Annotated in this window: 86 protein-coding genes, 1 tRNA gene and 1 pseudogene (2 of these 88 only partly in view); 50 read left to right on the forward strand and 38 right to left on the reverse strand. The window is 40.8% G+C overall.

The features are described from left to right. Positions 1 to 618, reverse strand: partial view of a DUF3038 domain-containing protein gene (locus L6494_RS06835; RefSeq protein WP_237992921.1) — the 5' portion only. 9 nt of this gene lie to the left of the window's left edge; only the first 618 of its 627 coding nucleotides appear in the window; the start codon lies at positions 616 to 618; its stop codon lies beyond the left edge, outside the window. A gap of 458 nt (positions 619 to 1,076) precedes the next feature. Here L6494_RS06835 and L6494_RS06840 point away from each other — a divergent pair, with 458 nt between their 5' ends. From L6494_RS06840 to L6494_RS06850, 3 genes are all read left to right on the forward strand, one after another. Further along, positions 1,077 to 1,595 carry an adenine phosphoribosyltransferase gene (locus L6494_RS06840; RefSeq protein WP_237992923.1) on the forward strand — a complete coding sequence of 173 codons (519 nt, stop codon included), beginning with the start codon at positions 1,077 to 1,079 and terminating at the stop codon, positions 1,593 to 1,595. 70 nt (positions 1,596 to 1,665) lie between these two features. Beyond that, the gene (locus tag L6494_RS06845; RefSeq protein ID WP_237992925.1) at positions 1,666 to 2,706 is read left to right on the forward strand and encodes an ABC transporter permease; all 1,041 of its coding nucleotides are present in this window, start codon (positions 1,666 to 1,668) and stop codon (positions 2,704 to 2,706) included. Positions 2,707 to 2,766: 60 nt separating this feature from the next. Further along, positions 2,767 to 3,048 carry a hypothetical protein gene (locus L6494_RS06850; RefSeq protein WP_237992928.1) on the forward strand — a complete coding sequence of 94 codons (282 nt, stop codon included), beginning with the start codon at positions 2,767 to 2,769 and terminating at the stop codon, positions 3,046 to 3,048. A gap of 34 nt (positions 3,049 to 3,082) precedes the next feature. On the opposite strand, the gene L6494_RS06855 is transcribed toward L6494_RS06850, so the two are convergent. The 4 genes from L6494_RS06855 to L6494_RS06870 all read right to left on the reverse strand — a co-directional run bounded on the left by L6494_RS06855 (position 3,083) and on the right by L6494_RS06870 (position 9,077). Continuing rightward, positions 3,083 to 3,649 carry a Uma2 family endonuclease gene (locus tag L6494_RS06855; protein WP_237992930.1) on the reverse strand — a complete coding sequence of 189 codons (567 nt, stop codon included), beginning with the start codon at positions 3,647 to 3,649 and terminating at the stop codon, positions 3,083 to 3,085. Between the two features lie 541 nt (positions 3,650 to 4,190). Further along, positions 4,191 to 5,690, reverse strand: a complete 1,500-nt coding sequence (gene purF / locus L6494_RS06860; protein WP_237992932.1) for an amidophosphoribosyltransferase — start codon at positions 5,688 to 5,690, stop codon at positions 4,191 to 4,193. 359 nt (positions 5,691 to 6,049) lie between these two features. Further along, complete coding sequence (purL, locus tag L6494_RS06865) at positions 6,050 to 8,377, reverse strand: phosphoribosylformylglycinamidine synthase subunit PurL (protein ID WP_237992934.1); 2,328 nt, start codon at positions 8,375 to 8,377, stop codon at positions 6,050 to 6,052. A gap of 28 nt (positions 8,378 to 8,405) precedes the next feature. Next, positions 8,406 to 9,077: a hypothetical protein gene (locus tag L6494_RS06870; RefSeq protein ID WP_237992936.1), complete on the reverse strand. Its 672-nt coding sequence runs from the start codon at positions 9,075 to 9,077 to the stop codon at positions 8,406 to 8,408. Between the two features lie 636 nt (positions 9,078 to 9,713). Between L6494_RS06870 and L6494_RS06875 the strand changes: the two genes are divergently transcribed. Further along, entirely contained in the window at positions 9,714 to 10,988 is a 1,275-nt protein-coding gene (locus tag L6494_RS06875; RefSeq protein ID WP_237992938.1) for an RNA-guided endonuclease InsQ/TnpB family protein, read from the forward strand. A gap of 154 nt (positions 10,989 to 11,142) precedes the next feature. Here the strand turns inward: L6494_RS06875 and L6494_RS06880 are convergent, their stop codons facing one another. Continuing rightward, positions 11,143 to 11,628 (reverse strand): allophycocyanin subunit alpha-B, encoded by a 486-nt coding sequence (locus L6494_RS06880; RefSeq protein WP_237992940.1) that lies wholly within the window; start codon positions 11,626 to 11,628, stop codon positions 11,143 to 11,145. Positions 11,629 to 11,761: 133 nt separating this feature from the next. Between L6494_RS06880 and rlmD the strand changes: the two genes are divergently transcribed. Together rlmD and L6494_RS06890 are read left to right on the forward strand one after the other, a co-directional pair. After that, positions 11,762 to 13,144 carry a 23S rRNA (uracil(1939)-C(5))-methyltransferase RlmD gene (gene rlmD, locus L6494_RS06885; protein ID WP_237992950.1) on the forward strand — a complete coding sequence of 461 codons (1,383 nt, stop codon included), beginning with the start codon at positions 11,762 to 11,764 and terminating at the stop codon, positions 13,142 to 13,144. A gap of 412 nt (positions 13,145 to 13,556) precedes the next feature. After that, positions 13,557 to 14,006, forward strand: coding sequence for an ATP-binding protein (locus L6494_RS06890; RefSeq protein WP_237992952.1), 450 nt, complete (start codon positions 13,557 to 13,559; stop codon positions 14,004 to 14,006). A 130-nt stretch (positions 14,007 to 14,136) separates the two neighbouring features. Here the strand turns inward: L6494_RS06890 and L6494_RS06895 are convergent, their stop codons facing one another. Beyond that, positions 14,137 to 14,418 (reverse strand): DUF6439 family protein, encoded by a 282-nt coding sequence (locus tag L6494_RS06895; RefSeq protein ID WP_237992954.1) that lies wholly within the window; start codon positions 14,416 to 14,418, stop codon positions 14,137 to 14,139. A gap of 81 nt (positions 14,419 to 14,499) precedes the next feature. Here L6494_RS06895 and L6494_RS06900 point away from each other — a divergent pair, with 81 nt between their 5' ends. Further along, complete coding sequence (locus tag L6494_RS06900; protein WP_237992957.1) at positions 14,500 to 14,862, forward strand: hypothetical protein; 363 nt, start codon at positions 14,500 to 14,502, stop codon at positions 14,860 to 14,862. Between the two features lie 2 nt (positions 14,863 to 14,864). Next, on the forward strand, positions 14,865 to 16,256 hold the full coding sequence (asnS, locus tag L6494_RS06905) for an asparagine--tRNA ligase (protein WP_237992959.1): 1,392 nt from the start codon (positions 14,865 to 14,867) through the stop codon (positions 16,254 to 16,256). Positions 16,257 to 16,318: 62 nt separating this feature from the next. Here asnS and L6494_RS06910 read toward each other — a convergent pair whose 3' ends face one another. Further along, positions 16,319 to 17,110 carry an Rpn family recombination-promoting nuclease/putative transposase gene (locus tag L6494_RS06910; protein ID WP_237992961.1) on the reverse strand — a complete coding sequence of 264 codons (792 nt, stop codon included), beginning with the start codon at positions 17,108 to 17,110 and terminating at the stop codon, positions 16,319 to 16,321. Positions 17,111 to 17,364: 254 nt separating this feature from the next. Continuing rightward, on the reverse strand, positions 17,365 to 18,042 hold the full coding sequence (locus L6494_RS06915) for a response regulator transcription factor (protein ID WP_237992963.1): 678 nt from the start codon (positions 18,040 to 18,042) through the stop codon (positions 17,365 to 17,367). Positions 18,043 to 19,165: 1,123 nt separating this feature from the next. Here L6494_RS06915 and groES point away from each other — a divergent pair. From groES to L6494_RS06930, 3 genes are all read left to right on the forward strand, one after another. Beyond that, positions 19,166 to 19,477 carry a co-chaperone GroES gene (gene groES / locus L6494_RS06920; RefSeq protein WP_237992965.1) on the forward strand — a complete coding sequence of 104 codons (312 nt, stop codon included), beginning with the start codon at positions 19,166 to 19,168 and terminating at the stop codon, positions 19,475 to 19,477. A gap of 107 nt (positions 19,478 to 19,584) precedes the next feature. Continuing rightward, positions 19,585 to 21,219: a chaperonin GroEL gene (gene groL, locus L6494_RS06925; protein ID WP_190707914.1), complete on the forward strand. Its 1,635-nt coding sequence runs from the start codon at positions 19,585 to 19,587 to the stop codon at positions 21,217 to 21,219. A gap of 310 nt (positions 21,220 to 21,529) precedes the next feature. Then, positions 21,530 to 22,210 (forward strand): NgoBV family restriction endonuclease, encoded by a 681-nt coding sequence (locus L6494_RS06930; protein WP_237992975.1) that lies wholly within the window; start codon positions 21,530 to 21,532, stop codon positions 22,208 to 22,210. A 69-nt stretch (positions 22,211 to 22,279) separates the two neighbouring features. On the opposite strand, the gene dcm is transcribed toward L6494_RS06930, so the two are convergent. From dcm to L6494_RS06950, 4 genes are all read right to left on the reverse strand, one after another. Further along, positions 22,280 to 23,605: a DNA (cytosine-5-)-methyltransferase gene (gene dcm, locus L6494_RS06935; protein WP_237992976.1), complete on the reverse strand. Its 1,326-nt coding sequence runs from the start codon at positions 23,603 to 23,605 to the stop codon at positions 22,280 to 22,282. A gap of 363 nt (positions 23,606 to 23,968) precedes the next feature. Continuing rightward, positions 23,969 to 25,447: a glycogen synthase GlgA gene (gene glgA, locus L6494_RS06940; RefSeq protein ID WP_237992979.1), complete on the reverse strand. Its 1,479-nt coding sequence runs from the start codon at positions 25,445 to 25,447 to the stop codon at positions 23,969 to 23,971. Between the two features lie 342 nt (positions 25,448 to 25,789). Continuing rightward, positions 25,790 to 26,545 carry a circadian clock KaiB family protein gene (locus tag L6494_RS06945; protein WP_237992981.1) on the reverse strand — a complete coding sequence of 252 codons (756 nt, stop codon included), beginning with the start codon at positions 26,543 to 26,545 and terminating at the stop codon, positions 25,790 to 25,792. A gap of 123 nt (positions 26,546 to 26,668) precedes the next feature. After that, positions 26,669 to 27,973, reverse strand: coding sequence for a type IV pilus twitching motility protein PilT (locus tag L6494_RS06950; protein WP_237992983.1), 1,305 nt, complete (start codon positions 27,971 to 27,973; stop codon positions 26,669 to 26,671). Positions 27,974 to 28,679: 706 nt separating this feature from the next. Between L6494_RS06950 and L6494_RS06955 the strand changes: the two genes are divergently transcribed. Next, entirely contained in the window at positions 28,680 to 29,057 is a 378-nt protein-coding gene (locus tag L6494_RS06955; protein ID WP_237992985.1) for a hypothetical protein, read from the forward strand. 238 nt (positions 29,058 to 29,295) lie between these two features. Beyond that, complete coding sequence (gene wecB / locus L6494_RS06960; protein WP_237992987.1) at positions 29,296 to 30,408, forward strand: non-hydrolyzing UDP-N-acetylglucosamine 2-epimerase; 1,113 nt, start codon at positions 29,296 to 29,298, stop codon at positions 30,406 to 30,408. 120 nt (positions 30,409 to 30,528) lie between these two features. Here wecB and L6494_RS06965 read toward each other — a convergent pair whose 3' ends face one another. From L6494_RS06965 to hemC, 4 genes are all read right to left on the reverse strand, one after another. Continuing rightward, positions 30,529 to 31,359, reverse strand: a complete 831-nt coding sequence (locus L6494_RS06965; protein WP_237992996.1) for a peptidoglycan-binding protein — start codon at positions 31,357 to 31,359, stop codon at positions 30,529 to 30,531. A gap of 288 nt (positions 31,360 to 31,647) precedes the next feature. Then, positions 31,648 to 32,565 (reverse strand): M23 family metallopeptidase, encoded by a 918-nt coding sequence (locus L6494_RS06970; RefSeq protein WP_237992998.1) that lies wholly within the window; start codon positions 32,563 to 32,565, stop codon positions 31,648 to 31,650. Between the two features lie 345 nt (positions 32,566 to 32,910). After that, positions 32,911 to 34,335 (reverse strand): glycogen synthase GlgA, encoded by a 1,425-nt coding sequence (gene glgA, locus L6494_RS06975; protein ID WP_237993000.1) that lies wholly within the window; start codon positions 34,333 to 34,335, stop codon positions 32,911 to 32,913. 89 nt (positions 34,336 to 34,424) lie between these two features. After that, positions 34,425 to 35,396, reverse strand: coding sequence for a hydroxymethylbilane synthase (hemC, locus tag L6494_RS06980; RefSeq protein ID WP_237993009.1), 972 nt, complete (start codon positions 35,394 to 35,396; stop codon positions 34,425 to 34,427). A 639-nt stretch (positions 35,397 to 36,035) separates the two neighbouring features. On the opposite strand from hemC, the gene L6494_RS06985 reads away from it, so the two are divergent. After that, the gene (locus L6494_RS06985; protein WP_237993011.1) at positions 36,036 to 36,413 is read left to right on the forward strand and encodes a Mo-dependent nitrogenase C-terminal domain-containing protein; all 378 of its coding nucleotides are present in this window, start codon (positions 36,036 to 36,038) and stop codon (positions 36,411 to 36,413) included. Positions 36,414 to 36,544: 131 nt separating this feature from the next. On the opposite strand, the gene L6494_RS06990 is transcribed toward L6494_RS06985, so the two are convergent. Further along, a complete protein-coding gene (locus L6494_RS06990; protein ID WP_237993021.1) occupies positions 36,545 to 38,548 on the reverse strand; it encodes a caspase family protein in 2,004 nt (667 codons plus the stop codon). A gap of 197 nt (positions 38,549 to 38,745) precedes the next feature. Here L6494_RS06990 and L6494_RS06995 point away from each other — a divergent pair, with 197 nt between their 5' ends. The 3 genes from L6494_RS06995 (at position 38,746) to L6494_RS07005 (ending at position 40,446) form a co-directional block, all read left to right on the forward strand. Beyond that, positions 38,746 to 39,270: a hypothetical protein gene (locus L6494_RS06995; protein WP_237993023.1), complete on the forward strand. Its 525-nt coding sequence runs from the start codon at positions 38,746 to 38,748 to the stop codon at positions 39,268 to 39,270. A gap of 188 nt (positions 39,271 to 39,458) precedes the next feature. Continuing rightward, entirely contained in the window at positions 39,459 to 39,632 is a 174-nt protein-coding gene (gene rpmF / locus L6494_RS07000; protein ID WP_237993025.1) for a 50S ribosomal protein L32, read from the forward strand. 217 nt (positions 39,633 to 39,849) lie between these two features. Further along, positions 39,850 to 40,446 (forward strand): sulfite oxidase-like oxidoreductase, encoded by a 597-nt coding sequence (locus L6494_RS07005; RefSeq protein WP_237993027.1) that lies wholly within the window; start codon positions 39,850 to 39,852, stop codon positions 40,444 to 40,446. A gap of 153 nt (positions 40,447 to 40,599) precedes the next feature. On the opposite strand, the gene L6494_RS07010 is transcribed toward L6494_RS07005, so the two are convergent. From L6494_RS07010 to L6494_RS07030, 5 genes are all read right to left on the reverse strand, one after another. Beyond that, the gene (locus L6494_RS07010; RefSeq protein WP_237993029.1) at positions 40,600 to 41,982 is read right to left on the reverse strand and encodes an aldehyde dehydrogenase; all 1,383 of its coding nucleotides are present in this window, start codon (positions 41,980 to 41,982) and stop codon (positions 40,600 to 40,602) included. Positions 41,983 to 42,203: 221 nt separating this feature from the next. Next, positions 42,204 to 43,331 (reverse strand): hybrid sensor histidine kinase/response regulator, encoded by a 1,128-nt coding sequence (locus L6494_RS07015; protein ID WP_237993031.1) that lies wholly within the window; start codon positions 43,329 to 43,331, stop codon positions 42,204 to 42,206. 251 nt (positions 43,332 to 43,582) lie between these two features. Continuing rightward, on the reverse strand, positions 43,583 to 43,870 hold the full coding sequence (locus L6494_RS07020; protein ID WP_190707867.1) for a hypothetical protein: 288 nt from the start codon (positions 43,868 to 43,870) through the stop codon (positions 43,583 to 43,585). A gap of 247 nt (positions 43,871 to 44,117) precedes the next feature. Then, positions 44,118 to 45,332, reverse strand: a complete 1,215-nt coding sequence (locus tag L6494_RS07025) for a DUF790 family protein (RefSeq protein WP_237993033.1) — start codon at positions 45,330 to 45,332, stop codon at positions 44,118 to 44,120. Then, complete coding sequence (locus L6494_RS07030) at positions 45,259 to 46,818, reverse strand: DEAD/DEAH box helicase family protein (protein ID WP_237993035.1); 1,560 nt, start codon at positions 46,816 to 46,818, stop codon at positions 45,259 to 45,261. Before L6494_RS07030 ends, L6494_RS07025 begins: the two co-directional genes overlap by 74 nt. 180 nt (positions 46,819 to 46,998) lie before the next feature. Between L6494_RS07030 and gor the strand changes: the two genes are divergently transcribed. From gor to L6494_RS07045, 3 genes and pseudogenes are all read left to right on the forward strand, one after another. Further along, positions 46,999 to 48,372, forward strand: a complete 1,374-nt coding sequence (gene gor / locus L6494_RS07035; protein WP_237993037.1) for a glutathione-disulfide reductase — start codon at positions 46,999 to 47,001, stop codon at positions 48,370 to 48,372. A 196-nt stretch (positions 48,373 to 48,568) separates the two neighbouring features. Beyond that, positions 48,569 to 49,216, forward strand: a pseudogene (locus tag L6494_RS07040) (YqiA/YcfP family alpha/beta fold hydrolase). 134 nt (positions 49,217 to 49,350) lie between these two features. Continuing rightward, complete coding sequence (locus L6494_RS07045) at positions 49,351 to 50,496, forward strand: histidinol-phosphate transaminase (protein ID WP_237993040.1); 1,146 nt, start codon at positions 49,351 to 49,353, stop codon at positions 50,494 to 50,496. Between the two features lie 152 nt (positions 50,497 to 50,648). Here the strand turns inward: L6494_RS07045 and L6494_RS07050 are convergent, their stop codons facing one another. Beyond that, positions 50,649 to 51,188 (reverse strand): hypothetical protein, encoded by a 540-nt coding sequence (locus tag L6494_RS07050; RefSeq protein WP_237993042.1) that lies wholly within the window; start codon positions 51,186 to 51,188, stop codon positions 50,649 to 50,651. 784 nt (positions 51,189 to 51,972) lie between these two features. Then, positions 51,973 to 52,590 (reverse strand): GNAT family N-acetyltransferase, encoded by a 618-nt coding sequence (locus L6494_RS07055; protein WP_237993044.1) that lies wholly within the window; start codon positions 52,588 to 52,590, stop codon positions 51,973 to 51,975. A gap of 855 nt (positions 52,591 to 53,445) precedes the next feature. Here L6494_RS07055 and L6494_RS07060 point away from each other — a divergent pair. The 4 genes from L6494_RS07060 to L6494_RS07075 all read left to right on the forward strand — a co-directional run bounded on the left by L6494_RS07060 (position 53,446) and on the right by L6494_RS07075 (position 59,338). Next, on the forward strand, positions 53,446 to 56,952 hold the full coding sequence (locus L6494_RS07060; RefSeq protein ID WP_237993047.1) for a response regulator: 3,507 nt from the start codon (positions 53,446 to 53,448) through the stop codon (positions 56,950 to 56,952). A gap of 39 nt (positions 56,953 to 56,991) precedes the next feature. After that, positions 56,992 to 58,233 carry a hypothetical protein gene (locus tag L6494_RS07065; RefSeq protein ID WP_237993049.1) on the forward strand — a complete coding sequence of 414 codons (1,242 nt, stop codon included), beginning with the start codon at positions 56,992 to 56,994 and terminating at the stop codon, positions 58,231 to 58,233. A 50-nt stretch (positions 58,234 to 58,283) separates the two neighbouring features. Next, a tRNA-Gly gene (locus tag L6494_RS07070) sits at positions 58,284 to 58,354 on the forward strand. Positions 58,355 to 58,621: 267 nt separating this feature from the next. Further along, a complete protein-coding gene (locus L6494_RS07075; RefSeq protein WP_237993051.1) occupies positions 58,622 to 59,338 on the forward strand; it encodes a rhomboid family intramembrane serine protease in 717 nt (238 codons plus the stop codon). Positions 59,339 to 59,340: 2 nt separating this feature from the next. Here the strand turns inward: L6494_RS07075 and L6494_RS07080 are convergent, their stop codons facing one another. Continuing rightward, entirely contained in the window at positions 59,341 to 61,686 is a 2,346-nt protein-coding gene (locus L6494_RS07080) for a CHASE2 domain-containing serine/threonine-protein kinase (protein WP_237993053.1), read from the reverse strand. Between the two features lie 667 nt (positions 61,687 to 62,353). Between L6494_RS07080 and L6494_RS07085 the strand changes: the two genes are divergently transcribed. From L6494_RS07085 to L6494_RS07100, 4 genes are all read left to right on the forward strand, one after another. After that, complete coding sequence (locus tag L6494_RS07085) at positions 62,354 to 62,875, forward strand: LabA-like NYN domain-containing protein (RefSeq protein ID WP_190710290.1); 522 nt, start codon at positions 62,354 to 62,356, stop codon at positions 62,873 to 62,875. An 84-nt stretch (positions 62,876 to 62,959) separates the two neighbouring features. Next, the gene (locus L6494_RS07090; RefSeq protein WP_237993055.1) at positions 62,960 to 64,555 is read left to right on the forward strand and encodes a 2-isopropylmalate synthase; all 1,596 of its coding nucleotides are present in this window, start codon (positions 62,960 to 62,962) and stop codon (positions 64,553 to 64,555) included. 162 nt (positions 64,556 to 64,717) lie between these two features. Beyond that, positions 64,718 to 70,111 (forward strand): trifunctional serine/threonine-protein kinase/ATP-binding protein/sensor histidine kinase, encoded by a 5,394-nt coding sequence (locus L6494_RS07095; RefSeq protein ID WP_237993057.1) that lies wholly within the window; start codon positions 64,718 to 64,720, stop codon positions 70,109 to 70,111. Positions 70,112 to 70,364: 253 nt separating this feature from the next. Beyond that, a complete protein-coding gene (locus L6494_RS07100) occupies positions 70,365 to 71,819 on the forward strand; it encodes a RecQ family ATP-dependent DNA helicase (RefSeq protein WP_237993060.1) in 1,455 nt (484 codons plus the stop codon). Between the two features lie 134 nt (positions 71,820 to 71,953). Here the strand turns inward: L6494_RS07100 and L6494_RS07105 are convergent, their stop codons facing one another. Then, positions 71,954 to 72,571: a PEP-CTERM sorting domain-containing protein gene (locus L6494_RS07105; protein WP_237993062.1), complete on the reverse strand. Its 618-nt coding sequence runs from the start codon at positions 72,569 to 72,571 to the stop codon at positions 71,954 to 71,956. 548 nt (positions 72,572 to 73,119) lie between these two features. On the opposite strand from L6494_RS07105, the gene L6494_RS07110 reads away from it, so the two are divergent. After that, positions 73,120 to 74,430: an alkaline phosphatase PhoX gene (locus L6494_RS07110; protein WP_237993064.1), complete on the forward strand. Its 1,311-nt coding sequence runs from the start codon at positions 73,120 to 73,122 to the stop codon at positions 74,428 to 74,430. A gap of 91 nt (positions 74,431 to 74,521) precedes the next feature. Here the strand turns inward: L6494_RS07110 and L6494_RS07115 are convergent, their stop codons facing one another. After that, on the reverse strand, positions 74,522 to 75,691 hold the full coding sequence (locus L6494_RS07115; RefSeq protein ID WP_237993066.1) for a cysteine desulfurase family protein: 1,170 nt from the start codon (positions 75,689 to 75,691) through the stop codon (positions 74,522 to 74,524). Between the two features lie 229 nt (positions 75,692 to 75,920). On the opposite strand from L6494_RS07115, the gene L6494_RS07120 reads away from it, so the two are divergent. The 5 genes from L6494_RS07120 to L6494_RS07140 all read left to right on the forward strand — a co-directional run bounded on the left by L6494_RS07120 (position 75,921) and on the right by L6494_RS07140 (position 80,406). Beyond that, a complete protein-coding gene (locus L6494_RS07120) occupies positions 75,921 to 77,549 on the forward strand; it encodes a DUF655 domain-containing protein (RefSeq protein ID WP_237993068.1) in 1,629 nt (542 codons plus the stop codon). 182 nt (positions 77,550 to 77,731) lie between these two features. Next, positions 77,732 to 77,977 (forward strand): ChaB family protein, encoded by a 246-nt coding sequence (locus L6494_RS07125; RefSeq protein WP_237993070.1) that lies wholly within the window; start codon positions 77,732 to 77,734, stop codon positions 77,975 to 77,977. 111 nt (positions 77,978 to 78,088) lie between these two features. Then, positions 78,089 to 78,283: an RNA-binding S4 domain-containing protein gene (locus L6494_RS07130; protein WP_237993072.1), complete on the forward strand. Its 195-nt coding sequence runs from the start codon at positions 78,089 to 78,091 to the stop codon at positions 78,281 to 78,283. Between the two features lie 151 nt (positions 78,284 to 78,434). Continuing rightward, positions 78,435 to 79,649, forward strand: coding sequence for an NAD(P)/FAD-dependent oxidoreductase (locus L6494_RS07135; RefSeq protein WP_237993074.1), 1,215 nt, complete (start codon positions 78,435 to 78,437; stop codon positions 79,647 to 79,649). A 106-nt stretch (positions 79,650 to 79,755) separates the two neighbouring features. Then, positions 79,756 to 80,406 carry an HAD-IA family hydrolase gene (locus L6494_RS07140; protein WP_237993076.1) on the forward strand — a complete coding sequence of 217 codons (651 nt, stop codon included), beginning with the start codon at positions 79,756 to 79,758 and terminating at the stop codon, positions 80,404 to 80,406. 7 nt (positions 80,407 to 80,413) lie between these two features. On the opposite strand, the gene L6494_RS07145 is transcribed toward L6494_RS07140, so the two are convergent. Together L6494_RS07145 and L6494_RS07150 are read right to left on the reverse strand one after the other, a co-directional pair. Continuing rightward, entirely contained in the window at positions 80,414 to 81,493 is a 1,080-nt protein-coding gene (locus tag L6494_RS07145) for a hybrid sensor histidine kinase/response regulator (protein ID WP_237993078.1), read from the reverse strand. Between the two features lie 12 nt (positions 81,494 to 81,505). Continuing rightward, complete coding sequence (locus L6494_RS07150; protein WP_237993081.1) at positions 81,506 to 86,434, reverse strand: PAS domain S-box protein; 4,929 nt, start codon at positions 86,432 to 86,434, stop codon at positions 81,506 to 81,508. A 510-nt stretch (positions 86,435 to 86,944) separates the two neighbouring features. On the opposite strand from L6494_RS07150, the gene L6494_RS07155 reads away from it, so the two are divergent. The 9 genes from L6494_RS07155 (at position 86,945) to L6494_RS07195 (ending at position 93,557) form a co-directional block, all read left to right on the forward strand. After that, entirely contained in the window at positions 86,945 to 87,352 is a 408-nt protein-coding gene (locus L6494_RS07155; protein WP_237993083.1) for a hypothetical protein, read from the forward strand. Positions 87,353 to 87,724: 372 nt separating this feature from the next. Then, entirely contained in the window at positions 87,725 to 90,490 is a 2,766-nt protein-coding gene (locus tag L6494_RS07160) for a tetratricopeptide repeat protein (protein WP_237993085.1), read from the forward strand. 67 nt (positions 90,491 to 90,557) lie between these two features. Next, the gene (locus L6494_RS07165; RefSeq protein WP_237993087.1) at positions 90,558 to 90,803 is read left to right on the forward strand and encodes a hypothetical protein; all 246 of its coding nucleotides are present in this window, start codon (positions 90,558 to 90,560) and stop codon (positions 90,801 to 90,803) included. Beyond that, positions 90,800 to 91,210 (forward strand): type II toxin-antitoxin system VapC family toxin, encoded by a 411-nt coding sequence (locus L6494_RS07170; RefSeq protein WP_237993097.1) that lies wholly within the window; start codon positions 90,800 to 90,802, stop codon positions 91,208 to 91,210. Before L6494_RS07165 ends, L6494_RS07170 begins: the two co-directional genes overlap by 4 nt. Before the next feature lie 171 nt (positions 91,211 to 91,381). Beyond that, positions 91,382 to 91,606 carry a hypothetical protein gene (locus L6494_RS07175; RefSeq protein WP_237993099.1) on the forward strand — a complete coding sequence of 75 codons (225 nt, stop codon included), beginning with the start codon at positions 91,382 to 91,384 and terminating at the stop codon, positions 91,604 to 91,606. 8 nt (positions 91,607 to 91,614) lie between these two features. Further along, positions 91,615 to 92,034: a PIN domain-containing protein gene (locus tag L6494_RS07180; protein WP_237993108.1), complete on the forward strand. Its 420-nt coding sequence runs from the start codon at positions 91,615 to 91,617 to the stop codon at positions 92,032 to 92,034. 14 nt (positions 92,035 to 92,048) lie between these two features. Beyond that, the gene (locus L6494_RS07185; protein ID WP_330911084.1) at positions 92,049 to 92,429 is read left to right on the forward strand and encodes a hypothetical protein; all 381 of its coding nucleotides are present in this window, start codon (positions 92,049 to 92,051) and stop codon (positions 92,427 to 92,429) included. A gap of 463 nt (positions 92,430 to 92,892) precedes the next feature. Beyond that, positions 92,893 to 93,213, forward strand: coding sequence for a DUF433 domain-containing protein (locus L6494_RS07190; RefSeq protein ID WP_237993110.1), 321 nt, complete (start codon positions 92,893 to 92,895; stop codon positions 93,211 to 93,213). Further along, positions 93,210 to 93,557, forward strand: coding sequence for a DUF5615 family PIN-like protein (locus L6494_RS07195; RefSeq protein WP_237993112.1), 348 nt, complete (start codon positions 93,210 to 93,212; stop codon positions 93,555 to 93,557). Before L6494_RS07190 ends, L6494_RS07195 begins: the two co-directional genes overlap by 4 nt. A 60-nt stretch (positions 93,558 to 93,617) precedes the next feature. On the opposite strand, the gene nifJ is transcribed toward L6494_RS07195, so the two are convergent. Both nifJ and L6494_RS07205 read right to left on the reverse strand, forming a co-directional pair. After that, the gene (gene nifJ, locus L6494_RS07200; RefSeq protein ID WP_237993114.1) at positions 93,618 to 97,220 is read right to left on the reverse strand and encodes a pyruvate:ferredoxin (flavodoxin) oxidoreductase; all 3,603 of its coding nucleotides are present in this window, start codon (positions 97,218 to 97,220) and stop codon (positions 93,618 to 93,620) included. Positions 97,221 to 98,255: 1,035 nt separating this feature from the next. Beyond that, positions 98,256 to 99,155 carry a hypothetical protein gene (locus tag L6494_RS07205; RefSeq protein WP_237993117.1) on the reverse strand — a complete coding sequence of 300 codons (900 nt, stop codon included), beginning with the start codon at positions 99,153 to 99,155 and terminating at the stop codon, positions 98,256 to 98,258. Positions 99,156 to 99,823: 668 nt separating this feature from the next. Here L6494_RS07205 and L6494_RS07210 point away from each other — a divergent pair. Further along, complete coding sequence (locus L6494_RS07210; protein ID WP_237993119.1) at positions 99,824 to 100,393, forward strand: hypothetical protein; 570 nt, start codon at positions 99,824 to 99,826, stop codon at positions 100,391 to 100,393. A gap of 81 nt (positions 100,394 to 100,474) precedes the next feature. On the opposite strand, the gene L6494_RS07215 is transcribed toward L6494_RS07210, so the two are convergent. Together L6494_RS07215 and L6494_RS07220 are read right to left on the reverse strand one after the other, a co-directional pair. Next, positions 100,475 to 101,743: a dihydroorotase gene (locus tag L6494_RS07215; protein WP_237993121.1), complete on the reverse strand. Its 1,269-nt coding sequence runs from the start codon at positions 101,741 to 101,743 to the stop codon at positions 100,475 to 100,477. 47 nt (positions 101,744 to 101,790) lie between these two features. After that, the gene (locus L6494_RS07220) at positions 101,791 to 103,143 is read right to left on the reverse strand and encodes a histidine phosphatase family protein (RefSeq protein WP_237993123.1); all 1,353 of its coding nucleotides are present in this window, start codon (positions 103,141 to 103,143) and stop codon (positions 101,791 to 101,793) included. Positions 103,144 to 103,690: 547 nt separating this feature from the next. Between L6494_RS07220 and L6494_RS07225 the strand changes: the two genes are divergently transcribed. The 5 genes from L6494_RS07225 to L6494_RS07245 all read left to right on the forward strand — a co-directional run bounded on the left by L6494_RS07225 (position 103,691) and on the right by L6494_RS07245 (position 109,631). Further along, positions 103,691 to 104,455, forward strand: a complete 765-nt coding sequence (locus L6494_RS07225; RefSeq protein ID WP_237993125.1) for a D-Ala-D-Ala carboxypeptidase family metallohydrolase — start codon at positions 103,691 to 103,693, stop codon at positions 104,453 to 104,455. A 347-nt stretch (positions 104,456 to 104,802) separates the two neighbouring features. Beyond that, the gene (locus L6494_RS07230) at positions 104,803 to 104,985 is read left to right on the forward strand and encodes a hypothetical protein (RefSeq protein ID WP_237993127.1); all 183 of its coding nucleotides are present in this window, start codon (positions 104,803 to 104,805) and stop codon (positions 104,983 to 104,985) included. A gap of 12 nt (positions 104,986 to 104,997) precedes the next feature. Further along, a complete protein-coding gene (locus L6494_RS07235) occupies positions 104,998 to 105,834 on the forward strand; it encodes an alpha/beta fold hydrolase (protein WP_237993129.1) in 837 nt (278 codons plus the stop codon). Between the two features lie 90 nt (positions 105,835 to 105,924). Continuing rightward, positions 105,925 to 107,619, forward strand: a complete 1,695-nt coding sequence (locus L6494_RS07240; protein ID WP_237993131.1) for a serine/threonine-protein kinase — start codon at positions 105,925 to 105,927, stop codon at positions 107,617 to 107,619. A 329-nt stretch (positions 107,620 to 107,948) separates the two neighbouring features. Then, positions 107,949 to 109,631: an ArnT family glycosyltransferase gene (locus L6494_RS07245; RefSeq protein WP_237993133.1), complete on the forward strand. Its 1,683-nt coding sequence runs from the start codon at positions 107,949 to 107,951 to the stop codon at positions 109,629 to 109,631. A gap of 157 nt (positions 109,632 to 109,788) precedes the next feature. Here the strand turns inward: L6494_RS07245 and L6494_RS07250 are convergent, their stop codons facing one another. The 4 genes from L6494_RS07250 to L6494_RS07265 all read right to left on the reverse strand — a co-directional run bounded on the left by L6494_RS07250 (position 109,789) and on the right by L6494_RS07265 (position 114,792). Next, positions 109,789 to 110,577, reverse strand: a complete 789-nt coding sequence (locus tag L6494_RS07250) for an ABC transporter permease (protein WP_237993141.1) — start codon at positions 110,575 to 110,577, stop codon at positions 109,789 to 109,791. Positions 110,578 to 110,599: 22 nt separating this feature from the next. Then, complete coding sequence (locus L6494_RS07255; RefSeq protein ID WP_237993143.1) at positions 110,600 to 111,580, reverse strand: ABC transporter ATP-binding protein; 981 nt, start codon at positions 111,578 to 111,580, stop codon at positions 110,600 to 110,602. 298 nt (positions 111,581 to 111,878) lie between these two features. Then, positions 111,879 to 113,522: an ABC1 kinase family protein gene (locus tag L6494_RS07260; RefSeq protein WP_237993152.1), complete on the reverse strand. Its 1,644-nt coding sequence runs from the start codon at positions 113,520 to 113,522 to the stop codon at positions 111,879 to 111,881. A 205-nt stretch (positions 113,523 to 113,727) separates the two neighbouring features. After that, positions 113,728 to 114,792 (reverse strand): mannose-1-phosphate guanylyltransferase, encoded by a 1,065-nt coding sequence (locus tag L6494_RS07265; protein ID WP_237993154.1) that lies wholly within the window; start codon positions 114,790 to 114,792, stop codon positions 113,728 to 113,730. 116 nt (positions 114,793 to 114,908) lie between these two features. Here L6494_RS07265 and L6494_RS07270 point away from each other — a divergent pair, with 116 nt between their 5' ends. Beyond that, positions 114,909 to 115,343 carry the start of an LCP family protein gene (locus tag L6494_RS07270; RefSeq protein WP_237993157.1) on the forward strand. Its footprint extends 1,071 nt past the window's final position, so 435 of the gene's 1,506 nt are visible here — the first part of the coding sequence; the start codon lies at positions 114,909 to 114,911; its stop codon lies beyond the right edge, outside the window.

The following is a 115,343-nucleotide window of genomic DNA, read 5'->3' on the forward strand; positions in this document are numbered from 1 at the left end:
TTCCCCGTCAAATAGACTAATCCAGAAACGCTGCATTCCAGCTGTGCCAGTACAAAATAGCAACTGTCCCAACAAATTTATAGCTAATTCATTTAATTTTTCATCAGAATTTAAAGCCAACGCACCAAAACGGCGAGCGTTCATTCTGCTTTTAAAATGCGCTCTAAAGCGTTCTAGGTAATTAGATAGACGTAAATTCTGTTCTAGGGGGATCTGCTTGTCGTTCATTTGCTGACAGATCATCAGCATTTGGCGGATCACAACCGTTAACCGCCGGGCAATGTAACAGGCAATTACTACTAAAGCTTTTGCCTCCATAATAGTTAAAGGGCGGCGAATATGCGCTCTTCTGATGGGGTTAGAACTCCGCATCCGCCACAAATTCACCCTATCCTTAACAATTCCTTTCAAGTCCAACTCTTGGGCAAAAGTGAGGATGGCTTCAGAACCACCCAATTCTAAAGCTTCAATCGCCAGTAAAATCAGATCAATTTGCAACCTAGTTCTAGCAGGACATCCCTGTCCCGCGATCGCAGGATCTGGTAAAGTGTCCAAAATCATCGGCAGTGATGGGGGGGGTGGACTGTTGAACGGCGTTAAGCTTGCAGAAACATTCATTCTATAAAATACCTTGTGCGGCTCTAATAGACTAGGCAAAACTAGTACAACTAATTTAAGATAAACAGCTAAAAAGCAAGATTAAACTTTTAGTAGCAATAACAAGTTTAATGGATATATACATTACTTACTTGTATTATTCCCAGGTTGACCTATAGGTAAATTTAAGTTTTTAAAGCACTATTTTACTCTCTTGTTATGTGAGTATTAATCTATCTTCAGCTTGGTGTAGATTCTCAAAATCGTCAATGGATGACGAACCCGATGCTCTAAGCCCAAGCGTATGACATTATAGTGTACGATTTTTCAGGTTGCAGGAGACTAGTGCCGCAAAGCGGAAGTCAAGTCGCTTTGCTCCAATTCAAAATTCAAAATTCAAAATTAAAGACAATACTAGGTACTGGGAAATTGTTTCCCAATTCCCAGTCCCCAGTCCCCAGTCCCCAATCCCCATAATTATGGATTTAAAATCTCTAATTCGTGACATCCCAGATTTCCCTAAGCCCGGAATTATGTTTCGGGATATTACTACTTTACTGCGCGATCGCGAAGGTTTGCGATACACTATTGACTTTCTTGCAGAAAAATGTATTGAAGCTGGATTTGAGGTCGATTATGTTGCGGGTATGGAGTCAAGGGGGTTCATTTTTGGAACTCCGTTAGCTTATAGATTAGGTGCTGGTTTTATTCCTGTCCGCAAAAAAGGTAAGCTACCAGCAGCCGTTCACTCTGTTGAATATCAACTAGAGTATGGTACTGACTGTTTAGAAGTGCATCAAGATGCTTTACACCCAGGTAGCCGAGTCTTGATTGTAGATGATTTGATAGCGACAGGAGGAACAGCCACTGCTACAGCCCAATTAATGCAGCAAATAGGCTGCGAATTAGTGGGTTTTGGGTTTATTATCGAGCTACGGGATTTACAAGGGCGCAAATATTTACCAGATGTGCCAATTATTTCTCTAGTTGAATATTAGTCAATAGTCATTAACTGATGGCTTTAAAACCAAACACCACTGGACAAAGGAACAAAGGATAAAAGGCATAATGACTTCTACAAGAATTTCCTGGGATAGAGGTTGGGACTGGTTAATTAGGTTGATCACCAGCGAAACATTGATTTATGTGGTGAAGCGGATATTGCAGGCACTGTTGACCCTATTGTTGGCATCGGCATTGTCGTTTTTTATCATGAAACTATCCCCAGGGAATTATGTAGATACATTGCGGCAAAATCCGAAAATTTCTCCAGAGAGAATTACAGAACTGATCAAGCAGTTTGGGTTGGATAAGCCTTGGATAGAGCAATATTGGTTCTGGTTGGTACGTATTGTCACCAAAGGAGATTTTGGTACAAGTTTTGTTTACCAGCGTTCAGTTGCGTCTCTATTGTGGGAGAGAATACCTGCTACTTTAATTTTAGCGATCGCTTCTTTAGTTATTACTTGGGCGATCGCTATTCCCTTGGGTATCGTAGCGGCGGTAAAACAAAATAAAGCCACTGACCGAATTTTGCAGGTGATTAGCTATACCGGACAAGGATTTCCCAGTTTCATCACTGTTCTACTCCTACTGATCTTTGCCCAATTCACCACGCCTTTATTCCCCGTGGGTGGAATGACTAGCATTGACCATGCGGATTTATCTTGGTTCGGTAAAATCCTTGACCTCGGTTGGCACATGATTTTACCTACCATTGCTTTGAGTATTACTAGTTTTGCTGGCTTACAACGCATCATGCGCGGCGAATTATTAGATGTACTGCGCCAAGATTACATCCAAACAGCACGCGCCAAAGGACTCCCAGAAAATCGTGTAATTTACGTCCATGCGCTGCGTAATGCCATTAACCCCCTCATTACTTTGTTAGGCTTTGAGTTAGCAGGTTTATTAGGCGGTGCATTCATCGCTGAACAATTCTTCAACTGGCCGGGTTTAGGTAGATTAACTTTACAGGCGGTTCAAGCTAAAGACCAGTATTTAGTCATGGCTAGTCTAGTAATGAGTGCCGTATTACTCAATGTAGGCAACCTTATGGCAGACTTGTTACTTAAAGTAGCCGACCCCCGCATTCGTCTAGACACCTAATTTTAGTTACCTGTCCCCTGTCACCTGTCCCCTGTCCCCTGTCCCCTGTCCCCTCTCTCCATGCTCTCCGAAGTCTATTACATACTACGTTCCAAAGCTGACGGGCGTTATCTCACAGCTCGTCCTAATGAAGACGCATCTGTTTATTTATTACTATTTCGAGAAAACTTTGATGCTCTTAGCTATCTCAACACCCATGCACCAGACGTAGCAAACCGCTTTGCTGTAGAATCTCTTCCGGGTACACAGTTAGGAAGTTTGCTCAAACGCTGGGGTTTTACGGGGATGGGTATTGTGACTGACCCATTGTTGCCTAAAGTGGATTTTTTAAAGCACAGCTAGAACAACTAAAAAATAGGCGATCGCTAGTTCTTGATTAAGCAAATAAACAAGCGATCGCACAAGTAAAATTAGGTAGTAGGGGCGAGTCCAGTTGATCACCTGGAAATAAAGTTGTTACTAACTTTAAACTTCCCTGTTCGCGTCGGTATACTTCCAACTGTTGTTTGCGCCAATCAACAATCCAATACTCTCTTACACCCCGTGTTGAATAAAGCTTAAGTTTTAGTTCTCTGTCCCGTTTTTCGTTCTCATTACCGGGAGATAAAACTTCTATCACTAATTCTGGTGCAGCCGTCAAATGTCCAGCTTCATCTAAGAGTTCAGTTAATCTCTGTTTACTAACCCAAACAACATCGGGAATGATATTATCGTTATCCCCTAAGATAATACCGGGAGCAATCACAACTTCTCCCAAATCAGTCTCCTGTGACCAATTATCTAAAGCTGTGCTAATTCTGACACAAGCTTTTTGATGTTTCCAATGAGGCGATCTTGTCACCAATAATTCTCCATCGATGATTTCATAGCGTTTTCCGTCATCTGGAAACAACTCTAAGTCGGCGTTAGTCCAGCGTACTCTTTCTGTCGTCGGCTGGTTCATAAGACCTCGCGGTATGCGGGAAACTCAGCGTCTTTAGACCTGAGAGGGAAGCTACACGGGCGGTTTTAACCGCAGTCCCCTTACGGGGCATGGTAAATAGAGGAACAGTATTTACCATTTTCTCTGTATGCCGAGAATCGCCTTGCTGTTCCAGTAATGTTAGCTTCTCCCAAGGGGAGACGCTGCGCGAACGACCTGTTATAAGAGCTTGTTAGGCTTGCAACACTGTTCCAGTGACCTTAGAACTGTTTAATCACAAGCGACAGAGCAGGGGACTAGCTACGCATCCACAGGGTGTCGTGACTCAAATAACGGCTACTCGTTTTACCGAGTGGTCTGGTCAGTACGGCTTGCTTGATTACTCTTACAAGCCCAGTCCCTTTAGGGCTGGGTTACTGACAAACTATCACTGCGGAGGATTTTAATATTTTAGCTTGGATGAGAATGGCGCAAAAAAAGTCAATAGGCACTATCAACCTAAAAAAATGGTGGGTTAGCCGTAGCTTAACCCGCCCTAAAAGTAATTTATTTTTTTTAGTCTCTAAACTACAACCTTCTCCAAAATCAGCTTAGAACGTTTTATCTGCTCAGGAATCGCTACGGGGTAATCTCCGGTGAAGCAAGCTGAACAGAAGCTATTGGTATCTTCTTGTGTTGTTTCTAACATTCCTTCCCAACTCAGGTAAGCAAGGCTATCTACTTCTAGCTGCTGGGCAATTTCTGCTACTGATTTGGTTGCAGCAATCAGCTGATCTTGGCTATCGGTGTCAATACCATAGAAGCAAGGATGAGTTACCGGAGGTGAAGAAATCCGCATATGTACTTCTGCTGCACCAGCTTCACGCAAGGCTTTCACTAGTTTACGGCTAGTAGTACCCCGGACAATTGAATCATCCACAATAATCACTCTTTTACCTACCAGCACATCTTTGAGGGGGTTGAGTTTCATCTTGATACCCGATTCCCGCATGGTTTGGGTAGGCTGAATAAAGGTGCGTCCTACATAACGATTTTTAATTAGTCCTTCACCGTAAGCAACACCAGAAGCCTGGGAAAAGCCAATGGCGGCTGGTATGCCAGAATCAGGAACTCCAAAAACAATATCTGCGTCTACATAAGACTCTTTTGCTAATTGTCGTCCTAAGCGCATCCGATAGCTATACAGACTCTCATTGTGCATCTGGCTATCAGGACGGGCAAAGTAAATCATTTCAAAAATACATAGTTTACGCTGGGGTTTTTCACTCCAGTGGTTAGAAGCCATACCCTCTTCGGTAATCCAAACTACTTCACCTGGTTCGACATCGCGCAGGTATTCCGCACCAATGATATCTAAACCGCAGGTTTCGGAAGATAAAACGTAGCGGACGGGATTCCCTGGTACAGTACCAATCACTAAAGGACGAATGCCATTAGGATCACGTACACCCATCACGCCAACGGGAGTACCTATAACTAAACTAAATGCGCCTTCGCAGCGATGAAATGCCTGAATAGCACCTTCTAACCAATCTGCACCTGCGTTGACTGCTTCTGCGATCGCAAAGGCAATCATCTCTGAGTCTGTGGTGGTTATTAAGTTAAAGTTACTATTGAGCAACTCTTCCCGCAATTTTACAGTATTGACTAAATTACCATTATGTGCTAACGCTAACGAACCTAAGCGGGTTTCGACTACGGCAGGTTGGGCATTCACTTTCCGGCTAGAACCGGTGGTGGAATAACGAGTATGACCAACGCCTATACTCCCTGGTAACTCTTCCAAAATTGACTCATTAAAAACTTGAGACACCAAACCCATGTCTTTGTGCAGGTGTACTGTTGTCCCTTCAAAGGTGGCAATGCCGGCTGATTCTTGACCCCGATGTTGCAGGGCATATAATCCAAAGTAGGTCAGTTTGGCAACATTTTCTCCTGGTGCGTAGATGCCGAAAACTCCGCAAGCTTCTTCTGGCTTGTCAGGACGACTTTCCAGGCTATCGATTGGGTTATCGATCTGCTGGGGGTACTCATCCAAAGTGACGGAATCAATGGGAATCATGCTAGCTTTGCTCCTGGTGGGGGTGTCAAGTCATACCAATTCAAAATTCTTGCATTCAAAATTCAGAAAGCCAGATGTCACAAGAGCTTCTAATTCGAGATATGTCGTTGAATTTTGGCGAATTGGTGTCACTGGGATTATTTTTATGAACTGAACAGTGGGGCTGTTCTTAATAAATCTTTAACCATCTATTAAAACAGTACCCTAATTGTGTCCAAAGATGCTATCGATTTGGGGGAATTTAGTCATTAGTTAGGAGGACGGGGAATGAAGCATTGGGCAATTCAATGCGTGGATTGTGGAGTTACAATAGCGCAGCGTCTGTCTACAACAGTCCCCAGTCTCCAGTCCCCAGTCCCTTACATCATTAACCGTCTTGCGATCGCATTTTGATAACGATCATTCATCTCTTCGATACTAACTTGGATTAAGGTTTGGTTATCAGTAGTTAAAACCGCTAAATCTGTACCGATATTACCCACCGTTCCCAGTTTTTGCCATTCTGTACCCAGATGTGTCTGTAAATAGGATTCCCAGTTTTCTTGTTGTGCTGATGCTACAGACACAATAATTCTTGTCCCACCTTCACCGAAGAGTAATTCATCAAGGCGTTGTGACTGGGTAGCTTCTAAATATATTTGCGCCCCTAGCTTGCCAGCGAGACAACATTCTGCTATGGCAATAGCTACACCCCCCTCAGCACAATCATGGGCTGAATTTACCCAACCGGAACGGATACCCTCACGGCAGACTTTCTGGACACGACGTTCTAAGTCAAAATCTACCTTAGCTGGTCTACCTGCGACAGTGCTGTGAATGGTGGCTAAATATTCCGATGCGCCTAAGTTGCTGGGAGATGAGCCGAGAAGATAAATCACATCACCTGGGGTTTGCCAACCCTGACCACAAATTTTGCTTAAATCAGGAATCAATCCCACCATCCCCACAACGGGAGTCGGATAAATGGGTTGGGGGTTGCCTTGGGAATCAAGGGTTTCATTATATAAAGAAACATTCCCGCCAGTGACGGGGGTGGCTAATTCTCGACAACCCTCCGCCAAACCTCGACAAGCTTCTGATAATTGCCAGTAACCAATGGGTTTTTCCGGGCTACCAAAATTGAGGTTATCTGTCACCGCCAAAGGTTCTGCACCCACACAGCTAAGGTTGCGTGCGGCTTCTGCAACTACTGCCTTAGCTCCCTCATAAGGGTCAAGGTAAACATAACGAGGATTACAGTCTACTGTAGCAGCAACGCCGCTTAGGGGATGGTTAATTCCCCCCTGCCCTTCTAAAGGTCTTAATCTGACTACTGCCGCATCTGCACCACCAGGTAAAATAACAGTATTATTCTGGACTTGATGGTCATACTGACGATACACCCAATTTTTGGAGGCGATCGTAGGCGTATCTAGTAAAGTTAATAAAATATCATGCCAACTTTGTCGATTACCTTGAATTTCAATACCCTCAGATATACAAGTCGGCAAAGCATTAGGCGACCATTCCCAAGCTTTACGGGCATATTCTGGCGGTTCTGCCAGTAACTCACGCTCATAAAGTGGGGTATTTTCTGCCAAAGCATCAGCTGGAATTTCTGCTGCTACTCCACCTTCAAATAGAATCCTGACAATCGGTTCGCTAATTACCGTACCAGCGACAACAGCCTGTAGTCCCCAACGGTGGAAAATATCAATTAACTCTTGCTCTCGTCCTTTATGGGCAACAAACAGCATTCGTTCTTGGGACTCTGACAGTAGATATTCATAGGGAATCATCCCCAATTCCCGTACCGGAATCTTATCTAAATCTAATTCGATACCGACACCACCTTTTGCCGCCATCTCAGCAGTAGAACAGGTGATACCCGCAGCACCCATATCTTGAGCAGCTACAACTGCACCTGTCTTAAACGCCTCCAGACAAGCTTCAATTAACGATTTTTCTAAAAATGGGTCGCCTACTTGCACCGCCGGACGGTCATCCATTGATTCATCACTTAATTCGGCACTAGCAAAACTAGCTCCTCCCATACCATCACGGCCAGTTGTAGAACCCACATACAATACAGGATTCCCAATCCCAGATGCTCCAGATTTGACAATTTCCGGCGTTTCCATTAATCCTAGTGCCATAACATTCACCAAGGGATTACCGGAGTAAGCCGGGTCAAAGTAAACCTCACCGCCAACAGTGGGAACGCCAACACAGTTACCATAGTGGGAAATTCCTGCAACTACTCCAGAGAATAGCCTTTGGGTTCTGGGGTCTTCTAGAGAACCAAACCGGAGCGAGTTTAACAAAGCAATGGGACGCGCACCCATTGTAAAAATATCTCTGAGAATACCACCAACTCCGGTTGCAGCACCTTGAAAGGGTTCAACAGCTGAGGGATGGTTATGGGACTCAATCTTAAATGCTAGTTGGAGTCCTTCACCCAAATCAACAACTCCGGCATTTTCTCCTGGCCCTACAAGGATGCGGGGGCCAGTAGTGGGAAACTGTTTGAGTAAAGGGCGAGAATTTTTGTAGCAGCAATGCTCAGACCACATCACCCCAAACATTCCCAATTCGGCTTTGTTGGGATGACGACCTAAGCGGCGCACAATTTCTGCGTATTCTTCTGGTTTAATACCTTCAGCAGCAATTTCTTGGGGAGAAAAGGGAGCAGGGGTTGTGGCAGTCATGGAAATAATGCACCAAGAGTACAGAGAATTATTGTATCGATTTACTTGTGCTGTTAACTTTTAGGTTTTGTAAAATCAAATCGGCTCTTGGTGCAAATCCGTCACCGTACTCTGCTGGGTAATGATTAATCACATAGAAAACTTTGCCGTTCTGTTCACCAAGGTATATAGTGCCTGTAATTTCTTGTCCTTGACGGAAATCAATCTTTTCTTTTGCCCAAGGATAGGAGACATTTGAACTCCGACTGCTGACGCGCCATTTATTGGATGCGATGAGTCCAGATTTACTATTCACAAAGGCTTCTAGTTGTTCAATAGTTTTGACCCCATTGGGGAAAAAGACCCTAATATAGGCGTTGTCGTTTTTGCTACCGTCAAAATTGACGATAAACTTTACTCCTGTCCCTTCACCAGAACTAACACCTTCCGCGATAAAATCCTGTTGTGGGAAATATGTAGTGAATAAAGGCTTATAGTCTTCGTAGAGTTTTAGGGTGATGGGAGTTTTTTCTCCCTCAATATAAATTGTCGCCGTTTTTGTGGCTGGCTGCTGAGATGAGCTATTAGTTATTTGAGGAGCATCAGGGGTAGATGAGACACTCTGATTTTGAAGAACTTGCTCCTGTGGTGAGATGGTACAACCAAAGAAAGTTCCTAAGATAATTGATCCAGTCAAAAAGTAACCAAAGCGAATATTCATTTTTACTTACGTGTGTTGATGATTAAAAAAATCTAAATTTCGTATTTTTGACTATATTTATTTGCTATTGTAGGGGAATTTGTCTTTCTAAAGTTAGAAATTTTACTGGTAAATGCAGTCTTTTAAGAAAAACTAAGTGATAACAATCACATAGACCTATGATTAAGATCCTTTCCTACCTATGTGCAAATTGGGATGATAAGCACATTACTGAACTCTAGCCGAGTCATTAATAGGGAACACACTAATTGCCGACAGTCTTTTGAAAAAGGTTGTCGGCTTTTTGTTTTGAGTGGGGATTGGGGATTGGGGACTGGGGAGGAAGTAACTAACTTCCGTTAGCGTAGTGGGGCGCAGCCCGTTCCGACTTCCGACTTCTATATAAAATTTCCCCAAATCTGGTTAGTAACTTGATAAGGATTATGCCAGAGCCACAACTAGATGTGGGGACTGTGTGATCAAATTGGAGATGTTATAAAAATTAGCTTGAAAACCCCGAAGTAACAGCAACGCAGTTGCGTATTACGTGCTCTCTTACCGGGGATGAAAAACAAGGGTGGCTTAAAAGCCACCTTTTCAATATCTTGAGCTATTTTACAAAACAGTATATCCTCTTGTAAAAGGAGGTGATGAGTAGTGTTAACTCTGACTTACGAGTACAAAGCCATACCAACGGATGAGCAAGTCGAGAAGATTGAACATACTCTTAATGTGTGTCGCCAGGTCTGGAACTTTGCTCTACGTGAACGCAAGGACTGGCTTAATTCTCGCAAGTGTCCGGTTAACGCCTGCTCAATTATCTCCGAATACATCATCTCAGCAGACCAACCCTACCCCAACTACTATGAGCAAGCAAATGCTTTGACTCGCGCTAAAAATGAATTTCCAGAGTTAGGAACAGTCCACTCCCAAGTATTGCAGCAAGTTCTACGCAAGCTAGAAACGGCTTTTGTGGACATGAAACGCAAGGGTATGGGGTTTCCTAGATTCAAGAATCGTTATAGAATGCGGTCTTTTGTATATCCACAACTAGGAAAGGGGGAAGTTCTTAAAGGTAATCAAATTAAGTTACCGCAACTGGGATGGGTGGAGTATGTGAAGTCACGAGAAATCCCTGACAGTTTTAAAGTTAAACAAGTTAGGGTAGTTCGCAAAGCATCAGGATATTTCTTGATGTTTACTCTGGAATGTAATGTTGATGTTCCTAATCCTGTTGCTTTTGGTAATCCCAGAGGTATTGATTTAGGTTTAGATAAATTTGCAGCTACTTCCGATGGTGAATTGATTGAACGCCCTCGATTTCTTCAAACCTTACACCGCAAGCTGAAATTGCTACAACGTAGACTGAAGAAAAAACACAAAGGGTCTAACAATCGTCACAAATTAAATCGAAAAATTGCCAGGTTACATCAACGCATTTCTGATACTCGCAAAGATTGGCACTTTAAGTTAGCGCATAAACTTTGCGACGATGCAGGAATGATTTTTGTGGAGGATATTGATTTCCGTGTGTGGGCAAAAGGAATGTTCTGCAAGCATACTCTTGATGCAGGATTTGGGCAGTTTGTCTCAATCTTGCAATGGGTATGTTGGAAGCGAGGAGTTTACTTTGCAAAAGTTGACAAGGATTACACCTCTCAGGTTTGCCCTCAATGCGATACCCACACCGGGAAGAAAGAATTAGGGGACAGGATACATTCTTGTCCTGAATGCGGCTACACAACACATAGAGATGTAGCCGCCGCACAAGTGATCCGTAACAGAGGGGTCAACGCGCTGGGACGCAGTGTGGATCAAATTGCCTGTGGAGACGGTCTGACGGGGACTAGCAACAGTCTAGTCAAGAGTCAACCAAGCAGGAAGAAGGGTGGAGAGCGATGGCTACTCTACGGGAACGCCAAAGGCGAATAGCCTTGCTTCCTTCGGAACGCTACGCGAACGGAACATCCTTTAAGAATCCCCGCGCATTTATGCCGGGGAGTACGTCAACGATGTATGAGGTTAATACTTCACACTCAATCTAGTAGATCAGAAGCACACTTGTAGAACCAGCGTAGACTTTTTACTATGACATCGCTTGAATGATGTAATCGAAGTAAGGTGCAGCAGCAGCACCATCTTCTGCACTAAGTAAGTCTAAAGATGCTGTTTTCAAACAATTGATGGCTTCTACCATCCCAGGAACAGGAACACCCAGGGAGTTGTACATTTCCCGCACTCCAATTAAACCAATGCTTTCAATTGGTTCTTTGTCGCCAGCAAGTACACCATAGGTAATTAGGCGTAAATACCAGCCATAGTCACGGATGCACAAAGCACGCTGTTTTTCGCCGTAAGCGTTACCGCCAGGTGCGATAAAATCAGGACGCTTCTGCCAAAGTTTTTTGGTGGCTTCCTGAACTATCTTTTTTTCGTTTTCCGCTAAGGTAGCAGCAATGCGTGTTCTTTGTTCGCCGGTTTGTAAGAACTCTTTAATGCTCTTGAGTTCGCCACTGCTGGGATAGCGCAGTTCGTCGTCGGCTTTGAGAATAACTTGGCTAATTACAGTCATGATTATTTAAATCACGCGAAATATTATTTTGTTAGTTTAACGAGTTGGAGGTACAGAAGTGAAGGGGGAAGGGAACAGTGAACAGGTGACAGGTGACAGGAGAGAATGAATATTGACTAATGATTAATGACTAATGACTAATTCTATTTGGCAACAGGGTGGATTAATAGAGATCACGATCGCAGATTTGAGCGATACAGGCGACGGTGTAGGGCGTTTTGAGGAACGGGTGGTGTTTGTGCCGGATACTGTCCCAGGCGATCGCGCTCTGGTACGCTTGGTACACGTCAAACCTAAATACGCTCACGGCAAAGTTAAAGAATTATTACAACCCTCTCCTCATCGCATTCGGCCTAGCTGCATTGTGGCTGATAAGTGTGGCGGTTGTCAGTGGCAACATATTGATTATGAATATCAACTCGTTGCTAAACGTCATCAAGTTATCCAAGCTTTACAACGTATCGGTGGTTTTACTACACCAACGGTAGATCCCGTATTAGTGGCAGATTCGCCTTTGGGTTATCGTAACAAAGCTACCTATCCTCTAGATATCTCTCCCACAGGTCAAGTACAAGCTGGTTATTACCAAAAAGGTAGCCACCAATTAGTTAACTTAAATCAATGTCCCGTCCAAGATGTACGCTTAAATCCTTTACTGGCGGAAATTAAGCAAGACATCCAAAAACAAGGCTGGTCAATTTACGATGAAACTCGCCATCAAGGACAAATTCGCCATTTGAGTTTACGCATTGGCCGGCGTACAGGTGAAATGTTGTTAACGTTGGTGGTCAAAGATGAAGATTTACCAGGAATTACTAAGCAAGCAGAAGCATGGCTGAAGCGATATCCCCTGTTAGTTGGGGTGTCCTTAAATTACAATCCCGGACGCACAAATGCCATTTTTGGGAAAGAAACTCGCTGCATAGCCGGAGTTTCTTATATGCGAGAAATCTTTGCAGGACTAGAATTTCAAGTCCGTCCCGATACATTTTTCCAAGTTTCTACGGAAACAGCCGAAGCTCTATTAGAAGTTATTCAGTCAGAATTAAAATTGCAAGGTGATGAGGTGCTAGTGGATGCTTATTGTGGTATTGGAACTTTAACTTTACCCTTAGCCAAACAGGTACGCCAAACAATAGGTTTAGAAATACAACCAGAAGCAGTAGAACAGGCGATCGCCAATGCCGATCGCAATGCTATACATAATGTCACATTTCAAGTGGGCGCAGTTGAGAGATTACTGCCGAATATGGGAATAATACCGAATGTAGTCATACTAGATCCGCCACGTAAGGGATGCGATCGCGCTGTCATCGAATCTTTATTATTGTCGAAACCCCCGCGCATCGTTTACGTCAGCTGTAAAGTAGCTACCCTCGCTCGTGACCTTAAATTACTCTGTGAAAATGGTTTGTATACTATTCAACGCATCCAACCCGCCGATTTTTTCCCACAAACATCTCATGTGGAAGCTGCTGCTTTCCTTGTATTATCACACTTTGACAAGGATAATTAGCCCTTTACAAAAAACTTACATTGCAAATTTGTAGTCTATTGCATAGTAAAAATGCTAAAATCGAAATAACATAAAAATAGCGATGATTTTGTTAATAAAACTAAAGTTGCATAGGCTCTATCTACCAATGAATAAGATTGTTTAAAGTATAAATCGGCGATTTTTAAGAGAACATAAAAACTTTTGTAATTTCCATGATTTTTCAACTTGCTAACCTAACTAGCATGGTTTCTCCAAGCCGTTTTATGTATCAACAATCAAACATCACCAATAGAGTCAATGCTCCCCAGCATTTTCAATATTTAGTAATTAAGACGCAAGTTTGAAGGCAGCATGACTACCTCAACTATTATCAGGGTGCGTACACAAGCAAACTGATGTCTAGCTAACTGAAAGCTATGGGGTTTCTCTCGTGATTACCATTTCCCTTCGTCCAGTTGGACGTTATTGGGGCACACTTAGTTTCGCCTCAACGCTTTACCTTTGTCCTATTTTAGATTTACTGCTGGCGGAAATACCCTCCAGATTACAAGCCGAACTGCGGCTAGGACTCCAAGAAGCCCTAGTTAATGCAGCTAAACATGGCAATAATCTTGATCCTAGTAAAAAAGTTGTAGTCCGGTTTTCTCTAATAGATAATCAGTATTGGTGGGTGATATCAGACCAAGGCCAAGGCTTTCATCCCACGACTACCGACAATGAAGACCCAACAGATTATTTACCATCTGATGAGTCAGAAAATGGCAGAGGTATGTGTCTCCTACACCAAATTTTTGATCAAGTAGAGTGGAATCGCAAAGGTACAGAATTAAGACTATGTAAACAAATGGAAAACCGCCCCCGTCTGTCTTTGAGGCGGTAAGCCGGGGGTTGGGGATTGGGGATTGGGGATTGGGTATTGGGAAAGAATTTCCCAGTACCTAGTATTGTCTTTAATTTTGAATTTTGAATTTTGAATTTTGAATTTTGCATTGGAGCAAAGCGTAGCGGTACTAGTCACCAGTCCCCTGTCCCTTATGTCCATGAGTCGGACAGGGAGGAGCGGAAAGGGAACGATCTAACCAACCAACAGCTTGTTCTAGCCTAGCCAGAGCCTCTTGTGGTTCATTTTTGAGTAGAAATACCATAGCGGCGGCAATTTGTTCACTAGCGCGAGAATTGCGGTTAGACTTGAGGCGATGCCAATCGTTAGGAGAAATACTCAGCCTTTCCATGAGGGCTTGGGCTAATTCTAATTCGCTAAATTCATTGATTTGATTGGTTTTAGATAGCATAATTGAGTGCTGAGTTATGAGTAATGAGTTTTAAGTCTCTAGATGGCAGACTTGTTTTTTATCTTAGTTTACTAGTTGTACATGAAGCCGCCTAAACAACCACATTCATCAGGGAAAAATCAAGAACCGGATTTTGAGCAGGAACTAGAAGAAGTCGAGCGATCGCTGATATTGTTAAAAGAACGTTATGCTCAAGTAGACAGCGATCGCACCCAACAGGCACAATGGCAACAACGCCGGGACGAATTGCAGGAAAATAAATATAAAACACCAGAAATCAAAGCAGAGTTACGGCACATCAAACAACAGTTAGAAGTGCTAGAACTAAACTTAGAAAGCCAGTTATTTTCTTGGCGTAGTCTCAAGAAACCTTTCTGGCAAGCTGTCCGCTTTGGTGGAATGGGCGTTATTATAGGCTGGATATTAAAGTCCTGTGCTGGGTAAATATGGTAAATCAAAGGATTGCAGAAATACTGCGAAGTGGTCAACCTGATGAGTCTCTTGTAGTTCAAGCCTGGGTAAGAACGAAGCGCGACTTGAAGGGGTTTGCGTTTATTGAGGTGAATGACGGCTCATCATTAGCTAATTTGCAAGTTGTCATCAATCAGGATTTGCCAGACTACGAAGCAATTTTAAAACAACTAAATACAGGTGCGTCAGTTGAGGTTAATGGCGTGCTGGTGGCTTCCCAAGGAAAAGGACAGCGTATTGAATTGAAAGCCGAGACAGTGAAAGTCTACGGTGAAGCTGATCCCGAAACCTACCCATTGCAAAAGAAACGCCACTCTTTTGAATTTTTACGCAATATTGGACACTTGCGATCGCGCACCAATTCTTTTGGTGCAGTTTTCCGTGTTCGTAATGCTTGTTCTACAGCCATTCACCAATTTTTCCAAGAAAGAGGCTTTTTATGGGTACACACCCCCATTATTACCGCTAGCGATTGCGAAGGCGCGGGGGAACTATTTAGTGTCACCAATCTGGATTTAAAGAATATACCCCGCACAGAAAACCAAGCAGTTGATTACAGCCAAGACTTTTTTGCTAAACCCACCTACTTAACAGTTAGTGGACAACTAGAAGCCGAAGTCATGGCGATGGCGTTTAGCAACGTCTACACCTTCGGCCCTACCTTCCGTGCAGAAAACTCCAACACCTCCCGCCACTTGGCAGAATTCTGGATGGTTGAGCCAGAAATGGCTTTTTGTGACTTAGAAGGCGATATGGATTTGGCTGAGGCTTTTCTCCAGCATATTTTTAGCTATGTATTGGAAAAATGCCCAGAAGACATGGAATTTTTCAATCAACGCATTGATAATACCGTCTTAGCAACAGCCGAAAATATTATTCACAATCAATTTGAGCGACTAACTTACACAGATGCGATCAAACTGCTAGAAAAAGCTGATGTTAAGTTTGACTATCCTGTAAGTTGGGGCTTAGATTTACAATCAGAACACGAACGTTATTTAGCTGAACAATTGTTCAAAAAACCAGTCATTGTCACCGACTACCCAGCGCAAATTAAAGCCTTCTATATGCGCTTAAATGACGATGAAAAAACCGTCCGCGCAATGGATATCCTTGCACCAAAAATTGGTGAAATTATTGGCGGTTCACAAAGAGAAGAACGCCTGGATGTTCTAGAACGCCGTATAGTAGCGCAAGGTATGCAGCCGGAAGACTTGTGGTGGTATGTAGATTTACGCCGTTACGGTACTGTTCCTCACGCTGGTTTTGGCTTAGGTTTTGAACGACTCGTACAATTTATGACAGGTATGGGTAATATTCGGGATGTGATTCCCTTCCCTCGTACACCACAAAACGCCGAGTTTTAGTACCAATATCAATTTCTAGAATTAGACAAACAAAACCCGCTTTGGCGGGTTTTATTGTTTAGTTAAATTTCAGATTCTGAAATCTCTTTTTGTAAAGCCTGAACTTGCTCAAGAGATAATTCAGTCACTTGAGAAATTTGTTCTAAACTCATACCAATTCCCAGCAAATTTAAAGCCAACTTTCTTGTTGTTTCGGCTTTACCTTCAGCTTTACCTTCAGCTTTACCTTCTTGGAGAATTTCTTGATAAATGACTGATTCGCGCATCATCTCACTCCTTAAAATTCTGCTAATTACATCTTTCTTTAAGACAATACCTGCTAATATCGCACTGGCGGCTGCTATATTTCTTTGTAACGGTTGTTCTGTAATTGTTTCAACCGCTTTTGCTACTTGAGTTAATACTATTGTAGGATCTTTTGTCTGACTCAGGACGGCAAAGGGTAATAAACCGGGAACACTCATAAACCTATCTGTGGGTTCTTCCCATAGGCGTATTACTTCAAACTCATGGTAAGTTTTCTCTAATCTAAAACGGTTTTGATTAATTAATGGTGAAGCTGTTTTTCTCAAATAGATGACGACTTGACGCATTTGTTTTTTAGGAAAGCGTCGATACACCCTCACCCGATAATCTAACATCCGAAAAGGCATATCTTCGTCTGTGTCGGTTTGAAATTCGGTATGTAGAACTAAGTCATTTGATTGTAATAATATTAACGAGTCAGCGCGAATAGGTTCGTTTGATAATTCTGTAGGGCTAAGTTCTGTTAATCTAATGGGTGAACCTAGTAACCATGTTGCTAAGTCGTCTTTAAAGTTTTCAGCAATAAATTTACAAATGTTGTCATACATAAGAAAGTTATCTAACTAGAATCATTTATTGGGGAAGATTCCAATTTTTAAAATACAACACAGATAACTCTAATGAACCCTCCGCACCCCTTGATAGTACCCTAATTCCGACGTGGATAAGCACAAAATAAGTGAAGATTGGCGACCACAAGTTTTCACCAATCTTCCCCTAAACTATAGGACTTAATAATTTAAGCTATCAGCTGTCAGCAGTCAGTTAATTGTAAAGCTGACGGCTGAAGGCTGATAGCTATTTACGCCATTTGATTTTCAATCGCCCACCGCGCTAATTCAGTGCGGTTGTGGAGATTGGTTTTGCCCAACATATTAGAAACGTGGCTTTCAACGGTACGCTGACTAACATTTAATTCTTCAGCGATTTCTCGGTTAGCTAGACCCCTAGCTACAAACTGCACTACCTTCAGTTCAGTTGGAGTTAATTGCACATCAAAAGGAACTTGGATACGAGAACCGTTTTCTCCTCCTTTAGTTTGGTGTTCCTTCCAACGGATAGTTTGCTTCAGGGAAGATTCTACCTGCGCTACGAGTTCTTCTGGTTCAAAAGGCTTGACCATATAGACATCTGCGCCTTTGTTGAGACCTTTAACTCGGTCTGCACTTTGTCCTTTGGCCGACAGGAAAAGGACAGGAATCCAACTGGTGCGTTCGTTTTGCCGGACTTGTTCTACAAAGGTATATCCATCCATTTCCGGCATCATCACGTCACAGATAATCATGTCTGGAACATCATGTTCGAGAATCTCTAAAGCTTCTCGGCCATTTTCTGCGGTGATGACTTCATATCCTCTGAATTCCAGATAGTCCTTCACCAGCAAGATGAGGTTAGGGTCGTCATCAATAAGTAGAAGTCGTTTGTGATCTTTCATGCTGGGCTCTTTCATAGCAGTGGCACTTGTCGCGCTTCGATCCATCAAGGTCTTGAATGGTTATCCTTATATGGTGGATTGTTGAGATGTTGTCATTTTTCCCACTTAACTTACCCTTGCTTAACTTGAAGTCTCACAATTAGTTTCCACTTTCTGTAAGACTGCTAGCTCATTGGCAATATTCCAGTAAGGATACGTAGAGCAGTAGTATTTATAATGCGCTATTATATATCCCTTTGAAAGTGGCGGGTGAAAAAACACTGATTAAATAATAATCTTTCTAGTTCACACTAGTTCACTCAGTAAGTGTTGGCTTATGATGATCCTAGCTGTCAAACAACCCGCACTTCCATTGGCTTACTACTCTACAATACCCTGCCGATGTTCAGCCTTAATCTTAAGATGTTTACAAGTAAGTAGGGGAGTTGTTGGCAAAGGATGGGTTAAAAACGCATATTCTTTCACCACCATTATGCCTATCAAGTGTTCTTGGACGATCCGCTCAATAACCTCCGGGTTTGCTTGGCGATACCAGACACTATCCGGGTAGACAACTATTATCTATCTAGAACAACAAACTCGCAAGTAAAAACTTGTATTTTGTTGCACCAGGTCACTGTATTGTTACTCATCGAGTGTCTCTCTGATTACTGTTCTATACTAATTTCCCCACTTTGCAAATAAAGTTGACCATATAAAAATATTCGTAACTTATGGAAAAGAACCTGAAAAATACTAATAATTAAGGATTTATACTTACGCAATGAACCCGAAGTGTATATACGAGGACTGATAATTTGTAATTTGTAATTCGTAATTCGTAATTCGTAATTCGTAATGGACTAACGTCCCGCTACGCTCTAAGCGCAGCTATGCCGCAGGCTTTACGTAATGGACTAACGTCCCGCTCCGCTAACGTAATTGGGCATTTAGGGATAGGAAATATAATCTACCCTATCACCTATCACCTATCACCTATCACCTATCACCTATCACCTATCACCTATCACCTATCACCTGTCACCTGTCACCTGTCACCTATCACCTGTCACCTCCTCCCCTACCTAGTTCGGAAACCCGTACACCTGAAAACATTGCCATTGGGGGGTATTTTTCGATAGATTAGCACTCAGGAGTTGAGAGTGCTAACTCTGGAGAAATAAAAAATATGGCAGCTGTATCTCTAAGTGTATCCACAGTAAAACCTTTAGGCGATCGCGTTTTCGTAAAAGTGAGCGCGTCTGAAGAAAAAACCGCAGGTGGTCTTTATTTACCCGACACCGCGAAAGAAAAGCCCCAAGTAGGTGAAGTAGTCGCCCTTGGACCTGGCAAGCGTAATGACGACGGTAGCCGTCAAGAATTGGAAGTAACAGTTGGCGATAAAGTGCTGTACTCCAAGTACGCTGGCACAGATGTCAAGCTCGGAACTGAAGAATACGTACTGCTTTCCGAAAAAGACATTTTAGCAGTCGTGAACTAATTGGGAATGGCGCATAGGTCATAAGAATCAAAACCAATGTCCAATGCCCAACCTCCAATCAATTATTCCAGACCAATTTGACATAACTTCCTGAGATTGAGACACCTATGGCAAAGCGCATTATTTACAACGAAAACGCCCGTCGCGCTCTAGAGCGTGGTATTGACATTCTGGCTGAGGCTGTAGCTGTTACCCTTGGCCCTAAAGGTCGTAACGTAGTTCTAGAAAAGAAATTTGGCGCGCCCCAAATCGTTAACGATGGTGTCACCATCGCTAAAGAAATCGAATTAGAAGATCATATTGAAAACACTGGTGTTGCTTTGATTCGTCAAGCTGCATCTAAAACTAACGACGCAGCAGGCGATGGTACAACCACCGCAACTGTATTGGCTCATGCCATTGTTAAAGAAGGTTTGCGGAACGTAGCCGCAGGTGCTAACGCAATCCTATTGAAGCGCGGTATTGATAAAGCTACCAACTTTTTGGTAGAAAAAATTAAAGAACACGCTCGCCCTGTAGAAGATTCTAAGGCGATCGCTCAAGTTGGGTCAATCTCTGCTGGTAACGACGATGAAGTCGGTCAGATGATTGCCCAAGCAATGGACAAAGTAGGTAAAGAAGGCGTTATCTCTCTAGAAGAAGGTAAGTCTGTAACTACCGAACTGGAAATTACCGAAGGTATGCGCTTCGATAAAGGCTATATCTCTCCCTACTTCGCTACCGACCCAGAACGGATGGAAGCGATTTTCGATGAGCCTTACCTGTTGTTGACAGATAAGAAAATTGCTCTGGTACAAGATTTAGTACCCGTTCTAGAGCAAGTAGCTCGCGCTGGTCGTCCTCTGGTGATTATCGCTGAAGATATCGAAAAAGAAGCTTTAGCAACCCTAGTAGTTAACCGTCTACGCGGTGTACTCAACGTTGCGGCTGTAAAAGCTCCTGGTTTTGGCGATCGCCGCAAGGCTATGCTAGAAGATATCGCTATCCTCACCGGCGGTCAATTAATCACCGAAGATGCTGGTCTGAAGCTGGACAACACCAAGCTAGAAAGCCTGGGTAAAGCTCGCCGCGTCACCATTACCAAAGACAGCACCACAATTGTTGCTGAAGGTAACGACGTTGCTGTTAAGGCTCGTGTTGAACAAATTCGTCGTCAACTGGAAGAAACCGAATCTTCCTACGACAAAGAAAAACTCCAAGAGCGTTTGGCTAAACTCTCTGGTGGTGTAGCTGTGGTGAAAGTGGGCGCAGCTACCGAAACCGAAATGAAAGACAAAAAGCTCCGCCTAGAAGATGCTATCAACGCAACCAAGGCTGCTGTTGAGGAAGGTATCGTTCCTGGTGGTGGTACAACCTATGCTCACCTCACCCCCGACTTAGAAGCTTGGGCTAACAGCAACCTCAAAGATGAAGAGTTGACTGGTGCTTTGATTGTCGCTCGTGCATTACCCGCACCTCTGAAGAGAATTGCTGAAAACGCAGGTCAAAACGGTGCTGTAATTGCTGAACGTGTCAAAGAAAAAGCATTCAATGTTGGTTTCAATGCTGCAACCAACGAATTCGTAGATATGTTCGATGCTGGTATTGTTGACCCCGCGAAAGTAACTCGTTCTGCTCTGCAAAACGCTGCTTCTATCGCTGGAATGGTGTTGACAACCGAGTGCATCGTTGTTGACAAGCCAGAACCTAAAGACGGCGCACCTGCTGCTGCTGGTGCTGGCGGCGGTGACTTCGATTACTAATATTCTGTAGTCACATAAGTTTAAAAAATAGCTGCTTCCTTTGTGGAGGCGGCTGTTTTTTTGTTTTGAACTAGCTTTAAACCCTAAGTATTTTGTCTACTCAACAATTGAGCCTAAGTATACTGAACAAGAATAAACCCGGATTCCTATATCACTATTTTAGATAGAGCGCGATCCAACCTTTAAAAGTAATGTTGATGAATCTTTTAATGGTTAAAGTTTCGCGCAAGTATAAAAATAATCTTAATTATTTAAGTTCATTTTTATACAAATGCTAAACTCGCGCAAAATAAGTCAACTACAAGGCCTTATGACATATCATCCTATAGCTAATCACATTTACAAATTATTAATTCAGGAGCAAGTTATTCATAGCGAAGGAAAAATAATTTTTAATTTCCTTAACACATCTATAGAGATTAATGATAAAAGTGCTTTTGGTTATTTATTTCAAGAATGGTTAGCTGAGTGGATGAGACAAAAAGAAATTAAATTTAGAACAACATTAAATACGCAAGAATTTCCTGATTTTCTGCTTGAGCAAGATGATAATAATATTGGTTTATTAGAAATAAAAACATTTGATTACCACGCGTCAGCTAATTTTGACGTAGCGAATTTTAGAGCGTATTGTCGTTCCTTAAAAAAACAAGCTTATCGCTTAGACGCTGATTATTTAATATTTGCTTATGAATTTAAAAATTACAGATTCAAGATTCAAAATATTTGGTTAAAAAAGATTTGGGAAATTACAGGCAAATCAGATTATTATCCAGTTAAGTGCCAAGTAAAACAAAATGAAATAGTCAACATTAGACCTGTATTGTGGTATTCTTTGAGAGCTAAATACAAGCCTTTTAATTCTAGATTGCTTTTTGTAGAAGCATTGTATCAAAATCTTATGCAATATAAAAATACTAAAGATGATAGCGTTGATTGGTTAAAAGAAGTTAAAAATAACTATTTATTTCATACAGGAGCGCAAATATAAGCTAGACAAACTATTCAATTGTTTATTGCTTAAGATATAGTATATGCTCAAAACTAACCTGCGATTTTACTAGCTTGCCGTTGTTAATTCATACACTTGATTAGGTAATGAATTTAGCTTTTGTATAACTATTCTTTCACTAATTGCTTTAACAACGGGAACTACTATTGTATTTCCCAATAAATCAAACGATTTATTAATAGGCAAATTTATCTGATAATCTTCAGGAAATCCAAATAATCTTAATCCTTCTCTAATAGTTAAACATCTTAATCCTTGACCATCAACTACTGCCAATTTCTGCATATCAGTAGCCACTAAAGTTGGGGCAATATCATAAGGATTAAGAATTTCGTTAAGAGGAAAACTAAGTTTACCAACAACAATATTATATCCTTTTTGTAAATCAATTCTATATTTTCTTTTTTTAACTTGTTTACCATCTTTATTTAGCACTTCCTGAATATCTTTAGGATGTTCATACTTTAAATAACCTTTAGTAACTAAATCATCTAACATCGCTTTTAAATTTTTATTATTATAAAAAGTTGCAATTTCATCGAAGCTTAATGGTATGCCATCCATCCAATGAATGCCTTTTTCAGCAGACCATTTTTTTCTTCTTCTTTGTTTAAGCAATAAATTTAATAATTCTTTTTGTTGGGAAGTAACTTTTCCTTTTAATTCTAAATCCCAACTATGAATATTATCTTCTCCTCCTCTTTTATCTTTAATTGATTTACCATAAAGTGAATCAAGAGAATATTGCATTAATAACTTTTTAACAAAATCTGTTTGTAAGGTGGGATATCCTGTTTCTAAAATATCCAATAAAATAGACTGTTCATTATTAACAAAATCTAAAGAAATTGGAATATTTTTTGAGCCAACTATATAAATTCTTTTTCTATCTTGAGGAATTCCAAAATTTTTAGCATTTAAAACTTTCCAGGTTAATGTATAACCTAAATTCTCTAATTTTTTTAAAATAGTTGCTAAAGTTCTACCATGATCATGCTTGACTAAACCTTCAACATTTTCTAATAAAAAACCAAAAGGTGATTTATCTTTTAAAATGCGTTCGATTTCAAAAAATAAAGTTCCTCTAGTATCTAAAAACCCTTGTTTTGTTCCAGCACTACTAAAAGGTTGACAAGGAAACCCAGCTAATAGAATATCAAAGTCAGGAATTTGATGGCTATATATCTCAGTAATATCACCCCAGAGGTTATTTCCAGAAAAGTTTTCATGGTATACTCTAACTGCTGTAGGCTTAATTTCTGAAGTGAAAACACACTCACTTTGAATCCCCAAGGTTTTACAGGCTTGTTCTAAGCCCAATCGCATACCTCCAATACCTGCAAATAAATCAATAAACTTAATAGTAGTAGACATTAGCAATTAATTGTTATTGGTATAAAGTAAATAATATATTATCACAATATATTACTCAATGAATTGAACCAGTATGCAAAGACTGTGCTTCCATTAAGTGATATGTCGCATCACGAGCAATTTATAAAGTTTCACCTAATGTTTGTCCTTGAGTCAATAAACCTTAAAGCTGATCAGATGTTGTTAAATACCTTCTGTTAGTCTTTATATGTGAATATTAATTACTCTTTATGTTGGTGTGTGTAAGTATAACTTATCAGGAAATCAATTAACATTATATCGCTGTTTTCAACAAATTTATCGCACTGTTGAAAATAACAAAAGTAGCTGTTTTTATACAGCTACTTTATGACAAGTATTAAACTACCACCTGTATTTAATCCAGTCGTAAATCTCTAAGTATTCTTCTCCTGGCTGATTCCATGAGTAGTCATACTTCATACCCTGAATCGCTAGTTTTTGAAACTCTTCAGGGGACTGATACCACAAATCAATTGCCCGATTCATGGCTGATTCTAAAGCCTGGTTATCTGTCTGATAAAACACATAACCATTGCGTTTTTCTGGTGGGAGATTTTGGTCGTAGTCTCGGTCAAATACTGTATTTACCAGTCCGCCGACACCGCGCACGATGGGGACAGTACCATACTTCAAACCAATCATCTGGGTTAAACCACAGGGTTCATAATTGCTGGGGACAACAATCATATCTGCCCCTGCATAAATGAGGTGAGATAGTTCTTCATTAAAGCCCAGTTCTAAATGTACATCTGGGTTATTATTCAAAAATTCTTTTTCATGGCGGAAATGAGCGTTGATTCCTGCTTCTGTTGCAGAACCTAGTAATACAAATTGTGCTTCTTTATTCAAAGCATGATAAATTGCATGGTGGACAAGATGGACACCTTTTTGATGATCTAATCTCCCAATGTAAGCGATGATTGGTTTATCAGAAGGGCGGAGCAATAGTTGCTCACGCAAAGCTTTTTTGTTATATAGTTTTTGTTCAAAATCGTCTTCGTTATAGTTGTGGGGTATGTAACGGTCAATTTCTGGATTCCAAAAATCGTAATCAATACCGTTCAGCAGCCCTTTAAATTTCTCTCGGTGCAAATGCAAAGTATGACCTAAACCACAGCCAACTTCTGTATGTTGAGCTTCTAAGGCGTGGTTAGGCGAAACTGTGGTGACTGCATTTGAGTAAACAATTCCCCCTTTCATATAGTTCAAAGCAAAGGGGTTAAAGTCGTCTTGCAACTTGTCGGATTGGAAGTAATAAGACTCTCGATTTAAACCTGTAGCCCAGAGAGTTTTGACACCACCAATTCCTTGATGCTTAAAATTGTGGATGGTGTAGCAAACCCGTTGATGATCCATGCCATGATATTTGTAAATCTCATAGAGCATGACGGGAACTAAGCCTGTTTGCCAATCATGGCAATGGATGATGTCAGGACGCTTATTGCTTTGATGGAGAAATTCTAACGCTGCTTTGCTGAAGAAGGCAAAGCGCATATCGTCATCATCACAACCGTAATAGCAACCGCGATTGAAGAAGTTATCTTCAGAGTGGGGTTCAATGAAGAAACAGACTCGCCCATGTACCCAACCACAATACACGGTGCAGTGAATAGCCCCACCATACCAAGGCACAGACAAGTTTAAGTAAGCCTCATGTAGCCCCCAAATATGGTCGTAGCGCATACAATCATACTTGGGTAAAATCAGTTCGACGCAATTGCCCCGAATGTCTAATTCCCGACTCAAACCGTAAACGACATCCCCTAAGCCTCCTGCTTTAATTACAGGAGCGCATTCCGAGGCAATCTGTACGATGTACATCCGTAGTCCTCGCTTTACAAAAATTTATCTTACTATACATCTCAGTATATGCAAGATGTACTCATTGACAAGCGAGTGTTTGAATGATAGACGCTCATATTTACCGGAAAAGGGGATTTAGCTGACGGATGTTCAAGATTTCTTGACTTATTGAGGGTAGTAATTTAAACGCGGAGGGGCGCGGAGGTACGCGGGGAGAGTCAGTACAATTCGCAATTCGCAATTCGCAATTCGCAATTAATGCCCACGGATAAATCCGGGGGATTGAACCAAGCAAAGTTTAAAATGTTTCTATCCATAAATAAATTTAGGGGCTTGTACCATCAAGGAATAATTGGTCAATTAGAGTTTATCTTTTGCTCCTAGCATTTGTAGTATTTTTTCTGCGTTATCTAGGTCACCAACTAGACGGCGAATTGGGTGAGGCCAAACTTTGACTAGGGTTGGGGTGGCGGATACTTGATCGATTTCTGCTTGTTCTGGATTAGTTAAGACATCAATCACTTTCATTGTGTAAGGATATCCGAGCGATCGCTCTAATTGTTCATGTAAATTCTTGAGAATACGTTCTGTGTTGGCACTGTGTCCGGCGACGAACAAACGCAGAACATAGGTTTTAATTGCGGCTTTTTGTACTGCCCTAGCTGGCGGATAATATCTTGGGACTGGTTCTGAAAGGTCTAAATTGATAATTAAGTCGTGGTCTTCCCAGAGTTGGGGAAATGCAGCGCGATAAGTGGACAATACCATGCGATCGCACAACCCATCTTGCCAAGGTGCAGGCTGCCAAACTAAGTCACCTGTATCAAAAATCGCATTTAGTACAGCCTGATGTTTCATTACGACGGGGTAAGCTTCCGCAAAAGTTTTCACCTGCTGCGTTTGCGGATCTAACCAGTGGTCTATTGTGGCTGTATAACAAGGAACTAGAAAGTGGGGCGGTTCTGGTAAGTCGAGAATTTCCTGTAAAGCAGTACACAAATGCGAATGCCATCGACCTTGCTTGTTCGAGTCGATGCAGTAAATTAAATCTCCTCCCGGTGTAAATAGGGCAATTCCCTTAAATAACTGAGGTTGAAATAGTGTATCTGTAGTCAATGTCGTTAGTTCTGGGGACTGGGGACTGGGGATTGGGGATTGGGGATTGGGGCATTGGGGTAAAATTTCCTTCTTATAAACCCCTACACCCTTATACCCTTACACCCCTACACCCCTACTCTCTTAGACTCTTCCTCGAAGGAATTGAGCCATTTCGTTAGGTGTTGGTGACATTTCTAAGGCTGTTTCTTCAGTGATGCGACCGTCTTGATAGAGGTTGAGCAATGACTGATTCATAGTAATCATACCGTCAAAACCAGCTTGCTTCATCAATTCGCTAATCTCATCATACTTACCATCTTTGACCCATTCTTTGACTGCTTCTGTGTTAATCAGGACATCGTGGAAAGCTGCCCGCTTACCGTCGGTTGTCCGACACAAGCCTTGGGCAATAACTGCCACTAAAGATTCCGCCAGTGCTACTCGCATGGCATCTTGCTCTTCACCAGAATAGAGGTTCAAAATCCGTTCAATAGTTTTTACTGCACTATTGGTGTGTAGTGTTCCCATTACCAAGTGACCAGTCTGAGCCGCTTTTAAGGCTGTATTGACTGTTTCTTTGTCCCGCATTTCACCCACCAGAATCAAATCTGGATCTTCCCGCAAGGCTGCTTTTAAAGCATTGTCGAATTTCCGGGTGTGCATTCCTACTTCCCGTTGCTTAATTAAAGACTTACGGCTTTGATGGACAAATTCCACAGGGTCTTCAATGGTGATAATGTGTTTGGGCATTTCCCGATTAATGTAATCAATCATCGCTGCCATTGTTGTCGATTTACCAGAACCAGTTGGGCCAGTCACCAAAATTAAGCCTTTGTGATAGTGGCAAATATCCCGAAATATGGGAGGTAATCTCAACTGATCAATAGATAAGATTTTTAAAGGAATCAACCGCAGTACCATTGCATAGCCTTTGAGAGAGTCAAAGACGTTAATCCGTACACGGGCAAATTCATATTGAGTAGCACCATCAAATTCCAAGTGTTCTTGAAATCTTTGAATTTCTGGCTCACTCATAATCTCCCGTAACCAACTCATAAAAGTCGGTTTGTCTGTTTCGGGATAATCCGTTGGGCTAATTTCTCCTCGGCTGCGGAAGCGAGGTACTTCACCTACACCCAAGTGAATATCAGAATACCCATTATCAAAAGCTTCTTTAATCATCTCCCCTAAAGTTAGCCCCGAACTAGTAGCACTAGCCGCAGGCATTGGTGGCGGTGTTCCAGGACGATGAGCCGCCGCAGGTGCAGAACTTGGGGGTGGTGGTAGAGGTTGTCCAGCACTTCTATTAACTGATGACATATCCAAAGTTTGTGTATGTTGGCGTTGCGTCATCACGCTTGGTGGTGGCGGCGGTAGTGGCGGTGCTGGTGGCACATTCCGCGCAACAACAGGATTGGGATTCGATGGGTGCTGTGATTCTGTCATATATCTTTAAACTCTTGCGATTTAACTATTCAATGAGCAAAAAAATTGGCTGAAACCGTCTAAAGCCTCCAAGCAAGCCAATTTTAGGTGTCTGATTAGTTGGAAGCTTTTCGTAATATTTCGTTACATTTTGTTTATTATCTTTGTATAACTTATGACGTTAATTTATAAAAGAAAGAATTGTAACCTCCTATATACACTGGTTTATCCTAAGAGTTTGCTGAAAAACCTCAGTAAATATATTGTTAACCTAAAGTATTTTTTTACTCAAATATTTCTATTGAGCTAGGGTTATGAGTCTTAAATGAGAAGATTTTGTCTATGGCGACTATAAGTAGCTAGCAATTAACAGCCAAATCATCTGTAGATAATTTGTTGAGCGACCGGAGAGAATTATGAGAAGCATCGTCATTTTGTATAAGAAATGTTAAGCAAAATCTAACTCAAAAGTTGGAAACAAACTTTTTGGTCAAATGACTTTTGTCCTCTATTCCTGAAGACGGATATCGAAAGCTAGATTTATGGTGAAATGTGAACTTAACTTTACATTCATAGTTGTAAAAAATTAATTGTAAAGTTTAATAAATAAACGCTCATTTTCTCAGACTACTTTTATATACTGAAACTTCATTGAATCATTCAGTTGCTTGCCAAAAGCGAGATATTACTGAAAATAAATTTTGCTGTGTACTTAGGAGGAAACGTCATGGTTTTAGCTCAGAGTTCTAATCTCGAAAAGACCTACTCCTTGTTGATGATTAAAAGTTTTTTGATCTGGACTTTTACATTGGCAGTATGCTTGTTGGTTGTCGGATTTCCATTAGTTGTGTTAATGGCTACGGTCGGATGTTTGTTGTCAATTGTGCTGCAATCTGTAATGCCTGTTAGCGCAGTGTTACTTGTTGCGGGCGGCTTGATTATGTTGAATGTGATGGCAGTTTTGATTGCTGCTGGTGTGCTGACCTTTAAGGGTGTACATCCCAAAGAAGTTCAATGGTTAAGCTGGTTACACGGAGGAGAAGCAGAGCAGATGCAGACAACTGTATATGCGGCTTGCCCACTAACTTGCGATGTCAAAGTATAGTCATCCTGAAAAATTCGACAAAAAGCATCTGCCCGGTTCAGCCGGGTTTTTTCATGTTTGGGGAATTAGGGGTGTAGGGGTGTAGGGGTGTAGGGGTGTAGGGGTGTAGGGGTGTAGGGGTGTAGGGGTGTAGGGGAAAGAGAGACAAGATAGAGAAACTGTTATCTAATGACTATTGACTAATGACTAATGACTAATGACTATTAACTAATGACTATTGACTAATAACTATTGACTAATGACTAATCAAAAATCTATTTACATTATTTTGGGAACACGTCCAGAGGCGATTAAGCTAGCTCCGGTGATTCAGGTTTTCCAGAAATCGCCTGACTTTGATTTGCAGGTAATTTTAACTGGACAGCATCGGGAGATGGTTGAGCAAGTGATGCAGTTGTTCAACTTGAAGGCAGATTATGATTTAGAGATTATGCAGCCTCAACAGTCTCTGAGTGATATCACTTGCCGCAGTTTGCGAGGTTTAGAAAAGTTATTCCTGGAAAATAAGCCAGATTTAGTCATAGTACAAGGTGACACGACTACGGCTTTTGCCGCAACTTTAGCAGCGTTTTATCAAAAAATACCTGTTGGTCATGTCGAAGCAGGCTTAAGAACTGATGATTTATTTAATCCTTACCCAGAGGAAGCTAATCGGCGGTTAATTTCGCAACTCACCCAGTTACACTTTGCGCCGACTGCGTTGGCTGTGGAAAACTTAGAACGTTCTGGGGTTTTGGGTGAAATTCATTTGACGGGGAATACAGTTATTGATGCGCTGTTAAATGTGGCTGCAACTCAACCGGCTTGTAATGTGCCTGGTTTAGATTGGAGTTCCTACCGTACTTTGCTGGCTACTGTGCATCGTCGTGAGAATTGGGGAGAACCATTGCAAGCGATCGCCCAAGGTTTTTTACAAATCTTAAATAAGTTTCCCGATACGGCTTTGCTGTTACCCTTACACCGCAACCCCACTGTGAGAGAACCTTTGCAAGCATTGCTGGGGAATCATCCGCGAGTGTTTTTAACAGAACCTCTAGATTATGGGGAATTAGTAGGAGCAATTGGGCGATCGCATTTTCTGCTCACTGACTCCGGTGGTTTGCAAGAAGAAGCACCCAGTCTAGGAAAACCAGTCTTAGTTCTCAGAGACACCACAGAAAGACCGGAAGCTGTGGCTGCGGGTACAGCGAAACTAGTAGGGACTGCTAGTGAAACTATTGCAGCTGCTGCGGATGAGTTACTGAGTAACCGCGTAGCTTATGAAACGATGGCTAACGCAATTAATCCCTTTGGGGATGGTCATGCAGCAGAATATATCTTACAAATTGTCAAAAGATACTTTGGGGAATAGGAACTGGGGACTGGGGACTGGGGACTGGGGACTGGGGATTGGATAGTTTAGAGGGAGCAGGAGGCAGAAGTTATTCAATTTTGGTTTTTGACTTTTTCTTGCCCCATGCTATGCTTTTATCTATCCTCTCAATAAAGCACTGCGAGTTTGAGGGCCGACTACGCCATCTACACGCAAGTCGTTATTGGCTTGAAACTCCCTGACTCGTCGAGCAGTGACAGGGCCGTAATAACCAGTGGGTTCAATTCCTAGAACTTTCTGAACTTCTGATACAGCCTGACCTTTAGAGCCAAGACTCAGAGTTACAGGGCCGCCAGTGGGTGTAGTCGGTCTAGTAGGTGTTGAGGCGGTTCTAAATAAAGCACTGCGAGTTTCAGCTCCAACTACGCCATCTACACGCAATCTATTATTGGCTTGAAACTCTCTGACTCGCCGAGCAGTCACAGGCCCGTAATAACCTGTAGCGTTAATCCCTAGAACTTTCTGCACTTCTGATACAGCTTGACCTCTAGAGCCAAGACTCAGAGTTACACGACCACCAACACCGGCATTATTCATCGGTTTGGTCGGACGAGTAGCAGTAGACATATTACCCACCCATCTCGCGGATACATATCTATTCGTAGATAGGCGAGCAAAACCATTTACTGTTCCAGTGGTTGCGATTTTAGTACCGTTAGGCAAACAATCTACAACCTTAGAATTGGGGTTGGGATCTACACGCACATTAAGACAAGTGCCGTTAGTTCTGACATAAGCTCCTAAAGCTGCTGGAGCTTGAGTAATAGCTGACAAAAATACCATGCAGCCAGCTAAGGATAACCAAGCCGAAGATTTCAAGAGTTTCTGCCAATTTAAATCAAATTTGGGAAACTCATAGTCAATATATTCTGCTTGACCATTTGCCTCTTCGTTGGCAATAACCATAGAGGAATAAGCTAGATATTCCATTGGTGAACACCTTATATTTGGTAAAGATTAAAAGCTTACAGACAATATTTAGTTTTTGTATTTTTAACTACTCTACATCATAAAGCTTTTTATTGTTGGGATGGTTAAAAAATCAGAAAATTTATAAAAATCTTTGCAGAAATAATTCGCGATCGCGCTATTAAGTTGGTCGCCTATCATGGGATTCTTTATGGCAGGAACTCGGCACAATCAAATTTTTTAAGACTAATCAAAATGAGACAAAAGTCAGAAAATCTTAATTTCTCTCATCACAAAAAACTATTGTTTTCATTTCTTAGAAGTAAAAAAAACATCAGTACGAATCTGATTACCATTACGCCAAACTTCTACTTTGTCTGGACTGACTAAATAAGAGAAACTACCGTTATCTGCTTGATATTGATTTTGACCAATGTTCCAAGCTGGTATCTTGACTGACTCGTTAGTCTCTTGTTTTAACTGACCAATATAAAATAACTGACTGTTTTCTTGGCAGACTTTGACGAATGTATTCTTGGTTTCACCTTCTAAGACTGTCACACCATTACATTTTGTATCTGTCACAGGCGCAAGAGTCACGGTAATTGGTATGGCTTGGGAAGGTGAAACTGCTTGTGCTACTGGCGGTTTGGCAGTTGGTTGAGGTTTATTAACTTGATAGCCGCCAGCCGCAACGGGAGAAATTTGTGGTGAGGGAATGTTGCTAGCGATGGAAGATCCTAATAAACGCTGAGGATCAGCAGCAACTCGACCATTAGGATAAATTTCAAAATGTAGATGAGGTGCGGTACTATTTCCAGTAGATCCCATCTCAGCAATAATTTGGCCTTGTTTAACCTGTTGACCTTTGCTGACTAATAAACGACGGTTATGACCATACACTGTTACACTACCGTTATGGTGTTTAATTTCTATAGCATTGCCTAATCCCCATTCATCCCAACCTGATTTCACTACTGTTCCCGCCGCCGCCGCCACAATTGGCGTTCCAGATGCCGCAGCAATGTCGATGCCTTCATGTCGATACTTGCGGAAGCCTTGAGAAATATATCCTTTCGTTGGCCAAATTAAGTTAGCAATAGTCAGAGGTGTTTGTTGAATTGCGACTTGAGTGAAGGCGGTGGTATTAGTAATGAGTACGGTGCTTAATGCGATTAATGCCGTCAAGCCATAAGTACAGGCTTGCAAGATAATATTTTTTCTCACAAGTGTTAATCCTTGCAAATATAGTCTAGATAGTTTGTATATATTCGTTTGTTCAAGATAACACTGGAAATATCAGGATAAAATCCGTAAAATTTATTACTTTTATGGATGCTGCATATTACATAGACGGATATTCTGATGAGAAAGTGTCAGGGAAAGATAATTTGTGCAAGAATAGCAAAAAATTCTCATGGGATTGGGGATTGGGTATTGGGGATTGGGTATTGGGTATTGGGGAAATGGCAATAGCAGTAGAGACGCTGCAATGCAACGTCTCTACTGGATTGTGGTATTTCGCGTCTTTACTATCCCCTGTCACCTGTCCCCTGTCACCTGTCCCCTAAATTATTGATTAGTTAATATCAATTTTGATTCTAGATTCTCTGCTTCAGGTTCTGGCAAGCCGTACATTGACCTGTAGAGACGGTCATATTCCTTGCCAGATTTGTACCAACTGAAGTCTTGATTCATGCCGCGTTTTTGTAGTTCTTGCCATTGGGGTTTATATCGGAAACCTTCCCAGGCGCGAATCATGCAGGTGAATAGATCGAGTGGTTCATAGCGGTCAAAGCAATAGCCTGTACCAGCTTCATTCATGGGGTCATGGTGGGATACGGTGTCAACTAGTCCCCCCGTGCGGCGAACGATGGGGACGCTACCGTAGCGCAAAGCCATCATTTGGCTGATACCGCAGGGTTCAAAACGGCTAGGCATTAAGAAGGCATCTGTACCGGCGTAAATGCGTCGGGAGAGAGGATCGTTATATAACAGGTAAGTTGCCATGCGTCCGGGATAGCGCGAGGCTAATTGCCACATTTGGGTTTCGTAGTAGCGATCGCCTGTTCCCAACAAAACGAACTGAGCATCAGTATAGGCCATGAAGCGGTCTAACATTTGGATGACTAAATCCAAGCCTTTTTGTTCAACTAACCGCGTTACCATGCCAATCAAAAAGGCATTTTTGTTAACTTCTAAGCCTACTTCTTCTTGTAAAGCTATTTTGTTGGCTTTGCGTTTGTCTAAGGTGTCAGTAGTGAAGGTTTGAGTTATATATTTATCTGTAGCTGGGTCGTATACTTCCGTGTCTATACCGTTAACAATCCCAGATAATTTACTACTGATAAAGGACAGTAAACCTTCTACCTTTTCACCGTAAGCCGGGGTTTTGATTTGTTCGGCGTAGGTGGGAGAGACTGTATTTACTCTGTCAGCAAATTGGACTGCTGCGGCTAAGGTGTTGTGTCCTTGCATATACCAAGGACACCAAGTAATTTTGTCTAAATACCAACGCCAAGGGCCTTGATATGCCAAGTTATGAATTGTAAAGACTGTAGTGATATCTGGAGACTGGTTCATCCACACAGGAATCATCCCTGTATGCCAATCGTGACAGTGGATAATGTCTGGTTTCCAGTAATTCCAGCAAAATTCAGCCGCACCATTGGCAAACAAGGTAAACCGCCAGTCTTCATCATCGCCACCATAAATGCGGCGGGTATTGAAGGCAGGATGTCCAAATAAGTACAAGGGAACATCAGTACCAGGCAGAATCGCTTCGTGAACTGTAAAATCTTGGAACATGGCGTATCCCCGCCAAATTGGATCTTTGGGAATCTCCATTTTGTCTGGGAGAAAGCCGTAGTGAGGCAAGAAGATTCGGACATCATGCCCCATTTTTCTCAAGATTTTTGGTAAGGCCCCGACAACATCACCCATTCCGCCAACTTTTGCAATGGGTGCTGCTTCTGCTGCTACAAATAGAATCCGCATGGTAGTTTTTATTTCCCCGGTTCTTAAGATTTTTAGTTAAGTAATTACCAATTACTCATTGATCTAAACACATCTCGGAGCATCATCGTTTAAGAACCACGTTGAATCTCTGCAAAGATGACCTCTAAAATCTCTTGCGCTCCCTGTTGACGCAAAAGTGTTGCCAGTTCTATACCTAGAGCTTCGGCATCACTTGCAGCACCACTAACAGTATCATTAACTAGGTTTTGACCGTCTATGCTGGCTACTACACCTGTGAGTGTTAAATTATCACCATTTATTTCTGTATTTACCCCAATTGGTACTTGACAACCGCCTTCTAAACTCCGCAAGAAAGAGCGTTCTGCTAAACAGCGATCGCGGGTTTCGGGGTGTTCAATTGCTTTCAGTAGTGAGATTAATTCAGTATCATCAGCACGGCATTCTATCCCCAATGCACCTTGGCCGACAGCGTGCAGCGATACTTCTTTAGGGAGGACTTGGTGAACGCGATCGCCCATTCCCAAACGCTGCAACCCAGCAGCCGCTAAAATTAAACCATCATATTCGCCTGCGTCAAGTTTAGCTAGGCGTGTATTCAAATTTCCCCGCACATCTTTAAATGTCAGGTGAGGGAATTTGTTGCGTAATTGCGCTAAACGTCGCAAAGACGATGTACCAATGACTGCACCGACTGGGAGGGTATCAATTTGCTTATCTTTAAATTTTTCATGCACAACTAGCGCATCGGCGGGATTTTCTCGTTCTGTAATCGCTGCTAGTGTTAAACCTTCTGGTAAGTTAGTCGGTAAATCCTTGAGGGAATGCACAGCAAAATCAATCTCTTGATTGATCATTCCCACTTCCAATTCTTTAGTAAATAGTCCTTTATCGCCAATTTTGGCTAATGCTACATCCAGGATGTTATCGCCTTGGGTAGACATTGTATGGACTTCAAAAGCAATGTCAGGATAGCTTTTTTGCAGTTGCTCTCTTACCCAATATGTCTGAACTAGCGCAAGTTGACTTTTACGTGAACCAATACGAATTGTGCGTTTAGCGGTCGAAATAACTGAAGTCATAAAAAAATATGTCAAACCAGGCGATCATTTCACTCTCATCTAGACTACCGCAGTGGGTGACTTACAAGATGGCGATCGCCTGATTTTAGTTAAGTTTATTTTGATTTTTAGTTACATTTTTTAACAATAGTCCAAAAATTGGTTTCTGGAAAAGTTTAAAGCTTAAACATTTGATTATTGCTTGATAAATGTGGTTATGTTTGTGTTGAGAATGGTGAAAAAATTAGGGCTTAAAGCTATCACTAAACTCCAAATTGGATGATATTCACTTTCTTGATTCAGCTATTGCCATTACTTCTCTCTCAAGATAGAACTATATGCTTCTATCGCTGATATTCTTTATTGATAAAAATTTCTATATTAAGTTTTGTAAAGATTACTGAAAAACCCGTCCAAAGGCAGATGCCTTCATTAGAATTTAAACTGTGTCAAGTTATAAATAAGATTGGATAGCGACACTAGTCATTCCGGGAAAATTGCGGTTAACTTGACGTAGTAATAAATCGCGTCCTGACTTCCGTGGCTAGTGAGATTTCCTATTATATCTTCTTCAGGACGGCATTTTCCCGATTCAGTAATTTTGACGCTGTATATATTCATCAGAAAGGTGAATACCCTCATTAACACAGAGGCACAACCATGAAGGTATTTGATAATACCACAAAAAAGATTTTTCTTGCAAGCTGGGTTTGGATAAATCAACAAGAAGTAACAAAAACTCACCCCCAGCCGTTGCAAAACCCTACTTCTCCAGGCGGATGGGATCTTTTCCAACCCCTACGCCGATGGTTAGACAGTATTAAAATTAGCGATCGCCAATTCGCTCATCGCTTGTGTCAACTGATCCCTGCTCAATGTCCCTTTGAACGCGATATTAATTTATTTGGCAAAACGCTGTTTCACATTCCGCCATTATGCAAGCTCAATCCTTTGTATGAAGAAGTGGTGAGTTTGCGCTTTCGAGCCATGTGCTATCTAGCAGATGAGTGCGGTGAGGATGTAACGCAGTATTGTTAGTGCTGAGTGCTGTTAGCGGTAGCGCGGCGTTTAGCCGGTGCTGAGTTGTGAGTTAAGAGTTAAGAGTTAGGAGTTAGGGGTTAGGAGTACAAAGAGTTAGGAGTTAAATGGCTTCTAACTCTTTGTTGTTGCTAATTTTTAGTTTTTCTGGCTTGCCATTTTTGGATGGCTTCTTGAGCATCTTCGTGGACAGATGTGACTTCTGGGACTAAGGTGGCTGTGGCGATCGCAGCTGGAAAGTTACCTTGTTCAGCACGAGTTTTCGCCAAGTCTAAAATCTTTTCACTCCATTGGTTAATAGATTTCTTTGCTAAGTAGTAACCGGGTTGTCCTTTTGGTACTCTTTTGGCAACTTCAATGGCTCGATTGTAAGTGGAAGCTTGTCCTGGCTTGATTAAGGCCTGGGCGGCTTCTAAAAGGGTGGTGTTGGCGAGATATTGTTTAGCTTCTGTGCGCCATTGGGTGATTGCTGCTTGTGCTTGGGGATACAAGGCTTGGTCTTTGGGGATCAATTGTGCAGCTGCGATCGCATAATTGTACTGTTTTTGTTTAGCCCGACCTTCGGCTAAATCTAGAATCATGCGACTCCAAATCTTAATGTTCTCCTGGGCTTGGTTGTAGAGGGGTTCACCGGGTTTGATTTTCTTGGCTGTGGCGATCGCCAAGTTGAGGTCGCTAGCTTGTGTTTGTCTAAGGGACTTCTTAGCTAGGTCTAGTAAAGCTTGGTTGCGTTTTTGTGATTCAGAAATTGGCGCAATTTGGGCTGTTGATTGGTTTTTTGGTGGGTTGAGGGGCAATATTGTGGGAGGAGACTGGGAATTTGAGGCAGTTTTGATAACTGGTGTCTCATGATTAGCAGATGTAGAGGATATCTCCCTGGCTTGCAATACTCTAGCTTGATTGCGGAGCAGAACTACTGTAATTAAAGTTACTACAAGCATCGTACCTCCACCCCAAACGATAAACTGTCTCCACAATGAGGAGTCTGGTTTATTTTCAGGTAGGCGAGAAATATAAGGTTGGGGACTGTTGGGAATAAATCTAGCCCCCATCTCTTCATCGGGTGAAAGTGGTGGAGATGGCTGGTTGAAGAATTGTTCTCTAGTGTTGGAGTCAGGATCTAGATGAGAAAATTGTTGTTCATTGAATGTCAAGTTGGGAAATGATAACGGCTGGGATCTATCTTTGATAGCCGTTTCTGCACTTTGAGCTTCTCCCCACATACTCATAGGATATGAATTAGCAGCAGTGTTGGAAGAAAATTCTCCTAGTGGGGGAGATGCGAGTGCGACAGCAAAGTTTTCTTCTGGAAAAATAATTGGTTCTGCGGCGGTGGGTTCTAATGTATTGGGAATGAATGTACTAGGAATTGCGGCTCTAAATTGTAATGTATGGGTAGTAGTTTCAACTGGCGGTAAAATTGCCGGCGGTGTAGAGGGGATGACTGCGACTGGGTTTTGAGTGGGTCGCCAGTAGTGCTGAGATAATTCTGGGGTGATAATGCTGAGGTGTTTTTCTAAATCCGCCAAGCTAATCCCATAACCAGAACGCAAAGCTGCTAACAGTGCGGCAGTAAATATACCGTGACCGAGTTCTCTACTTTCTTGGGCAAATTGTTCTGGTTGGCAAGAAAAAATTGTCGCTAGTTGTAGTTCTTGGGCTAGTTCTAGGGTTTCTTGTCCAACGGGAGTATCCCCAGTTGCACCAAAAGCGCGGTTGATATCAAAGAGCAACAAGACATTCAGGTTAGCTAGTTGCAGACTCTGCATGAGCGATCGCAATTCTATCCCAGTCTCTGGGACGCGTTTGGGATCACCATCTACAGGCATTAGGTAATCTCTACCTTCGTAGTTGACCCCATAACCGCTAAAAAATAACCATATATTGTCTTGGGGTTGCCAACAAGCTGCTGCTAAATCTTCCAATAGCAGCAGAATATTTTCTTTGGTTGGATAAGTTGATCTATCGCCAATCGGTGGCGAAGTGTCACTCATCAGCAAGCATCGTTGATGTGAAAAACCTGCTTGTTGAACTAAAAAATCTTTTAGTGACTCAGCATCAGCTTGAGCGCAACTTAAAGGTTGAAATAACTGATATTGATTGATGCCTATGGCGATCGCCCAGTAGTTTGCCATCCCGCCCTTTGTAGGTTGTTGTGTGGTTGCCTAAAATTGCGGTTGGCTTTGCTGAAAAAACAAAGCTAACCTAATGTTTTATAGTCTGGGTGATTTAATCAGAGTCACCAGATTATATGTAACTTTTATTACGTAACTACTCGAAAAAACTCTCGACTTATTCAAAATACAGAACTTCGCCAGCGAGCCATAAAGTCATGACCAGAATAGGTGTTCACCAACTATCATCGATCATTCCCTTTAAACTTATTAGCCAATTTGACAGAAAAATCCGGACATTTCCCTTAATATTTTTGCTGTTGTCTCCTGTGTCTGTATGGATAGGCACAGAAGTCATTTCACCGCAGATTGTGCGAGCTTACACAGCCAGAGTAGACTTGACTATTGACCGATTACCAGATGAAGGCTACGAAGCCATACTCAGAAGAGCCGAAATGACAGCTAGAGCAGCAGCACAACGCAGCTTTGATCAAGATATTTTGGCGACAGATATTTACGTAATTGTATCTGTACAAAGTTATGGTGCGATCGCGCCAATTCTGTCTTTAGAAGTTAGCCGCAAACAATGGCGCACCCGTCCCGATACCCGTCGATGGGCGACTTATTTTAAAAGTGCGCGATCGCTCTTACGTTTTGAAGAACAAACCACCCCCAATCCCGCCGCCGCAGTGACTATTCCCACAGCCACCCCCACAACGCCTGAAATGAAGCCGACGGAATAGGTGTGTAGGGGTGTAGGGGTGTAGGGGTGTAGGGGGCAGGGGGCAGGGGGCAGGGGCAGGGGGAGTAAAACTTTTGAATTTTGAATTTTGAATTTTGAATTTTGAATTGATTTGTCCCCAATTAATTTGACTTCGGCTAGCGATCGCTTAGAATAGGAAGGTTGTCAAGAATTGCGATATCGGCTATCATGGCTGTTCCTAAGAAGAAAACATCTAAATCTAAACGAGATAAACGTCGAGCTACCTGGAGACACAAGGCTGTTGTTGAAGCACAAAAAGCTCTTTCCTTGGGTAAATCAATTTTGACGGGACGTTCTACATTTGTCTATCCTACTGCTGAAGAAGAAGGCGAAGAAGAATAAAAAAAGTGGTAATGAGTAATTGGCATAACCAAATTACCCATTACCTTTTACCCATGACTGATGATCAAATAATCACATCAAGAGTAAGCTATCTCTAGCTCTTGATTTTTTGATTTTCAACAAAGTTAATATTTACCTGTTTTCTGGGTGGAAATGAGACGCTGAGAATTGGTGAATTAGTCACAAAACTATTAACAGGATTAATGTTGATGGGACTATGCTAGGAAAATTTTTTCAGAAACCAAATCAAGAAAATAGCGAGCGCGTCCCCCCAGGACAACACTTGGCTAAGGGCTTCCCTGTGTTAACCTACGGTGCAGCACCCCAAGTTACCATAGAAGAATGGGAATTTCGGGTTTGGGGTTTGGCTAAACCTGCTGTGTTTAGTTGGTCAGATTTCATGAATCTACCTCAACACGAGTTCACCGCAGATTTTCACTGTGTCACCCGTTGGTCTAAACTTGATGTCAAGTGGATGGGGATTAAAGTTACAGATTTTATGAATCTGATTGAGGTAGATCCCAAAGCAGCCCATGTGATGGAACATTGCTATGGGGGCTACACTACAAATATTGCAATGGCGGATTTTGTTAGAGAAGAAAATTTTTTCGCCGTTAAATTATTTGATGAACCATTACCAGTAGAACATGGTGGACCGATGCGATTGGTTGTACCCCATGTCTACGCTTGGAAAAGTGCTAAATGGATTAATGGTTTAGAGTTTCTTGAACAAGAAGAACTAGGTTTTTGGGAACGCAACGGCTACCATCGGCGTGGTGAACCTTGGGCTGAAGAACGGTATAGTAATTCGTAATTCGTAATTCGTAATTCGTAATATAGACCTCTTGCAAAAGTCATAATTATAGTGTCCTTCTTTGCGTCTTTGCGCCTTTGCGCGAAACAAAACAATATTTATGCAAGAGGTGTTATCTCTGTTGGGTTGTCCTACGGTTTAACTTATAGGCTTTTAACGAATAATTAGCTTGAGAAGAGATAATTTTCCTTTATAGGGAGCGTATCGCCAATTTAAGTCTAGCCAGAAGGAGTTTTTTAAGACACTTTTGTAATGTGAAAAGGTGTCAAAACTGGCTTTACCGTGATAGCTACCAATACCGCTATCTCCTACACCACCAAATGGTAACGATGAAACGCCTACTTGCATTACTGTGTCGTTGATACATACGCCACCGGAAGAAGTTTCTTGCAAGATTTGTGCTTGCAATTTTTTGTTTTGGGAAAATAGGTATAAAGCTAGGGGTTTTGGTTGAGAATTAATTAAGGCGATCGCTTCTGTAATATCTGTATATTCTAAGACAGGTAAAATCGGCCCAAAAATCTCTTCCTGCATGACAGGATCTGTTAAGGACACATGATCGATTAATGTGGGTGAAATATAAAGTTCTTCGGGGTTACTGTCTCCGCCACTAATTATTTCACCATTTTTGAGAAACTCGGCTAGTCGTGCAAAATGTCTTGGGCTGATTATCCTAGCATAATCGGGACTGCTTGCTGGCTCGTCGCCGTAAAATTCTTTGATAGTTTTTTGGAGTGCTGTTATTAAATCTTGTTTGATTTTTTGATTAACTAAAAGATAATCAGGTGCAATACAAGTTTGTCCAGCATTGATAAATTTGCCCCAAATAATCCGTCTAGCTGTATGTTCTATATTAATATCTGTATCTACAATACATGGACTTTTACCACCTAATTCTAGTGTAACTGGTGTTAAATGTTTGGCTGCTGCCTCCATGACAATTCTTCCTACAGATGTCCCACCAGTAAAGAAGATATGATTAAATTTTTCTTGTAGTAGTTGCTGGCTGGTTTCTACACCACCTTCTACTACGGTAATATATTCTTGTGGGAAGGCATTACTAATAATTTCTGCTAATAAATTGGAAGTATGGGGAGCAAGTTCTGAAGGTTTTATAATAGTACAATTACCAGCAGCGATCGCACCTACCAAGGGTGAAATCATTAATTGGAAGGGATAATTCCAAGGACTTATGATTAAAATAATTCCTAGGGGTTCTGGATAAATTTGTGCTGAGTAATTAAAAAAATCGGTAGGAACTGCTGCTTTTTTGGGTTTAGCCCAAGTTTTGAGATGTTTAATGGCATAATTGATTTCTTTAATTACACCGATTTCTGTAGCGTAAGTTTCAAATTCTGGTTTGTGTAAATCGGCTTTTAATGCCTGAATAATTGATTTTTCATGATTAATTACTAAATCTTTGAGTTTCTTGAGTTGTTCCAGACGAAAAGTAACATTTTTGGTTTGACCAGTCTGAAAAAAATCTTTTTGCTTGCGTAAAATTTCTGGAATTGTCGATTTTGCAGATGTAATCATTTGTTTTCTAGGCGATAGTTTTGTGTGGTAATAAATTATCCTAAATTGGCTGTTAGTAAAGTGTGCTAGTGCAAGTAATCTTTTAGTATTTTAACTTCTGAATTTTGCTGTATGGCGGTTCTCGCTTTAGTAAGGTACAAGAACCCCACCCCCAACCCCCTCCCCGCAAGCAAGGAGGGGGCTATGATATACCTTATGTGATTAGGAAACGCTATAATTGATTACTGTTTAATAGGTAAACTCACAATAAAGATACTACCTTTACCTAACTCAGAATTGACAACAATACTACCGTGATGAGCCTCGACAATTCGTCGGGAAAGGTACAAACCCAAACCACTACCGGAAATTTTATGGCTACCTTGACGAAACCTTTCAAATAGGGTGGCTTGTTCTGCGGCTGGAATACCTCGGCCTGTATCGGCTATTTCTACGGTTATATAATCGGTGATTTTAGCCGTGGGTGGACTTTGACTCGAAATTTGATTTTTTAGGCGGATATTCACTGAACCAGATTCAGTAAATTTAATGGCGTTACTGATAAGGTTAGTAAATAGACGATGAAGTTCCAAGCGATCGCCTGAGACGGTGCTGGAGTCGGCTGTATAATCAAAGTCTAGATTAATTATCAAGCCTTTGGGTTGGGCTAAAGGTGTGAGTTCTCCCACTACTTCTTGAAGTAATTGACTCAAATCCACTGGCTGAAAAGCTAGAGTTTTCCGTCCTGCTTCAAAGCGATACACTTCTAATAAAGTATTTACCATCGATAGCAGGTTGATATTACTACGCGCCATAATGACGATCGCTTCCTGCATTTGGGGTGATAATGTACCTAATGCACCCTGTTGAAACAGTGTCAGCATCCTATCAGCCGCCACTAGGGGGGTACGCAAATCATGGGTCAGCCGAGAGACAAAATCTTCCCTCTGGCGGGCTATTTCATCCCGTTCATCCATGCTACGCTTTAACCGTAACAGCGATCGCACTCTGGCTAATAACTCATCGACTGTGACAGGTTTGCGGATAAAATCATCAGCACCTAAATCTAATCCTCGCGCCACATTCGGCGTATCATGGGCTGTAATTAATAGTATGGGAATGTATTGTTGTAACTGCATTTCCCCCCGAATGCGCCTAGTGACTTCATAACCATCCATTCCTGGCATCATTAAGTCTAACAGGACTAAATCACAAGGTAATGCTTGCAGTTGTGCTAATGCTGAAAAGCCATTTTCGGCGGTATTAATTATATAGCCTTCTTCCTCCAAAATGGTTTTAATTAAAAACACATTATCAGGAGAGTCATCAACAACTAGAATGTTGCCAGAGTGAGAAGTTTGTGAACTCATGAGATACCGAGAATGCGATTAGGGAATAGTTTAAGTTAGGGAACACCACAATATAAATTATCCCAAATTGGCTGTCAGTACGAATAATTTTTAATGATTTCTACTTTCTAAAAAATCTGAGCCAATAAAACTGGCTCAGATTCTTGATAATATTACTCTTCACCATTGGTGAATGTATTGATAAAAACCCAAACTACGGTGAACAATCCTTTGGGTATAGAGATATTCTACTATTCAAAAAATAATGGTGATTAAGAGAGAGCTTTATCCTTCTCCTTAATACTGCTCACACAAAACTCAATGTGAGAACGAATAGCACGTTCATAAACTATAGTCTGGTGTGTGCGTACCCCAATAGGTTGATAGACCAAGGTAATTTCTGGAAATTCACACCAAGACATCAAAAAAACATCTTTAGCTGGAGTAATAATTTCATAATTATTCTCCTGTCTTTTCTTTTTGACCTTACAATTGTTGAGTTTTAACTTTTCTCTAAATAGCTGTTCAAAAACCGGAATCAACTGTGAATCATTTTCCATTGTTTATCACGTTTAAACTTATTATTTAGGCAAAATTATATTTACCGTCGAGTCGGCTACTGTAGTTTTATGTTGTACAGGTTGTGTGTGGAATAATATTTCGAGCCATAATCAAATTATACCTTAGTAGGTACAAAAAAACAGGTCTATTTTGAGTTGCAGTCAATAGCAAGCAAAATAATTGACAATAAGTTAACCTTATCTAAAATTAAGTTAATCTTATCTTAAATTTTTTTATCGAAATATGTCATTCAATAACTGATAACACAGATTTTGGCAATAATTTATCTTTAAACCACACAATTCTTGCCGGAACATCATCTAACTTAATACCTGCTTTTTCTAAATTTAACCTTTCAGAAATAGCCAAAATCAAATTATCACAACCAGAGCGGCGCACCTGGTAAAATTTCTTTTGTAAATATTCTGGTCGCCAATAGCCCACAATTTCTAATAAAAATTCCCGTCCATCAGGATGCACTAGCCGAAAATCGGGAATCATCACACTCCCTGGAATGGGAATCAAATCCACTTCCCGTTCTAATATCCAGTCTGTTTTTAAGGCATCCCATTTATCAGCAAAGGATGCTTCTAGCATACTATCGTAGGGTTTACCTTTAGAGTAGTGGGAAACTAAACCACATTCTGAATTGAGGGTAAATCGGCCTGTTCTCCAAGTATCTGTGTAGGCATCACGGGTTTGTAATGTGGCGGCAAGACTCCATTTGGTAACATGGAGTAAGGCGGGAATCAGTTTAGCGATCGCTAACCCATAACGCGTACTAGGCGTAAATAAACTGGTAGGGCCATCTACTGTAATTGTAAACCCGTGGTCAGCATCACCCTCAATATAAGCCATGAGTTGAAACAATTTAAGATAGCGAAATAACAGCTTATATTCTCCTGGCACATTGCGATGAGCATTTAAAATTAGTTTACTGGCTTTATAAAATATCCCTTGCACTTGAGATAAATTATAGCGATTGATTAAATCGACCCCTGTTGGTGTATCCAAGTTGGTTAAAATTTTATTTTCCACCAAATCAGCATAGATACCATCACGCACTTGCTCAGGTAATACCTCTCGTTCTAATTCTTGACTTAATTCATCAGCAATTTTCACTAAAGTGATTTGGGTTGATTCGCGACTAGGCGCAGATTTTGCAGCCAAAGCAAACACCCGTTCTCTTAACATTGGTGGTTCTAGGGGACTGACTACTTCAAAGGTGCAAAAATTGCTTTTAATAATGTAAGCTAACCCTCGTTTGACTCGATAATCAGTAGCATCACCTTCTAACCCTAAAAGTTGACGCTCAAGTTCACCTTGAGTTTTACCTAATGTTGACTGAAAACAATTAATTAATTCATTTGCTAACTCTAAATTTTTATTATCTATCTTCAGTCTCTTGGGAATTATTTCTTCTCCGTTTAGGCGATGGCTTAGTAGGTCTGTTGGTAGCATTTCCCTGGTTATTTTTATCTGGTGAATTATCGACTACATAATTGATATCTAATTGTTCCGCAGCTTTAGCAACATTTGGCTGACCACTACCATAAACAACTTTTAAGTTCGCTTTTTTATCCTCACCGCGCCGCCGTGCTGAAGTATTTTCTTCGCTCGTATCTTCTGCTATTACTTCATAGAGGATTGCTTGTTTATTGGGAGTATTTCCTTTGCGTAAAATTCTCCCTAAGCGTTGAATATATTCTCTAGTTGAGCCAGTCCCAGATAGAATAATTGCTATAGAAGCAGCCGGAACATCAACCCCTTCATTCAACACATGGGAAGCCACCAAAGTATTATATTCACCTTCCCGAAATTTAGTTAATATTTCATGTCTTTCTTTGACTGGTGTTTGATGAGTAATGGCGGGAATTAATAAATCTTGAGAAATTTTATAAACCGTGGCATTATCAGCAGTAAAAATTAACAATCGTTCCGGGTAATGTTTGGCGAGCAAATTAGCTAAAATGCGTAACTTGCCATCAGTACCAAGAGCGATTTCTTTAGCTTCTCGGTGCGCTAACATAGCTCTACGCCCAGATTGCGATCGCGCACTCATCTGCACAAACATCTGCCAACCTTGTATACTCCCCAAGGAAACCTTAGCTTGGCGTAGAAAATCATTGCGAATTTGAATTAAATTGTTGTATCTTTCGCGCTCATGCTGTGATAGCTTCACCTTAATTTGGACTATTTCATGTTCAGCTAAAGCCTTCCCTGCTAAATCTTCAGCACGTTTGCGATAGACTTCTGGCCCAATCAAAATATTTAAATCTGCGTGTTTCCCATCGGTGCGTTCTGGGGTAGCCGATAGTCCTAAACGATAGGGTGCGATCGCATATTCGGCAATCACTCGGTTAAAATCTGTAGGTAAGTGATGACACTCATCAAACACAATCAAAGCATACTTATTCCCCAAAGCTTCGGCGTGAATAGCTGCACTGTCATAGGTGGCTACCAAAATCGCCGTCCTATCCCGTGAACCACCCCCCAGTAACCCCACCTCCGCATCAGGAAACGCCGATACCAAATGAGCATACCACTGGTGCATTAAATCTAAGGTTGGCACAACAATTAACGTTGTCCGTGGTGTCGCCTGCATCGCCATCTGGGCTAAATAAGTCTTTCCCGCCGCCGTAGGTAGCACCACAACCCCCTGTCTTCCCGCTAGTTTCCAAGCTGCTAAAGCTTCACTCTGATGGGGGTAGGGTTGCATTTCTAAACTCGCAACTAAATCTACAGGGTAAAATTCTTTGGCTTCATCGATGAAATAAATGTCTTCAGCTTGCAGTGTTTCCACTACAGTACGATATTTTATCCCTGGAATGCGGAATTTTTCTACCCTATCATCCCAAGTGGCATAGTCCATCCAAGCTTTACTCCGTGGTGGTGGATGTAAAATTAGTGTACCGCGATCAAACGTTAAGGTGGGAGTACGAGGCATAAATCAATTCAAAATTCAAAATTCAAAATTCAAAATTAAATAACTGGGGATTGGGGATTGGGGGAATTGTAGCAAACTCAGACTAAATGCTTAATCCTATCTTGGAAAAGGGAATGGGGTATATTCCTTTTTTATTTAATGCAAAATCGCACACTTTAATAAAATGAGACATTTAAATATATGAATTTTGATTATGACTTATTTGTAATTGGTGCTGGTTCTGGGGGTTTGGCGGCTTCTAAACGTGCAGCTAGCTATGGAGCAAAAGTAGCGATCGCAGAATATGATTTAGTCGGCGGAACTTGTGTGATTCGGGGTTGTATTCCGAAAAAATTGATGGTTTACGGCTCTCATTTTCCCGCGCTGTTTCAAGATGCAGCCGGCTATGGTTGGCAATTAGATAATTTTTTATTGGACTGGGAGCATTTTATTACATCAATTGATCAAGAAGTTAGGCGACTATCACAAGTACATATCAGTTTGCTCGAAAAAGCAGGCGTAGAACTGATAGCCGGTCACGCTAAATTTTTAGATCCCCACACCATAGAAGTTAATGACCGCAAAATTACAGCCGATAAAATTTTAATCGCTGTTGGTGGAAGACCTGCTAAACCAGATTTACCAGGGATAGAATACAGTATTACCTCCAATGAAATATTTCATTTAACAGCACAACCAAAACACATCGCCATTATTGGTGCTGGTTATATCGGTACAGAATTTGCCTGTATCATGCGCGGTTTGGGATCTGAGGTCACACAGATTAACCGTAATCACCTCATTCTAAAAGGATTTGATGAAGATATCCGCACAGCCATTCAAGAAGGCATGAGCAATCACGGGATTAACATTATCCAAAATACCGAGGTGACAGCCATTGCACAAGTTCCAGAAGGCTTGAAGTTGAATTTATCTGGAGACGGACAAGAACCCATCATTGCTGATGTCTGTTTGGTGGCTACAGGTCGAGATCCCAACGTAGAAGGACTCGGTTTACAAAACGCTGGGGTTGATGTTGTTCCCAGTTCTGTAGAATCAGGATACTGCACTACTTGTGCGATCGCAGTCGATGAATATAGTCAAACCAATCAACCCAACATTTTTGCTGTCGGTGATGTCACCGATCGCTTAAATTTAACTCCTGTCGCCATTGGTGAAGGTCGTGCTTTTGCTGACAGTGAATTTGGCAACAATCGCCGCGAATTTAGCCATGAAACCGTACCCACCGCCGTATTTTCCAACCCAGAAGCCGCTACAGTTGGTTGGTCAGAAACCCAAGCACGGGAAAAACTGGGTGAAGCAGTGACAATTTATCGCACTAGTTTTCGTCCCCTGTACCACAGTTTGACAGGTAAACAAGAACGCATAATGATGAAATTGGTGGTAGATACTAACACCAACAAAGTTCTAGGCGCGCACATGGTCGGTGAAAATGCTGCCGAAATTATCCAAGGTGTTGCGATCGCTGTCAAAATGGGTGCAACCAAACAAGACTTTGATGACACCGTAGGTATTCACCCCTCCGCCGCCGAAGAATTTGTCACTATGCGATAGGTCAAGTCGCTTCGCTCCAATTCAAAATTCAAAATTCAAAATTCAAAATAGAAGATAATCAATGGGGGCTTGTACCCAGAATTAATTAATTCAAAATTATTCTTACTCTTCCTAACAGAATTTTGAATTCAAAAAAGGTCAATAGTCATTCCCCTGTCACCTGTCACCTGTCACCTTCCCCCTGTCCCCTTCCCCAATGTCTAACCAGTATATCTACCTGCACGGTTTTGCTTCTAGTCCTAAATCTAACAAAGCCCAAGATATCAGCGATCGCTTTGCTAAAATTCAAATCCCCCTAAAAATTCCTGATCTGAATGCTGGTGACTTTTCAGAGTTAACAATCTCACGTCAAATTAAACAAGTAGCAGCAGCATTTGCTAATGACTCTGTACCTATAACCCTAATTGGTTCTAGTTTGGGGGGCTTGACTGCTGCCCACATAGCACAGCAATATTTACAAGTAGAACGCCTAGTATTACTAGCACCAGCTTTTGAGTTTTTATCCCATTGGTTGCCCAAGTTAGGCGATGAAGCAATACAGCGTTGGCAACAAGAACAGTACATCATGGTTCATCACTATGGTGAAGAGCGATCGCTGCCTTTAAGTTACAATTTTGTGACAGATGCAACTAAATACTCCCAAACCCAATTATAACGCCCAATTCCCACGTTGATTTTGCATGGTAAACAAGATGAAGTCATCCCTATTACCGCCAGTCGCTATTTTATGCGATCGCGTCCTTGGGTAGAATTAGTAGAACTAGATAGCGATCACGCACTAGGTAATGTTACAGAAGCAATTTGGCAAGCAATTCAACAATTTTGTCAGTTATCTGGGGGATAGGAGACAGGGGACAGGGGACAGGTGACAGGTGACAGGTGACAGGTGACAGGTGACAGGGGACAGGGTAGATTATATTTTCTATGCCCCATGACTAATGACTATTGACTATTAACTATTGACTATTAACTAAAAATATGCTTCCTTTTATTCGTTCAGATTTAGCACAATTTAACGCTTACAAACCACACCCTAGTAGCGATACAGGCGCAGCAGTTCCTACTCAGTTAGATCGCCTAGATACCAATGAAAGCCCCTATGATTTGCCGCCTGAGTTAAAACAAAAGCTGGCTTGGACTTATCAAGAGATCATCGAAACAAATCGTTATCCTGATGGTGGACATGGGGCGATCAAAAATGCGATCGCTGAATATGTCAATGAATCGGCTGGTGTTTCTACATCACTATTTACTGCTGACAATATCTCTGTGGGTAATGGTTCAGATGAACTAATCCGTTCTTTATTAATTGCCACCTGTCTACAAGGAGAAGGTGCAGTTCTTGTTGCTAATCCCACCTTTTCCATGTATGGGATTCTAGCAAAAACTTTAGGTATTCCTGTCGTAACAGTTGCTAGAAATCCTAACAACTTTGAAATTGATTTAACCGCCGCCCAATCAGCTATCGAACAAACTCAAAATCCTCCCATTCGGGTCGTGTTCGTTGTTCATCCCAATTCCCCCACAGCTAATCCTTTAACTATCAATGAATTGACTTGGTTAAAAAGTCTGAGTGAGCAGGTGTTGGTAGTCATTGACGAAGCTTATTTTGAATTTAGCCAAACAACTTTGGCAAGTGAGTTAGCACAGCATCCCAACTGGGTGATTTTACGTACCTTTTCTAAAGCTTTCCGTTTAGCAGCAATGCGTGTAGGTTATTGTATAGCTCATCCAGAAGCGATCGCTATCCTAGAAAAAGTCCGCTTACCCTACAATTTACCTAGTTTTTCCCTTGCAGCCGCACTCATGGCTTTACAAAATCGTCACATCTTGCTGGAATCAATTCCGCAAACGCTGCATGAACGTAACAAAATGACTACAGCTTTATCTCAAAACCCAGCCTTACAAGTTATAGAAAGTGCCGCTAATTTTATTTTTGTGCGTCTTCAACCAAATAATGATGACTCACAAAATACAGCTTTAAAAAATCTTCATCAACAACTCAAAAACCAAGGTACTCTTATCCGTGAAATTAGCGGAGGACTACGAATTACTATCGGTACACCTGAAGAAAACCTACGCACGCTAAACCGAATACAAGCAGCTTTAGTTAACAAAGTATAGGGGTTTAAGTCCCCGGCTTCTATCAAGCCGCAAGTGTTGTGGCTCTTTTTAAATCCCCGTTACCACACGTAATTGCGTAAAGCCTGCGGCATAGCTCCGCTTAGAGCGTAGCGGGACGTTAGTCCATTGTGAATTGCGAATTGCGAATTGGTTTAAATGTCTCTATTACCCCAACGGCGTACTATTCCCGCCGTTTGCGGTAACACTCCCACCAATAAAGCAAAAGCAACATCTGGTAAATTAGCAACCATTTCCTGGGGAAAATATTGTTCAAACTGATCCAGAATTTTTTGCACTCGCTGCTGAGGAACTGGATTTTCTGTAATTTGTTTGATTAACCTAATCCACTGTCGCCTGATTAAATAAGCTTTTTGCCGCTCTTCATAAGATTCTGGTGTCAGTAAAGATAGATTTCCTATAGGGATAACCATGTGGCAATCAGCATCATAATCACCGCCAACTGCTGCTCCTGGCCCAGCAAATTCAGCATGATAGCGTTTGAAGAGGATTAACCCATTCCGCCTACGACTATTGACTATAAAAACTTGTCCACTGTGCAAAAATGTCAGAACATCCGAACTGTACGTTTGCTCAGTTCCATCTGGCATGACAAAACTGTCAAGGCAACTTGTGTCAGAGTAGTACGTTGATACCATAGTAGCTTGATAGCGGCGGGTTTTTTCGCTATCCATGTTTACTAAAACTTTTGAATAGTTTAATTTTGGGAATCCAGGGTGGATAAGTTTGATTAAATCTCCACCTTTTTTTTGCTCTTTCTTTTTAACCAGAATTGTTTAGTCAATTTTAACTAAAATTTAAAGCAAGATATATGAGCTTTGCCATTAAGTGATCACATTCTATGTGATTTAACTACATTTGTCTGCCAATTAATTGCTAAAACATTTAAAGTTTTTATGAAGATAAATATCTTCATTAATAAGGTTCTATGAGGAGATTAATTTACTTTCAAAGTAATTTTACTGATGAGACAATTATAGTCTAAATTTTTCGTTTGGTAATATTTAAGGTAAAGTGTTGAGATTTCATACAATCAACATGATATGGATAAATAAATATATTTCTTTTTATAAATTTTTTTTAAAGGCTAAGTAAAAATAGGTTTATAAAAATTTTAGATGAAATTTTAACTAAAACTAATATGCTTAGATCCTCTCAAAACTACTGCTATGATTGGAAATGCGATGCTCAAAGCTAATATTTGAAAGAATAGCAATTGAGTAAATAGTAGATCCAGGGTATGCACCCATTTTGTTTGACCAAAATCTTAAGGTATCGCTGAAAATATTTCTGATCGGAAAATCAAGTATGTAGTTTGAGTATTTAGGTAATTACTTATTTGTATCTGCTGTCATAGATTCTGGGTTTAAGCCACAAAACTATTCATTGATAAAGACCAAAAAACTTACTAGACCAAGGGGAGTGTTAGCAACCTATTTACCGCCCAAAAAAGAATATTCAGATAATGGCATCTAATTGTAGATGTTTATGCAATAAAATCTGCCGTGATTGCCTAAATAAGAATATATTCAAGTTAGATTCTACTGTCTGTACCTTATATCCCAATTTGAAATAGAGCTGCCGCGCTTGATAATTATTTTCCAAAACATGAAGATATAGATTATCGAATCCCCATTCCCGCGAAACCTGTTCACAGCTAGTGAGTAATTGTGATGCCACACCATGCCTGCGGTATTCTGGGTGAACTGCTAAGTTAGATAAATAAAGGAAACTCCTACCAACTTGTGTCCAAGGATCACTGAAACGCACACCCATTTCGACAGTCCCTACTAATTGATGCGCTGCATTAGCATGAGTATTGACGGAAACCAAACAAATGTGATGAGGCGATGAAGATAAAAGGCGATGTTTGAGGTCTTCATAAATACCTAAACGTAGTAAAGGGAAAGCCCATCCCCAAAAACCATTTTGGGAATGAAAACTTTCTGCAATAATTTGGGCAACACCCCTCAAATCAGCAGATGTAGCAGCCCGAATTTGGAAGTGATGGGAACTTTGTTCAGCAGATGCTGTGACTTGTTGTTGGTGGGATGGGTCAGAAAACCAGTATGTCAAGGCTAGTTTAGTATTAATGTTTTTTAACGAAAATCTTCTCAATTATCCTAAAACACTGACAGTAAGTCGGCGGATATAATTCCAGGTTATTGGTTTACTCTCTATGAGGAAGGCCGTCAGGTGTTCTCGTAGAAGAGGTTAACGCCAACAGGGGGAGTCTACAGTCCTATGGTGCTGCTGCTAAGGGAACAAAATCAAGCTATAACTCCATAGAAAAAATTAACCCAGTAAGAGTATAGTAGCCTAACACATTAGTGTGCTTGTTAAGATCATCAGAAATAGTACAAAAAGGCAAAAATAGAAAGTCATTTCCAGAAAATTCATCTCATCACTTCCCTGACAGGTGAGTGATAACCTGATTTCAGTTTTAGCTAAATCTTTCTGAAAGCTATATGGGCGAGGTATATTAGTTTAACAGTATACGTACTTTTAAAAATGACTTTAGTAATATTACTAGTTATTCTAGGAGTAGCATAAATAAAATTTACTTAAAAGTGTTAGTGCGACTGTAACAACGGGAAAACTGAAGAAGTAGCTTCATGCGGTTTTTTAACTAAGCTTGATTGCTGCCCATAGTATTTTGATGGTTATTACTGGAGGTGAGGCAATATTTGAACAGTCAGAATCAAATCTGTAGCACAATCACTGATAATGAGACTAACTGCACTGCCCTAGCGGCAATGGCAATCCTGACAAGCCGTTGAAGTTAATTACTGTGAATAGTTCCATATTCAGCATTCATATAGCCACATAGCTTTATTGGTGGCAATGCTCTGTTCTCAACTGACTCAGAAATATTCTTACCTGATTCAGATTATCCTTTATCCGACTGCCGTTACAGCAGGAAAGCGGTGCATGAAATCCCAAGTAAACAGTAAGCCTAAAATTTTGGTTGTTGATGATGAACCAGACAACCTTGACTTGCTTTACCGCACCTTCTATCGCGACTACAAGGTGCTGAGGGCAACATCTGGCCCTGCGGCACTGGATCTGCTGGCGCAAGAGGGAGAGGTGGCAGTAATTATCTCTGATCAGCGTATGCCGATCATGAGTGGTACAGAATTTTTAAGCCTCACGGCAACTCAATATCCAGATATTATTCGGATTATTTTAACTGGCTACACTGATGTCGAAGACTTAGTGGAAGCAATTAATGCTGGTAAAGTATTCAAATATGTTACTAAACCCTGGGAAGCGGAAGAACTCAAAGCAGTAGTTCGTCAAGCCCTTGATACTCATAATGTCCTGAAAGCTCGTACCCGTGAATTAACCCGCACGTTGCGCCAGGAATCGCTACTGAACTCCGTTACTAACACAATTCGCAGTGCCTTAGATTATCGACAAATTTTACAAGCAATTGTCGATACAGTTGGTCATATGCTGGAGGTGGATGTTTGTCTATTACGTCCCTTTCAAGATGAACAATTAGTAGACGAAGGATTTATTTATCAAAAAACAGCTTCAGAACAAGCTCAGACACAGCTTCGTAACGAGAAAACAGCAGCACCAATCAATCATCCTTCCCCTCCACCGCTTCTAGCCCAGACGCTTTGGGAAACTCGTGAGGTGCAGGTGATTAATGATGTAGTAGATGATGAGCGTATTTATGGAGATACTTCTGAACTACAAAACAGAGCAAAGGCTTTTGAGGCTGCTAATATCTCCTCTAGTCTAGTTGTACCCCTGCTTTGGCAACAGCAATTGATGGCGGTGCTAGCACTGCACCAGTGTCACCAAGGGCGAATTTGGGGAGAAGAGGAGGTACAGCTAGTTTTAATGGTGGCAGATCAAGCAGCTCTTGCTTTATCTCAAGCATACGCCTATGAGCAAGTACGCGCCCTAGCTAAACGAGAAGCTTTAATTAATACAATTACTACAGCGATTCGTTCTAGTTTGAATCCTCAAGATATCTTTGCAGCCATTACTCAACAACTAGGACAGGCTTTACAAGTAGACGGCTGCGTTTTATCTTTGTGGGCAGAGGAAGATGAGTATGTGCAATGTGTAGGATTATATGATAGTTCTCAGCATTTAGAAGATTCTCTCTCAGTCATCAAACCCAGAGAATTAACAATACAAGAATCACCAAAATCCCAAGCCCCAATTCGGGAAAATCCGATTCTGCAAGAAATAATACGGACACATGAGCCTGTAGTGATTTCTGACTTAAATCATTCTTTCTCAGAAATTCAAGGGTTTGATTTACTAGGGAAACAGCCAGCCCGATCGCTGATGGTAGTTCCTTTAGTAGCTGATGATAAATGTATCGGTAGTATTACCCTGCGAGAAGGTAGTAAAGCTAGACGGTGGCTATCATCAGATATTGAGTTAGCAAAAACTGTAGCAGCACAAGCGGCGATCGCAGTACAGCAATCACGCCTCTACGAAAAAACCCGTGAGCAAGCTGAACGCCTATTAGAACTAGATAAACAAAAAACCGAGTTTTTTCAAAACATTTCCCATGAATTTCGCACCCCCATCACCTTAATTCAAGGGCCGTTAGAGTCAGCAGTGAGTTCAGGCGAGGGGTTATCCTATGACCAAAGTGCGATCGCTTTGCGGAACTCTCGCCGTTTACTGAGACTAGTCAACCAACTACTGGATTTACAACGCCTAGACGCGGGGAGAATGCAGCCGAGTTTCCGTCCTAGCGATTTAGTTGAATTTGTCAGCCAAATTGTGGAGTCCTTTCGTCCCTACTGTGAAAAAAAGTCACTACATCTGGTCACTGACTTGAGCCAATGTCCTACGGTGTATTTAGACATGGAAAAATTTGACAAGGTACTTTATAACCTGCTGTCAAATGCCATGAAGTTTACTCCTGAAGGTGGCACAATCAGCGTTAAACTGAGAACTGCACAGAATCAATGCTTACTACAGGTACAAGATACAGGCATTGGTATTGTGCAAGAGCAGATTCCTTATCTGTTTGAGCGATTTCGTCAAGCTGAAGGTTCAGCAAATCGTTCTTATGAAGGTAGTGGACTCGGTTTAGCTTTAGTAAAAGAATTAGTAGAAATACATGGTGGCAAAGTCACAGTTGAATCAGTCTATGGTCAAGGTACTACCTTTAAACTTTGGCTTTTAGCCGGCAATGCTCACTTACCCCCACAGCAAGTATCTGATACCCCTGTAGAAGTTAATACCAGCCGCGCTAGTGTGGAGTTAGCAGACTTAGAACTGGTAGAATCAACTGCCGACAACACAGAGAGCATTGACTTCACACTATCTACATTAGGGGAAAACCCCCAAACAACTACAACATCTAGTGATAACTCGCACCACTCTATCCTAGTGGTAGACGACAACCCAGATTTGCGAACCTATGTGTCTGATATCCTGCGGCGCAGTGGTTATCAAGTTCAGACAGCGCGTAACGGTTATGAAGGGTTTGGGAAAGCGCAAGCGATCGCTCCTAACTTGATTGTCACTGATTTGATGATGCCGATGGTGACGGGACTGGAGATGATTCGGATGATTCGGAGTGAAGAAAAGCTCAAAGGTATCCCAATTATCTTACTCACAGCCAAAGTTGATGAGGAAACCCGCATCGAAGGTACAGAACATGGAGCAGATGCGTATTTAGCAAAACCATTTAATGACCGGGAACTTCTAGCGGAAGTTCGCAATCTTCTAGCTTTGAAGGCAAACGAACGTAGGGTTTTGGAGCTAAACACTTATCTTACAGAGTCAGTCTTGAAACGCTTTTTACCGCCGTCTTTAGTATCCAAAGCGGCTGCGGGTACTTTGAGTTTAGATTTACGACCAGAACCACGCTTAATTACAGTTTTGTTTAGCGATATTGTGGGGTTTACTCAGTTAGCCAATACTCTTAGATCCCGACGCGTGGCAGAATTGCTGAATGAATATTTAGAAGTCATGACTAAAGGAGTGTTTGATAACGGTGGCACGGTAGATAAATTTATGGGAGATGCTATTTTAGCTTTGTATGGTGCGCCAGAAGAACTGACACCTAATGAACAGGTGCGTCGAGCCATTAATACAGCTAGAGCAATGCAAAAGTCATTGGTGCAGTTGAATCAGAAGTGGTACAACCAAGGTATATTTGATGCCGATAACCCAACTGGGGTACAATTTCGCTGTGGTATTCACCAAGGTACGGCAGTTGTAGGTATGTTTGGTAGTGCCGAACGAGCAGATTATACTGCGATCGGCCCGAGTGTGAATATTGCTGCTAGATTACAAGCTGCTACCGTTCCCGGTACTATTTTAGTTTCTGCGGCTGTCGCTGATTATTTACAAGACGAAGAAATTACGAAAGGTAGTCCGCTAAAACTCAAAGGAGTTGATGAAACAGTTTTGACTTTTGTGGTGAAACCAGAAGTAATGGTAAATCGTTAAGGATTACAGCACGGAATAATATCTAGTGTCAAATGCCACATGACAATATCGGTTGCGGATAAAAATCCTATTTCAGCCACAGTCTGGCGGCGACATCAAGATCCTCCAGGTTTGTGGATTGCTGTAGCTATAGGTTCAGTTTCTCTACATTTGCTAGCTTTTTGGTTAATGCGATCGCCTAATGGTTTTAGACCTTGGTTTCCACAACAAAGCCAAGCTGTTGTTCCTATTGAGTTGGTAGAAATTTCACCCCAGGAATCAACAACTAAACCACCAACACCTCAAGCACCAAAAACTACACCAGAAACAGCACCACCCACATCTACAAATCAAGATGATCGGGGGCTAGATTTTGGTGGTAGTATTCAGCAGGAAAACAGTAGCAATGCGCCTCAACCTGATACACAAGTCTTTGCTGAAGAAAAATCTCCTCAACCAGAACCAACCTCTACACCAACTCCTACACCTCAACCAGAACCGACCTCTACACCAACCCCAGAACCTACACAGCAAAATCCTACAGTTCCCTTGGGTGAACGTCCTTGGGAACGTCGTCAAGATATTGAATTAGGTAAGGGAACACCATTACCATCAGATAATCCAAATGTTACACCAGAACAAATTGCCGAGTCGGGAGATGTAGAAGATCAAACGCCACGCACTCTAGACGAAGAAACTGCAAATACTTCTAGTCAAGATCCTTCAACCACTCCCAATGAAGAAACTCCTAGCAATTCCAGTGATAATAGTTCTAATTCTGCTGGAGAACCTGCAAATAATTCTAATGTAGATACTGCTAGCAATTCCAGTCAGGATAGTTCATCTAACGCTGAAACTACAAATACTCCTGCTGCGGAAAATTCACCTAATCAAACTGCTAGCGGATCTATCGCGACTTTAGTCCCTCTAGGGGAAAATGAAGTGCGCCAACTCATCGAGCAGAGGATAATTGGAGATAATGACCTTCCTGATGTTTTGTCTATATACCAGGGAAGCAACTCCAAAACTTTAGAGTCTAGCTATCTTCCTAGTGATACAGCACTTCAACCTGCAAAGTTGCTAGCGAGTTTAGTAGTTGATCAAAATGGTAAGTTCCAACAAGCTGTAGTGCTAGAAATAGAACCAGCAGGATTAGCAGGTAACAAAAGTTTATATGAGCAAGTGGTCACTGATTTGTTCAGAAACGAAAACTTTATCCCAGGTCAAAATCGTGATGGTACAAAACCAGAAGTGAGTAATTCTTTTATATGGGTTACTATTGAGCCTGTGAAAAATAATTAGATACTTGAATTTCTGATAAAACTGTGCTACTCTAACATAGTTGGAAATTTGCGGGCGTAGTTTAGTGGTAAAACTATAGCCTTCCAAGCTATTAATGCGGGTTCGATTCCCGCCGCCCGCTTAAAACATTAAACCCTTGTGAGGTAAGTCTTGCAAGGGTTTTTTTGTGTTTATCGAATAGCGGGACTTAAACTGCGATCGCTCCTACCCAATCAATGTAAGCGAGAGAGGGGGCGATCGTCTAATCACATATTTTGAAGCTAGGTTTTTTTGCTGAGTCATCTATCAATCACAAATCGCTAACTGATTTTCATCCATTGGCTAGAAGCAGACACTAGCAAAAATCTTTACCGTGGAGTTATGTGCTTCAATATAAGGAAACGAGCCGATGGTTCCTATTCGAGATAATAATCCGATCACAATTACGCCTTATGTAACTTTTGGACTAATTGCGGTGAATGTTCTGGTGTTTCTTTATGAAGCTAGTCTTCCGCCGCAAGCATTAAACGGGTTTTTACACTTAGCGGCTGTAGTCCCCCGTGAACTGAGTTTAAGTTTTGCTGGGGTTGCTATAAATCAGCCTGTACCAGAGTGGGCGACATTAATTAGTTCGCAATTCTTGCATGGTGGTTTGTTACACCTAGCGGGTAATATGTTGTTTCTCTGGATTTTTGGTAATAATGTAGAAGAAAAATTAGGTCACGCCAAGTATCTGCTGTTTTATCTGTCCTGTGGTGTTTTAGCTTCCTTAGCTCAATGGTTCTTCGCTCAAGATTCTAACATTCCTTCCTTGGGTGCTAGTGGTGCGATCGCCGGTGTGATGGGTGCATACATTCTCCGCTTCCCCCAAGCTGAAGTTATTGGTGTTGTCCCTCTGGGGTTGTTTTTCCCAACTTTCCGCGTTCCTGCATATTTCTTTTTAGGATTTTGGTTTCTCCAACAATCTTTCTATGGACTAGCTAGCTTGGAAACCCGTACTAATATCGGTATGGAAGGCGGTGGAATTGCTTATTGGGCTCATGCAGGCGGTTTTATCTTTGGCGCAATTCTTGGCCCCCTGTTGGGCTTATTTAGTGATAAACCACAGGAAGAATCTTCTTGGTAGGGTTAAAAGTCTTTTGGCCAAGGTGCGGTGGGTAGGTCAGAATCATCTGAAGCATTTTCTAACTTATCTATTGATGACTCATTTGGTGGCAAAGATTTTTTAGCTGAAGGATTTTCTAACTTATCAATTGCTGCCAATACTTCTGATGCAGATTGATAACGCTGTTTGTAATCATCCCGCACCATTTTACTGAGAATTTGCGCGAAACCATTGCTCACTAGTGCCTTATCAATCCATTTTAACTCTTCATGGGAGTCCCTAGGAATATCCTGGGGTGGGATACCAGTTAAGGCTTTAATCCCAATCATTCCCACTGCATAGATGTCACTATTGTATTGAGGACGACCAAAACATTGTTCATTGGGAGCGTAACCTTTAGTCCCAATACCGATTGTGAAGGGAATTTGCTCTTGATTTTCTAACTGTGGTGCAGAAATATCTTTAACTGCACCAAAGTCAATCAATATCAGATGATTGTCTGCATGGCGGCGAATAATGTTGCTGGGTTTAATATCTCGGTGAAGCACTTTATTTTCATGAACAAATACTAATATTTGTAGTAGTTCCTTAACAATTTTGATGGCTGTTGTTTCTAAAATGCCTCTACCTGATATTAATTCTTGTGATAGAGGATGACCGATAATATATTCTTGGACTAAATAAAATTCTGCATTCTGTTCAAAATAGGCTAGTAACTGAGGAATTTGGGGATATGTACCCAGTTTTTCTAAGGTTTGTGCTTCTGATGCAAATAAACGCCGCGCCATTTCCAATGCTTTGGCTTCGGTGTTGGCTGGTTTTAGCTGCTTGACGACACATCGGGGATTTCCAGGACGCTGTATATCTTCGGCGATGTATGTTTCGCTAAATCCTCCAGCACCCAGAACTTTAATGATTTGATAGCGTCCGCCTAGTATTGTCCCTGCTAAAGCTAAGTCTCTTTGTTGCAGGAGGTCTTGCAGTTCCTGTTGTTGGCTGATAATCTCTTGTACAACTGGAGAGGTTTTATATTTCTGGAAGATTTCTACTAATTGGCGAGTTCTAATTTTTTCCCTAGCTACTTCCGTTCCCAGATAAGATAAACCACAAGTAGCGATCGCCAGTATTGGTACAGTGGTGGGTAAAATTAACTGTCCATAAATAAAGCTAATATAGCTGATGCCGCCCCAAACACCTGCTAAACCCAGACTAAACAAAAATCGCTTCAGTCCACTTTTGCTTCTAGTTATGATTAATGATGCGCCGCCAACTAAAAATAATACAAACACACCCCGCAACAATGGGTTAGGAATAGCTGGTGCGATCGCTTTTCCTTGCATCAAAGTAGCGATCGCGTTGGCATGAATTTCTACCCCTGCCATGCGTTCAGGAGACGGCCAATTTGTAGTCACTGGGACTGGATGATAATCGTTGGCTAACTGGGCTGTTGCTCCCACAATGACAATTTTGTCTCGAAATACTTCACCTTGCTGTAAATAAGTGTTCCAGTTTTGTGAGTCGAGGACGTACCAAAAAGGAATCGCCTCAAATGTACCAGCCGGACCCCAAAAATAAATCCCATCGCCTTGCAGTGGTGGATAGTTGACTGCTGCTGATCTCAATACTGCTTGATCAAATGAAGGGATTTTCTCAGTCAGGAGATCGTCTTCTGCTAAAAGTTTGTTAAATTCCCTAGCTAGTCGATGAATTTTACCATCTACCTCTAAAAGGAAATTTACACTGCCTATAGTAACTGGATATTCTCTAAATTTCTCATAAGGCAACCTCAGTTGTGTCACTGTGCCTTGGTGGGATTCAGATGTGTCGTATTGGGCTGCTAAGGTGATTTTGCTCCCGTATTTTTTTAATGCTGCTTGCAATTGGCGATCATCGTCTGTACCATAAGTACCAGGCGTATCAAAAACTACGTCTAAAGCCACAGAACGCGCTCCCGCCTGCATTAATTTTTCAATTACTTGGGCATAAGCGGCACGTTTAAACGGGAATGATCTCAGTGGTTCTAGGTAGGCATAAGTGTGTGGATCTGTCTTATAGTACTGTTCGGGTAATGATATTGACTGATCATCAATTGCTAAAATTACAATATCTTCTGGCGGTACAAGCGACCCCCGCATTTGCCAAAATGTTGATATGGCTTGATTTTCCAACCATTGAGCCACAGCTACACCTGAAGTTACTACCAGAAATGCCCCCATTGCAGCAACAATGTTGAGCAGATTACCCAGTGCTATGATGCGTTGTGACTGGCGTAACGATGCAGTGATAGTTGCTTTTGAGGGTTTAGTTGACGCTATATTGGCAGTAGATACATATTTTTTATTTGAGGTCGATGTAGGTTCTTCTGCCATATCATGTTAATAAGTTTACGTACAACTGTTTGATTTATTTTGTCCCACTTATACTACAAACACATTGAAATATTACTTAAAATGATTAGCTTATACATTTGTAATATAACTTTAATTATTCATCGAACTCTAGTCAGAGAGCTTTTAACACCAACACTCCCAAAAATTTCTTTGTGAGTGAGATCCAAGTATTGTGTACCAATGATTTGAGTGGGAAATATGCCGACTCATCCCTTGGTTATGGCTAGATTATACTCTATACAATCCGCACAGTACAGCTTTTTCAAAGCGTCTACAGTTGACTGCTGATGCAAATATTGTTAATTGCACAACCTATAGATTTTCATTAGTCCCTATCCTCATATCAGACCTATGCCTTACGTCTTTAGAAGTAAACTTCATGACTCTATCCCAAACCATCCTGTTAATCAGTCAATTTTATTGGTAGATTTTGATTACAGGGTAAGTCTTATAGCCTTGGGAGTTAAAATGTCCAATGCCCAGCAAATAAAATTCTAGGGGTCAGATAATTTTATGCTTTGCAAGATGTAAGATAAAAGCTATACATGACAAGCTACTCTTGAGATATTAGCAAATTTATCAAATGAGAATTGCTATAATCTATTGTTCAATCTAAATTCTTTACTATTGTTAGGTGTATTTTTCTATGGGTTCTCCAATGAATCGTCTGTCTATTTTTGTAGACGGAAATAATATGTTCTATGCTCAACAAAAAAATGGTTGGTTTTTTGATCCCAGACGAGTATTAGAATACTTTAAACACGAGCAATCAGAAACAACATTAATCAATGCTTTTTGGTATACGGGCTTAAAAGATCCGCAAGATCAACGAGGTTTTAGGGATGCTCTCATTAGTTTAGGTTATACAGTCAGAACGAAAATCCTCAAAGAATATTATGATGATTCCTCCGGTCGCTACTCCCAAAAAGCTAATTTAGATATTGAAATTGTTGTAGATATGTTTAATACAGTAGATCAGTATGATCGAGTAGTTTTATTCAGTGGTGATGGCGACTTTGAAAGGGCAATTGAACTGTTACGTTCAAAAAATACTCACATTACGGTAGTTTCAACAGAAGGGATGATTGCTAGAGAGTTACGCAACGCTACGGATAGATATATAGACTTAAATGATATTAGAGACAAAATAGAAAAAGCAGAAGGTTAATAGCCTTAGCAATTATTTACAAAGTTAAGACTAGAACAACTAATGTAAGCGATATTAAAAGTAAAACTAAAACGACGAGCCAAAATGACAGATCAAGCAGAAAGAATCATCATTTTTGATACGACACTCCGAGATGGTGAACAGTGTCCAGGGGCGACATTAAACATAGATGAAAAGCTGGCAATTGCTAAACAGTTAGCCCGTCTGGGTGTAGATATCATCGAAGCTGGGTTTGCCTTTGCTAGTCCCGGAGACTTTGAAGCAGTGAGTAAAATTGCTCAAACTGTCGGGACAGAAAATGGCCCAGTTATTTGTAGTTTGGCGAGGGCTAGACATGATGATATTAAAGCCGCAGCCGAGGCGATTAAACCCGCCGCCAAAGGCAGAATACACACCTTTATTGCTACTTCTGATATTCACCTGGAATATAAGCTCAAAAAAACCAGACCGGAAGTAATTGCGATCGCCGAAGAAATGGTAGCCTATGCCAAGAGTTTCACCGATGATGTAGAATTTTCCCCAGAAGATGCCGGGCGTTCTGATCCTGAATTTTTGTATCAAGTTTTAGAGCGAGCGATCGCCGCCGGCGCAACAACAGTTAACATTCCCGATACTGTTGGTTACACCACACCCAGCGAATTTGGGGCAATAATTAAGGGGATTAAAGAAAATGTCCCCAACATCGACCAAGCGATTATTTCTGTTCACGGACACAATGATTTAGGCTTGGCAGTTGCTAACTTCTTAGAAGCCGTCAAAAATGGTGCAAGACAATTAGAATGTACCATCAATGGCATAGGTGAACGAGCAGGAAACGCCGCCTTAGAAGAATTAGTTATGGCCATGCACGTCCGTAGGCAATATTTTAATCCTTTCTTAGGTAGACCAGCAGATTCGGAAGAACCCCTGACAAATATTGACAGCCGTCAAATTTACAAAACATCCCGCCTAGTTTCCAATTTGACGGGAATGTTAGTGCAACCAAATAAAGCAATTGTCGGCGCAAATGCCTTTGCTCACGAGTCAGGAATTCACCAAGATGGAGTTTTAAAAAATAAACTCACCTACGAAATTATGGATGCCAAATTGATTGGCTTAACAGACAATCAAATAGTTTTGGGCAAACATTCTGGGCGTAATGCCTTCCGCACACGGTTAAAAGAATTGGGTTTTGAGCTATCAGAAACCGAACTCAATAAAGCTTTCGTCAGATTCAAAGAAGTAGCCGACAAAAAGAAAGAAATTTCTGATTGGGACTTGGAAGCCATTGTTAACGACGAAATCCAACAAGCCCCCGATTTATTCCGGGTAGAATTGGTACAGGTTTCCTGCGGTAGTAATGCTCAACCCACAGCTACAGTTACCCTCCGCACCCCCACAGGCGAAGAACTTACCGACGCAGCCATTGGGACAGGGCCAGTAGACGCAGTTTATAAAGCAATTAACCGTGTGGTAAATGTACCCAACCAGTTGATTGAATTTTCTGTGCAGTCAGTAACAGGTGGTATAGATGCGATTGGGGAAGTGACTATTCGCTTACGCTATGAATCGAGAGTATTTGCTGGTCATGCAGCCAACACTGACATCATAGTTGCGTCTGCACAAGCATATGTTAATGCCCTGAATCGTTTGTACGCATCTTTGCAAACACAAGAAAAGCAAGAGGAAGTAACCGCATAGAATTAGCACTTTCAAGCAACAAGATGCAAGCATTTCACGCGTTGTTTTGTGTTGTAACTTCATCTTGTTGTTTTAATGGGTATTTACTCATTACTCATTACTTATTACTCATTACTCATTTAATCCTGGGAATACTAAATGTAGTATTTTAGACTTCTCACTATGATTAGTATTCCCGGATATATCCTCACAGAAGAACTATACAATGGTTCTAGAACCCTAGTGTATCGAGCAGTTCGAGAAAGTGACTTATTACCTGTAGTCATTAAACTGCTAAAAAATCCCTATCCCAGTTTCCGGGAATTGGTGCAGTTTCGCAATCAATACACCATTGCTAAAAATCTCCAACTACCTGAGATTATCCAAACTTATAGCTTAGAACCATACCAAAACGCTTATGCTTTGGTAATGGAAGACTTTAGGGGAATATCTATCAAAGAATGGATAAATAAGTACGAAACAAACTTATCTCTGAGTGATTTTTTGTCAATAGCGATCGCACTCTGCAATACTTTAGATATTCTCATGCGCGAGTGCATTATTCATAAAGACATTAAACCTGCCAATATTTTAATTAATCCAGAAACAAAACAAGTTAAATTAATTGACTTTAGTATTGCATCTCTATTACCCAGAGAAACTCAAAGCTTGATGAATCCCAATGTGCTGGAAGGGACATTGGCTTATTTATCTCCCGAACAAACGGGACGCATGAATCGAGGAATTGACTACCGTACAGATTTATATTCATTAGGAATCACATTCTACGAATTACTTACGGGAGAGTTACCATTTCCATCAAATGACCCAATAGAATTGGTACATTATCATATTGCTAAAACTGCACCATTAGCAAATGAAATAAATCCCAACATTCCCTTTATTCTCTCAGAAATTATCAGCAAATTGATGGCGAAAAATGCTGAAGACCGCTATCAAAGTGCGTTGGGATTGAAATATGATTTAGAAAAATGCTTATTTCAACTCAAGGAAATTGGCAGAATTGAAGACTTTAAAATTGCCCAAAGGGATGTGTGCGATCGCTTCATCATTCCCGATAAACTTTATGGAAGGGAAACCGAAGTAACAACTCTATTAAAAGCCTTTGATAGAGTCAGTCAGGGGACAACAGAAATGATGCTGGTTGCTGGGTTTTCCGGGATTGGTAAAACTGTTGTAGTCAATGAAGTTCATAAACCCGTTGTCAAGCAACGGGGTTATTTTATTAAAGGTAAATTTGACCAATTTAACCGCAATATTCCCTTGAGTGCATTTGTGCAAGCTTTTCGCGATTTAATGGGACAATTGTTAACAGAAAGTGATGCTCAAATCCAGGAATATAAGCGTCATATTTTAGCGGCTGTTGGTGAAAACGGACAGGTAATTATTGAAGTTATCCCCGAATTAGAACGCATTATTGGTAAACAACCACTCGCTGTAGAATTATCAGGGAATGCTGCTCAAAATCGATTTAATTTATTATTCCAGAAGTTTGTCCAGGTATTTACAACTAAGGAACATCCATTAGTGATATTCCTAGATGATTTGCAGTGGGCGGATTCTGCATCTTTAAATTTGATGCAGTTGTTGATGAGTGAATCAGCCACAGAATATTTATTATTAATTGGGGCTTATCGAGATAATGAAGTTTCATCTGCCCATCCCTTGATGGTAACTTTAGCAGAAATTATTAAATGTCAAGGTAAAATAAATACTATTACTCTTGCGCCTTTGAGTAATTTTAGCTTAAATCAACTGGTGGCAGATACGCTAAGTTGTTCACCAGTAATTGCTCAAGCACTCACTCAATTAGTATACCAGAAAACCCAGGGTAATCCATTTTTTAGTACCCAGTTCCTCAAGGCATTGTATGAAGATGGATTAATTACATTTGACTGGGATAATAGAAATTGGCAGTGTGATATTAGTGCAGTTAAAGCCTTAGCAATTTCCCATGATGTAGTTGAATTCATGTCACTGCAACTACAAAAACTTCCCCCATCAACACAAAATATTTTGCAGCTAGCTGCTTGTATTGGAAATCAATTTGATTTAAAAACATTAGCTTTGGTTTGTGAACAATCTATAGTAGAAACAGCAACTTGTTTATGGAATGCTTTGCAGTCAGGCTTGATTTTACCGCAGACAGAAATTTATAAATTTTTTGTTGGTGCAGAAAATCAAGATATGACTCAAGACAATGCGGAAATTTTTGTTTATAAATTTCTGCACGATCGCGTCCAACAAGCTGCTTACTCATTAATCCCAGAAGACCAAAAACAGCTAACTCATGTCAAAATCGGTCGTCTACTGTGGGAAAACACCCTAGAAGCAGAACTAGAGGAACAGGTTTTTGCGATCGCTAATCAGCTAAATATTGGCATTGAACATTTCCATGAACCTAGAGAACGCCATGAATTATCCCGCTTAAATTTCATGGCTGGGAAAAAAGCCAAAGCCTCAACCGCACATAATGCTGCACTGGCTTACCTGAAAATCAGTATTCAGTTACTACCCATCAACCCTTGGCAATCTGACTATAATTTCACCTTAAGCTTATACAACGAAGCTACCGAAGCCAGTTATCTGAGTGGTGAACTGGAATCAATGGAAAACTTTGCTCAGGAAGTTTTACAACAAGCCAAAGCAGTCATTGATACAGCCAAAGTCTACGAAGTCAAAATTGACGCTTACACCTCTCAGGGTCAATTATTGGCAGCTATTGATACAGCCATGCAATTTTTGCAGCCGATGGGGATTGAGTTTCCCCAAACACCAACAAATGCAGATTTTGTTGAGGCTTTACAAGAAATACAAGCTAACCTCAGAGGTAAAACAGTAGCCGAGTTAGTTGATTTACCAGAGATGCAGAATCCCGAATTACTCGCCGCCTTGCGTGTTTTGGTGAAATTAACTACTCCTGCTTATATGGCAAAACCGGAACTTCATCGCTTGGTAGTCCTGAAGGAAGTTGTTCTGTCTATAAAATACGGAAATTGTTCTGCTTCTGCTTTAGGTTACTCAGGGTATGGACTCATGCTTTGTGGGCAGACAAATACTATCTCCACAGGCTATGAATTTGGTAAGTTAGCTTTGCAAATCCTGTCTAAATTTCCAGAACGGGAATATGAAGGAATCGTCATGTTTGTCGTTCATAATTTTATTATCCACTGGCAAGAGCCACTCACAGCAACACTCAATCCCTTCCTACAAACCTATGCCCGTGCATTAAATAGTGGTGATTTGATCTATGCTGCTTATGCAGCTTATGGTTATTGCTACAATGCTTACTTTGCTGGTCAAGAATTAACTAAATTAGCTGATGAATTGGCGATTTATGGGACAGCAATGGAAAAAAATCATCAAAAAAATGCACTTAATTACAACAATATTTATCATCAAGTAGTCCTAAATTTAATCGAGCCAAAAACCAAGCCTTGGGAATTAGTTGGTAGAGCCTACAATGAAGAATCAATGCTGGCATTAAATGAAGCGGCTAATGATGGCTCTGCTTTATGGCATTTCTTTGTAAATAAATTGATACTGTGCTATTTGTTTCAAGCATTAGAACTCGCGGTGGAATATGCGGTTAAAGCTAAACAATATTCTAGTTCAGGATACGCAATGCCTAACATCCCATTGCTGAACTTTTATGATTCTCTAGTGCAACTAGCTTTATTCCCTACAGCATCACTCACAGAACAACAGGAGATTTTACAGCAGGTAGCAGAAAATCAAGAGATAATGCAACAGTGGGCAAATTATGCACCCATGAATCAGTTACATCGATTCTATTTAGTGGAGGCGGAAAAGCATCGAGTTTTAGGTCATAAAACCACAGCAATGGAATTGTACGACCTAGCTATTTCTCAAGCCACAGAAAGCGGCTACATTCAAGACGCTGCACTCAGCAATGAACTAGCTGCTAAATTTTTCCTCAACTGGGGTAAAGACAAAGTTGCTCAAGCATATATACAAGAAGCATACTACTGTTATGCCCGTTGGGGTGCAAAGACCAAAATAGAAGACTTAGAACAACGCTACCCACAATTACTGCGGCTGATTCTGCAACAAAAAGCCCTCAAACTAGATGTGGGAGAACGACTGATTAGTACAGTGAAGTACAGCAACTCAATTCAGTCCTCAACCCATCTTTCAAATTCTTCTAGCAGCCATTCGGAACTAGATTTTGGCTCAATTTTAAAAGCCTCCCAAGCCATATCTACCGCCATTCAGCTAGAGGAACTAATTGAAAGGTTAACTCAGATTATTCTCGAAAATGCTGGTGCAGATAAGTGTGCGTTAATTCTCTTGCAGGATGAATCATGGCAAGTCAGAGCGATTACCACCCTAGAAAGCACAATATTACAAACAGCACCACTTGATCATCATCCTAGTGTCCCAGTTCAGCTAATTCAGTATGTCAAAAATACCCTGGAAACAGTAGTCATTGATGATCTCAAAACCCCTATACAGAGCGTGATTGGGGAATATATGCACCAACATCAACCCCAGAGTGTACTGTGTATGCCCATTTGCTACCAAGGGCAGTTATTGGGGATATTGTATTTAGAAAATAAAATAACAACAGGTGTATTTTTAGGCGATCGCCTGGATATACTCAAATTATTAACCTCTCAAGCTGCCATTTCCCTAGAAAATGCCCTCCTCTACAACACCCTAGAGCAGAAAGTTGAGCAGCGCACCCAAGAACTACACCACAAAAATCAGCAACTATCCCATACCCTCCAAGAATTACAACATACTCAAGCGCAACTAATTCACGCTGAAAAAATGTCAAGTTTAGGAGAAATGGTTGCAGGTATTGCCCATGAAATTAATAACCCAATTAGCTTTATTTACGGAAATATTACTTATCTTCAAGAATATTTTCAGGAATTACTTGATGGTATTCATCTCTATCAGCAACAATATCCCCAACCCACTATTGAGATTAAAAATTATCTCCAGAAAATAGATTTAGATTACATAATTAACGACGTAGCCAAGCTACTAAACTCAATGCAAAATGGTAGTGAACGCATTCAAAATATTGTCTTATCTCTGCGAAATTTTGCCCGTCTTGATGAATCAGAAACTAAACCCGTGAATATTCATGACGGTATTGAGAATACACTGTTAATTCTGCAACACAGATTCAATAAAATTGCCATCATCAAAGACTATAGTGAACTACCATTTGTGAATTGTCACGCCAAACAAATTAATCAGGTGATGATGAATATTTTGAATAACGCCATTGATGCTTTAAATGCAGCAGAAATCAACAATCCTAGCATTACCATTCGTACTGCCACCAGCAGCAATTCCTTAACTCCCAGTATTAGTATTCGCATTACTGATAATGGGACTGGCATTTCTGAGGAAGTCCAAAAACGAGTATTTGACCCCTTCTTTACCACAAAACCGGTTGGTAAAGGAACAGGATTAGGATTAGCCGTAGCTTACTCTATTGTGTCCACTCATCATGGACAAATTAATCTTGTTTCTCAATTAGGACAGGGAACAGAATTTGAGATTATCTTGCCCATTTAAGGATGAGATTATGGTAATTTACCTACCTATAAATCCCGCATTTCTCACAAACAGTAGGGGCGGGTTCACAGATATGCTCGAATCATTCACGAATATTTTGCTCAACCCGCCCCTACGGACTCTGGACTGAGGTGGCAATAATTGGTGAAAAATCCGGGTAAATCACTTCTAAACAAACATCTGCGAAAATTACTGAAGCAATATCTTGGTAGTGGAGTGTACATTCAAAGTTACGGGTATCTACTACTGTGCAATGAATCCTCACAAAACGAAATCCTGGGAAGAAGTTCGGGCTGCTTTTCAAAAAATCTGGGGTTATGAAGATTTTCGTCCGCCACAGGGAGAAATCGTCAACAGTTTATTATCACAAAAAGATGCACTCATAATCATGCCCACAGGGGGCGGAAAATCAATTTGTTTTCAACTACCTGCACTGCTACAAACAGGGTTGACTTTGGTTGTTTCTCCATTAGTAGCCCTCATGGAAAATCAAGTACAGGAACTTCTTCAAAGTCAGCAAAAAGCCGCATTGTTGCATAGTGAATTACCATCATTTCAACGACGTGCAACTTTGCAAGCATTAGACAGACAACAGCTAAGATTACTGTATTTATCACCAGAAACTTTATTAAGTCCCCCAGTTTGGGAACGCTTATGTCAGCCACAATTGCAAATTAATGGCTTAATCTTAGATGAAGCACATTGTCTGGTGCAGTGGGGTGAAACTTTTCGCCCAGCTTACCGCAGATTAGGGGCTGTTAGACCTGCATTACTCAAACATAAGCCACCAGGAACTAAAATTAGCATTGCTGCATTTACCGCTACGGCTGACCCCTTAGCGCAAAAAACTATCCAAACAGTTTTACAATTACAGCAACCTGAGATTTTTCGCCTCAATCCCTACCGTCCTAATTTGCATCCCACCGTCCGCATTGCTTGGACACCAAGGGGGAGAAAACAGCAATTAGTCAAATTTATTCAAAATCGACCACAACAAGCTGGATTAATTTATGTCCGCACCAGGCGAGATAGTGAAAATCTAGCTGCTTGGTTAGCAGAGATGGGTTATAAAACCGCTAGCTATCATGCAGGTTTGGGTGCAACAGAACGCCGGGCTGTTGAAGCTAGTTGGTTGGGTGGTAAGATTCCCTTTGTGGTGTGTACCTGCGCCTTTGGGATGGGGATAAATAAACCTGATGTGCGCTGGGTTATTCACTATCACGCGCCGCACCTGTTGTCTGAATATGTGCAGGAAATTGGACGTGCGGGAAGGGATGGTAAACCGGCTGAGGCTTTGACATTAGTGAGTGAGCCTACAGGGTGGCTAGATCCAGATGATAAACAAAGACAACAGTTTTTTCAAGAACAAATGCGATCGCAGCAGCAAAAAGCCCAGCAGTTAATCAAAAAACTACCACAACAGGGAGAAGTTAACGCTATAACTAAACAATTTCCCGATAGTGCGATCGCTTTAGCTTTACTGCATAGTGGTGGACAATTAAGCTGGCTTGATCCTTTCAATTACAAAATAGAACACAAGGTAAAAAAACAGTCATCAACACAATTGCAGGCTTCCCAGCAAATGACTCAATACTTAACTACTAAACAGTGCCGTTGGCAGTTTTTGTTAAATGCCTTCGGTTTTGGCGAGGAAGCCAATAACTGGCACTGTGGACACTGTGATAATTGTCGAAAATACTTTCAATAAACTTAGGTTACAGGTCAAAAAACTACAGAATTACATGAAAATTTATACACAAAACCTGCAAATGTAGGCTTTGTGTATAAATTAGTGTATATACAGTTCTAATCAGGCTAGCTTCGACTATTCAGAGTTACTGCTTAGGTAGATGCTGGCTTTTTCTTTAAGAATCCGCCCAAAGAACCAACTACCAACAAACCTAAAATTGTGCCAGGTTCAGGAATCATGGTTGCTGTTAACTGACCACCATTATCCAATCTACAGTTTGGAAATGTACTGCACACTTCTGGGGATAGGTCATCTTTCAGGAAAATCCTCGCTGTTTGTAGTCCTTCAGCTGGATTGAGATAAGTATAGAAATCTAACCCTGTTACTACGGTGTTAAAGTCGATGCCTAAATCAAAGCCGTTAGCTGCGTCATAGTTGCCAGTTTGCAGCACAGTTTTTGTAACTGTATCAAAGTTGAAATTGAAAGTAGTATCAGCAGGATTAGGAAAACTATAATTGAATGCTTGCAACAAATTTCCATCGGGGCTAAAGAAGGAAATAGCAAATCTATTTAGCTGATCTCTGGTGACAATAGTTCCATCAAAAATATCGTTATAGCTGAACTTTCCTGTTGCTGTATAACCTTGGTCTCCTTGCCAATCAAGCTCAAAATTAGCTGCATTGGCACTAGAAACATTAATTAAAGTAGCCATTGAGGTGACAGCAACAACGGCTATTTTCGCTGTGATTTGGTTACAAGTGGGTTTCATTTGCTTGATAGTAGTAGTAAATTATGATGTTGTTTGAATTATCAGTATTTTTTGTTAATATTGACCAAAAAATACTAATCTTTCGGCAAAAGGTGAACTATACAAAGTGGATTAATGCCTCTAACTAGACACGTGAAACCTAGCAAAGTCGATGAATAATAGGCTCTGCTGATAATAACCAGATGCTCTTTTATCTGGAAATATGTGATAACAATTGGTCTTGTTTGGAATAGTTAATCCCTAAAACACCTTTGCGGAAATTCTACCATTAGATCCAATATACTCACATTTTTATATTTAAATTTTCCAAAAAAAAATGCAAAAAATACTTCTAAATTTAGACAGGAATTTATAGCTAAATTAAATTTCTCTTTACCTGTCTTTAACCAAAAATCGTTAGAGTAATATCACAAGATTAAATAAAATAATTACTAAATTTTAAAAGCTTATTTTCTATTTGCAACCTATTATTTAAACGAATCATTATCCAACCTTAATCAAAACAAATTAACTTTTAACTGGCATTTTTATGTAACCAAAAAATCTTTATGCAATTATCAAGACGCAAATTCTTCACATTAGCGGGTGCTAGTGCGGCTGGCACTTTAGCTGTATCTCCTTTGGAAGCACTTGTTGCCAGAAAAGCCTTTGGTCAAAGAATTGGCAGAGGATATGGGTCGCTTTTACCAGACCCCAATGGTTTGTTAGAGTTACCCGAAGGATTTCAGTATCGAATTTTATCTCGTACTGGCGACCTCATGGCCGATGGCAATCCAGTTCCTGGTACTCACGATGGTATGGCGGCTTTCCCTGGAGGTAGAAACACAACAATTCTGATTTGCAACCATGAACTAAGCAACACTTCTGGTACAGAAGTAAGAGTGCCGAATCGCTACGATCCCGTTAGCAGAGGTGGTACTACTACCCTGGTTGTAGGGCCTAATCGTCAACTAATCAAACAGTTTGCCTCTCTCGGTGGAACTATTCGTAACTGTGCAGGTGGTCCAACTCCTTGGGGTTCATGGATTACTTGTGAAGAAAATGTCAGCGTACCTGGTAGCCCTGATGGGTCTACAAGATACCACGGTTATAACTTTGAGGTGCCAGCTAGTGCTACTCAGCCTGTAGAGCCAGTACCTCTAATTGCTATGGGACGCTTTAATCATGAAGCTGTGGCTGTAGACCCTGCAACTGGATATGTCTATCAGACTGAAGATAGAGGAGATAGTCTCTTCTACCGCTTTATTCCTAACGTACCTGGCAAGCTAGCAGAGGGTGGTAAGCTCGAAGCTCTAGTCATCAAAGGTAGACCTCAAAGCATCACTAATAATAGAGGTGCTAATAGCGGACTATACCCAATAGGACAGAAATTTGCTGTAGAGTGGGTGGAAATTCTTAACCCTGACCCAGCTACAGATAATGTCCGAGCAGAAGGTTTTAACGCGGGTGCAGCTCAGTTTTCCCGTGGAGAAGGCATTTGGTATGGCAACGGTGAGATTTACTTCTGTGCTACTAATGGTGGCGCAAATAGTGGTGGTCAGGTCTGGCGGTACATTCCCAGAGATGAGACAATTGACCTGTTTGTAGAGTCTCCATCTAGAGATGATCTTGAAGCTCCTGATAACATTGTTGTAGCACCTTTTGGTGATCTCATCCTTTGCGAAGATGGGGGTGGTGAAAATTACTTAAGAGGTGTAACACCCCAAGGTGAACTCTATAATTTTGCACGTAACGCCTTGAATAGTAGCGAATTGTGTGGAGCTTGCTTCTCTCCCGATGGTAAGACGATGTTTGTCAACATCCAAAGCCCCGGTATTATTTTCGCAATTTGGGGTCCTTGGAGTAGTAAAAGGGGCTAAAAATAGTATTGAAAAACTTGCCTAAACTAAGATTTGACACTCACCGCCCTAAAAGTGCGGTGATTCTTCGTTCATTACTGAGTCAATTGAGTTAACCCGTAGCTAAAGATAACTTCGGGACAAGTCTTTCTAAAACTTGCTTTAATACCATCGCTGTCCAATCGATATCAGCTTGGGTGGTATCACGTCCCAGGGTGAGGCGGATTCCTCCAAAAGCGGCTTTTTCTGGATAACCCATTGCTAACAATATGGGGCTGGGGCTAAGTTTACCACTGTGACAAGCTGAACCTGCACTAATACCAATACCGGCTAAGTTAAGTTGGCGGACTAGGGTTTTACCGCTAAGTTTTTCACCGTCGGAGGATTCTAGACAGAAACTAACGTGGTGGGGTAAACGATGTTCTAAATCGCCGGTGGGGATTAAACCGGGAACATCGGCTAACAAAGAAAATAAGCGATCGCGTAATTTAATTAAACGTGGTGTTTCTGTGGCTAGTTCTTGTGCTGCGAGTTCGGCGGCGATTCCAAAGCCTGCGATCGCGGGTAATGCTTGTGTACCAGAACGCCAACCCCTCTCTTGTCCACCACCACCGAGTAAGGGTATCAACTCCACGCCAGGACGGATATATAAAGCCCCTGCACCCTGTGAACCATATAATTTATGACTAGACAAGCTCAATAAATCTACAGGTAGCTGCTGTACATCTATAGGTAAACGTCCTGCGGCTTGGACTGCATCGGTGTGGAATAAAGCCCCATGTTGTTGGACTATCTTGCTTAATTCTGCAATTGGTTGGACTGTACCAATTTCACTTTGTCCGTAAATCACTGAAACTAAAACCGTGTTATGTCGCAAGGCGGCTTTTAAGTCTTGGGGATTGACTCTACCTTTTTTATCTACTCCCAAACGGGTGACTTCCCAACCCCACTTTTCTAGTAAATTGGCTGGTTCAGTAATTGCTGAGTGTTCCACGCTGGAAATAATCATGTGTTGTGGAACTGCGGACAGCCTAGCCACTCCCATAATTGCTAGATTATCAGCTTCCGTACCCCCGGAGGTAAACACAATCGCATCGGGATTAGCGGCATTAACTAAACCAGCTACTTGTACCCTAGCTTGTTCTACAATAGTTGCTGCCCGTTGTCCCCACTCATGTAGGCTAGAAGGATTTCCCCATTGTTGGGTGAGTGCGGCTTGCATCGCTGCGATCGCTTCTGGGCGTGTGGGGGTAGTAGCACTGTAATCTAGATATATTTGCATATCAATAATGAGTAATGAGTGCTGAGTGCTGAGTAATGAGTGATGAGTAATGAGTTAAAAAACCGATGGACTAACACCCCGCTACGCTAACAGCACTCAGTAGAGTTTAGTATATTGCTGAAACCTTAAAAAAATGATTGATTACGCCTCGCCGGATAGATTTTTATGGGATAGGTAATTTGGGGAATGATAAATATGTTCACTCCCAATCCACTTTTAGCCGATTACCGTGCAGATTTTACCTACACTCCAGAAATTTTCGGTCTTGTGTTTGTTATTGGCGATCGCATCTTGTCAAAGAGTCCAGTCTCAGAATACCCGTCTGCCTGCTCTCCCACAAGACCCATTTGTGAAAGTTTACTTTAATCAGTCTGAGTCTGCTGAATATCGAGAACCTTACCGTCAGCAAAATCGATTGGGAGATAACTTAGAACAGCAGATTATTGATGCTATTTCCCAAGCTAAATCTACTATAGATGTAGCAGTACAAGAATTACGTTTACCGGGAATTGCCCAAGCTTTAAGCGATAAACAAAAAGCTGGGGTTAAAGTCAGGGTGATTTTAGAAAATAATTATAGCCGTCCCTGGAGTAGTTTTACTGCTGAGGAAGTCAAGAAATTACCTCTCAGAGAAAAAGACAGATATCTAGAATATTTTAAATTTGTAGACCAAAACCAAGATAATCAACTTAGCCAGGAAGAAATTAACCAAAGAGATGCTTTGAGCATTTTACAAAATACCAAAATCCCGTGGATAGATGACAAAGCAGATGGTTCAGCAGGTAGTAACTTGATGCACCATAAGTTTGTTATTGTAGATAATCGGATCGTGATTATTACTTCAGCTAATTTTACCTTGAGTGATATTCATGGAGATTTCACTAATCCCACCAGCTTAGGTAATCCTAATAACTTCTTAGAAATTGATAGCCCAGAGATAGCCACTTTATTGACAGAAGAGTTTAATCTTATGTGGGGTGATGGTGCAGGAGGTAAACCAGATAGTAAATTTGGTTTAAAGAAACCTGTCCGTTCTCCTAAAACAATTATATTAGGCGACAACAAAATTACGGTACATTTTTCACCTACTTCACCTAGTCAACCTTGGAGTAGTACCAGTAATGGTTTAATTGGTGAAACCTTAAATTCAGCTACTAAATCTGTTGATATGGCGTTATTTGTCTTTTCTGAACAACGACTTGCCAATATTTTAGAAACTCGTCATCAAGAAAATGTATCGATTCGGGCTTTAATTGATAGACAATTCGCCTATCGTCCTTACAGCGAAGCCCTAGATATGATGGGGGTAGCTTTAAGTGATAAATGTAAATATGAATTAGATAACAAGCCTTGGAAAAATCCTATTACTACTGTTGGTGTACCTATATTACCTAAAGGGGATTTATTACATCATAAGTTTGCGGTAGTTGATCAACAAACAGTAATTGCAGGTTCTCATAACTGGTCAAATGCAGCTAATCATGCTAATGATGAAACGTTAATCATAATTGAAAATCCTACCATTGCTGCTCATTATGTGCGGGAATTTGCACGTCTTTACACTAAAGCTAAAATTGGTGTGCCAGAAAATATCCAAGCCAAAATTCAATTAGAACAAAAACAATGTCCTCAGATTTTAAGCCCAAATTCAAGTATTGATAAACTAAGTAAATTAGTAAACGTTAATACAGCTAGTTTAGAAGAATTAACAAATCTACCAGGGGTTGGTAAAAAGTTAGCCGAAAAAATTATCATTGCCCGTCAACAAAAGAAATTCACATCATTAGAAGATTTAGAAAAAGTTCCCGGCATAAGTAATAGAATGGTAACTAATTGGCAAGGTTATATTGAGTTATAAAAATTTTAGTTCGTAGTAAGGACTTCAGTCCTTAATATTATAAAGAGAACTAAATTCCTCTCTACAAACCTATTTGCATCAGCCAAAAGTATAGTAATTTTCTATCTATGCTTACAGAAAGAGGAAACTTGACCGACAAAATATTTAGCATAAACCCAAGTTACATTGATCGGAGTGGGTTTATGACTTACGAAAAAAGAGACGAATTACCCCAAGAAATTAGAGAACAATTACCAGAACACGCCCAACAAATTTTTATGGCGGCATTTAATGCAGCCCAAACAGATGGTATGAGCGAGGAAGGGGCTAGTAATGTGGCTTGGAATAGTGTAAAAAATGGATATGAACAAGGTAGCGATCGCCAATGGCATAGAAAACCAGAAGACCCAGCAATACATAACAAAGCTGTGATGTCTGGCGGTAATTAGTTCAGGTCAACATTAAAATCAAGGTAGGTTGTAAATTATACAAACTGCCTTGATAAATATGGCGATCGCTTCGGTAAAATTTAAAGTTAGTCGCTATTTTTAAACTCTCACATGATTAAACTCGACCAGTTTCTTAAATTTATAGGTATAGCCTCAACAGGAGGTCAAGCCAAACTCATGATCAATGATGGTAATGTCAAAGTCAATGGCATGATTGAAACCCGGCGAGGACGGAAATTAGTATCAGCAGACCAAGTAACAGTAGCCGGAAAAACTTTTAAGGTTGAGGAGATAATTCAAGAATAGCGTTGACGTTAGGCAGCTTCTTTTATTTTTAAAGCAAATTAGGCGATCGCTATCACCCAACTTAGAGATTTCTGGTTGATGGTCACAGACCGAGATAAATCATTACACTGAGAGTTAGTTGCCTTGCTGGGATGGATATCCCGTAGAAACCATGACTGAAAAGAGTATGAGAATTGTGATCCTTGGTGGAGGCTTTGGTGGTCTCTACACAGCTTTGCGTTTAAGTCAATTACCTTGGGAATCTGAACAAAAACCAGAAATTGTACTCATCGACCAAAGCGATCGCTTCCTATTTTCCCCTTTATTGTACGAATTACTCACTGGAGAACTGCAAACTTGGGAAATTGCCCCTCCCTTTGAAGAACTTTTACAAGGCACAGGTATACGTTTTTATCAAGCAGTCGCCTCTGGAATTGACATTGACCAACAACGGGTACACTTACAAAATGGCCCAGAAATTACCTATGATCGCTTAGTATTAGCCCTAGGTGGAGAAACACCCCTAGATTTAGTTCCCGGTGCGACATCCTACGCTTATCCCTTCCGCACTATCAATGATGCTTATCGCCTCGAAGAACGGCTACGAGTTCTAGAAGAATCGGATGCTGAGAAAATTAGAGTAGCTATTGTTGGCGGTGGCTACAGTGGGGTGGAATTAGCTTGTAAATTGGCAGATAGGCTAGGAGAAAGAGGGCGTTTTCGCTTAATTGAAATTGGCGACCAAATTTTAAGAACTTCCCCAGAATTTAACCGCGAAGCCGCCAAGAAAGCTTTAGAGGCGAGGGGTGTGTTTCTCGATTTAGACACCAAAATTGAATCAATTACCCAAGATACCATCTCCCTAGAATATAAAAGTCAAGTAGATACAATCCCTGTAGATATTGTGATTTGGACTGTGGGTACACGGGTTGCACCTGTAGTCAAAGCCCTACCTTTCAAACAAAATCAGCGTGGGCAAATCACGACTAACACCACATTACAAGTCCTTGACCATCCAGAAATTTTTGCTTTGGGAGACTTAGCCGACTGTCTCGACGCGAATGGTCAACAAATTCCCGCCACAGCCCAAGCAGCTTTTCAACAAGCAGACTATACAGCTTGGAACATCTGGGCTTCTTTGACAAACCGCCCCTTGCTACCTTTCCGCTATCAACAGTTAGGGGAAATGATGGCACTAGGCAAAGATAATGCCACTTTAGCAGGGTTAGGAATTAAGTTAGATGGTTCTTTAGCATCTATTGCCCGTCGTTTGGCTTACTTATACAGAATGCCAACATTTGATCATCAGCTAAAAGTCGGTTTTAATTGGTTAGTCCGTCCTATTATAGAAACACTTTCTTCTGTGGCGGATAATGAAAAGTGGTGAGTGCTGAGTGCTGAGTGGTGAGTCAACAATCATCAATCAACAGTCAACATTCAGCACTGAGTATTTCCCCTAACCAAATTAAAATTCATCATTGTCAGCAAGTTTAATGGAAAGACCCAAAGTTATTTTTTTAGATGCGGTGGGTACACTCTTTGGTGTCAAAGGCAGCGTCGGTAAAGTTTATAGTCAGTTAGCCCTAGAGTTTGGTGTGGAGGCTTCCGCAGAAATTTTAGATAAAGCATTTATGGAAAGCTTTAAAGCTGCACCACCACCAATATTTCCTGATGCAGAATTAGAAGATATTCCCCAAAGAGAATTTGAGTGGTGGCGAACTATTGCTTTAAACACCTTTGAAAGTGCAGGTATCATCAATCAATTTGCTGACTTCTCTAATTTTTTTGGAGAACTTTACATTCACTTTGGTACTGCCGAACCGTGGTTTATTTATCCTGATGTTTTACAATCTCTTAGCAATTGGAAACATTTAGGAATTGAATTAGGTGTGTTGTCTAACTTCGATTCCCGGATTTACTCGGTCTTGCAAGCTTTAGAATTGAGTCATTTCTTCACGTCTGTAACCATTTCTACCCAAGTAGGTGCAGCCAAACCCAACCCCAAAATTTTTGCAGCTGCTTTAGAAAAACACGATTGTTCCCCTGCTTCAGCATGGCATATTGGTGACAGTATTGTAGAAGATTATCAAGGATCAAAAGCGGCTGGACTAAGAGGGATTTGGATTAATCGGGAAGAAGGTTAACAATAGCTTATACCTTGGGCAGAAAGACTGTAAATACCGCCCCCTTGGGTTGGTTATTTTCGACGTTTATTTTGCCCCCGTGGGCTTCTACTACCATTTTGCAAAATGCTAATCCTAACCCCAGTTGTGAAACTTCTGGCATTAGTGTTCCCACTTCATATTTCTCAAAAATTACCTGTTTGAGGTTTTCACTGACCCCTGAACCTGAATCAGTAATCTGAACTATCACACCCTCTGCACCTAAATTATCAGTTCGCAGAATAACTTGACTGTTTTTTGGTGAGAACTTGATAGCATTGGATAACAGGTTATCTATAACTCTACGAAATATTAAAGCATCTAAGTTGATATAAAGATCAAGTGGGAATAGATGACTGATGAGTTGAATATGCTTTTGAGATGCGATCGCTGCAAAATTATTTAATACTGATAAACATAGCTGATTTAAGTCTATCTCTCCAAAATTTAGCATCATTTTGCCAGATTCTAACTTGGCCATTAGCAATAAATCATCAATTAAAGATTGCAGATGTTGCACGGAAGCAATGATCTGATCAATTTTGTTTTGCTGCTTGTGAATCGGAAAATCAGGTAATTGTAAGATTTCGGTGGCTAGTAAAATAGATGTCAGGGGATTACGCATATCATGCAAGACCATCTTCACCATGTCTTCCCTGAGCTGTAGTAATGTTTGTAATTTGTCATGCTGTTGCTTAATCCGCAGCATTGAGTTAACCCTAGCACGTAACTCTAAACCATTCACAGGTTTACTGATAAAGTCATCTGCACCGGCGGACATACACCGCACCAAGTCTTCTTTTGCCGTCAAAGCTGTAACCATAATGATCGGAATATGCTGCCATTGAGAATTGGATTTGATGCGTTTGCATACTTCGATACCATCCAAATCGGGCATCATTACATCTAATAAAATTACATCTGGCTGTATAATTTTTAGCCGTTCTATTGCTCGCTGACCGTTAGCTGCATAGTTTAAATCATAACCCTCCCGAAACAGTAGGGTTTCAATTACATCAAAGTTATCTGGTTCATCGTCAACGACTAGAATGCAAGGCTGTTTATCCATTTACTATATATATTACTTTTCTAACAAGTTTTGAATTATACTTGTAAGCTCTCTAAGCTTGACTGGTTTATTGACATAATCATTTGCCCCTGCTTGGAGACATTTTTCGCGATCGCCAGGCATGGCTAATGCTGTTAATGCAATTATGGGAACATTGGCTAATTCCCCATGTTCCCGAATGCGGCGAATAGCTTCTAAACCATTGATCTCTGGCATTTGAATATCCATCAAAATCAAACTAGGATTTTGGGATATGGCCAAGTTAATGGCAGTTTGTCCATTGTCCGCTAGTATTACTCTATACCCTCTACTTTCAAGATAACTAGAAATGGTTTCAATATTTGCCTGATTATCTTCGGCTAAAAGAATTAAGGGCGATGCTGAAACTACCGATTGAATAGTTGATAAACTTGTTAAACCTAATTGTACATCTGCTGTGGGTGTAGGCAAAGTTAATTTTTGGACTACGTAAGGTAAACGCACAGTAAAGCAACTACCTTTACCTATCTCACTACTGACAGTTACGTGTCCACCGTGCAACTCTGCTATTTGCCGTACTAAAGCCAGCCCTAAACCAGTGCCAGTATACTGTCGATTTAAGCGACTATCGATCTGCACAAAGGATTGGAATAATTTTCCCATATCTTCGGGAGCAATACCAATACCTGTATCAATGACTGAAAAGCTAACCCAGTCTGAGCATTGCGTTTTCGAGCCGGGAGTATTTCCTGGAGTGGGATAGTTTTCAATTCTTTCTCGTCTCACTGCTAAGATAATAGACCCCCCTTCTGGGGTAAATTTCACAGCATTATTCAGCAGGTTAATTAAAATTTGCCTGATCCGGCGTTCATCGACAGCAATCTGTCTAATAGTAGCTTGAATATTTAATCTGATTTGAATTTGCTTTTGATGTGCTAGTTGCTTGACAAAGGACAAACTAGACTCACACAGATAACAAATGGCAATGGGAGCAATTTGTAGTTCGAGTTTACCAGCTTCGATTTTGGCTAAATCGAGGATGTCGTTAATTAGTTCTAGCAGGTGTTTACCGCTACGTTCAATAGTAGATAAAGCGCGTTGTTGACGTTCTGTAATTTGACCAAATACGCCTTCTAGCAAGCCTTCAGACATTCCCAAAATGGCGTTTAGGGGTGTGCGAAGTTCATGACTCATACTGGCGAGGAATTCATCTTTGAGGCGAGTAGCACGGGATAACTCTGTATTTACATAAAGGAGTTGCTCATTCAACATTGACAATGCTACCTCTGCACGTTTGCGATCGCTCAGTTCGGTTTGCACTTGTTGATAGAGGTCTGCTTGCTGAATAGCTACGGATAACTGACTAGCAATTTGCTGGAGTAAGTCAGTTTCATCGGGTTGCCATTGACGCTGTGTAGCACAGGCGTGAATGCTAATTAATCCCCAGACTCTGGGAGGTTGATTTTCTACTTTTTGAATAATCGGGGCGATAATTTTGGATTTAGCCTGTGTTTGTTGCATGAATTCCACCAGACAATCACCCCAATCTTCATTTTCAGTATCTGTGACGATGCGGACATTACCTTCGCGATAAAATTCATAACATTGTTCAGGGAAGCAATCATCTTTCCGTAACGTACATTCTATGATTGGATATTCTGGGGCAACAGATTCTTCCAGCACTACCCCAGAACCATTGGTGACGAGATGAAAAATCAAGACGCGATCCGCCTGAAAAGTTTGTCTAATTTCGTTAACTGCTGATGAGAGAATTGACTTCAAATCAAGGGATTGTCGGATATGTTGAGTGATGTTTCTCAGCAGTCTTTCGCGCTGTGCTTGTTTTTGCAGTATTTCCTCGGCGCGTTTGCGATCGCTAATATCTTGAATTACACCAATCATATACTGTGGTTCACCAGCGAGCGATCGCACAAAGGAAACAGTCAGATATACCCAAACAAGTCTTCCTTGTTGATGTAGATAACGTTTCTCCATTGCAAATGTCTGAATTTCGCTAGCTAGAAGAGACTCCATCTTAAGACAATCAGCAGTTATATCTTCTGGATGGGTAATATCCATAAAGGATCTACCCAGGAGTTCTGCTTCTGAATAACCAACAATATCTGCAAATTTTTGATTAATGCGGATGAATTTGCCTTGGATATCAACTTCGACTATACCCACATTCGCTTGCTCAAAGGTGGCACGAAACCGAGCTTCACTCTCTTGCAATGCTGCCGTCCGTTGTGTAATCTTTACTTCTAGTTTTTCATTGAGTTGTTCTAAAGCTTCTGTAGCTCGTTTGCGTTCTAGTTCTGCACTTGCGCGAGATGCAAACACACGCAAAGTTGCTTTCATGCGTTCTACTTCTTCTAGAGGGCGCGTATTGAGAATACAGAGGTTGCCTATAGCTATACCATTATTATCCCGCAGAGCTACACCTAAGTAGCATTCTGCTTCCATGATAGTCAGATCCGGATCTGCTGGAAATTCCTCGACAACGTTGCATTCACAGTAAAATATGCCTTCTGCCAATGCCCTTTGACAAGGAGTTTGAGCAATTTTATAGGTAATTTGGGGTTGCAATTGATTATTGGCAAAGAATCCCAGGGTTTTTAAGCAGTCCCCAATACGTTCTGTAACTAATACATAGGGCACATCAAGGGCTTTTGCGGTATAACAAGCTAGAGCCGAGAAAAATTCTGTCCCTGTTACGGCTGCTGTACCTTCAACCAATGTTTTTAAAGATTCTTCTGCACGTTTGCGTCCAGAGATGTCAGCCCCAGTACCGATGAGGCGATAGACTTGTCCGGTTTCATCGAGCAATGGTTTAAGCGTTACCAGTACCCAATAGCTGCCATTTGTATGGGAGTTAGTGAAATTCTCTTCAAAGGAAACAAGCTTTCCTGACTCGACACAAGCATCGTATTGTTGACAGAGTAATGTCCCCGCAAATTCACCAAACAATTCTTTGGGGGTTTTACCCTTTGCTTCTGCTCCACTGATGCCACAAAAACGTTCGGCGACAGGATTCCAGCCACCATAATGATATTTGCCTTGGCTATCAATTTCTACAGTAAAAATGGCTTGCTCAACGTCTTCGTAAATGACGCGTAAAAAACTCTCATTTTTTTCTAGAGCAATTACCGCACGCTCACGTTCCATTGCAATTCCAGCCAAATAGGCGGCAAGGGTGAGAGTTTCTAAATCGTAGGCTAGGGGGGTTTTTACCTCACGGTAATATATGCCAAATATTCCCAGGACACAACCATCACTAGCGATAATAGGAGCAGACCAACAAGCCCGCAATCCAAAATCCAGGATGCAATCCTTAAAGTCTTTCCACAGGGGATCATTGGTGATGTCAGACGAAATTACCACTTGTTGACGATAAGCCGCAGTTCCACAAGAGCCGACTCCCTCGCCAATCATCAGATCATCGCAGATCATGAGGTATTCTTCTGGGATGGTCAGAGATGCACAGGGATGCAGGCGATTTTCTTGATCGACTAACAGAATAGAACACAATGCCCCATCTAATTGCTGTTCCAGAGACTTAATCAGGGCATTAAGAATATCTACTAAGGGTTCACCCTTCGCAATCTGCGATAAAATCCGGTTTTGCATTTCTAACCGACCTTCTATCAGCTTGCGTAAGCGCAGCTCGTTGTAGTAATCGCTAATATCTGTAACCGTACCTACATAGCCTGTGCAGTTTCCTGTACTATCGATTTCAGGTATTGCTTGTGCCATTACCCAGATTACTTTGTTCCCTAGATTTTGGAAGCGGTGTTCTGTCAAGAAGGGCTGTTGTTTGGCAACTGCATCACACCAATGACTCACAACGCGATCGCAATCTTCGGGATGTAATGCCTGTAACCACTTTAATCCTAGTGCCTCTGCCATCGGCAACCCGGACATTTCTTCCCATTTAGGATTAACATATTGATAATTTCCTTGCAAATCGCTGTGAAAGATACCTACTGGAGCATTTGTAGTCAGTGTGGCGTAGCGGTGTTCACTATCTCGTAGAGCTTCTTCTGCCTGTTTAGCGGCGGTAATATCTGTGACGATACCCTGATAGGCTTCCACTTTACCTTCAGCATCATAAATAATATGAGCGCGATCGCAAACGTAGTGAATTGACCCATCCGGCTTGATAATCCGATAAATAATCTCGTTATTTTTCAGTTCTCCATTGTCAGGATAGAAGCTAGAAATGACCTTTTCTAGATCATCAGGATGAATGCAATTGAACAAAGAATTTGGTGAATTACTGAAGAAATATTCACAAGGTCTACCAGAAATTTTAGCGATCGCTGGATTTAAGTACAATAATTGTCTATCAGGACTGAGAAGGTACATCCCATCAGCCATATTCTCCGCTAGGGAGCGATATTTTTTTTCTGAAGCTTCTATCTGAGCGACAATACACGCTTGACAATCTTGCTCTTGTTTGGCTTGAAAGTGTTGCGAATTACTCAGCCCATTCAGTAGTGTTTCGTAGGTAAGTAACCCAACTACTTGGTTACAATCATCAACTATAGGTAGATGTCGCAGGCGATGCTGACTAAATAGTTTTAGCGGTACTGAGAAATTATTTAACTCAGATTCCTTGAGGGTAATTACAGGATGACTCATGACTTCAGACATAATCATCTCAGCCATGTTAAGCCCTTCCGCATTACAGCGTACTATATCTTGCTGTGTCCAGATACCGACTAGTTGCTTATCTTGCATGACTAACACACAACTAGCTTGAGCCATTTTCCTCAGCCAAGAATTATTCAAATTATGGGATAATGAGCCGCCTTTCTCTGTGTTATTCATCAACATCAATGCTTCAATAGCAGGCGTATTGGGAGTAACAACTAAAGGATGACGGATAATCGCATCTGTCAGCAAAACATCTGGGTTATTCACTTGATTATGATTAGCGAAACCAAATATTTGAGTATCCATTTATATAACTATATTTTTGTAAAAATCTTGTTCAGTAGATCGCCATTCACTGGCAAAAAATAAATCTTTTGAAAGTAGATATTTAATATTATACGTCTAAGTTTATACAAATAGATACTGACAGGACAAGATAAATAAGTTAAGAGTGAATAACATCTTATTGTGGGTGAAATCACAGTGAAGCGATCGCTAATAATTAATATAGAATACTCAGGCTTTAGCCATATTAATGCCGTGGGTAATGCAATGAATATCTGACTTTTCACGTTATGTGGAAAAGCTAATGTGAAACCTAACCCCCTAACCCCCTTCCCTACTAGGGAAGGGGGAATATGTAGAGACGTTGCATGCAACGTCTCTACAGTTATTAGGAGAGGGGTTTTCCAGATACTGTGAAAAGTCAGAATGAATATAAGCAATAATTCTCAAAATTCAGAGGCTACTGTGCCGTAAATGAGGAATACGCTAACATGAGCTTGTATAAATAACCGTAGTTAACCCCGTAAATTAATGGATATCGCCTTAATCGTTAAATTTCTTGCTCCCTGTCTGCCATTTCTGCTGACTACGGGTGCGAAAGTTGCAGAAGGAGCATCTCAGAAAGTCGGTGAGGATGTTTGGAATAAAGCCAAGGCGATTTGGGGGAAGTTACAACCCAAAGTAGAGGCGAAGGAAGAAGCCAAAAACGCAGCCGCAGCAGCAATGCAAAATCCAGGGGATGAAGATTACCAAGCAGCTTTACGAGCGCAATTAAAAGATATTTTAAAGTCTGAGACAGCACTGGCGGAAGAGATAGCCAAGATTTTGCAAGCATCGGCTGATAAACCCGGTGACAATATTCAGATGAGTGCTAATGCTTACGACCAAAGTACGGTGAAGCAAGTCGGGAAGATTGAGGCTAATGAGGTGAGCTTTTAACTTCCCGACTTGTAGCAAGTGGCGTTAGAGGTTTTGATTCTTGCTCCCCTTCCCTTGTAGGGAAGGGGTTGGGGGTTAGGTTTAAAAAAAAGTTGCACACAGCGTAACGTTCTCATTTTGAACAGAAACATTCTCATTCTGAATAAGAAATTTTTCATTCCAAACAAGAACGTTCTCATTTTTAACAGGAACATTCTCATTCTGAGCAAAAAATTTCTCGCTCTAAACATCAACATCCGAGTTCTGAACACCAACATCCGAGTTCCGAACATCAACATCCGAGTTCCGAACATCAACATCCGAGTTCCAAACACCAACATCCGAGTTCCGAACACCAACATCCAGCAAAATTTGTCTATCTGCTGACTAACTATGGCGGAAGAACCAAACCCTAACCACCAAGAAATCATTAAATTAGAGGGAACTGCTCAAGATGAGAGTAAGTTAACTCAAATTGGTCGTGTTGATGCGGAAAACTTCCATCTGAACGCTCAACAAGTTCAATTTCTTGTTCAACTAGAACGCAGTACCAAAGTAGAATCGCCTGGGGTTCTCAAAGCTGGGAATCCTGGTAAAAGTTTGGCTTATTGGCAAGGACGAAAAACAGAATACGCTCAAATACAGCAATGGTTAACTGATAACAATACCTTTTTAATTGGCATAGAAGGCATCGGTGGTACAGGTAAATCAACGCTGGCAACGAAGATTTATGATGAAATTGCGGATTTCCCCAAGCGATTTTGGGCTGATGTCAGTAATGGGGCAAGTTTTAGCGATTTAGCCAGAGAAGTATTAACAAAATTCGGCTTTCAAGTCCCAGAACAAGAAGCGCAGTTAGTGGAAGCGTTAGTTAATTGTTTGCGTTCTGGGCAATTTTTACTGATTATTGACAACCTGGAAAGTTTATTACAACCTGATAGACAGTGGGGAAGTTTATTTTACGGCGACTTTTTTAAAGCATGGATGGAATTTGGCGGTAATAGTAAGGTGTTATTCACCACCAGAGAAAGACCAGAGTTACCACAAATACTTAATTGGCTACCCCTGAAAGGTTTACAAGTAGATGAAGGGGTAGCACTGTTAACCGCACTAGGCATTCGTGGAGATTTAGCCGAGTTTGTCGAGTTAGTGGATGGGCATCCCCTACTGTTGAAATTGGTAGCAGGTTTATTACTAGATAGATATTCTCAAGATCCAGATTTAAGCAGATTAGCAGATTTAGGCTTAGGGAATTTGCGGCAGTTGTTGACAGATCCCAAAGTAATTGGTCAGCATCGTCTAGAAAATGTGGGTATAGTTTTAGTGTTAGATGCCAGTTTTGCAAAATTGAGTGAGTTACAAAAGGCGTTATTGCAGAATATTAGTGTTTATCGTGGTGCGGTTGACAGTGCAGCAGCTGTGGCAGTGTTGCCGGGAAATTCAGAACCAGAGATTGAGGGAGAATTAAGGAATATTGTTAAGCGTTCTTTGTTGGTAGAACAACTCAATGGTAAGCGACGATTTGAGTTTCAGCCTGTGGTTTTGGAGTATGTGCGGTATAAAGCTGGTGATCAGAGTGAGGCGCATCAACGAGCTATTGATTACTATAGTTCAAATCTTAAACAAGAACCCTGGCAGACTAAAGACGATATAAGGGAATATCTACAAATTTTTTATCACTGGTTTCAATTAGAAAATTATGACTCCGCGTTTGGAATATTAATAGCCTGCAATGATTTTTTGAGCTTGCGGGGTTGTTATACAGATATAGTTTACTTATGCAGACAGCTGATAGAAGGTTGGGAAAAAACTGCGGAGAGAGAAAATAGGAATTATCTATTTAGTCTAAATTTTCTGGGCAATGCTTACCAATTTTTGGGGGTATACAAGCAGGCGATTAAGTATCTCCAACACTCTTTGGAGATAGCTAGGAACATAGGTGATAGCTATGTGGAAGCAGTTAGCTTAGGCTTTTTGGGTGTTACTTATAACTTTCTGGGACAATACCAGCAGGCGATTGAGTTTTATTGGCAGTCTATAAAGATAGCGAGGGAAATAGGTGATCGTAATGTGCAAGGTACTTCTTTAAATAATTTGGCAGTTGTTTACGAATTCCTGGGGCAGTACCAGCAGGCGATTGATATTCACCAACAATCTATAAAGATAGCGAGAGAATTAAGTGATCGCAATGGGGAAGGTAATTTTTTAAACAATTTGGGACGTGTTTACAACTGCCTGGGGGAGTACCAACGGGCAATTGAATATCATCAGCAGTCTTTGGATATACAAAGGGAAATAGGGAATCGAAATGGAGAAACCAATTCATTAGGTGGGTTGGGTAGTGCTTACAACTATCTAGGGCAGTACCAGCAGGCAATTGAATGTCATCAACAGTCTTTAGATATACAAAGGGAAATAGGAAATCGAAATGGAGAAGCCAATTCATTAGATAGTTTGGGTAATGCTTACAACAGTCTTGGGCAATACCAACAGGCGGTCGGATTTTACCAGCAATCTTTGGATATAGCAAGGGAGATTGGTTATCGCTATGGAGAAGGCAATTCCTTGCGTAATTTGGGTAATGCTTACCGCGCTCTAGGAGAATACCAGAGGGCGATTGAGTTCTACCAGCAATCTTTGGAGATACAAAGGGAGATACATGATCGCAATGGGGAAGGTATCTCTTTAGGCTATTTGGGCATTGCTTACAACTGTCTGGAGCAGTATCAGCAGGCAGTTGAGTTCCATCAGCAGTCTTTGGAAATCGCCAGAGAAATACGTGATCGAAAGGGGGAAGGTGTATGCTTAGGCGGTTTAGCTCTGGCTTATAACTGTCTGGAGTATTACCAATTGGCAATTGAGTTCTGTCAGCAGTGGTTAGATATAGCTAGAGAAATAAGCGATCGCAATGGCGAAGCAAATGCTTGGTATAGTCTAGGTCAAGTATTAAAAAACATCAACCGAGAATCAGACGCGCTTGGTGCTTATCGCAATGCTCGTGAACTGTATCAAAAAATGGGACATGATGCCAATGTGCAAGATTGCAATGATAGAATTGAGCGTCTATCTCAACCACAAACGCCTGTAGTTCTTCGCCGTGGGTTTTGGGCGTGGTTGCGTCGGTTGTGGCGTTGGGTTCGCTCTTGGTTTTGGCTGTGATTTTATCTCACGCAGCGAATGGAGTGCGATATTGTAGATATAAAGACAAAAAAGAAGAGATAAAAGGATGCTAGAAAAATTAACAGTAACTTATGATGGTTCAGCTTTTTATCCCGAAGAAAGCATTAATTTAGAACCCAATACTCGTTATATCATCCAGATTATTGCTCAACAAAAACCAACAGACACAACTAATAAAAATGCTTGGGATATGCTTGAAGAAATGGCAGGAACGTATGAAGCACCAGAAGATTGGTCAAGTGAACATGATCACTACTTATATGGTACACCCAAACGAAATCTTCATCCATGAACAAAGATAGACTTTTTCTAGACACGATTTTTATTCAAGCAATTCTTAATCCCCGTGACCAATATCATACCCCTGCAATGCAACTTTTACCTCGTGTAAAAAATGCACAGGAAGTCTGGACAACAGAAGCTATTTTTATGGAAGTTGGTAATGCGCTTAGTGCATATAATCATCACAAAGTTGCTGCTTTTATTAAACAATGTTACTTAACTGATAATATGTCAATTATTAATATTACCCCTCAAGTATTTCAACAGGGGTTAAATTTATATGAATCTAGACAGGATAAAACATGGGGATTAGTAGATTGTATTTCATTTATCGTCATGGAACAGGAAAATTTAATTGATGCTGTCACATCAGATATTCATTTTATTCAAGCAGGGTTTAACGCATTATTACGATAAAATAAAATCTTAACTTGTTTCGCAACCACAAACGCCTGTAGTTACTCGCCGTGGGTTTTGGGCGTGGTTGCGTCGGTTGTGGCGTTGGATTCGCTCTTGATTTCGGCGGTAAACACAATCCATTCACTTATAATTAGTATAAGCTGTTAATTTAAAACTTCTTAATTACCCATGCAGAAACTAGAAATAGAACTCGATCAAGAAACATTTGCAAAAATTAACCAATTGTCACAAACCTATAATTGCGAAATTTCTGACATAATCAAAGCAATGATTGAGCAATTAACACAACCAGAAATTCTTAATGATACATTTATCGGTAAATGGGCTGATGAAGCCGAATTAGTTGATAAAATGGTTGCAGATATTTTAAGAGATAGGAATTGTAGAGACTAAAATTAGGTGTGAGAAAATCTTTAATTGATACGGATATTTTATCAGAAATTCGCAAATTAAAAAATCCTAAAATAAATGCTAAAGCCATTGGTTACATAGGTATATGGCAACAGTACACAATTTCTGTAATTACTGTTTCAGAAATTATCAAGGGATGGAGGAGAATAAATCGCAATGACCGCATTCAAGAATTTTTAACAGATTTGTCTCAACTAGAAATATTGCCTTTGGACCAAAACTGTGCAGAACTTTCAGGTTTGATTCAAGCGGATTTAGAAACATCAGGAAAACCAATCGGATTAGCAGATGTCTTAATAGCTGCTACAGCGATCGCAAATAACTTAGTTTTAGTAACAGGTAATACTAGACATTATCAGAACATTCAAGCATTAGGATATCCTTTATTAATCGATAATTGGCGAGGATGAGTTTTTTTTGATTGATGGTCATAATTAATCAGATTCAAGATTTACATAAACAAGCAATGGATTTCGCTGAAATGGCACAAATTGCTAAACTAAAAGGCGACTCTGTTTCAGCTTTAAAACTCTCCAAACAAGCATTTGAAAAAGAACGTTTAGCAGCAGAATTAATCGTCAATAATCTGGTAGCAGAACCTACACGTTCAGTATTACATCGTAGTGCCGCAACCTTAGCGATTGACTGTGGAGAAATTGCAGCAGCAGAACGTTTAATTGCCATAGTTTTATCAGGAAATCCGCCTCAAGAGATTGCCGAAGAACTCAAAGATTTATTTGTGCAGATTAATATTGATAAATATTTTGCACGTCGTGGTATTGAATTTGATTCAGCTAAACTATAATTATGGATGATATGAAATACAATAATGTAAAACTATATAAGAAAGAAATACATGACCAAAGAAAAAAGGATACAAGCCCCTAAATTTATTTATGGAGAAGAAAAAAGTGAAACAGCATTAATTCAAGCCCCCGGATTTATCCGTGGGGTATTTAATTTTGAATTTTGTTAGCGCAGCGTTAGCGAGTCCGCGAGCGTCATTTTGAATTTTGAATTGGAGCGAAGCGACTTGACACTGAAATATCTGATAGATGAAAATGTCAATCCTCTATATCCAAATCAAATTAAACTAAAAGAACCTGAGATAATCTATATTTATTGATTAATAAAGATGAGTTTAGTCATTTCTGATGAGATTGTTAAAGCAAGTGGATTATCAGAAATATAATTAATTATAGCCAAAAAATAAGAATTGCTTGATAAAATAGTTAGGGATATTTTAGAACACAGGATTAATAAAAATAATGTCTGAAAAAGCCACTACTGAATATAGACATATCCTAGTTGATGAAAATAATGTTCCTTACATTACAGGAACATCAATGAAAGTTGTGGAGTTAGTTACTTCTATTCATGCTTATGGTTGGAGTCCAGAAGAATTACATTTCCAGTATCCACATCTGACTATGAGCCAGATTTACTCTGCTTTAGCCTATTATTGGGAACATAAGGCAGAAATTGATACTGATATGCAGCGACGCTTTGATTATGCAGAAGAATTACGTTTAGAAGCCGGAGAATCCCCCTTATCGAAAAGACTCCGTGCAGAAGGATTAATTAAATGAGTGTTGCTCTTTATATCGATGAAAATGTTCATCGAGGAATTACAAATGGATTACGGTTACGGGATGTAGATGTATTAACAGTACAAGAAGATGGGCGCACTGGCTTTCCTGATCCACTTATACTTGAACGTGCAACAGAACTTGAGCGCGTTTTATTTTCCCAAGATGAAGATTTTCTAGCTGAGGCTAACTGTCGTCAAGCCAAACAAATAAACTTTGCTGGTGTGATTTATGCCCATAAACTCAGAGTTTCTGTAGGTGATTGTATTCGTGATTTAGAAATTATTGCTAAAACTGCATATCTTGAGGAATTAAAGAATCGTGTTCAATATTTACCTTTATAAGTTGGTGAACAGACGTAACACAGATAATGGTAATAGGTTTGTACCTATTACCATTATCTATTACCTATTTGCTAAATATTGATACATCTGCCAACGGGAATCAACTTCAGCTTGTGCTTGTTCTAGCAGTGTTTTAGCAACTTCTGGTTTACTCTTGGTGAGCATTTTGAAGCGATTTTCTTGGTACATGGATGGCTCTACTGATTGAGTAGGCGATCGCATATCTAACTGTAAGGGATTTTTGCCCTGTTCTCGCAACAATGGATTATGACGATACAATAACCAGCGTCCTGATTCTACCAGGGTTTTTTGATGGTTCATCCCGGTGGTCATGTTGATGCCGTGGGCGATGCAATGACTGTATGCAATAATCAATGATGGCCCGTCAAAGGCTTCAGCTTCTAAAAATGCCTTGAGTGTTTGGTCATCTTTTGCACCTAACGCTACACTCGCTACGTAAACATTACCGTAATTCATCGCCATTAAACCCAAGTCTTTCTTCGGCGCAGGCTTACCACTGGCGGCGAATTTGGCGACGGCGGCGCGGGGGGTGGCTTTGGAAGATTGACCGCCAGTGTTGGAATATACTTCTGTATCCATGACTAAAATATTGACGTTGCGACCACTGGCTAATACATGGTCAATACCACCAAAGTCAATATCATAAGCCCAACCATCACCGCCGACAATCCAGACGCTTTTTTTCACTAAGTAATCAGCAAGGGATTTGAGATTGTGGATTTTGGATTTGAGATTGGGGTCAAAAGTCTGGATTTTATCCAACTGTTGCTTTAACAACTCTACGCGATCGCGCTGTTCCCAAATCTCAGTCTCGGTTTTTTGTTCGGCTTTGAGGAGGGAATTAACTAAATTATCCCCTACTTCGGTGCTGAACTGTTGTAATAGTTCCGCCGCGAATTCTGTTTGCTTGTCTAGTGAGAGACGGTAGCCAAAACCAAATTCGGCGTTATCTTCAAATAAACTATTCGACCATGCGGGGCCTCTACCATCGGCGTTTTTCGTCCACGGGGTGGTAGGGAGATTTCCGCCGTAAATGGAAGAACAACCTGTGGCGTTAGCAATAACTGCGCGATCGCCAAATAGTTGTGTTAATAATTTTAGATAAGGTGTCTCACCACAACCAGCACAAGCACCGGAAAATTCAAATAATGGTTCTTGCAGTTGTTGTTGGCGAATTTGGTTGAGTTTTAAATATCGTCTGTCTGGGTTGGGTAAACTCAAGAAGAAATCCCAATTTTCTCTTTCCTGTTCCCGTAAAGGTAGCTGCTGCCCCATGTTAATCGCTTTCTGGGATGGCTCAGTTTTATTTTTGGCTGGGCAGACATTTACACAAATAGCGCAGCCTGTACAGTCTTCTGGGGCTACCTGGATGGTAAATTTTTGGTTGGCGAAGTCTTTATCTTTGGCGTTGACTGATTTGAAGGTAGACGGCGCATTGACTAACTCACTCGGCTGATAAACCTTGGCGCGAATCGCTGCGTGGGGACACACCATTACACACTTACTACACTGAACGCAGATATCTGTTTCCCATACGGGGATTTCTTCAGCAACGTTACGTTTTTCCCATTTCGCTGTGCCTGTAGGAAATGTCCCATCTGGTGGTAATGTACTGACAGGTAAGTCATCACCTTGCCACACCATAATTTTACCCAGAACATCCTGTACAAATGCCGGGACGCTGCTGGGAAAGGGGCTTTGGGTAGACTGTTCTTCATCTATCCATTTCCCTTTTTCCTTGATGGGGACTTGCACCTGATGTAAATTCTCTAGGGTTTGGTCTACCGCTTGTAGGTTCATGCGGACAACTTCCGCGCCTTTTTTACCGTAAGTCTTTTCAATCGCTTGTTTAATTTTAGCGATCGCCTGTTCCTGTGACAAGACTCCAGCTAAAGCAAAGAAACATACCTGCATGATAGTATTAATCCTGCCACCCATACCACTATTACGGGCAACCTGATTGGCGTTGATGACGTAAAGTTTGAGTTGCTTGTCTAAAATTTGTCGCCGGACTTTTAGGGGTAGCTGTTCCCAGACCATATCAGCATCATAGGGACTATTAACTAAGATAGTTCCCCCAGACACAGCCGCTTTTAATACATCTATGCGTTCCAAAAATCCCCAGTGATGACAACCAATAAAGTTAGCTTGGTCAATTAAGTAAGTAGAACGGATGGGTTGAGAACCAAAGCGCAGGTGAGAAACCGTCATTGAGCCGGATTTTTTGGAATCATAGACAAAATAGCCTTGGGCGTAGTTGTCTGTTCCTTCCCCAATAATTTTAATTGAGTTTTTGTTAGCCCCCACTGTCCCATCAGAACCCAAACCGTAGAACATCGCCCGGACAACATTATCGGGTTCGGTGGAGAAATCGGGGTCAAAGTTTAAGGATGTATGCGTTACATCATCATTAATCCCGATAGTAAAGTGATTCTTCGGCGTAGCTTGAGCCAAATTATCAAACACAGCCTTCACCATCGCCGGTGTAAATTCCTTCGACGAAAGCCCATAACGCCCACCAACAACTTTGGGAGTGGTGATAGTCTTTTCTTCCCCTACACCCCTACACCCCTGTACCCCTACACCCCATCCTTCATGAATAGCTGTAACTACATCTTGATATAACGGTTCTCCCGCGCTTCCTGGTTCTTTGCTGCGATCGAGGACTGCGATCGCCTTTACACTATTCGGTAAAGCCTGGATAAATCTGTCTACATCAAAGGGGCGATAGAGTCTGACTTTGAGAACGCCGACTTTTTCACCTGTGGCGTTGAGGTAATCTACGGTTTCATGGACGGTTTCGCAACCAGAACCCATGATGATAATGACGTGATCGGCATCACTTGCGCCATAATATTCATAAATTTTGTAAAATCTACCTGTGCGTTCCCCAAATTTATCCATGATACCCTGAACTATTTCGGGACAGGCGTTGTAATAGGGGTTTGCGCCTTCACGGGCTTGGAAGTAAACATCAGGGTTTTGGGCTGTCCCGCGTAATAATGGACGGTCTGGAGTCAAGGCGCGGGCGCGGTGGGCGAATATTTTATCGTCGTTAATTAGCGATCGTAAATCATTATCTGACAATAACTCGACTTTCTGCACTTCATGGGAGGTACGAAACCCATCAAAGAAGTGTAAAAAAGAAACCCGTGTATCTAAAGTCGCAGCATGGGCTATCAAAGCAAAATCTTGACTCTCCTGCACTGAAGCCGAACACAGTAACGCAAAACCAGTACCACGAGCCGCCATCACGTCGCTATGATCACCGAAAATAGACAGTGCATGGGTAGCCAAAGACCTAGCCGCAACGTGAACTACGGTGCTAGTTAATTCCCCCGCAATCTTGTAGAGGTTGGGAATCATTAATAAGAGTCCCTGGGATGCGGTGAAAGTGGTACTCAGTGAACCCGTTTGTAAAGCCCCATGCACCGCACCAGCCGCGCCGCCTTCGCTTTGCATCTGCACCACACTAGGAACTGTACCCCACAGATTAGGACGACTTTCCGCCATCCAAGCATCCGCCCATTCACCCATTGCTGAAGAGGGGGTGATGGGATAGATAGCTACTACTTCATTTAATTTGTAAGCTACACGGGCAACAGCTTCATTCCCGTCAATCGTAGCAAAGGTTTTATTCATTAATGTGTCTCCCTGTCTCAACTTCTCTTTATGGTCAATTTGGATGCAGAGAACCCGTGAATAGAAGCATCAAAAATAGCCAGAGCCAGGAATTTGCTTGTGATATATAGCGTTTCTTCATCACATGAGGTAATCAGTCCTCGAATTACCCCACCCTAACCCTCCCCTTGGAAAGGGGAGGGAACTAGATTTTCCGGTTTCCTCCCTTGGAAAGCTACCGTGAACATACAATTCATCGAATCACTACCAGTCCTCGAATTACCCCACCCTAACCCTCCTCTTAGAAAGGGGAGGGAACTAGATTTTCCGGTTTCCCCCCTTTCCAAGGGGGGATTAAGGGAGGTAAAACCCGGATCTCAAAGTAACTCCGACTTGTGTGTACACCGTAGCCCCGCAAGGGAGGAGGGGTTTCTGACTTTTCACGGAATCTGGAAAACCCCTCGACCTAGCTTGCTTCCCTACAAGGAGAGAGGCTTTAACTTTTCCCCCTTCCCTAGTAGGGAAGGGGGTTAGGGGGTTAGGTTTCGCGTTAGCTTTTCCACATAACGTGAAAAGTCAGGAGGGGGTTGGGTGCTTTTACCTCACTTAAAGGAGAAACGCTATGTTCAATTTCAGAATATAAAATCAAACATTTAAACTTGTAATTATCCTTAATTGTATTAATTGTGAATGTGGCTATTGGCTATTAGTTTAGCTTGCAAAATACTTCGCATACTATTATGTCATTCACAAAAATATATTATTTCACAAATATTAGTAATGTACTCAATATCTAGAAACGCATATTCATCAGACTTTCAGACTTAGAATTATTGAACGTGGGGTATAGGTGCGGGATAAGTGAATGTAGCAAGCCCTAATTATTTATAACAAATCATATCCCTCACTTATTCATAGTGTGAGATAGTGTGAGATTCAATTTCGATCATAACTGAGTAAAACAAGATCCCCGATTTCTTAAAGAAATCGGGGATCTGAATGTCTGAATGTACAGTTTTTTTGTTGTTTGGTAAATTCTTGTTTCGGGGTTATTTTCTAAGAAGTAGTAATTTGCTCAACCTCTATATTAAATAAAATCACAGAGTTATTAGCAAGATTTTCATTTATAGCAACTTCACATTCCTTCATTTGGGTAATATTTGATTCATTGATAAGTATTTCCTTCAACGTTAATTTGTCATTTTCTTTTGTAAATTTGAGTTTATTTTTAGGTGTTTCATCTTTCTTATTTTCTTGTGTTTCTGTCGATCTAAGAGCAAGTTGATTTCCAGAACTAATTCCTTGCAATGCCAGAAGTGATGAATCAAACTCCGGCATTTTCTTATCTATCATCACTTGAATAATAAAGATGAACCCTAAAAAAACAGTCCATAAAAATGCCTGAAATCTATGGATATTATATCCATTACCATCGGAAAAAATATCTTCCCAATAATTTTCACTAGTTCTTCGAGTTCCTTTTTGTTTATCCTTACCACCCTTGCCATCAATTATAGAAGTAACAGCTACTGTTCCAGTATTAATTCCTAATAAAATGAGTGCTGAATTACCGATTGTGTAGTTTCCATTTGTAAGATAAATGAAAACATAAGAGGGAAAAATTAACCCTGTCCACCACGCTAATTGTGATAGCGATAAACTGTATGGATTTTGCTTGCCAGACACCGCAATCATCTGCTTCTTCTCCTTGCTATAGCAAACACCATTTTCTCCTGGGCTACGTAAAAAATTTTTCCCCCAAAATACAAAAATAAATATCAAAAAAATGACGACGATAGCGACAAAAAGCCACGGTATCCACAAGGCATCTGATTTACTAAAACCTGAAAAAGGCGTATCTTGATTATCCTTGGCGATTACTGCAAAATTAATAGAAACAATTAGGAAGAAACTTAATAATAAAATAGTTGTGAATCTTTTTAAAGCTTTGTCCATTTATTTATGTCCTGGAATCAAAAAGTAAATTGAAAGTAGCAGTCAAATTAAAAATCTCTAAAAAATTTGACCGCACTTGAAATCGAAGGCGTTAGTACACCCTTACAGAAATTCAAGTATCAGGACAATATACGTTGCACTCCCTCTAAAGCAATGGAAGTTTGCCAACTTAAGCACAGGAAAATTAAGAATTATTACAAACGTCCCCGTAAAATCCCAGTCGTAATCTCTTCAACAACTGAGAAATTGAGCAAATCAGATTGCAAAATAGAGCGTTGCATAAATGCGGGATCAATGGAGAGCTTCAAGCAAAGTAAAATATTGACTTTTCGCGCCTAATCTGGAACTGCTGTTTGCAATATGCGCGGAACAAAAATCAGCAACGCCCAAAATTGTTACATCGCGTTACAACTCCGTCATTTTTGCGTAATAGAGTGATTTTAACCTGATAAATAAATTTATAAACTGATAAATTCCGCTAAAATCAGATGAATTAATCTGTTTACTCCTTTAAATTTCAATCTTATGCCTATATACTCTCATGAACGAATATTTACTGCTGTATAACATTCCTGAAATGAAACTAATAAAAGTATGAGGCAACCTCTAGGCTAACTAATTCCCTTGTTTGCCTACAACTTGTGTAAATCAAATCCAACATTTTCCTCATGCCTACAAAACAACGCAGACGTGGTGCAATGCTTACACCAAAAGGACTGCATAAATTACAGGATGCAAAACAACAAGCAGAATTTAATAAGAACGGTAACAAGCGATTTACACTTGTCAATCTGAGTGATACGACAGGTTTAGACTCTCATACCCTGTGTAAGATATTTAGGCGTGAAAGCAAAGTTGATACGCAGTCTCTGACTCGATGCTTTCAGGCATTCCAACTATTATTAGAGCGGGATGATTATGAAATTCCCACAACTCCACTGCTCATAACTAGCTCAGATTTACAACACCGAGAAACAGACGAAAATAAGACTTTAGAAAGACAGGACGAAAAACAACCTGGCCTAAAATTAGAGCGAGATGTAAATGAGGACAGGTTGCCGATGACTGTACCTGAAGAAATTCGCCAAAGAGGAAGAAAACTACTCGAACAATTATCGGGAGAATCTTTAGTAAAGGCAGTTAACTCGTTGGAATCCATTGCTCAAGAGTCTTTACTGCCAAGTGAAAACAAGCTGGAAAATAGCGACAGTCTTGATAAGAAGATTAAGCCCAGTTAAACTAAAAATATATGGCAAGCGCGATCGCACAGAGCGCAGTACCAGAAGCGATCGCTAACTCATAATATAGAGATGTTAGAATTAACACCAAGTTTGCACAACTCGACCTTTTAATTCTTGTCCTAGCCAGGGGGTATTACTCGAAAGGGTATGCAGATTTTTCCTTTCTACTTTCCAGGTTGCTTGCGGGTTAAATAAGGTTAGTTCAGCTTGGTGATGGGGCGCAATTTTACTGATTTTTGCTTGTAAACATTCGGCTGGACGGGTACTCAAAGCTTGCCACAATTGTAATGCTGTAAATTCCCCAGTTTCTACAAGATGCTGCCACAACAGAGGTAATGCTAATTCTAACCCAATTGCTCCTGGTGGGGCTTCGGCAAAGGCTTGGACTTTCTCTTCGTAGCTGTAGGGTGTATGATCAATAGCGATCGCATCTACAATTCCTGTACGCACTGCTGACCGCAAAGCCTGCATATCAGTTGTATTACCTAATGGCGGGTCTAAATGCAGACTAGTGTGATAACTTTTAACAGCCTTGGTATCTAACAATAGGTGCATCCATGTGGTGCTGGCGGTGATGGGTAAACCTTGAGACTTGGCGGCGGCGATTAATTCTACACTGCGAGCGGTGGAGACGCGCATAATATGTATGGGTGTGCCGATGGTAGCTACCAATTCTATTAAAGCAGCGATCGCAGTTGTTTCGGCACTCACGGGGACAGGAGGTAAACCAAACCGCAAAGCATCTGCACCTTCCCTCATTACACCATTAGATGCGAGTTGGCGATCGCAAGGCCAAAAGGCTACAGGTTTTCCCAAAGGCTGCACATATTCCAATAGCCGCCGCACTAATCCTAAATTATCTAAAGGCAACCCATCAGTAAACCCCACAACCCCAGCCGCCGCTAAATCTGCTAATTCTGTTATTTGCTTCCCAGCCACATCCAGGGTAATTGCACCCCAAATATTAAAATGTGGGAAGGAGGAAGAATTTCCCCCATCCCCCATCCCCTTCTGCAACTGCGCCACCAGCGCAGGATTATCAATAGCTGGCGATGTATCAGGTAGAATGCTGACTCTAGTAAAGCCACCAGCAGCCGCCGCTTGTAAAAACGACAACAGCGTTTCCCGTTCCTCAAAACCAGGTTCACCGGAGTGACTATACAAATCCACTAACCCAGTCCCCAGAACTAGTCCCCGACAATCTCTAACTTGGGTATTAGGACTGATATCAGGAATTTGTGGAGCTACTGCTTGGATTTCACCATTAGCAATTATTACATCAGATACTTGGTCAGTTTGAGAAACTGGGTCAATCACCCTTACTTGTTGCAGAAGTTCAGTTGTCATTTGAGCTATTTAGTGCTTCAGCTGTTTATCTATTATTGTTAATCACCCTATAATGCCCCAGCTGCTGTTTTATCTAGTACACCACCACTTAAATGAGTGGTGATGTTCATCGCTTGTAATACTGGCAAACCATTCAGTCCACAAGGATAGTCGATGACGCTGACAGCACCGTTACCTTGGCGGAAATTCCAGAAATTATCCGCAGGTAAACCTAGGATATGACACAGTAAGGTTTTGTTGGTAGCGTCGTGAGCTACGATTAATCCGGTTTGACGTTGATTTTCTAAGGCGGTTTGTATTATTGCTTGCCATGTAGCACTGCTACGTTCCCAGACTTGTTGTAAATTTTCCCCTTCTGGCATTTGCACTGCACCTGGTGTTGTCCGCCAACGATGTAACTCTCCGGGGAATTCTTGGTCTATTTCTACTTCTAACTTTCCTTCCCACAGTCCGTGGCTGATTTCTCTTAAGCCCTCTTGCAACTCTAAATTTACACTGGGATGATGTTGCAAAATAATTTCCGCAGTTTCTTTGGGACGTGCCATAGTGCTACTTACAGCAAAGTCAATGGCTACATTTTGGAGAAATTCCCCGGCTTTTTGTGCTTGCTTTCTGCCGTTATCATTCAGGGGAACATCGATTTGTCCTTGAAATCTGGTTTGGCGATTCCACTCAGTTTCTCCATGACGTACCAACAACAATCTTACGCCTTGATGGCCTGGTCGCAATGACGGCAGCATTTCGCCCATGTGTTGCGTCTGGTTCATCGACTCTAGTTGTACGGGTTCTCCCAAACCACCCGAAAAGTTTAAGACGCTAATACAACAGTTAGATTGTTGAATGGAATGGTAACGATTGGGATGAATACCCAAAGCGGTGCTAATCAGAGCGCGATTGATGCCGTTATGCCCGACGATGAGAATAGTTTCACCTTGATGATGGGGTAATATTTCTTGCCAAAACTGCTGTGCTTGTTCATACACAGCCAGCACAGGGAAATGTTCACGTGTTCCCCCTGTATCCTCCACCAACATCTTGAATTCGTCGGGGTGTTCATGCCAAATGCGGTAATCTTCTGGAAACTTCTGCTGAACATCACTAGAAAGCATTTCTGCCCACAATAACAGATCAATTTCCAGTAATTGATCAGATGTTTGGACAACAGCCGATTTTCCAGAATCAGATGCTAACTCACCATAAATAATATCTGCTGTCTGTTTAGCTCGCTGGAGTGGACTGCTATAAATCGCATTAAAGGCAATATTACTGAGGGCTTTGCCTACTTTACTGGCATCACTACGACCTTTCTCCGTTAACCTTGATACGTCAGTGCGCCCTTGAATGCGTCTTTCGGTGTTATATGTGCTTTGACCGTGGCGCACGATGATGACACGGGTCATCTTTTTGCCCTCCTCTATCTAAAGGATTAATTTTACTGCATTCTGTAGGCAGCATTATCTCTTAGATTTGGGTTTGGTCACTTAATATTTTGATTTGTTTGGGGAACACCAAAAAATAAATTATCCGCAATTGATGGTTGGGTAGGGTGCGTCAGTGCGATAGAACCTAACTATACTCAGAAATCATTCATACTGACGCACCCTACAGTTTGGACGTTTTTTGTATCTGTAAGTCCTTTGTAGTCAGGACTACGCATTTAGGCGATTGTAACAGTTGATTTAGGAATCTTTTGTGTATAATTTACAGCGTTATACTCATAAATAATAACTAGTCAAAAATACGAATGACCAAATAAACAATACTTAACTAAGATATATTTTTAGTCGAAAGAAGTCGATGATTAAGCTATTGGCAATTAAATTACTAAAAATTTAGTTAAATTGCGTAATAGCAGTAGGAATTACTGTTATTTATGAGTGTTAATCGTCATTAGCCTGGGCAATCACTAAAAAATAATTAAAATCCATAACCAAAGGAGAAGCATCTATGTCAGATTCTGCTGTGGAATTCCCGAATTTAGAAAAAGTTCAATCTACTAATATTACTGTCAAACTTACTGAAGCTGATCCTGAAACTATCAAAGAAGTTCAAACTCTACTCACTACAAAAGGTTTGTATAAAGGTAAAGTTGATGGCATTGTAGGTGAGTTAAGCCTAAAAGCATTTGCAGAATTTAAAGAAAGTGTTTGGCTAGATTCTCCCGATTTGTTGGGACCGACTACTGCGGCTAATTTATTAGAGATAGCAGAAAACCATCAAACTAATGAAGAACAAACTCAGCAATTAAAAGTATTACCTGTATCAACTATAAACACTAAAACAGGACGTACTTTGAGGTTAGTAACTGGAGAGACAGTTTATGAAAATGAATTGGTAGTTACTGGAATTCCTCTGACTTGGGGGGAAGTTACTAAAGGATGTGATCCCCAAAGAAACCCAGAGTCAAAAACAGTAATTAATAATATTATTAAAGCAGCTAAAGGCTTTGGTAAAATTCGTGATCAATACGGTATTCCAATTGCTATCACTTCTGCCTATCGTCCTCCTAGTGTGAATCGGCGTATAGGAGGCGCACGCTATTCTCAGCACATTAACGGTCTAGCCCTTGATATTGCCCCTTCCGATGGCAACTTTACCAAACTTTTACAAATCTGTCGCGCTTCTGATTGCACAGGACTCGGTAGAGGAATGCACAAAGGTTTTATCCATTGCGATTGGCGGCCAGGTGGTCGTGTAGTTTTTGACTATTAATTAGCATTTAATATTGCAGTTTCTAGCCCTCGCTGAAGTTATGAGAATTACCAAATTCTCATAACTTCAGTTTTTTATTGGTTTAGAAAAAGAAATATGAAACTTTAATCACATTTCACGTAGTCAAATGGAACATCTTGTCCACCCTTGGTAGGTTGAGACTTTCGCAGTACCATAATAAGCACGAAACTATAGCGTTTCTCGGTTGAATGAGGTACAACCCCACCCGCAACCCCCTCCCCTCAATTGAGAAGGGAGGATAATATGATGTGTGCATCATTCCAGAAGCAAGAGTGTTTATCAGGACGTGTCCCCTTCGTTTGAATTATCCCGTTGGGGCGGGTTGCATGGTGATAGGGAAAAAAGACGCTTCCCCAACAACCCCGCTTGTTAAAAGCCCCATCCCCCATCCCCCTACACCCCTACACCCCTACACCCCTACACCCCTACACCCCTACACCCCTACACCCCTACACCCCTACACCCCTACACCCCTACACCCCTACACCCCTACACCCCTACACCCCTAATGAATAAAGACGATGCCTGTACGTAAAACTTTATTAACACCTGATATTCAACTATCTTACTTGGAGTGGGATCAAGGGAAAGAACCATTACTGTTGTTACATGGTTTAGCTGACCATGCTTTGGTGTGGTCAAGTTTAGGAGATGATTTAGCGGCGGATTATCATATAGTTGCGCCAGATATGCGCGGTCATGGCGAAAGCAGTAAGCCAGAAACAGACTATACTTTTGAAAGTGCGATCGCAGACCTAGAAGCACTCATGGATCATTTGGGGTGGTCATCTGCTCATATTGTCAGCCATTCGTGGACTGGTAAACTAGCTGCTATCTGGGCTAGAGTCAACCCCCAACGCCTACGAAGTATGGTTCTAGTTGATCCCATTTTCATTTGGAAAATGCCCAGCATCTTGCAGCTAACTTTCCCCCTGTTATACCGTTACCTCTCCTTTCTCAAAGGTATGGGGCCATTTACCAGTTATGACGTAGCTGAAGCACAGGCCAAGCAATTAAATCAATATCAGGGTTGGAGTACATTACAGCAGGACGTTTTCCAAGCCGGTCTAGAACAAAAACCGGATGGTAGCTGGGGTAGTAAGTTCACTATTAACGCCCGCGATGGCATTTTTGAGGATGTAATGCTAGTACCTGGGTTTACCATCCCCATAGACACTCCTACCCTATTCATCCAGCCAGAAAAAGGACTCAACCGTTTAGACTGGCAAATCAAGCCCTATAAAACTTACCTGAACAACCTCCGCCTGTGTCAACTTCCCGGTAATCATTGGCCGTTTTTGACTGCACCAGAAACATTTAACCAGACAGTTGCAGCATTTTTAGCAGAATTTAAGTAAAACAAATCTAATTATTAATAGACAGCAACAAAAGAGTAAGACTCAGTTCTATTCTTTTGACTTTTGACTTTTGACTTTTGACTTCCTATCATGAGCCTTTGCATTAATCCAGTTTGCCCCAAACCTAACCATCTCAACAATCAAAAAAACCGCTTTTGTCAAAGTTGTGGTTCTCCATTGGAACTAGTAGGGCGTTATCGGGTAATGCACTTATTGAGTGATACAACTGGATTTGGTCAGGTCTATGAAGCTTATGAACAAGACACAGCTAAAATCCTCAAAGTGCTAGAAGCAAATCTAGCCGATGTTAAAGCAGTAGAACTGTTCCACCAAGAAGCCGTTGTCTTGGGAAAACTCAATCATCCAGGTCTCCCCAGAATAGATGCGTACTTTCAGCATCACACTAGGAATAACTTGAGTTTATATTGTCTTGTCTTAGAAAAAATTAACGGCATTAACTTAGAACAGTGGTTAGAAAAACACCATCAACTTACTTCTGAATCACAAGCTATCAATTGGTTGAAACAGATACTAGAGATTTTGGATTTAGTACATAACCAAAGCTATCTGCACTTAAATATTAAGCCATCGAATATTCTCATCCGACCAGATGGGCAATTAGTTCTAATTGACTTTGGTACAGCTAGAGAACTAGCCAAAAATTACCAAAATCGTAGTGCTACCCCCACTATGTCATCTGGTTATAGCGCACCAGAACAAATGCAAGGAAAAGTGACATTACAATCAGATTTTTTTGCATTGGGACGCACCTTCGTTTTTTTAATGACGGGAAAACATCCTCTAGATATGTATGATGCCCACCATAATTTATTACATTGGCGCAGTCATGCCAATCAATTTTCTCCACTACTATTGAATTTAATTGATTGGCTGATGACACCAGCAATAAATTATCGTCCTGCCAATGCCAAGGAAATTTTGCAGCGAATTAAAGAGATTGAAACGCCTAAAAATGCAATTAAAAATAACAATATTATTATAACAAAAAATATTCAAACTCTCGAATTAACCCAGCCAAAAATCGCTCCACCTCCCTCTCTATCAGCCAAGAAAATAAAAAAAATGCCTTTAATATCACTATTAGTAGCACTTCTATTTTCATTCGGGTTACTCAGTGCAATTGCTATAATGATAGGCTATCCACAATTCGCAACTTTATTACCAATAGCAACTCAAGCTCCAGCAAGAAAAGGGAAGATTGATTATTTTGCCTATGAAGAGGGTAGAGATAGTCAAGGTGGAGTTGCTCAATTTAATATCGCTATTTTATCAGTAGAGTATAAATGGCTTCCAGACAGTAATTTTCAAGTTACAAATAACAATCAGATTATTAGTCTTGATGTTTTAAAGTTAATGTTAGAGCAAGAAGGTATCCAGAAAATTATGGAAGATCCTAATGAAATTATTTCTGTAGGTATAGCTTCTTGTGATACCAAATTGGCAACTGCACAACTTAGAGCATTTGAACGTTCTCAACAAATCCAACTGTTAGCCAAAAAATTATTTAAAAATACAGCCAGTGTTAAAGGTTATCGCTTATTAAACTTAGGTCAATTCCAACGCATAGACTGTAAGCCAAATCAAGATTATACTAGATATCAAAGCAGCGTTATTGTTATAGGAGTTAAAAATAAGTCAAAAAACGTAGTTATAGATGAAGCACTACGCGATAGATTAAAAAACAAGCCTTTTGCTGATTTTAAATTAGAAGATTATTCTTTAGGTTCAGTAGAAAAATTTAAAACTATTTCTAATAATTTATAGAAATAACTACATAAGCTAGGTACAAGAAGAAATAATTGGGGAGTCCCTTTTCACCCCGAACATAAGTCAAACAATTTTGGATTTTAGATTTTAGTAGGGGCGGGTTCACAGATATCCTCAATTATTCACGATGATTCGGGTAAACCCGCCCCTACTGCACCCATAAAGGGATACGGTGAACAAAGTGTTAGGGGTTTAAGTCCCCGGCTTCTATCAAGCCGCAAGTGTTGTGGCGGGGTTTAAATAAATATAAATTTATACTTGCTAATTAGTTAGATATACATTAAAATTTCCGAAATTAGCTAAATTTATAACCACTCGAATTTAAAATGGGTATTCTCAATAGGGTAAAAATAATCAAACTCGATAGTTATTTGATCATAGCTCTGATATCTGGCTTTATTTTTTGCCTATATGGTATCCATTGGGGAAGAGTAGAAGAGTGGAATCCAGATCAAATGGTTTTTAAAGGAAACCTTTCTTGGGGTGAAATTTTCTCCAGCCCTAGTGACTTTCTCAAACCCCCTTTTCACACATATTTCAACTTCATATTATCCTATATTCCATTGAAATTTATTGAGAAAATTTTTCGTCTATCGCAAAATTCACTTACTTCTGGTTCAGTGATGCTCATCTGGTCTAGAATTATTAGTGCTTCTTTGTTTTTGGGTACGATTTTTTTAAATTTTCAAATAAATAAAAGATTTTTTGGGTTGTTTTCTGCCCGAATTATTACACTAATTTTTGCTACTAGTAGCGGCTTTATAGTTTATAGTCACTTTTTGACAGCAGACATTCCTTTAATTTTCTGGATGATATTATCTTTTTACTTTATTCAAAGTATATACTTACAAGGTAAAATATCAAACTACTTGTTAGCTGGATTTTTCACAGGGATTGCTACAGCAACAAAATATAATGGTCTGTCCATAGGCATTGGAATTGTTTTGGCTCATATTCTCTCATTTAACGAATTAGCTTGGAAAAAAATTATTTTCAGTAAGAAGCTGATTTTAAGTTTGTTAACAGTTGTAATTGGCTTCCTAATTGGTAATCCATTTGCATTAATAAATTATCGTCAGTTTGTTTCAGATTTTTTATATAACTATATTACAACACCCATATATAATGGTGAAATAACAGGTACTAACTACTTAACTTTCTTCTCAATATATATTCGCGAAATTGTGGGGCTTCCCTCACTAATAATTATTAGTTTAGCAATACTATATTCTCTATATCTTACTTTTACTAGTAAAGATAATAAGAGAATAAAATCTGTTTTATTAATCTTAACAGTTTTTATTATTTACTACTATAAATTTGCTGATTTCCCTAGATTGGAAACTCGCTTTGTACTGCCTATAGTACCTTTCTGGCTCATGCTATCAGGGCCATTTTGGAATCAAATCAAGTCTAATAAGGCGGCTATATCAGTTATTTTGGTAATTATTATCAGTTACAATACAGTTTGTAGCTTATATGTAGGTAAAAGGTTTTTAGACGATCCACGTATGGTAGCTCAGGAGTGGGTAAAAGCTAATATACCTCAGTTAAGTTTGATAGAGAATACTGCATATATTCCTACATGGAATCGTTTATCAGGAGTTAAGTTAAAATCCAGAAATATGCCATTTATTTCAGGGCGAGGAAAGTTATTTGAGCAAAATTTAACAAATAGATTTAAAAAAGATTCTTGGATAATAAAAAGGTGGCGAGAGTCTCAAAAATCAGATCAAAATATAAATTTTTACTCGCAAGAAGAGTTGGCTAACCGCAAACCTGAATACATTGCCATTAATTCACTTTACTATGAAAGATTTTTTAAAAATGACAATTTGAAGATTTTATATCCAGAAATTAATCAATTTTTTACAAAGTTAATTAGTGAAAAATATCCTTATAAAAGGATATTTGATCAAGAGTCTAAAACTCCACCTATCTGGGCTTATCCTCAGAATATTGATTTTCTCCATAACAGGACAATAATTTTTAAAGGCAAAGATTCTTAATTTTGTTCTCTGTGAGTAGACAATTAATTACATAGTCTTGTTTAACAAAGTATAGGGGTTTAAGTCCCCGACTTCTATCAAGCCGCAAGTGTTGTGGCGGGGTTTAAATCCCCGTTACAACACGTAATTGCGAATTGCGAATTGCGAATTGGTTTAATCATGCTCCCATCCCAGAATAGCGTTTCAATCCCGCACGCCATAACCAGCGATTTACGCCTAAAAATATAAATATCCAGCCTAGCAGAGACCAAAATCCTCGTGCTAAATCCACTGGTAGACCTATTAAAATACTTACAGGAAAATCAATCAAGTAGGGAAAAGGTGTAAATAAAACTATCTCCCGCACAGGTTGAGGAAATACTTCTAAAGGTGCAATTAAACCTGATAAAAATAAATAAAATAAAAACCAGAAATTTTCTATAGCATTAGCTCTTTCCGTCCAAAAAGCGAACATAGCAAAGGTGTATTGAATCACAAATCTTAAAATAAAAGCCAAACTGACAGCTATGGTAAATAAAAATAACTGTCCCAAATTAGGCAACCAAACAGCTTGGGGATAAAGTAAAAAAAACAGAAATGTTAATATTAATATAAATGGCATACGAGCAATTCTTTCTGAAAGATGAGAAGCGACATGATGCCATACAGGGTCTAAAGGTTGTAATAATTTTGGTGATAATTTACCTTCTATAACTTCCTTTTCAAAATCCCAAATTACCCAGACGACGGATATTTGTCTGACAACAAAAGCGGTGAGAAAGTAACGGGCAAAATCAACAGGCGATAAACCAAACTGTCCACCTTGCGACGCTTTTATCCAAACACCCATGAGAATAATTGGTAAAGAACCAGACAAAACCCATAAAATCAGTTCTGCCCGATATTCCACTATATAGGCGTAGTAAACTGTCAACAAAGTTAGAGCTTTTCTAATAATTTTTTTCATTCAATGTTTAGGTTTGAAGTATTTACACGACTCCCGCCTGAAAAACTCGCCCAATGACTTCTTCAACTGGCGGTTCAGTGACTTTTAAATCTATGACTTCCAATTCTGTTAAAATCTGAGAAACTGTGCGGGTGAGTGCCTCTTGTTGTACCATAAAACACACGGCTCGCCCTTCTAAATGTTGCACATCACCATAGACTCTGAGTTTTTCGAGGGGTAGAGGTTCTGCTAACTCTACGTAAACTTCTCGGTAAGGGGCAAAACGTTCTAGGAGTTTATCTAAGCTACCGTCATACATGAGTTTACCTTGATGAATCAGCAGCACCCGTTGACATAAAGCGGTTATATCTGCCATGTAATGGCTAGTCAATAAGACGGTTGCTTGATAACGCTGATTGTACTCACGCAAAAAATCCCGTACTGCTACCTGAGCATTGACATCTAAGCCTAGTGTGGGTTCATCTAAAAACAATACATGGGGATGGTGTAGAAGTGCTGCTAGTAATTCTGCTTTCATGCGTTCACCCAAAGAGAGTTTTCGCACGGGTTGGTTAAGTTTCCCTTCTAAAGCCAGCATTTCTGTTAATTCCCCTACTCGGCGATGAAATTCTTTATCAGAAATATCATAGACAGCCGCGTTAATTTTTAAAGAATCTAATGCTGGTAAGTCCCAGAGTAGTTGTTGTTTTTGCCCCATGACCAAGGTGATTTTTTGCAAAAACGCTGCTTGGCGCAGAAATGGCACATAGCTGGCTACTTTGAGTGTACCGCTAGAAGGGTGAATCAGTCCGGTGAGCATTTTAAGTGTGGTGGTTTTACCTGCACCATTTGGCCCTAAGAAACCCACTACTTCACCTGGGGCAATTTCAAAGGAAACATCCTGAACCGCGTTGATAGAACGGTATGTGCGGCGGAAAAAGTGGTTGATTGTGCCTTTAATTCCTGGCTCTTTCACCGCCACTGGGTAGGATTTACTGAGGTTTTCGGCAATGATAATTGACATATATAAATGTTAAAACCACTTGTGATTGTGTGGTGAAGAGTAATCTTATTTATTATGTCTTGACAGACTAGTACCGCAAAGCGGAAGTCAAAAGTCAAAAGTCATAGACACGAAAGCGGCTTCCCGGAGGGTAAGTCAAAATGAAGGCAGCGTAAGGGTTTTGTTGATTTGGAATGGGTGGTTTATTTACGCCGTGCTGTACTAGTAGGTCATCAGATTTGAATTGAGGGATAAGCTTTTTTTGTAATAAGACTTTATTCCTGATTTTTCTAAGGACTAAAGTCCTTACTACGAACTGTCACTTCAAACGACCCGATCGCAATATACTAATAATCAACCACAATCCCAATAAACTAGCAGCAGCAAACAACACGCTACTGACAAACGATAACTGTGTTGTCTGGGCTTTACTAGAAATCATTGCTGCTCCCATAATCAGTGAACCTACTAGGATACTAAAAGAAAGGCGGTTAGCAGCATCATCCATTGTTCGCCGCACGCCGTCTAAGCCATGTAGGGAAAGATTCCAGCGTAGGGTTTCCGATGTAACTCGATCTAATAACAGTTCGATTTGCCGGGGAGATTGTAAGGAGAGACTTTTAATATCTAAGGCTGTTCTCAGGAGCGATCGCACTGGATTATCGCCTAGTAACTGCCGTCGAAATAAGTCTGTAATTAAAGGCTGTATTTCTTCAAATAAATTTACCTCTGGATTAAAGGTACGCGCTACCCCTTCTAAATTCGCCAAGGTTTTGGCGTACAAGCCCATGTTACCAGGTAAGCGAATTTTATTATTGCGGGCAATTTGCAAAATTTCATAAAAGATTTGACTAAAATTCATCTCCGTTAAACTGACGTTATAATACTTCCGCAGCATCCGGTCATAATCACTTTCTAACCGCGCCACAATCACTGGTTGTGGGGAATCAGCTAGTTGCAGAGTCAATTGGGCGCACCTCCCCGCATCTAAATCTACAATTGCCAACAGCATTTCTGTTAATATCTGCTGAGTCCGGGGATCAAGTCTACCCACCATCCCACAATCTAACAAAGCAACCCGTCCATCACTGAGATAAAAGATATTACCGGGATGGGGATCAGCATGAAAAAAACCATCAACATATAACTGTTGAAAGAAAGCGCGAAATAATAGCGTGGTTATAGCTTTGCGTTCGGCGATGGGGTCTTTACCATTGTTGTCGTTTAAATTGGCTGACAGTATCGGTACTCCGTCTAGCCACTCCATCACCATTAATTTTTCTGTAGTTAATTCCCAGTAAATTTCCGCAACGACAATCTGTTGGGGATCAAACCAACGACTCTGGGATAAATTACGTCGTAACTGGTCTGTAAACCCAGCTTCTCGTTTAAAATCCAACTCAGCTTCTAAAGCTTTGGTAAATTCTTCAGCAATAGATTTGATTTCGTAGTTCTGCCCAAAATCAGTCCGCGCTACCAAATCAGCAATCCCTTGAATTAAAGCGATATCTTGCACAACTGTGACATCAATCCCCGGACGTTGTACCTTCAAAGCAACCTCTCGACCATCCATTAATGTAGCGCGATGGGTCTGGGCAATTGATCCCGCCGCTACTGCGACGTTATTAATGTGCTTGAAAGTCTCTTCTAGAGGTTGTTTTAGTTGTTTGCGGATAACTATTTCAATCTCTGCCCAAGGTACAGGCGGTACTTCGTCTTGCAGAGTAGAAAGTTCTTCAATATAAGCTGCACTCAGTAAATCTGGCCGGGTAGAAAGTAGCTGACCGAGTTTGACATAAACAGGCCCCAAATCCACCAGAATGTTTTTTAACACCGCCGGTGTGGGTAACTGAGGTTCATCAGCTTTGCCGCCTGTTAGCAGCCGCCGCATATAATCCCAGCCATTGCGGAGAACGACTTCGATAATTTCTCTTTGGCGTGGAACAGTGTAGGTGAGGAACATTTTGGGGATTGGGGATAAATCAATTCAAAATTCAAAATTCAAAATTCAAAAATTTCTGGGGATTGGGGACTGGGGATTGGGATTGATAAAAATTCGCTCCCTGCTCCCTGCTCCCTGCTCCCTTTGACAGCGCAGACAGTCAAGTTATAATGCAAACAATGGTTTTACGCATCTGCCAGGGGTTTTAAGTTTTATACAATAAAAATTAGAGCAAGTCGGTAAATCGGGGATCGCTTTGTAGTGTTTTGAGGATCTGTTTAATTTCCTGGGTGCGTTCTTTGTTAACTATGAGTGTGACATTGCGATCGCGCACAATCACTACATCCTCTAAACCAATAGTAACAACTACATCCTCTGGGTTAGTAGCATAAACAATCGCCCCCTTTGTATCTAAACCCACATGGGTAGCAAGTTCTACATTGGGATTTTCCGGCTTTTTCATGAGGCGTTCAATCGCATTCCAATCGCCTAAGTCGTCCCACCCAAATTCTGCCGGTAAAACATATGCTAGATTGGTTTTTTCCATGAGTGCATAGTCTATACTTTTTTTAGGCAATTGGGGATAGACATCAACGCCTTTTTGTGCTATTTGTTCAATAATTTCTGGTGCATGGGTATACAGTTCCTTGAGAACAACACCAGCCCGAAACACGAACATACCGCTATTCCAGCTAAATCTGCCCGTAGACAGAAAGGTTTCTGCTGTTTCACGGTTGGGCTTTTCAGTAAAGCGATTAACGTGATAGGCTGGCAACTCATTAAAGCTACCAATATGTTCGCCTTGTTCAATGTAGCCGTAACCAGTTGATGGGAAGGTAGGCTTAATACCCAACGTCACAATCGCTGGTGTGCTTGCCGCTAATTGGATAGCTGCATCTAATGTGCGTTTAAACGCTTGTTGATCAGCTATCCAGTGGTCAGAGGGAAAAAAGCCGATAATCGCGTCGTCTCCGTAACGTTTTTGAATTTCTAAACTTGTCCAAGCAACAGCAGCAGCAGTGTCTCGACCTTGCGGTTCAGCCAGCAAGTTTAGAGATGACAATTCTGGTAATTGTTGTCGCACTCCTGTAGCTAGCTGGCTAGAAGTAACTACCCACAAGTTATCCCAACTACCTGCGAAAGAAAGCAGTCGATCGGCAGTTGCTTGTAAGAGACTTCTAGAGCTACCATCAAGACTTAAAAATTGCTTGGGTCGGTCTTGGCGACTGAGAGGCCAAAAACGCTCACCTTTACCACCTGCCAGGATTACTGGGAACAAAGAACTACTCATGTTGTCATACAGACCTACGCTAGAACATTTTAAGTGTACAGTGCGGTCTGACCCTGGCAAGTTTGGTGGCTTGCATTAACATAACTTTTAGGGAGTGGATGAGTGGGGAGATAATTGTGATTAAACAGGTTCAATGGTCAGACAATCAGGTTACACCTCAAACAATACCGAATTTAGAATTAGAGGTCGGACCTTCACAACTACAACGTATAGATCATCAAGTCATACCGCAATCAACAGCCGATCTGGAAGTCATACCTCAAGAGGAAGCAGCTAACAGTTCTCGTAATGTCGTCGAGTCTGTAGGGGCAATTCCTAACGAGCTGTATGATCGGTTGGGCTTAACCATGCCTCGCTGGTTATTGTGGGTTTTGACATCGGTGCTGGGCATCATCATGTCTGGGCTGTTAGTATCCACCTTGGCACTGTGGACTCCTTTATGGAGTAATCTAGACCGCACCGACGAAGAATTAGGATTTGCTGGTCAAGATGAGCAAAAAACGCCGCTACCTGGGGAACTGTGGAGCAAAATTTCCCAATATCAGATATCT

This window comes from Nostoc sp. UHCC 0870 (assembly GCF_022063185.1).
GTDB lineage: Bacteria > Cyanobacteriota > Cyanobacteriia > Cyanobacteriales > Nostocaceae > Trichormus.

Coding starts and splice junctions, on each gene's coding strand:
- L6494_RS07245 (WP_237993133.1), top strand. CDS start 107,949: ATGGGTATTCTCAATAGGGTAAAAATAATCAAACTCGATAGTTATTTG.
- L6494_RS07050 (WP_237993042.1), bottom strand. CDS start 51,188: ATGGATAGCGAAAAAACCCGCCGCTATCAAGCTACTATGGTATCAACG.
- L6494_RS07085 (WP_190710290.1), top strand. CDS start 62,354: ATGGGTTCTCCAATGAATCGTCTGTCTATTTTTGTAGACGGAAATAAT.
- L6494_RS07250 (WP_237993141.1), bottom strand. CDS start 110,577: ATGAAAAAAATTATTAGAAAAGCTCTAACTTTGTTGACAGTTTACTAC.
- L6494_RS07240 (WP_237993131.1), top strand. CDS start 105,925: ATGAGCCTTTGCATTAATCCAGTTTGCCCCAAACCTAACCATCTCAAC.
- L6494_RS07105 (WP_237993062.1), bottom strand. CDS start 72,571: ATGAAACCCACTTGTAACCAAATCACAGCGAAAATAGCCGTTGTTGCT.
- gor (WP_237993037.1), top strand. CDS start 46,999: ATGAATTTTGATTATGACTTATTTGTAATTGGTGCTGGTTCTGGGGGT.
- L6494_RS07110 (WP_237993064.1), top strand. CDS start 73,120: ATGCAATTATCAAGACGCAAATTCTTCACATTAGCGGGTGCTAGTGCG.
- L6494_RS06985 (WP_237993011.1), top strand. CDS start 36,036: ATGAAGGTATTTGATAATACCACAAAAAAGATTTTTCTTGCAAGCTGG.
- L6494_RS07125 (WP_237993070.1), top strand. CDS start 77,732: ATGACTTACGAAAAAAGAGACGAATTACCCCAAGAAATTAGAGAACAA.
- L6494_RS07080 (WP_237993053.1), bottom strand. CDS start 61,686: ATGGCAGAAGAACCTACATCGACCTCAAATAAAAAATATGTATCTACT.
- L6494_RS07175 (WP_237993099.1), top strand. CDS start 91,382: ATGCAGAAACTAGAAATAGAACTCGATCAAGAAACATTTGCAAAAATT.
- L6494_RS07020 (WP_190707867.1), bottom strand. CDS start 43,870: ATGGAAAATGATTCACAGTTGATTCCGGTTTTTGAACAGCTATTTAGA.
- purL (WP_237992934.1), bottom strand. CDS start 8,377: ATGACTGCCACAACCCCTGCTCCCTTTTCTCCCCAAGAAATTGCTGCT.
- L6494_RS07135 (WP_237993074.1), top strand. CDS start 78,435: ATGACTGAAAAGAGTATGAGAATTGTGATCCTTGGTGGAGGCTTTGGT.
- L6494_RS07225 (WP_237993125.1), top strand. CDS start 103,691: ATGTCAGATTCTGCTGTGGAATTCCCGAATTTAGAAAAAGTTCAATCT.
- L6494_RS07140 (WP_237993076.1), top strand. CDS start 79,756: ATGGAAAGACCCAAAGTTATTTTTTTAGATGCGGTGGGTACACTCTTT.
- L6494_RS07235 (WP_237993129.1), top strand. CDS start 104,998: ATGCCTGTACGTAAAACTTTATTAACACCTGATATTCAACTATCTTAC.
- L6494_RS06995 (WP_237993023.1), top strand. CDS start 38,746: ATGACCAGAATAGGTGTTCACCAACTATCATCGATCATTCCCTTTAAA.
- rpmF (WP_237993025.1), top strand. CDS start 39,459: ATGGCTGTTCCTAAGAAGAAAACATCTAAATCTAAACGAGATAAACGT.
- L6494_RS07100 (WP_237993060.1), top strand. CDS start 70,365: ATGAATCCTCACAAAACGAAATCCTGGGAAGAAGTTCGGGCTGCTTTT.
- L6494_RS07145 (WP_237993078.1), bottom strand. CDS start 81,493: ATGGATAAACAGCCTTGCATTCTAGTCGTTGACGATGAACCAGATAAC.
- L6494_RS06955 (WP_237992985.1), top strand. CDS start 28,680: ATGGTTTTAGCTCAGAGTTCTAATCTCGAAAAGACCTACTCCTTGTTG.
- L6494_RS07265 (WP_237993154.1), bottom strand. CDS start 114,792: ATGAGTAGTTCTTTGTTCCCAGTAATCCTGGCAGGTGGTAAAGGTGAG.
- L6494_RS07130 (WP_237993072.1), top strand. CDS start 78,089: ATGATTAAACTCGACCAGTTTCTTAAATTTATAGGTATAGCCTCAACA.
- L6494_RS07075 (WP_237993051.1), top strand. CDS start 58,622: ATGGTTCCTATTCGAGATAATAATCCGATCACAATTACGCCTTATGTA.
- L6494_RS07115 (WP_237993066.1), bottom strand. CDS start 75,691: ATGCAAATATATCTAGATTACAGTGCTACTACCCCCACACGCCCAGAA.
- purF (WP_237992932.1), bottom strand. CDS start 5,690: ATGATTCCCATTGATTCCGTCACTTTGGATGAGTACCCCCAGCAGATC.
- L6494_RS07195 (WP_237993112.1), top strand. CDS start 93,210: ATGAGTGTTGCTCTTTATATCGATGAAAATGTTCATCGAGGAATTACA.
- L6494_RS07215 (WP_237993121.1), bottom strand. CDS start 101,743: ATGACAACTGAACTTCTGCAACAAGTAAGGGTGATTGACCCAGTTTCT.
- L6494_RS07185 (WP_330911084.1), top strand. CDS start 92,049: ATGGTCATAATTAATCAGATTCAAGATTTACATAAACAAGCAATGGAT.
- L6494_RS06870 (WP_237992936.1), bottom strand. CDS start 9,077: ATGAATATTCGCTTTGGTTACTTTTTGACTGGATCAATTATCTTAGGA.
- L6494_RS06910 (WP_237992961.1), bottom strand. CDS start 17,110: ATGTATGACAACATTTGTAAATTTATTGCTGAAAACTTTAAAGACGAC.
- L6494_RS07170 (WP_237993097.1), top strand. CDS start 90,800: ATGAACAAAGATAGACTTTTTCTAGACACGATTTTTATTCAAGCAATT.
- dcm (WP_237992976.1), bottom strand. CDS start 23,605: ATGTCTACTACTATTAAGTTTATTGATTTATTTGCAGGTATTGGAGGT.
- L6494_RS07060 (WP_237993047.1), top strand. CDS start 53,446: ATGAAATCCCAAGTAAACAGTAAGCCTAAAATTTTGGTTGTTGATGAT.
- L6494_RS06880 (WP_237992940.1), bottom strand. CDS start 11,628: ATGACTGTAATTAGCCAAGTTATTCTCAAAGCCGACGACGAACTGCGC.
- glgA (WP_237992979.1), bottom strand. CDS start 25,447: ATGTACATCGTACAGATTGCCTCGGAATGCGCTCCTGTAATTAAAGCA.
- L6494_RS07255 (WP_237993143.1), bottom strand. CDS start 111,580: ATGTCAATTATCATTGCCGAAAACCTCAGTAAATCCTACCCAGTGGCG.
- L6494_RS06990 (WP_237993021.1), bottom strand. CDS start 38,548: ATGGCAAACTACTGGGCGATCGCCATAGGCATCAATCAATATCAGTTA.
- L6494_RS06895 (WP_237992954.1), bottom strand. CDS start 14,418: ATGCTATCTAAAACCAATCAAATCAATGAATTTAGCGAATTAGAATTA.
- L6494_RS07015 (WP_237993031.1), bottom strand. CDS start 43,331: ATGAGTTCACAAACTTCTCACTCTGGCAACATTCTAGTTGTTGATGAC.
- L6494_RS07065 (WP_237993049.1), top strand. CDS start 56,992: ATGACAATATCGGTTGCGGATAAAAATCCTATTTCAGCCACAGTCTGG.
- L6494_RS07160 (WP_237993085.1), top strand. CDS start 87,725: ATGGCGGAAGAACCAAACCCTAACCACCAAGAAATCATTAAATTAGAG.
- asnS (WP_237992959.1), top strand. CDS start 14,865: ATGGTAAATCAAAGGATTGCAGAAATACTGCGAAGTGGTCAACCTGAT.
- L6494_RS07220 (WP_237993123.1), bottom strand. CDS start 103,143: ATGACCCGTGTCATCATCGTGCGCCACGGTCAAAGCACATATAACACC.
- L6494_RS06965 (WP_237992996.1), bottom strand. CDS start 31,359: ATGGAATATCTAGCTTATTCCTCTATGGTTATTGCCAACGAAGAGGCA.
- L6494_RS07260 (WP_237993152.1), bottom strand. CDS start 113,522: ATGTTCCTCACCTACACTGTTCCACGCCAAAGAGAAATTATCGAAGTC.
- groES (WP_237992965.1), top strand. CDS start 19,166: ATGGCAGCTGTATCTCTAAGTGTATCCACAGTAAAACCTTTAGGCGAT.
- L6494_RS06840 (WP_237992923.1), top strand. CDS start 1,077: ATGGATTTAAAATCTCTAATTCGTGACATCCCAGATTTCCCTAAGCCC.
- L6494_RS07230 (WP_237993127.1), top strand. CDS start 104,803: ATGGTGATAGGGAAAAAAGACGCTTCCCCAACAACCCCGCTTGTTAAA.
- groL (WP_190707914.1), top strand. CDS start 19,585: ATGGCAAAGCGCATTATTTACAACGAAAACGCCCGTCGCGCTCTAGAG.
- L6494_RS07025 (WP_237993033.1), bottom strand. CDS start 45,332: ATGCTACCAACAGACCTACTAAGCCATCGCCTAAACGGAGAAGAAATA.
- rlmD (WP_237992950.1), top strand. CDS start 11,762: ATGACTAATTCTATTTGGCAACAGGGTGGATTAATAGAGATCACGATC.
- L6494_RS07005 (WP_237993027.1), top strand. CDS start 39,850: ATGCTAGGAAAATTTTTTCAGAAACCAAATCAAGAAAATAGCGAGCGC.
- L6494_RS07010 (WP_237993029.1), bottom strand. CDS start 41,982: ATGATTACATCTGCAAAATCGACAATTCCAGAAATTTTACGCAAGCAA.
- wecB (WP_237992987.1), top strand. CDS start 29,296: ATGACTAATCAAAAATCTATTTACATTATTTTGGGAACACGTCCAGAG.
- L6494_RS06915 (WP_237992963.1), bottom strand. CDS start 18,042: ATGGATCGAAGCGCGACAAGTGCCACTGCTATGAAAGAGCCCAGCATG.
- L6494_RS06850 (WP_237992928.1), top strand. CDS start 2,767: ATGCTCTCCGAAGTCTATTACATACTACGTTCCAAAGCTGACGGGCGT.
- L6494_RS06855 (WP_237992930.1), bottom strand. CDS start 3,649: ATGAACCAGCCGACGACAGAAAGAGTACGCTGGACTAACGCCGACTTA.
- L6494_RS07045 (WP_237993040.1), top strand. CDS start 49,351: ATGCTTCCTTTTATTCGTTCAGATTTAGCACAATTTAACGCTTACAAA.
- L6494_RS07210 (WP_237993119.1), top strand. CDS start 99,824: ATGCCTACAAAACAACGCAGACGTGGTGCAATGCTTACACCAAAAGGA.
- L6494_RS07090 (WP_237993055.1), top strand. CDS start 62,960: ATGACAGATCAAGCAGAAAGAATCATCATTTTTGATACGACACTCCGA.
- L6494_RS07205 (WP_237993117.1), bottom strand. CDS start 99,155: ATGGACAAAGCTTTAAAAAGATTCACAACTATTTTATTATTAAGTTTC.
- L6494_RS06950 (WP_237992983.1), bottom strand. CDS start 27,973: ATGACAGAATCACAGCACCCATCGAATCCCAATCCTGTTGTTGCGCGG.
- hemC (WP_237993009.1), bottom strand. CDS start 35,396: ATGACTTCAGTTATTTCGACCGCTAAACGCACAATTCGTATTGGTTCA.
- L6494_RS07165 (WP_237993087.1), top strand. CDS start 90,558: ATGCTAGAAAAATTAACAGTAACTTATGATGGTTCAGCTTTTTATCCC.
- L6494_RS07190 (WP_237993110.1), top strand. CDS start 92,893: ATGTCTGAAAAAGCCACTACTGAATATAGACATATCCTAGTTGATGAA.
- L6494_RS07150 (WP_237993081.1), bottom strand. CDS start 86,434: ATGGATACTCAAATATTTGGTTTCGCTAATCATAATCAAGTGAATAAC.
- L6494_RS06930 (WP_237992975.1), top strand. CDS start 21,530: ATGACATATCATCCTATAGCTAATCACATTTACAAATTATTAATTCAG.
- L6494_RS06845 (WP_237992925.1), top strand. CDS start 1,666: ATGACTTCTACAAGAATTTCCTGGGATAGAGGTTGGGACTGGTTAATT.
- L6494_RS07095 (WP_237993057.1), top strand. CDS start 64,718: ATGATTAGTATTCCCGGATATATCCTCACAGAAGAACTATACAATGGT.
- nifJ (WP_237993114.1), bottom strand. CDS start 97,220: ATGAATAAAACCTTTGCTACGATTGACGGGAATGAAGCTGTTGCCCGT.
- glgA (WP_237993000.1), bottom strand. CDS start 34,335: ATGCGGATTCTATTTGTAGCAGCAGAAGCAGCACCCATTGCAAAAGTT.
- L6494_RS07030 (WP_237993035.1), bottom strand. CDS start 46,818: ATGCCTCGTACTCCCACCTTAACGTTTGATCGCGGTACACTAATTTTA.
- L6494_RS06900 (WP_237992957.1), top strand. CDS start 14,500: ATGAAGCCGCCTAAACAACCACATTCATCAGGGAAAAATCAAGAACCG.
- L6494_RS07155 (WP_237993083.1), top strand. CDS start 86,945: ATGGATATCGCCTTAATCGTTAAATTTCTTGCTCCCTGTCTGCCATTT.